Source organism: Alistipes sp. dk3624 (genome assembly GCF_009557455.1).
In the GTDB taxonomy this organism is placed as follows: Bacteria; Bacteroidota; Bacteroidia; order Bacteroidales; family Rikenellaceae; genus Alistipes_A; species Alistipes_A hominis.
On record NZ_CP045651.1, the window covers coordinates 2,133,848 to 2,249,190 of the forward strand.

106 protein-coding genes and 6 tRNA genes (2 of these 112 running past the window's edge) are annotated in these 115,343 nt (G+C 55.1%); 74 read left to right on the plus strand and 38 right to left on the minus strand.

The features are described 5' to 3' along the window. Both leuS and dxs read right to left on the minus strand, forming a co-directional pair. Window positions 1-2,214: the 5' portion of a leucine--tRNA ligase gene (leuS, locus tag GFH31_RS09050; protein WP_101571683.1), read on the minus strand. 549 nt of this gene lie to the left of the window's left edge; 2,214 of the gene's 2,763 nt are visible here — the first part of the coding sequence; the start codon lies at window positions 2,212-2,214; its stop codon lies off the left edge, out of view. Window positions 2,215-2,220: 6 nt separating this feature from the next. Beyond that, complete coding sequence (gene dxs, locus GFH31_RS09055) at window positions 2,221-4,104, minus strand: 1-deoxy-D-xylulose-5-phosphate synthase (RefSeq protein ID WP_101571681.1); 1,884 nt, start codon at window positions 4,102-4,104, stop codon at window positions 2,221-2,223. Between the two features lie 178 nt (window positions 4,105-4,282). On the opposite strand from dxs, the gene GFH31_RS09060 reads away from it, so the two are divergent. From GFH31_RS09060 to GFH31_RS09075, 4 genes are all read left to right on the plus strand, one after another. Further along, window positions 4,283-5,134, plus strand: coding sequence for a flagellar motor protein MotB (locus tag GFH31_RS09060; protein WP_228385751.1), 852 nt, complete (start codon window positions 4,283-4,285; stop codon window positions 5,132-5,134). Window positions 5,135-5,144: 10 nt separating this feature from the next. Then, window positions 5,145-5,858, plus strand: coding sequence for a UMP kinase (gene pyrH / locus GFH31_RS09065; protein WP_118458872.1), 714 nt, complete (start codon window positions 5,145-5,147; stop codon window positions 5,856-5,858). A gap of 80 nt (window positions 5,859-5,938) precedes the next feature. Next, window positions 5,939-6,499: a ribosome recycling factor gene (gene frr, locus GFH31_RS09070; protein WP_153497806.1), complete on the plus strand. Its 561-nt coding sequence runs from the start codon at window positions 5,939-5,941 to the stop codon at window positions 6,497-6,499. 108 nt (window positions 6,500-6,607) lie between these two features. Next, complete coding sequence (locus tag GFH31_RS09075; RefSeq protein ID WP_118458870.1) at window positions 6,608-7,936, plus strand: trehalase family glycosidase; 1,329 nt, start codon at window positions 6,608-6,610, stop codon at window positions 7,934-7,936. Between the two features lie 221 nt (window positions 7,937-8,157). Here GFH31_RS09075 and GFH31_RS09080 read toward each other — a convergent pair whose 3' ends face one another. Then, a complete protein-coding gene (locus tag GFH31_RS09080; RefSeq protein WP_055205205.1) occupies window positions 8,158-8,838 on the minus strand; it encodes a recombinase family protein in 681 nt (226 codons plus the stop codon). Window positions 8,839-9,411: 573 nt separating this feature from the next. Here GFH31_RS09080 and GFH31_RS09085 point away from each other — a divergent pair. Together GFH31_RS09085 and GFH31_RS09090 are read left to right on the plus strand one after the other, a co-directional pair. Then, window positions 9,412-10,980 carry a hypothetical protein gene (locus GFH31_RS09085; RefSeq protein ID WP_153497807.1) on the plus strand — a complete coding sequence of 523 codons (1,569 nt, stop codon included), beginning with the start codon at window positions 9,412-9,414 and terminating at the stop codon, window positions 10,978-10,980. 295 nt (window positions 10,981-11,275) lie between these two features. Beyond that, complete coding sequence (locus GFH31_RS09090; RefSeq protein ID WP_153497808.1) at window positions 11,276-11,740, plus strand: TspO/MBR family protein; 465 nt, start codon at window positions 11,276-11,278, stop codon at window positions 11,738-11,740. Between the two features lie 68 nt (window positions 11,741-11,808). Here GFH31_RS09090 and GFH31_RS09095 read toward each other — a convergent pair whose 3' ends face one another. Next, complete coding sequence (locus tag GFH31_RS09095) at window positions 11,809-12,792, minus strand: fimbrillin family protein (protein ID WP_101571673.1); 984 nt, start codon at window positions 12,790-12,792, stop codon at window positions 11,809-11,811. A 12-nt stretch (window positions 12,793-12,804) separates the two neighbouring features. Beyond that, a complete protein-coding gene (locus tag GFH31_RS09100) occupies window positions 12,805-13,800 on the minus strand; it encodes a fimbrillin family protein (RefSeq protein WP_172970733.1) in 996 nt (331 codons plus the stop codon). A gap of 157 nt (window positions 13,801-13,957) precedes the next feature. On the opposite strand from GFH31_RS09100, the gene GFH31_RS09105 reads away from it, so the two are divergent. After that, window positions 13,958-15,184, plus strand: coding sequence for an isocitrate dehydrogenase (NADP(+)) (locus GFH31_RS09105; RefSeq protein WP_055205202.1), 1,227 nt, complete (start codon window positions 13,958-13,960; stop codon window positions 15,182-15,184). Between the two features lie 106 nt (window positions 15,185-15,290). Here the strand turns inward: GFH31_RS09105 and GFH31_RS09110 are convergent, their stop codons facing one another. Further along, window positions 15,291-15,731 carry a hypothetical protein gene (locus GFH31_RS09110; protein WP_101571667.1) on the minus strand — a complete coding sequence of 147 codons (441 nt, stop codon included), beginning with the start codon at window positions 15,729-15,731 and terminating at the stop codon, window positions 15,291-15,293. A 256-nt stretch (window positions 15,732-15,987) separates the two neighbouring features. Between GFH31_RS09110 and GFH31_RS09115 the strand changes: the two genes are divergently transcribed. Further along, window positions 15,988-16,063: transfer RNA gene (locus tag GFH31_RS09115), tRNA-His, on the plus strand. Window positions 16,064-16,285: 222 nt separating this feature from the next. Here GFH31_RS09115 and GFH31_RS09120 read toward each other — a convergent pair. After that, a complete protein-coding gene (locus GFH31_RS09120; RefSeq protein WP_055205199.1) occupies window positions 16,286-16,882 on the minus strand; it encodes a hypothetical protein in 597 nt (198 codons plus the stop codon). A 491-nt stretch (window positions 16,883-17,373) separates the two neighbouring features. Between GFH31_RS09120 and GFH31_RS09125 the strand changes: the two genes are divergently transcribed. Next, window positions 17,374-18,264: a HEPN domain-containing protein gene (locus tag GFH31_RS09125; protein ID WP_118655368.1), complete on the plus strand. Its 891-nt coding sequence runs from the start codon at window positions 17,374-17,376 to the stop codon at window positions 18,262-18,264. A gap of 81 nt (window positions 18,265-18,345) precedes the next feature. Here GFH31_RS09125 and GFH31_RS09130 read toward each other — a convergent pair whose 3' ends face one another. Then, window positions 18,346-19,530, minus strand: coding sequence for a MalY/PatB family protein (locus GFH31_RS09130; RefSeq protein ID WP_153497810.1), 1,185 nt, complete (start codon window positions 19,528-19,530; stop codon window positions 18,346-18,348). A gap of 136 nt (window positions 19,531-19,666) precedes the next feature. On the opposite strand from GFH31_RS09130, the gene GFH31_RS09135 reads away from it, so the two are divergent. The 4 genes from GFH31_RS09135 (at window position 19,667) to GFH31_RS09150 (ending at window position 24,099) form a co-directional block, all read left to right on the plus strand. After that, window positions 19,667-21,145 (plus strand): pseudouridine synthase, encoded by a 1,479-nt coding sequence (locus tag GFH31_RS09135; RefSeq protein ID WP_153497811.1) that lies wholly within the window; start codon window positions 19,667-19,669, stop codon window positions 21,143-21,145. 262 nt (window positions 21,146-21,407) lie between these two features. Then, window positions 21,408-21,480 (plus strand) — tRNA-Lys (locus tag GFH31_RS09140). 355 nt (window positions 21,481-21,835) lie between these two features. Then, window positions 21,836-22,417 carry a helix-turn-helix domain-containing protein gene (locus GFH31_RS09145; RefSeq protein WP_055203493.1) on the plus strand — a complete coding sequence of 194 codons (582 nt, stop codon included), beginning with the start codon at window positions 21,836-21,838 and terminating at the stop codon, window positions 22,415-22,417. A 20-nt stretch (window positions 22,418-22,437) separates the two neighbouring features. Beyond that, window positions 22,438-24,099 carry an AMP-binding protein gene (locus tag GFH31_RS09150; RefSeq protein ID WP_216645965.1) on the plus strand — a complete coding sequence of 554 codons (1,662 nt, stop codon included), beginning with the start codon at window positions 22,438-22,440 and terminating at the stop codon, window positions 24,097-24,099. Window positions 24,100-24,225: 126 nt separating this feature from the next. On the opposite strand, the gene GFH31_RS09155 is transcribed toward GFH31_RS09150, so the two are convergent. The 11 genes from GFH31_RS09155 to GFH31_RS09205 all read right to left on the minus strand — a co-directional run bounded on the left by GFH31_RS09155 (window position 24,226) and on the right by GFH31_RS09205 (window position 36,438). Further along, window positions 24,226-24,957 carry a shikimate dehydrogenase family protein gene (locus GFH31_RS09155; RefSeq protein WP_055202423.1) on the minus strand — a complete coding sequence of 244 codons (732 nt, stop codon included), beginning with the start codon at window positions 24,955-24,957 and terminating at the stop codon, window positions 24,226-24,228. Window position 24,958: 1 nt separating this feature from the next. After that, complete coding sequence (locus tag GFH31_RS09160; protein WP_228385752.1) at window positions 24,959-25,591, minus strand: YqaA family protein; 633 nt, start codon at window positions 25,589-25,591, stop codon at window positions 24,959-24,961. Window positions 25,592-25,703: 112 nt separating this feature from the next. After that, a complete protein-coding gene (locus tag GFH31_RS09165; RefSeq protein WP_101571549.1) occupies window positions 25,704-26,732 on the minus strand; it encodes an MnmA/TRMU family protein in 1,029 nt (342 codons plus the stop codon). Between the two features lie 58 nt (window positions 26,733-26,790). Beyond that, the gene (locus GFH31_RS09170; protein WP_055202417.1) at window positions 26,791-27,141 is read right to left on the minus strand and encodes a DUF3276 family protein; all 351 of its coding nucleotides are present in this window, start codon (window positions 27,139-27,141) and stop codon (window positions 26,791-26,793) included. 152 nt (window positions 27,142-27,293) lie between these two features. Next, window positions 27,294-28,889, minus strand: a complete 1,596-nt coding sequence (locus GFH31_RS09175) for a S41 family peptidase (RefSeq protein WP_228385753.1) — start codon at window positions 28,887-28,889, stop codon at window positions 27,294-27,296. A 45-nt stretch (window positions 28,890-28,934) separates the two neighbouring features. Continuing rightward, window positions 28,935-30,302 carry a histidine--tRNA ligase gene (hisS, locus tag GFH31_RS09180; protein ID WP_118458230.1) on the minus strand — a complete coding sequence of 456 codons (1,368 nt, stop codon included), beginning with the start codon at window positions 30,300-30,302 and terminating at the stop codon, window positions 28,935-28,937. Between the two features lie 21 nt (window positions 30,303-30,323). Continuing rightward, window positions 30,324-31,220, minus strand: coding sequence for a HEPN domain-containing protein (locus GFH31_RS09185; protein WP_153497812.1), 897 nt, complete (start codon window positions 31,218-31,220; stop codon window positions 30,324-30,326). A 13-nt stretch (window positions 31,221-31,233) separates the two neighbouring features. After that, window positions 31,234-32,910 carry an energy-dependent translational throttle protein EttA gene (gene ettA, locus GFH31_RS09190; protein WP_055202410.1) on the minus strand — a complete coding sequence of 559 codons (1,677 nt, stop codon included), beginning with the start codon at window positions 32,908-32,910 and terminating at the stop codon, window positions 31,234-31,236. Between the two features lie 92 nt (window positions 32,911-33,002). After that, window positions 33,003-33,815 carry a glucosamine-6-phosphate deaminase gene (gene nagB, locus GFH31_RS09195; RefSeq protein WP_153497813.1) on the minus strand — a complete coding sequence of 271 codons (813 nt, stop codon included), beginning with the start codon at window positions 33,813-33,815 and terminating at the stop codon, window positions 33,003-33,005. A 106-nt stretch (window positions 33,816-33,921) separates the two neighbouring features. After that, a complete protein-coding gene (locus tag GFH31_RS09200; protein WP_055202406.1) occupies window positions 33,922-34,461 on the minus strand; it encodes a hypothetical protein in 540 nt (179 codons plus the stop codon). 30 nt (window positions 34,462-34,491) lie between these two features. After that, window positions 34,492-36,438 carry a PIG-L family deacetylase gene (locus GFH31_RS09205; RefSeq protein ID WP_101571542.1) on the minus strand — a complete coding sequence of 649 codons (1,947 nt, stop codon included), beginning with the start codon at window positions 36,436-36,438 and terminating at the stop codon, window positions 34,492-34,494. A gap of 239 nt (window positions 36,439-36,677) precedes the next feature. Between GFH31_RS09205 and GFH31_RS09210 the strand changes: the two genes are divergently transcribed. Continuing rightward, window positions 36,678-38,570, plus strand: a complete 1,893-nt coding sequence (locus GFH31_RS09210; RefSeq protein WP_055202402.1) for a biotin/lipoyl-containing protein — start codon at window positions 36,678-36,680, stop codon at window positions 38,568-38,570. A gap of 80 nt (window positions 38,571-38,650) precedes the next feature. Next, window positions 38,651-39,721: a hypothetical protein gene (locus GFH31_RS09215; RefSeq protein WP_118655352.1), complete on the plus strand. Its 1,071-nt coding sequence runs from the start codon at window positions 38,651-38,653 to the stop codon at window positions 39,719-39,721. A 60-nt stretch (window positions 39,722-39,781) separates the two neighbouring features. Here the strand turns inward: GFH31_RS09215 and GFH31_RS09220 are convergent, their stop codons facing one another. Beyond that, window positions 39,782-42,271 (minus strand): beta-L-arabinofuranosidase domain-containing protein, encoded by a 2,490-nt coding sequence (locus GFH31_RS09220; protein ID WP_153497814.1) that lies wholly within the window; start codon window positions 42,269-42,271, stop codon window positions 39,782-39,784. Between the two features lie 32 nt (window positions 42,272-42,303). On the opposite strand from GFH31_RS09220, the gene GFH31_RS09225 reads away from it, so the two are divergent. From GFH31_RS09225 to rpoC, 14 genes are all read left to right on the plus strand, one after another. Next, complete coding sequence (locus GFH31_RS09225; protein WP_145996512.1) at window positions 42,304-42,660, plus strand: hypothetical protein; 357 nt, start codon at window positions 42,304-42,306, stop codon at window positions 42,658-42,660. 13 nt (window positions 42,661-42,673) lie between these two features. Continuing rightward, window positions 42,674-42,747: transfer RNA gene (locus tag GFH31_RS09230), tRNA-Thr, on the plus strand. A 117-nt stretch (window positions 42,748-42,864) separates the two neighbouring features. After that, a tRNA-Tyr gene (locus GFH31_RS09235) sits at window positions 42,865-42,947 on the plus strand. Window positions 42,948-42,989: 42 nt separating this feature from the next. Further along, window positions 42,990-43,062, plus strand: a tRNA-Gly gene (locus GFH31_RS09240). Window positions 43,063-43,124: 62 nt separating this feature from the next. Next, window positions 43,125-44,312 carry an elongation factor Tu gene (gene tuf, locus GFH31_RS09245; RefSeq protein WP_101571534.1) on the plus strand — a complete coding sequence of 396 codons (1,188 nt, stop codon included), beginning with the start codon at window positions 43,125-43,127 and terminating at the stop codon, window positions 44,310-44,312. Window positions 44,313-44,358: 46 nt separating this feature from the next. Further along, window positions 44,359-44,429 (plus strand) — tRNA-Trp (locus GFH31_RS09250). Window positions 44,430-44,446: 17 nt separating this feature from the next. Next, entirely contained in the window at window positions 44,447-44,638 is a 192-nt protein-coding gene (gene secE, locus GFH31_RS09255; RefSeq protein ID WP_055202394.1) for a preprotein translocase subunit SecE, read from the plus strand. Window positions 44,639-44,659: 21 nt separating this feature from the next. Next, window positions 44,660-45,217: a transcription termination/antitermination protein NusG gene (gene nusG, locus GFH31_RS09260; protein ID WP_101571532.1), complete on the plus strand. Its 558-nt coding sequence runs from the start codon at window positions 44,660-44,662 to the stop codon at window positions 45,215-45,217. Between the two features lie 16 nt (window positions 45,218-45,233). Further along, the gene (gene rplK, locus GFH31_RS09265) at window positions 45,234-45,674 is read left to right on the plus strand and encodes a 50S ribosomal protein L11 (RefSeq protein WP_055202390.1); all 441 of its coding nucleotides are present in this window, start codon (window positions 45,234-45,236) and stop codon (window positions 45,672-45,674) included. Between the two features lie 18 nt (window positions 45,675-45,692). Beyond that, window positions 45,693-46,391 (plus strand): 50S ribosomal protein L1, encoded by a 699-nt coding sequence (rplA, locus tag GFH31_RS09270; protein ID WP_101571655.1) that lies wholly within the window; start codon window positions 45,693-45,695, stop codon window positions 46,389-46,391. 11 nt (window positions 46,392-46,402) lie between these two features. Further along, complete coding sequence (rplJ, locus tag GFH31_RS09275; RefSeq protein ID WP_055202386.1) at window positions 46,403-46,924, plus strand: 50S ribosomal protein L10; 522 nt, start codon at window positions 46,403-46,405, stop codon at window positions 46,922-46,924. Between the two features lie 124 nt (window positions 46,925-47,048). Then, window positions 47,049-47,426, plus strand: a complete 378-nt coding sequence (rplL, locus tag GFH31_RS09280) for a 50S ribosomal protein L7/L12 (protein WP_055202384.1) — start codon at window positions 47,049-47,051, stop codon at window positions 47,424-47,426. Between the two features lie 270 nt (window positions 47,427-47,696). Next, the gene (gene rpoB / locus GFH31_RS09285) at window positions 47,697-51,515 is read left to right on the plus strand and encodes a DNA-directed RNA polymerase subunit beta (RefSeq protein WP_101571530.1); all 3,819 of its coding nucleotides are present in this window, start codon (window positions 47,697-47,699) and stop codon (window positions 51,513-51,515) included. Between the two features lie 105 nt (window positions 51,516-51,620). Continuing rightward, window positions 51,621-55,874, plus strand: coding sequence for a DNA-directed RNA polymerase subunit beta' (gene rpoC / locus GFH31_RS09290; protein WP_101571528.1), 4,254 nt, complete (start codon window positions 51,621-51,623; stop codon window positions 55,872-55,874). A gap of 70 nt (window positions 55,875-55,944) precedes the next feature. On the opposite strand, the gene GFH31_RS09295 is transcribed toward rpoC, so the two are convergent. Next, window positions 55,945-57,384, minus strand: a complete 1,440-nt coding sequence (locus GFH31_RS09295) for a glycoside hydrolase family 32 protein (RefSeq protein ID WP_153497815.1) — start codon at window positions 57,382-57,384, stop codon at window positions 55,945-55,947. A 76-nt stretch (window positions 57,385-57,460) separates the two neighbouring features. On the opposite strand from GFH31_RS09295, the gene GFH31_RS09300 reads away from it, so the two are divergent. Next, complete coding sequence (locus GFH31_RS09300; protein WP_055202376.1) at window positions 57,461-57,952, plus strand: prolyl-tRNA synthetase associated domain-containing protein; 492 nt, start codon at window positions 57,461-57,463, stop codon at window positions 57,950-57,952. A 23-nt stretch (window positions 57,953-57,975) separates the two neighbouring features. Here GFH31_RS09300 and GFH31_RS09305 read toward each other — a convergent pair whose 3' ends face one another. From GFH31_RS09305 to GFH31_RS09330, 6 genes are all read right to left on the minus strand, one after another. Continuing rightward, a complete protein-coding gene (locus GFH31_RS09305) occupies window positions 57,976-58,431 on the minus strand; it encodes a PepSY-like domain-containing protein (RefSeq protein WP_118655348.1) in 456 nt (151 codons plus the stop codon). Window positions 58,432-58,588: 157 nt separating this feature from the next. Further along, window positions 58,589-59,938, minus strand: coding sequence for a TolC family protein (locus GFH31_RS09310; protein WP_055202372.1), 1,350 nt, complete (start codon window positions 59,936-59,938; stop codon window positions 58,589-58,591). 54 nt (window positions 59,939-59,992) lie between these two features. Continuing rightward, window positions 59,993-61,102: an efflux RND transporter periplasmic adaptor subunit gene (locus GFH31_RS09315; protein WP_118458214.1), complete on the minus strand. Its 1,110-nt coding sequence runs from the start codon at window positions 61,100-61,102 to the stop codon at window positions 59,993-59,995. Between the two features lie 30 nt (window positions 61,103-61,132). Beyond that, on the minus strand, window positions 61,133-62,371 hold the full coding sequence (locus GFH31_RS09320; protein WP_055202368.1) for an ABC transporter permease: 1,239 nt from the start codon (window positions 62,369-62,371) through the stop codon (window positions 61,133-61,135). A gap of 18 nt (window positions 62,372-62,389) precedes the next feature. Further along, window positions 62,390-63,649 carry an ABC transporter permease gene (locus tag GFH31_RS09325; protein WP_118458211.1) on the minus strand — a complete coding sequence of 420 codons (1,260 nt, stop codon included), beginning with the start codon at window positions 63,647-63,649 and terminating at the stop codon, window positions 62,390-62,392. Beyond that, window positions 63,646-64,323 (minus strand): ABC transporter ATP-binding protein, encoded by a 678-nt coding sequence (locus tag GFH31_RS09330; RefSeq protein ID WP_055203491.1) that lies wholly within the window; start codon window positions 64,321-64,323, stop codon window positions 63,646-63,648. Before GFH31_RS09330 ends, GFH31_RS09325 begins: the two co-directional genes overlap by 4 nt. 472 nt (window positions 64,324-64,795) lie before the next feature. On the opposite strand from GFH31_RS09330, the gene GFH31_RS09335 reads away from it, so the two are divergent. From GFH31_RS09335 to GFH31_RS09345, 3 genes are read left to right on the plus strand one after another with little or no spacing between them, the layout of a single operon-like run. Next, window positions 64,796-67,648, plus strand: coding sequence for a hypothetical protein (locus tag GFH31_RS09335; protein ID WP_182424188.1), 2,853 nt, complete (start codon window positions 64,796-64,798; stop codon window positions 67,646-67,648). 10 nt (window positions 67,649-67,658) lie between these two features. Continuing rightward, complete coding sequence (locus GFH31_RS09340) at window positions 67,659-68,561, plus strand: glycyl-radical enzyme activating protein (RefSeq protein WP_101571523.1); 903 nt, start codon at window positions 67,659-67,661, stop codon at window positions 68,559-68,561. Between the two features lie 26 nt (window positions 68,562-68,587). Further along, entirely contained in the window at window positions 68,588-70,267 is a 1,680-nt protein-coding gene (locus GFH31_RS09345; RefSeq protein WP_118655342.1) for a hypothetical protein, read from the plus strand. A gap of 11 nt (window positions 70,268-70,278) precedes the next feature. Here the strand turns inward: GFH31_RS09345 and GFH31_RS09350 are convergent, their stop codons facing one another. The 3 genes from GFH31_RS09350 to uvrC all read right to left on the minus strand — a co-directional run bounded on the left by GFH31_RS09350 (window position 70,279) and on the right by uvrC (window position 73,806). Then, window positions 70,279-70,728, minus strand: coding sequence for a YqaA family protein (locus GFH31_RS09350; RefSeq protein WP_055202359.1), 450 nt, complete (start codon window positions 70,726-70,728; stop codon window positions 70,279-70,281). Window positions 70,729-70,763: 35 nt separating this feature from the next. Then, window positions 70,764-71,765: an adenosine kinase gene (locus tag GFH31_RS09355; protein WP_118655340.1), complete on the minus strand. Its 1,002-nt coding sequence runs from the start codon at window positions 71,763-71,765 to the stop codon at window positions 70,764-70,766. Window positions 71,766-71,958: 193 nt separating this feature from the next. Continuing rightward, window positions 71,959-73,806: an excinuclease ABC subunit UvrC gene (gene uvrC, locus GFH31_RS09360; protein ID WP_153497816.1), complete on the minus strand. Its 1,848-nt coding sequence runs from the start codon at window positions 73,804-73,806 to the stop codon at window positions 71,959-71,961. Between the two features lie 118 nt (window positions 73,807-73,924). Between uvrC and GFH31_RS09365 the strand changes: the two genes are divergently transcribed. Continuing rightward, entirely contained in the window at window positions 73,925-75,691 is a 1,767-nt protein-coding gene (locus GFH31_RS09365) for a lysophospholipid acyltransferase family protein (RefSeq protein WP_118458201.1), read from the plus strand. Between the two features lie 25 nt (window positions 75,692-75,716). Here the strand turns inward: GFH31_RS09365 and GFH31_RS09370 are convergent, their stop codons facing one another. After that, on the minus strand, window positions 75,717-76,946 hold the full coding sequence (locus GFH31_RS09370) for an ATP-binding protein (protein WP_101571513.1): 1,230 nt from the start codon (window positions 76,944-76,946) through the stop codon (window positions 75,717-75,719). Window positions 76,947-77,136: 190 nt separating this feature from the next. Here GFH31_RS09370 and GFH31_RS09375 point away from each other — a divergent pair, with 190 nt between their 5' ends. Further along, window positions 77,137-78,285 carry a porin gene (locus GFH31_RS09375; protein ID WP_153497817.1) on the plus strand — a complete coding sequence of 383 codons (1,149 nt, stop codon included), beginning with the start codon at window positions 77,137-77,139 and terminating at the stop codon, window positions 78,283-78,285. 191 nt (window positions 78,286-78,476) lie between these two features. On the opposite strand, the gene GFH31_RS09380 is transcribed toward GFH31_RS09375, so the two are convergent. Beyond that, window positions 78,477-78,842 (minus strand): hypothetical protein, encoded by a 366-nt coding sequence (locus GFH31_RS09380; protein ID WP_145996510.1) that lies wholly within the window; start codon window positions 78,840-78,842, stop codon window positions 78,477-78,479. A gap of 409 nt (window positions 78,843-79,251) precedes the next feature. Here GFH31_RS09380 and rpsL point away from each other — a divergent pair, with 409 nt between their 5' ends. The 34 genes from rpsL (at window position 79,252) to eno (ending at window position 99,614) form a co-directional block, all read left to right on the plus strand. Further along, window positions 79,252-79,653: a 30S ribosomal protein S12 gene (rpsL, locus tag GFH31_RS09385; RefSeq protein WP_055202346.1), complete on the plus strand. Its 402-nt coding sequence runs from the start codon at window positions 79,252-79,254 to the stop codon at window positions 79,651-79,653. Window positions 79,654-79,685: 32 nt separating this feature from the next. Beyond that, a complete protein-coding gene (gene rpsG, locus GFH31_RS09390) occupies window positions 79,686-80,162 on the plus strand; it encodes a 30S ribosomal protein S7 (protein WP_055202344.1) in 477 nt (158 codons plus the stop codon). A 22-nt stretch (window positions 80,163-80,184) separates the two neighbouring features. After that, entirely contained in the window at window positions 80,185-82,290 is a 2,106-nt protein-coding gene (gene fusA / locus GFH31_RS09395; RefSeq protein ID WP_101571507.1) for an elongation factor G, read from the plus strand. Between the two features lie 20 nt (window positions 82,291-82,310). After that, on the plus strand, window positions 82,311-82,616 hold the full coding sequence (gene rpsJ, locus GFH31_RS09400) for a 30S ribosomal protein S10 (RefSeq protein WP_055202340.1): 306 nt from the start codon (window positions 82,311-82,313) through the stop codon (window positions 82,614-82,616). A gap of 133 nt (window positions 82,617-82,749) precedes the next feature. Continuing rightward, on the plus strand, window positions 82,750-83,367 hold the full coding sequence (gene rplC / locus GFH31_RS09405) for a 50S ribosomal protein L3 (RefSeq protein ID WP_101571505.1): 618 nt from the start codon (window positions 82,750-82,752) through the stop codon (window positions 83,365-83,367). A 1-nt stretch (window position 83,368) separates the two neighbouring features. Further along, entirely contained in the window at window positions 83,369-83,998 is a 630-nt protein-coding gene (gene rplD / locus GFH31_RS09410; protein ID WP_101571503.1) for a 50S ribosomal protein L4, read from the plus strand. Between the two features lie 33 nt (window positions 83,999-84,031). Then, window positions 84,032-84,322: a 50S ribosomal protein L23 gene (gene rplW / locus GFH31_RS09415; protein WP_055202334.1), complete on the plus strand. Its 291-nt coding sequence runs from the start codon at window positions 84,032-84,034 to the stop codon at window positions 84,320-84,322. Between the two features lie 5 nt (window positions 84,323-84,327). After that, window positions 84,328-85,152 (plus strand): 50S ribosomal protein L2, encoded by an 825-nt coding sequence (rplB, locus tag GFH31_RS09420; RefSeq protein ID WP_055202332.1) that lies wholly within the window; start codon window positions 84,328-84,330, stop codon window positions 85,150-85,152. 18 nt (window positions 85,153-85,170) lie between these two features. Continuing rightward, a complete protein-coding gene (rpsS, locus tag GFH31_RS09425; protein WP_026089662.1) occupies window positions 85,171-85,440 on the plus strand; it encodes a 30S ribosomal protein S19 in 270 nt (89 codons plus the stop codon). Between the two features lie 9 nt (window positions 85,441-85,449). Further along, window positions 85,450-85,887 carry a 50S ribosomal protein L22 gene (rplV, locus tag GFH31_RS09430; RefSeq protein WP_055202330.1) on the plus strand — a complete coding sequence of 146 codons (438 nt, stop codon included), beginning with the start codon at window positions 85,450-85,452 and terminating at the stop codon, window positions 85,885-85,887. Further along, a complete protein-coding gene (rpsC, locus tag GFH31_RS09435; RefSeq protein ID WP_055202328.1) occupies window positions 85,871-86,623 on the plus strand; it encodes a 30S ribosomal protein S3 in 753 nt (250 codons plus the stop codon). Before rplV ends, rpsC begins: the two co-directional genes overlap by 17 nt. Before the next feature lie 22 nt (window positions 86,624-86,645). Further along, window positions 86,646-87,074, plus strand: a complete 429-nt coding sequence (rplP, locus tag GFH31_RS09440; RefSeq protein WP_055202326.1) for a 50S ribosomal protein L16 — start codon at window positions 86,646-86,648, stop codon at window positions 87,072-87,074. 2 nt (window positions 87,075-87,076) lie between these two features. Next, window positions 87,077-87,274, plus strand: coding sequence for a 50S ribosomal protein L29 (gene rpmC, locus GFH31_RS09445; protein ID WP_055202324.1), 198 nt, complete (start codon window positions 87,077-87,079; stop codon window positions 87,272-87,274). Between the two features lie 6 nt (window positions 87,275-87,280). Continuing rightward, a complete protein-coding gene (rpsQ, locus tag GFH31_RS09450) occupies window positions 87,281-87,535 on the plus strand; it encodes a 30S ribosomal protein S17 (RefSeq protein ID WP_055202322.1) in 255 nt (84 codons plus the stop codon). A 2-nt stretch (window positions 87,536-87,537) separates the two neighbouring features. After that, complete coding sequence (gene rplN / locus GFH31_RS09455; protein ID WP_055202320.1) at window positions 87,538-87,903, plus strand: 50S ribosomal protein L14; 366 nt, start codon at window positions 87,538-87,540, stop codon at window positions 87,901-87,903. 18 nt (window positions 87,904-87,921) lie between these two features. Next, window positions 87,922-88,245 carry a 50S ribosomal protein L24 gene (rplX, locus tag GFH31_RS09460; RefSeq protein ID WP_153497818.1) on the plus strand — a complete coding sequence of 108 codons (324 nt, stop codon included), beginning with the start codon at window positions 87,922-87,924 and terminating at the stop codon, window positions 88,243-88,245. Further along, window positions 88,245-88,802: a 50S ribosomal protein L5 gene (gene rplE, locus GFH31_RS09465; RefSeq protein WP_055202316.1), complete on the plus strand. Its 558-nt coding sequence runs from the start codon at window positions 88,245-88,247 to the stop codon at window positions 88,800-88,802. Before rplX ends, rplE begins: the two co-directional genes overlap by 1 nt. A 5-nt stretch (window positions 88,803-88,807) precedes the next feature. Beyond that, window positions 88,808-89,077, plus strand: coding sequence for a 30S ribosomal protein S14 (gene rpsN / locus GFH31_RS09470; RefSeq protein ID WP_055202315.1), 270 nt, complete (start codon window positions 88,808-88,810; stop codon window positions 89,075-89,077). Between the two features lie 117 nt (window positions 89,078-89,194). Beyond that, entirely contained in the window at window positions 89,195-89,593 is a 399-nt protein-coding gene (rpsH, locus tag GFH31_RS09475) for a 30S ribosomal protein S8 (protein ID WP_055202313.1), read from the plus strand. Window positions 89,594-89,691: 98 nt separating this feature from the next. After that, complete coding sequence (gene rplF, locus GFH31_RS09480) at window positions 89,692-90,249, plus strand: 50S ribosomal protein L6 (RefSeq protein WP_153497819.1); 558 nt, start codon at window positions 89,692-89,694, stop codon at window positions 90,247-90,249. A 15-nt stretch (window positions 90,250-90,264) separates the two neighbouring features. After that, a complete protein-coding gene (gene rplR / locus GFH31_RS09485; RefSeq protein WP_055202309.1) occupies window positions 90,265-90,627 on the plus strand; it encodes a 50S ribosomal protein L18 in 363 nt (120 codons plus the stop codon). Between the two features lie 5 nt (window positions 90,628-90,632). Then, window positions 90,633-91,151 carry a 30S ribosomal protein S5 gene (gene rpsE, locus GFH31_RS09490; RefSeq protein ID WP_055202307.1) on the plus strand — a complete coding sequence of 173 codons (519 nt, stop codon included), beginning with the start codon at window positions 90,633-90,635 and terminating at the stop codon, window positions 91,149-91,151. Between the two features lie 11 nt (window positions 91,152-91,162). Further along, complete coding sequence (gene rpmD / locus GFH31_RS09495) at window positions 91,163-91,345, plus strand: 50S ribosomal protein L30 (protein ID WP_055202305.1); 183 nt, start codon at window positions 91,163-91,165, stop codon at window positions 91,343-91,345. Between the two features lie 67 nt (window positions 91,346-91,412). Next, a complete protein-coding gene (gene rplO / locus GFH31_RS09500) occupies window positions 91,413-91,859 on the plus strand; it encodes a 50S ribosomal protein L15 (protein WP_055202302.1) in 447 nt (148 codons plus the stop codon). A 10-nt stretch (window positions 91,860-91,869) separates the two neighbouring features. Then, window positions 91,870-93,192 (plus strand): preprotein translocase subunit SecY, encoded by a 1,323-nt coding sequence (secY, locus tag GFH31_RS09505; protein ID WP_055202300.1) that lies wholly within the window; start codon window positions 91,870-91,872, stop codon window positions 93,190-93,192. A gap of 14 nt (window positions 93,193-93,206) precedes the next feature. Further along, on the plus strand, window positions 93,207-93,983 hold the full coding sequence (gene map, locus GFH31_RS09510; RefSeq protein ID WP_055202298.1) for a type I methionyl aminopeptidase: 777 nt from the start codon (window positions 93,207-93,209) through the stop codon (window positions 93,981-93,983). A 5-nt stretch (window positions 93,984-93,988) separates the two neighbouring features. Beyond that, complete coding sequence (gene infA, locus GFH31_RS09515) at window positions 93,989-94,207, plus strand: translation initiation factor IF-1 (RefSeq protein ID WP_055202295.1); 219 nt, start codon at window positions 93,989-93,991, stop codon at window positions 94,205-94,207. 77 nt (window positions 94,208-94,284) lie between these two features. Continuing rightward, a complete protein-coding gene (gene rpmJ / locus GFH31_RS09520; protein ID WP_009132884.1) occupies window positions 94,285-94,401 on the plus strand; it encodes a 50S ribosomal protein L36 in 117 nt (38 codons plus the stop codon). Window positions 94,402-94,428: 27 nt separating this feature from the next. Continuing rightward, window positions 94,429-94,809 (plus strand): 30S ribosomal protein S13, encoded by a 381-nt coding sequence (gene rpsM, locus GFH31_RS09525; RefSeq protein ID WP_055202292.1) that lies wholly within the window; start codon window positions 94,429-94,431, stop codon window positions 94,807-94,809. Between the two features lie 12 nt (window positions 94,810-94,821). After that, window positions 94,822-95,211, plus strand: coding sequence for a 30S ribosomal protein S11 (gene rpsK / locus GFH31_RS09530; RefSeq protein WP_055202290.1), 390 nt, complete (start codon window positions 94,822-94,824; stop codon window positions 95,209-95,211). 117 nt (window positions 95,212-95,328) lie between these two features. Beyond that, complete coding sequence (rpsD, locus tag GFH31_RS09535; protein ID WP_055202288.1) at window positions 95,329-95,937, plus strand: 30S ribosomal protein S4; 609 nt, start codon at window positions 95,329-95,331, stop codon at window positions 95,935-95,937. A gap of 24 nt (window positions 95,938-95,961) precedes the next feature. Next, window positions 95,962-96,954 carry a DNA-directed RNA polymerase subunit alpha gene (locus GFH31_RS09540; protein WP_055202285.1) on the plus strand — a complete coding sequence of 331 codons (993 nt, stop codon included), beginning with the start codon at window positions 95,962-95,964 and terminating at the stop codon, window positions 96,952-96,954. 92 nt (window positions 96,955-97,046) lie between these two features. Next, window positions 97,047-97,631: a 50S ribosomal protein L17 gene (gene rplQ / locus GFH31_RS09545; RefSeq protein ID WP_153497820.1), complete on the plus strand. Its 585-nt coding sequence runs from the start codon at window positions 97,047-97,049 to the stop codon at window positions 97,629-97,631. Window positions 97,632-98,309: 678 nt separating this feature from the next. Next, window positions 98,310-99,614, plus strand: coding sequence for a phosphopyruvate hydratase (gene eno, locus GFH31_RS09550; protein ID WP_101571499.1), 1,305 nt, complete (start codon window positions 98,310-98,312; stop codon window positions 99,612-99,614). 194 nt (window positions 99,615-99,808) lie between these two features. On the opposite strand, the gene GFH31_RS09555 is transcribed toward eno, so the two are convergent. The 3 genes from GFH31_RS09555 to GFH31_RS09565 all read right to left on the minus strand — a co-directional run bounded on the left by GFH31_RS09555 (window position 99,809) and on the right by GFH31_RS09565 (window position 105,091). Beyond that, window positions 99,809-100,360, minus strand: coding sequence for a peptidylprolyl isomerase (locus GFH31_RS09555; protein ID WP_118655333.1), 552 nt, complete (start codon window positions 100,358-100,360; stop codon window positions 99,809-99,811). A gap of 23 nt (window positions 100,361-100,383) precedes the next feature. Continuing rightward, the gene (gene gcvP / locus GFH31_RS09560; RefSeq protein WP_153497821.1) at window positions 100,384-103,242 is read right to left on the minus strand and encodes an aminomethyl-transferring glycine dehydrogenase; all 2,859 of its coding nucleotides are present in this window, start codon (window positions 103,240-103,242) and stop codon (window positions 100,384-100,386) included. A 166-nt stretch (window positions 103,243-103,408) separates the two neighbouring features. Beyond that, window positions 103,409-105,091 carry a nucleoside kinase gene (locus GFH31_RS09565; RefSeq protein ID WP_055203489.1) on the minus strand — a complete coding sequence of 561 codons (1,683 nt, stop codon included), beginning with the start codon at window positions 105,089-105,091 and terminating at the stop codon, window positions 103,409-103,411. 214 nt (window positions 105,092-105,305) lie between these two features. On the opposite strand from GFH31_RS09565, the gene rpsA reads away from it, so the two are divergent. Both rpsA and GFH31_RS09575 read left to right on the plus strand, forming a co-directional pair. Then, window positions 105,306-107,177, plus strand: coding sequence for a 30S ribosomal protein S1 (rpsA, locus tag GFH31_RS09570; RefSeq protein WP_153497822.1), 1,872 nt, complete (start codon window positions 105,306-105,308; stop codon window positions 107,175-107,177). Window positions 107,178-107,188: 11 nt separating this feature from the next. Continuing rightward, window positions 107,189-108,118 carry a ribonuclease Z gene (locus GFH31_RS09575; RefSeq protein ID WP_101571493.1) on the plus strand — a complete coding sequence of 310 codons (930 nt, stop codon included), beginning with the start codon at window positions 107,189-107,191 and terminating at the stop codon, window positions 108,116-108,118. Here GFH31_RS09575 and GFH31_RS09580 read toward each other — a convergent pair. The 3 genes from GFH31_RS09580 to GFH31_RS09590 all read right to left on the minus strand — a co-directional run bounded on the left by GFH31_RS09580 (window position 108,102) and on the right by GFH31_RS09590 (window position 112,738). Then, a complete protein-coding gene (locus GFH31_RS09580; protein ID WP_118458242.1) occupies window positions 108,102-109,490 on the minus strand; it encodes an MATE family efflux transporter in 1,389 nt (462 codons plus the stop codon). The genes GFH31_RS09575 and GFH31_RS09580 overlap by 17 nt on opposite strands. A 140-nt stretch (window positions 109,491-109,630) precedes the next feature. Beyond that, complete coding sequence (locus GFH31_RS09585; RefSeq protein WP_118458197.1) at window positions 109,631-112,180, minus strand: ATP-dependent Clp protease ATP-binding subunit; 2,550 nt, start codon at window positions 112,178-112,180, stop codon at window positions 109,631-109,633. Between the two features lie 54 nt (window positions 112,181-112,234). Continuing rightward, a complete protein-coding gene (locus GFH31_RS09590; protein ID WP_055202267.1) occupies window positions 112,235-112,738 on the minus strand; it encodes a metallophosphoesterase family protein in 504 nt (167 codons plus the stop codon). Between the two features lie 66 nt (window positions 112,739-112,804). Here GFH31_RS09590 and GFH31_RS09595 point away from each other — a divergent pair, with 66 nt between their 5' ends. The 3 genes from GFH31_RS09595 to GFH31_RS09605 all read left to right on the plus strand — a co-directional run. Next, entirely contained in the window at window positions 112,805-114,079 is a 1,275-nt protein-coding gene (locus tag GFH31_RS09595; RefSeq protein WP_055202265.1) for a replication-associated recombination protein A, read from the plus strand. A gap of 253 nt (window positions 114,080-114,332) precedes the next feature. Beyond that, complete coding sequence (locus tag GFH31_RS09600) at window positions 114,333-114,605, plus strand: hypothetical protein (protein ID WP_147386992.1); 273 nt, start codon at window positions 114,333-114,335, stop codon at window positions 114,603-114,605. Window positions 114,606-114,637: 32 nt separating this feature from the next. Then, window positions 114,638-115,343: the 5' portion of a BF3164 family lipoprotein gene (locus tag GFH31_RS09605; RefSeq protein ID WP_172970734.1), read on the plus strand. 272 nt of this gene lie beyond the right edge of the window; only the first 706 of its 978 coding nucleotides appear in the window; it begins with the start codon at window positions 114,638-114,640; its stop codon lies beyond the right edge, outside the window.

Below are 115,343 nucleotides of genomic sequence, written 5' to 3' on the forward strand. Positions count from 1 at the left end.
GATGCCGTTCGTATCCCACGGCTTGCTTTGTTCGAGCGGGCCGAGGAACATCTCGTACATCCGCAGCGTATCGGCCCCGTAATCGCGGACGATGTGGTCGGGGTTGACGACGTTGTACATCGATTTCGACATCTTCTCGATGGCCCAACCGCAAACGTATTTCCCGTCTTCGAGCACGAATTCGGCGTCGGCGTACTCGGGCATCCATTTGCGGAACGCGTCCAGATCGAGCACGTCGTTGCGCACGATGTTGACGTCCACGTGGATCTCCTGCGTATCGTACCCGTCTTTCAGTCCTACGGAGACATATTTATTGGTTCCCTTGATCCGGTAGACGAAGTTCGAACGCCCCTGGATCATCCCCTGATTGATCAGCTTTTTGAAAGGTTCCGGCTCGCAGACGCAGCCTATGTCGTACAAAAACATATTCCAGAAACGCGAATACATCAAGTGTCCGGTCGCATGCTCGATGCCGCCGACGTACAGGTCCACGTTGCGCCAGTACTCGTCCGCCTCTTTCGAGACGAGTTCCTTGTCGTTATGCGGGTCCATGTAGCGCAGGTAGTAGGCCGACGATCCGGCGAAACCGGGCATCGTGCTCAGTTCGTACGGATACCCTTCGTCCGTATGCCAATCCTTCGCCCGCGCCAGCGGCGGTTCGCCGTCGGCCGTCGGGCCGAAATCCCGCATCGGAGGCAACTGCAACGGCAGCCGGTCTTCCGACAGCGGACAGGCGACGTCGTCCTTATAATAGATGGGAAACGGCTCTCCCCAGTAACGCTGTCGGCTGAAAATCGCGTCGCGCAGCCGATAGTTGACCCTACGACTGCCGAATCCGCGCTTCTCTATCTCGTCGATCATCGCAGGAATCGCTTCCCTGACATCCATACCGGTCAGGAATTCGGAGTTGATCATTGTTCCGGACTTGGCGTCGTACGACCCGACCGACAGGTCGCCGCCCTCGACCACCGGAACGATCGGCAGACCGAAGTGCTTTGCAAAGGCGTAATCGCGGCTATCGTGCGCAGGCACGGCCATGATCGCGCCCGTCCCGTAACCGGACAGCACGTAATCGCTGACATAAATAGGAATCTCCTTGCCGTTGAACGGATTGATCGCGTAGCCGCCGGTGAACTGGCCGCTCACGCGCTTGGTGTCGGCCATACGTTCCCTTTCGGAACGTTTTTTAGCTTCTTCCAGATAATTTTCGACGGCGTCCTTGTATTCCGGCGCGGTCAGTTTGCCGACCAGCTCGTGTTCCGGAGCCAGCACCATGAACGTAACCCCGAAAATGGTATCCGCCCGCGTCGTAAAGATTTCGAGTTGCTCGTCAAGCCCTTTCAATCCGAAAAACACCTGTGCCCCTTCGCTGCGGCCGATCCAGTTGCGCTGGATCTCTTTCAGCGAATCGCTCCACTCGAGCCGGTCGAGCCCGTCGAGCATCCGCTGCGCATAAGCCGTCACGCGCAGCAACCACTGTTTCATTCGCTTTTGCTCCACCGGGAAACCGCCGCGCACCGACAGCCCGTCCTTCACCTCGTCGTTAGCCAGCACCGTACCGAGCCCCGGACACCAGTTCACCATCGTATCGGCGCGGAACGCCAGCCGGTAATTCTGCAAGACATTCTCTTTTTCGGCCTCGCTCATGACTTTCCACTGGGCTGCCGTAAACGACATCTCCCGGGTGCAGGCTGCGTTCAGCCCCTCGGTTCCCGCCCGCTCGAACGCTTCGACCAGCTTCGAAATCGGCAGCGCCTTGTTCTCGTCATTGCAGTAAAAACTGTCGAACATTTTGAGGAAGGCCCATTGCGTCCAATGGTAATACCCCGGATCGCAGGTACGCACTTCTCGATCCCAGTCGAAACTGAACCCGATCTTATCCAACTGTTCGCGGTAGCGGTCGATGTTTTTCTCGGTCGTAACGGCCGGATGCTGCCCGGTCTGGATCGCATACTGTTCGGCCGGCAGTCCGAACGCGTCGTATCCCATCGGATGCAGCACGTTGAATCCTTTCAGCCGCTTGTAACGCGTATAAATGTCCGACGCGATATACCCCAGCGGGTGTCCGACATGCAGCCCCGCCCCCGACGGGTACGGAAACATATCCAGCACGTAGAACTTCGGCCGCGACGGATCGACTTCGACCTTGTAGGTTTTACGTTCGATCCAGCGTTTCTGCCACTTCTGTTCGATTTCCGCGAAATTGTACTCCATAAGCCCTTATTTTTTGCTTTTCATAATTGTCCGGTAGATGCCTTCGAGGTCGAAACCGCAGATACGGCGCAACTGTTCCTGCGTGCCCTGCCCGATGAAACGGTCGGGAATCCCGAGCAATTCCGCCTGCGGTCTGTAACCGTACGCATTCATAAATTCCAGCACGGCCGATCCGACTCCCCCCGTAACGGTTCCGTCTTCGACGACGACGATCCGCCCGAAACGCCTGCCTACCTCGTGCAAACAGGTCGCATCCAGCGGTTTGGCGAAACGCAGATCGATGTGGGCGGCCGAAACGCCATCGGCCGAGGCCCGTTCCACCGCTTCGGCTACCGTATTCCCCACATGCCCCAACGACAGCACCGCCACATCCGTCCCGTCGCGCAGCCAGCGACCGCGTCCCACCGGGATCTCGCGGAAAGGCTGCCGCCAGTCGGATCTCACGCCCGCCCCCCGCGGATAGCGGATCACGAACGGGCCGCGCCCGAGCGAAGCCGTATACATCAAGTTCCGCAGTTCGACCTCGTCCATCGGCGCCGCGACGGTAATGTCCGGAATCGAACGCATATAGGCGATATCGAACGCTCCCTGGTGCGTGGCGCCGTCCTCGCCGACCAGTCCGGCGCGGTCGAGACACATCACCACGTTTAACCCCTGCAGCGCCACGTCGTGAATCACGTTATCGTAAGCCCGCTGCATAAACGACGAATAGATGTTACAGAACGGCACCATGCCGGCCGCAGCCAGACCCGCCGAGAAAGTCACGGCATGTCCTTCGGCGATCCCGACGTCGAAACAGCGCTCCGGCATCTCGCGCATCAGGATATTCAACCCGCAGCCGGTCGGCATCGCGGGGGTGATCCCCACGATCCGGTCGTTCGTCCGGGCCAATTCGAGGATCGTCTCCCCAAACACCTTTTGATAAAGAGGCGGCTCGTCGCCGTTGCCGCCGTGGGTCGCACGTTCTCCGGTTTCCGGATTGAAAACTCCCGGCGCATGCCATATTTTCTGATCCCGTTCCGCCGGACTGTATCCTTTTCCTTTGACGGTCAGCACGTGCAGTAATTTGGGACCTTTTATCTCCTTCAGATCCTGCAGCACACGGGTCAGTTGCCCTACGTCGTGTCCGTCCACCGGCCCGAAATAGCGGAAGCGCAAACTCTCGAATAGGTTGCTCTGCTGCAGGAAGCCCTGTTTCAGCGCATTACCCACTTTTTGGATCAGCCGTCTCAGCCGCGGAGTCCGCTCCATATGCGCCCACGCGCGGTTTTTTACGGCATTGTACCGTTTCGAAGTCGAAATGCTCAGCAGGTATTCTTTCAACGCGCCTACGTTCGGGTCGATCGCCATCCGGTTGTCGTTCAAGATCACCAGCAGATCGGTATTGGCCGCCCCGGCGTTGTTCAATCCTTCGAAAGCCAGCCCCCCGGTCAACGCTCCGTCGCCGATCACAGCCACCGCATGCCGCCGCTCGCCGCGCAAGGCCGTCGCCGTCGCGATGCCCAACGCCGCCGAAATGGAGGTCGAGGCATGCCCTCCCCCGAACGCGTCGTAAGCGCTCTCCTCCATCTTCGGGAATCCGCTCAGCCCGTTCAGCTTGCGGTTCATCCGGAAACTGTCGCGGCGGCCGGTGATGATCTTGTGGGCATAGGCCTGATGGCCCACGTCCCAGATCAGCTTGTCGTACGGCGTATCGAATACGTAATGCAACGCGGCGGTCAGCTCGACGACGCCGAGACTCGATCCCAGATGGCCGGGATTCAGCGCGAGCTGCTCGATGATGAATCGACGCAGCTCGTCGCAGTAGCCGACCAGTTCCTGCTGCGAAAGTTTCCGCAGATCGGCCGGAGAATCGATCCGGTAGAGGTATTTGTAGGATGATTCGGTCATTGGGGACCCTAAAAAACAATTTAGACGCAAAGGTAATAAATTACCGGCAAATATCGGCCCGCGGATAGTTTTTGTACATTCTAAATTGTTTTGTATCTTCGTGGCAGATATGCCGGCGGCGGATCGTTCCCGGTTCCGCCACGGACGGCGAAGCCGGCCGCCCAAAAACTTTGGATCTATGAAAAAACTGATTGTCCTCGGTTTGGTTGCCCTGACTGCGTTTTCATGCGTCTCAACCAAAAAATTCAATTCGATGAAAGCCGAAGCGCTGCGCTTGGAAGGGGAACTGACCGCTTCGAAAAGCCGCCTCGAAGATATGGGGGCCTTGAACGACAAACTGACGGCCGAGAAAATGCAGTTGATTGCCGACACCACGCGCCTGTCGAACGACCTGAAGGAGTGTAAGAAACGTTATAAGCAACTGTTGGCCGACGGTTCCGCCGAATCGGCGCGGATGTTGCGCGAACTCGAGGACAAGGAGATGGCGCTGAACGACCGCGTCCGCCGCGTGGCCGAACTCGAAGGGATGCTTAAAAGCCGCGAGGAGGCGATCGACGCCATCCGCCGCAAAGTGACCGACGCGCTGACCGGCTTCGAAGGCAAGGGATTGTCGATCTCGATCCGCAACGGCAACGTATACGTCTCGATGGACGACAAACTGCTATTCCGTTCGGGCAGTTTCGAAATTGACCCGAACGGCGCGCGCGCCGTCCGCGACCTGGCCGAAGTGCTGGCGCAGAACGCCGATATCAACGTGATGGTCGAGGGACATACGGACGACGTGCCCTACCGTCCGAACGGCCAGTTGAAGGACAACCTCGACCTGAGCGCGAAACGCGCCACGACCGTCGTGCGGCTGCTGCTCGAAAACAAAGGGATCGACCCGAACCGCATCATCGCCGCCGGACGCGGCGAATCGCTGCCCGTCGATCCGGCCAAAACGTCCGAAGCGCGCGCCAAAAACCGTCGCACCGAAATCATCCTGACGCCGAAGCTCGACGAGCTGATGCAACTGATGGAAAAACAATAAAAACGAAAACATGTCGATTTATAAACGCGTCCTGTTAAAACTCAGCGGCGAATCGCTGATGGGAGCTCAGAAATACGGTCTTTCTACCGAGGTGTTGAACCAATATGCCGAACAGATCCGAACAGTAGCCGCCACGGGCGTGCAGGTCGGCATCGTAATCGGAGGAGGCAATATCTTCCGCGGGCTGAGCGGAGTAAGCCGCGGATTCGACCGCGTCAAGGGCGACCAGATGGGGATGCTGGCGACCGTTATCAACTCGCTGGCGTTACAGGGCGCGCTCGAAAGCGCCGGAGCGAGAGCCCGGGTACTGACGTCGATCCGGATGGAACCGGTCGGGGAACTCTATACGAAGGCCAAAGCGCTGGAACTGATGGAAGCCGGCTGGATCGTCATCATCGCCGGCGGCACGGGCAATCCGTACTTCACGACCGACACGGCTTCGGCGCTGCGCGGCGTAGAGATCGAAGCGGAGGTACTGCTGAAAGGCACGCGCGTGGACGGCGTCTATACGGCCGACCCGGAAAAAGATCCGACGGCGACCAAATTCGCGGAGATCACGTTCGACGAAGTGTACCGTCGGCGGCTGAAAGTGATGGATCTCACGGCATTCACGATGTGCAAGGAGAACGACCTGCCGATCGTGGTATTCGACATGGACACGCCGGGCAACCTGCAAAAAGTGATCGCCGGCGAACCGATCGGAACGGTCGTGAAAAACGACTGACGTCTCGACGGTCCCTGCCGGGAAATCCCAGCGGCGGCATGATAACGAAAACACGTTTTTGACTTAAAACATACACGGACATGATAGAATCGAAAGAACTTCTCGACGCGGCCCAGGTGAAAATGGACAAAGTCATCGCCCACCTGACCGAAGAACTCGCATCGGTCAGAGCCGGCAAGGCGAGCGTCAACGTACTCAACGGCATCCTGGTCGAATACTACGGCACGCCGACGGACATCTCGCAGGTAGCCAGCATTACGGTGCCCGACGCCCGCACCGTACTGGTGCAGCCGTGGGAAAAGAAAATGATCCCGGTGATCGAGAAAGCCATCCTGGTCGCCAACATCGGCCTGACGCCGTCGAACAACGGCGAGCACATCCGGCTGAACATTCCGCCGCTGACCGAGGAGCGCCGTAAAGAACTGGTAAAACAGATCAAGGCGGAAACCGAAACGGCCCGCGTAAGCCTGCGCGGCATCCGCCGCGACCTGGTCGACGCGTTCAAGAAAGCGCAAAAAGACGGTATGCCCGAGGACGCGGCGAAAGACGGCGAAGAGTCGGCCCAGAAACTGACCGACAAATACGCGAAGAAAGTGGACGACCTGTTCTCCGCTAAAGAGAAGGAGATCATGACGGTCTGACCGGCACTTCGTATCCGGAAAATCACAAAACCGCATTTTTGCATAAATGCGGTTTTTGCATTCGGCACAGAACCGACCGATTAAAAAAAAACAAACGTCTAAAGACACATGAAAAAAATAACGAAACTGTGGGGGCTGCTGTTGATCGCTCCGGCCCTGCTTTCATTCTCGCAGGGAGAAACGCCCTCCGCCGCCGACCGGGACGAAGTGCACCGCTTCATCCGGAACTCGTGGGACAAGACCGTCCGGTTCAACACCGAAGACGAAGGCACCCGCATCGGTCTCCCGTACCGCTACACCGTGCCGAGCATCAGCGGCGCATTCCAGGAGATGTACTACTGGGACACCTATTTCACCGGCGAGGGGCTGATCCTCGACGGGCATGTCGACCTGGCCCGGAGCAACGCCGAGAACATGCTCTACATGGTAGACCGTTTCGGTAAAATGTACAACGGCAACCTGACCGTATTCCAAAACCGTTCCCAGCCCCCGTTCCTGAGCATGATGATCGCCAGCGTCTACCGCAGCACCGGCGACAAGGAGTGGCTGCGCAAAGTGCTGCCGACGCTCGAAAAAGAGTACCGATTCTGGATGAGCGAACGGATCGCGCCGACCGGTCTGAACCGGTACGGGAACGAAAGCACCGACCGGGATAAGATGGATTTCGTCGACATGCTGAAAGTGCGCTTAGGCAGTCGTTTCAAGACGGACGGGCTCTCGCACCAAGAACTGCTGGACGTCGGCTCGCACTACATCGCCGAAGCCGAATCGGGTTGGGATTTCAATCCCCGGTTCCGGACGCGCTGCATGGACTTCTGCCCCGTCGATCTGAACGCGAACCTGTATCTGTACGAAAAGAATTTCGAATTTTTCGCGGATGAACTCGGCGACAAAGCCGCCGCAAAACGGTGGGCGCGCAAAGCGGAAGACCGTAAAAAACTGATCCGCAAGTACTGCCGAGACCCCCGAAACGGCATGTACTACGATTACGACTACGTGAACGGCAAGCGTTCCGACGTCGTTTCGGCGGCAGTGTTCAGCCTGCTGTATGCCGGAGCCGTCCCCACAAAGGACGCTCCGGGGATCGCCCGTGCGCTCGACGCGCTCGAATTTCCGCACGGCATCGCCGCCTGCGAGAACAAAGACTACCCGTATGTCTACCAATGGTCATACCCGAACGGCTGGGCTCCGCTGCATTTCCTGGCGATCAAAGGCCTGGACAATTACGGTTTCCGCGAGGATGCCCGCCGCATCGCATCGAAATACGTCGCTACGGTGATCGGCAATTTCAAAAAGACTCACAACCTGTGGGAGAAATACAACGTCGTGGAAGGCAACATCAACGTCAGCAACGAATACGAGATGCCGACCATGGTCGGCTGGACGGCAGGCACCTTCGTCTTTGCGACCGATTACCTCGACCGCACCGCCCGCTGAAGCCCTTATTCCGGCACGGAACTTGCTCTTTTCCGGGTTACGGCCCCGGGAGAGAATCGGATAGCTATCATTCTATCTTGGTATGTTTCGTGCATATGATTTTGTTATGTTTTTCTTATTCACTGGTGGTGCAGGTCGCAAAGCCTGTGATCCCCTTCCGGGGCTTTTTTTAACAAAAATAAAAACCTTTCGAACGTAAATTTCGAAAGGTTTTTATTTATTTACTCTTGTTTCGATTTTCTACGGGCCTCGTACCACTCCTGCCGGATTCCCCGTATTTTATTCCGATGCTCGATGATATCGTTTACTTGCGCATGGCGTTTCCGAAAAGCTTTGAACGTATCGACCGATACCTGGTATTTCCTGCAAACCGACACGATCGTCGCGCCGTTACGCAACATCTCGACGATTTCGGCGCAATTCTCGGACAGAATCCGGAACTTCGGGCAAAAACCTTTCCTTCGGCCGAGCTGCACGCCTTCGGCCTTGCGTAGGGCAAGCGCCTCCTTCGTACGCATCGAGATCAGGTTCCGTTCGATCTCCGCCACGAGACCGAAAGCAAAGCACAGGACTTTACTGTTGATCGTATCGTCAAAGGCATAACCGTCCTTGGTCGAATAAAGGGTAATCCCTTTATCCAAACAATGTCCCATGATCGTCATAATTTCCGTAAGCGTTCTGCTCAACCGCGAAATTTCGGTAACGATCAACGTATCGCCGTTTTTCAAACGCCGCAGAATACTTCCCAGCTTGCGGTCCTTTTGATCTTTCTTGCCGCTGACCACCTCCGTCACCCAACGATCGATTTCCATATTCCGGGTCTGGGCGAATCGAAGAATCTCATCTTGTTGATTTGACAGGTGTTGCTTCTCCGTACTGACTCTCAAATATCCAACCACCATAAGTTTTTATTCCAATAAATTTATTTCCACATACCAAACGGGGAAAGCCGGTTTAAATATAGCAAAAAACGGCGTATATACATTACAAAAAGATCGAAATACGGAGGAAAAGACGTTCATTTTTAACTGGTCGTTTTTAATTATCAGATAGATATTTATACTCGCATCGGTAGGTTTTCAACACGCTGATCTGTGTTTTTTTATAAGAAACCTATTTTTTAATTAAAAAATTTGTATCTTAGTGGTTAAAGATCAACGTTTGAATCTGTTTGATTACAATTAACAATCTAAAAACAAGTACATTAAAACCGAAACACAAAAGCTACTCACATGTCACACGACTAAAAACAGTATCGGAAACTAATGAAAAGGAAGCGGACGCATGGCGAATAATTAACTTTCAAGAAGTAAAATTTGCCGTATTTTAAACAAAGAAACGATAAACCGAAGCGATTAAGGGAAGAATGATGTATCAAGGGTGGAGAATATAGGTGTCTTTTATATTCTTTACGTACCGGAAACAAAGAAACTACACATACACTTGTCTAAATATTTCTTTTAACTTGTTTAATTATGAAAAAATTAGTCTTTTCGATTCAAGTATTCATCGTCACACTGCTGGCCGCACAGTTGACCAGTTGCGAGGGTTTCCCCGGACCGGAACCGATCTCGGAGCAATACGCCCGACCCGAAGAGGTCATCGTACCGGGAGTTCCGGTAGTCAAAGGCGATGGAAAATCGATCTACCAGCCCACCTCTTCGCGCGATTTCCGTTATGCCGCAGCGATGATCGCCAATTCGAACGGCACGATGAGCGCTTGGTTCTCCACTCCGGGAGGAACGACCGGCTCGCTTCCCGCCGCTACCAGTCTGAACGGTTCCGGCGCCGGAGGTGGTCCGTACCCCATGCACAGCAACGGCAACAGCGGGGCGATCAAGTACACATTCGACAAATCGTTCTACGGATGGATCGTGGACTGTCCGGGATGGAGCACGAATACGTCCTGCTTCCACTGGGAGCTTTACCAATGGAATAACGACTACATTTCAACGCTGAGCGGAACCCCGATCGCCCAATACGACCACATGAATTACAAAGACAACAGCTCGCTGGAGATCAATACGAACAACAGCGGTTACGCCGACGAGACCGGGAACGTCAAATTCCCCGCCGGCACCTACCTGCTGTATATGGAACGCATCTCCGGAACCCCGGGTTGCTGGGGCGCCGGCATCGGGGAAAACATGACCGTATGGCACAATGGCACGGAGTTGAGCGGAACGCAGGCATTCAGGACAAAAGTCCAGTACGTTTCCCCGGCCGACGTAGGTTATTCGGCCCAGATCAGGTATTACACCGCATCGTCGGTAACGAACGATCTCACCTGGTCGGAAGACGATATCGTAGCCGTAGCGCCCACCGACAAAAAAGCCGACAGCTATTATGCAAAAGATCCCGCAGTGGTTAAAATCGGGGACTACTATTATATGGTCTACACGGGCTCGACGACCGTCGTGGAAACCACCGACAACGAACTGTTCGTTGCCCGCAGCGCGACCCCGGACGGGGAAAACTGGGAGAAATGGAACGGAACAGGTTGGGGAGGCGATCCCGCGGCGATCGTAAGCGCTAACCTGACGGCCGAAGAGACCTTCTTCGGCGTGGGAGAAGCCAGCCTGATCGTCAAAGACGGACAGATATACCTGTATTACACTTACAACGATCAGGCTATCGACGTCTACGACATCCACCTCGCCACGGCCAATGCCAGCGATTCAAACTGGCCCGCGGCACTCTCCGACAAAGGGAAAGTCATCGACCGCAATAAATTCGCGGCAAATTCCGTGAGCGGTTGCGATGTCAAATACGTCGAAGAGTTGAACTGTTTCCAGGCCATTCATGGAGTAAATGTCAACGAAGTGAACACCTACCTAGCCATATGGCAATCGACGGACGGCATCACCGGATGGGAACAGATCGGCATCGTCACCGACAATACCCGCGTCCGCCTGAAATATCCGCGGGTCGTAGGCAACGACCAAGGACATGTCACTTCCGCAGTACACCTGCTTACCTATCAGTACGGGATAAGCAGATCGAGCTGGAGAACTTGGATGAGTTCCTATCAATATGCCGAGTAAATCGGACAACCAACAGGGTAAGTGAAGTAAATTAATGGACAGTAGTTTTCGTTTTCTCTTCGGGTAAAAAATCCGGGATTCTCCCCCCCAGTAATTCCGGGAATACCCTGTTTATCCGGAGAATTTAAAAGCCGCCCCGAGTGATTCCGGGCGGCTTTTTCATGAGTCGGGCGAACAGGCGTTTCGCAAAACCGGCCGTTGCCGGCAGCGGTTCGCCGTTCGCTCTTTTTTGTCCGGATGCCGCCACCGCCGTTGCACGATAATTGCAGCGCCTTCCGGTCTCAACCGGAGACTTATGAAAAAAATTCTCGCATTCGCCGTTCCGATACTGGTTTGCCTGCTGCTGGGCTACCTCGCCGGACTGATCCAGGCGGATTCCATCCGCGAATGGTATCCGACCCTGCGCAAACCGCCGCTGACGCCGCCGAATATCGTATTTCCCATCGCGTGGGGAATCCTTTACCTGTGCATGGGCATATCCGCCGGACTGATTTACCTTTCCAACGCTCCGCAGAGAGACTTTCTGATCCGTCTTTTCTGCGTTCAACTGTTCTCGAATTTCATCTGGAGCTACCTGTTCTTCTACCTGCGAAATCCGCTGCTCGGTATGATCGATATTCTGACGCTCGACATATTCGTCATTTACTACCTGATCAAAAGTTATCCGGTCAGCAAAACCGCATCCGTCCTGTTCGCTCCTTATGCGCTGTGGGTACTGTTCGCCACCTACCTGAACGGCTACATCATGCTTACCAATTAGCAGTCCGCGCGCAAATATCCCGCGTCGCCGATCCGACGACGCGGGATATTTGCTTTTTATCGAACGACTTACAGGCCGGGATTGATCGCGGAACCGTTGACGTTCGTCCAGTCGGTAATCGTCGGATTGGAGATCGTAATGGCGGTACGGGCAATGCTGACCGCATAAGTGTATTTGGAGCCGGCCGCAAATGTCGTCGTCGTCAGCGACGCCGGCGGAACCGCAATGGCCGAAGTTCCTCCTTCGTTGAGATTGATCGCCAGAGTCGGCGCCTGGCTGTAAGTGCCGGGGAGCACCAGCACGTAAACCGAAGCAGACGTCGCGCTGAGCGTCACGGTCGCGCCCGGCGTCATCGTAGTCGTATTGGTCACGCCGCTGCCCGGCGTGATCGCACCGGTGGAAAGCGCGATGGTCGAATTGCCGTCGGTCGTATAGACCTTATCCGAACTTCCCGCAGCGACCGTAAAAGAGGTCAGCGTCGTGTTCGCCGCGATACTGCTGTTGATGGTGATATCGAACTCGAGCAGCGAGAGCGCATGGGTAAAAACAAGACCGACCGCTCCGGCCGAGCGAAGCACCCCGGAAGAAGCCAGGTTGTTCGAGATCAACAGGTCGAGCGCCGGGTTGACGGTTCCCGTCTGCACATTCAGCGCAGGCACCTTCACCGCCGAAGCCGAACTGTTGCCCGAGGCATAAGGCGAATAAGCGAGAAAAGTATGAGGAGTGGTGGCCGGAGCCCCCCAGTAAATCGGACTGTCGGCGCTCCAAGTCGCGCTCGCGCCGTTCCCGGTCGCGGAAAAGGAAACGTTCACGGCAGCGGGAACCGACTGCGTGCAAAACAGCCCGAGCTGGTCGCCGCTTTTCCACGCCGCCGTGCTGCCGGTAATCGTCGTTTTGGATTCGGGGATAACGTCGGAGACCGGCTTCGAGTCGGCGATTCCGGCCAGGATCGTAATTTGTTGCCCGTCGTCGGCCGTGGGCCGGCATTCGTCGTCGCGGTCGCAGGCGATCCACGCCGCGGCAACCGCCGTCAGGAATAACATCTTTTTCATAACCGATTAATTTTAATGGATAAAACTTTTATTCGATAAATTTATCACCGTGTCCCGCTCGATCGTTACGGGCAATTTCCCCGCAGCGCCGCACGGCTGCGGAACTTTCGTGATGATCCCGCCGATTTTGACATTGTAAACATATTTGGTTCCGGCCGAGAAGGTGTTGTTCGACAGGTTCGCGTAATCCGTATCCTGATTGCTGCCTATCAGCGGGGCAACGGTGAACTTGACAGCCGGCACGGGATTGAGGTATTGTCCCGGAAGCGCCAGCACATAGACCGTCACGGGAATGCTGCCGATCAGCCCGGTCGAAGGGATGCTTTTGGTCAGGGTCTGCGCGTAGACGGAGCTGTTGTTCGCCGCCGCCTGCACGGCGCCGGTTACGAGGTTGTAACCGATCTGGGCGACCGTATTCACGGTATTGACGATGCCGTAACCGGACGATCCGCCCGCCGTATTTCCGCCCCGCAGCGTCAGGCTCTTCAGCGTATAGGTATTGATGACCCCCATCGTAATGTTGAACTGCAACACCGAAAACGCATGTGAAAAAACGAACGCTACCGAGGAACCCGCCGGATAGGCCTGTTGCTTCGGCCCCGTCACGAGCATGTCGCAGGTAACGTCGACCGCCGTCGATACCTGCTGGTTCGCCAGCACCGGCATCGGCACTACGTTGGACTGATTCGACGCATTGTACGGATAGTAAGCATAGAAGGTGTGCGTGGCGGTACGGTTGTACCAGTACATCGGGGTCGTCGTACTCCACGCGCTGCCGTTATAAGAAAAAAGCACGTTACTGCGGCCTGTCAGGGTCTCGCTGATGCCGATCCGGTCGCCGGAAACGAACGAAACGGCGCTGCCGCTCGCGCTGGTTTTAGATGCCGGGGCCGCCGGGCGAACTCCCCCCGACACTTCGACAGCCAGCTCCGGCACCGGCGGATCTTCCTCCGTCCAACCGGTACATCCCGCCAGGAAAACAACCGAAAAAAGCAGTGCGCGCATCATCCGAGTGAATAACCATGTATTATGATTATAACATAAACGCTGCCAAACCTTACCGGACGACCGCCCCGCCCTCCGGCGGGCTTCGTTGCAAAAAACAATATTTTGAGCTAAATTTGCGGAAGCATACAGAGTACAATTCAATTCAACCGAATCCGGCATGAAATCAAAAATCAAAGTCAATCATCCCGTTGTGGAGCTCGATGGCGACGAAATGACCCGCGTCATCTGGAAATTCATCAAAGACAAGCTGATCCTTCCCTACCTCGATCTGGATATCAAATATTACGATCTAAGCATCCAAAACCGCGATGCCACCGACGACCGGGTTACCGTAGAAGCCGCCGAGGCGATCAAAAAATACAACGTCGGCATCAAGTGCGCCACCATTACGCCGGACGAAGCGCGCGTCCGGGAGTTCGGTTTGAAAAAGATGTGGAAGTCGCCGAACGGCACGATCCGCAACATCCTCGACGGAACGGTCTTCCGCGAACCGATCATCTGCCGCAACGTGCCGCGCCTGGTGCCCGGATGGACCCGTCCGATCTGCATCGGGCGTCACGCTTTCGGCGACCAATACCGCGCGACGGACGTCGTTACGAAAGGTCCCGGCAAACTGACCATGACCTTCACCGGCGAGAACGGAGAGAGCCGGTCGTGGGAAGTGTACGATTTCAAGGGCGACGGCGTGGCGCTGTGCATGTACAACACCGACGCGTCGATCCGCGGTTTCGCTCACGCCTGTTTCAACATGGCCCTCAGCAAGAAATGGCCGCTGTACCTGAGCACGAAAAATACGATTCTGAAAAAATACGACGGCCGTTTCAAAGACATTTTCGAAGAGATCTACCGCAACGACTACAAGCAGCGGATGGACGAGCTGGGACTGGTCTACGAACACCGGCTGATCGACGACATGGTCGCTTCGGCGCTGAAATGGAACGGCGGCTTCGTATGGGCCTGCAAGAACTACGACGGCGACGTGCAGTCGGACACTGTCGCGCAGGGCTTCGGCTCGCTGGGGCTGATGACCTCGGTGCTGGTCACTCCGGACGGCAAGACGATGGAAGCCGAAGCGGCGCACGGCACCGTGACCCGCCACTACCGGATGCACCAGCGGGGCGAGGAGACCTCGACCAACCCGATCGCGTCGATATTCGCCTGGACGCGCGGTCTGGCGCACCGTGCCGCACTCGACGGCAACGAAGCCCTGGCGCATTTTTCCCGCGCGCTCGAAGAAGTTTGCGTCGAGACGGTCGAATCGGGCAAGATGACCAAAGACCTGGCGCTGCTGGTCAAGGGGTCGAAAGTTTCCCGCGAAGATTACCTCAACACCGAAGAGTTCCTCGCGGCGCTCGACGACAACCTGCGCAAGAAACTGGCGTAAAATGCGTTCCCCTTCCGTATTGCGGCGGCCCGGCTTCGGAAAAAGCCGGGCCGCCCGTTATATGATACTGCCAAAGTCCTTCGCCGGATTCTCCCCCGGAACGGATTCACAGCCGGTCTTTGTTCCGATAGCGGTAGCGCAGAAACAGAACGCCCGTTACGATCAGCGCGGCGGAGAGTCCCGTATAAAATACGGCGATAAACGTCTCCGGCAGCCAGCGGCACGTCCGAGCCAGGATACCGAACAGAATCATGAAGCACATCACGATCCACCCCTTCGCATCGAAAAACGAAAACGGGCAGTTCCGGTCGCCTTTCCGCTCGATCCGCTGCGTATGTTTGTAAAACAGACGTTTGAAAACCAGGTTGAAGAACAACAGGAACACGACGATCGCCTCCCCCGCCCGGAACAATCCGTAATGGGACTGACTCGCCCACGTGACCACTCCGATCCGCAGAATATTCGCCCCGGCCACGATCCAGACGATCCCGGCCGTCACGAGCAGCGCCCGCCTGTTGACCCCGAACTTACGGGCACGTTTTTCCATAAGCGTTCTTTGTCCGGCAAATTTATCAAATAATCCGCCAAAAACAGCGGGCCGCCGCTCGCAGGCCGCCGCCGGCCGGAGAACGGCAGCCCGGCAAACCGCCCCGTCCCGAAAAGATCGCCCTGCGGACAGCGGGAAAATACAAGCAGGAGGCGGGCGGCTCCCCGTTTTCGGGAAGAATCCGCCGCAAAAATTTTGCAATAATCGAAAAGTGTATTAAATTTGCACGCTGTCCGAAAGAAACGGGCAGTAAAACGGTGGACGTAGCTCAGTTGGTTAGAGCGTCGGATTGTGGTTCCGAAGGTCGTGGGTTCGAGACCCATCTTCCACCCTGTCGGATTTATCCGCAAAAGCGCCTTTAAAAAGGGCGCTTTTTTATTGTCCGGCCTGCCTTACCGCTTCCAACGCGGACGCTGCCCCCGTCCCGCAAAACGCGCCCCATCCAACCCGAACGATTTGTCCGGCAATCCTTTGCCGCCGCCCGATCCGCACGCCGGCCGCCGCGTCCAGCGGCAAACCGGAATTGAAACGTACGGATAATTGCGCCGCCCATATTAAACGAACTCTTCCTTTTTGAATACGAAACGCACAACGGGGCCCGTCCCCATGTCCGACCAGTCGAGAAACTCCAGTTCGACCGGGGTCAGCTTATCGACCAGCACCGGGCGGCCTTCGTGCAGCAGCCACCCGCGCGGTCGGTCGAACGCGTAGGGAACCGTAGCGACTTTCAGATACGATTCGTAACGGTCCAGCAGACCGTCCGGGCCGAAATCCCACACGACGACGCCCGGTTCGAAAATCTCGCCCGGAAGCCACGCGCCCGGACGGCGGCCGTCGCTCCAGTAGTGCTCGGTACGAAGCAATGCCCAGCGCCCCGACAGCGATACCTCCGCCCGCGGGTGCGCTTCCTCGCGCGTGGCCGGGTGAGGGCCCAGCCCCGTGCGAAGCCATTCGATGCTGTACGCCGGGAAAGCGTAGTGAATTCGCGCGGCCAGTTCGGGACAGATTCCCGTCGCGGGGTCTTTCGCGGCTTCGATCATGTGCGGCCGTTCCAGACCGATGCGGCGGGCCAGCTCGTTCACGCACAACGTTTCGTTTTTAAGTATCGTGACGATGCGATCCCACGTAGGGGATTGAATGATTTTTTTCATAAGGCGAATAGTTAAAAAAACGGATCGTTGCTGCGCCCGATGAAATCCGAAGCTATTCGGAAAAAGGCATAAAAAGAGGGCGCAGGACTACTCCTAACGGCGGTACAGGGAAGCACCTTAGTACAGAAGTGTTGGCCTACGCCCAAGTTAGCCCTATCCGTTTCCGGATAGGACATAACAAGGACTGGCAACTATTATACCTGTACTAAAAACCTCTAATTAAAGAGTTCCCTGTTTCCCGTTAGGCATAAAGAGTTGTTTACCCTTTATAATATCTCCTTCGGCTATGCCGAATCGTAATAGTTCCTTAAAGTCTGCATAATTCTTGCGTTTTAATTTTTAGCTGACGGCAGCGCCGCTGCCCCTCTTAAAAATTTCCGCGCACAGACCTTACGGATTCATACACAAAGATAACGACTCGCATGAAATTTCCAATACGATTTAGACCCCGTCCCCGACGGATCGCCGATTATTTTGCTAATTTTGCGATTATGAAAAAATCGCTCGCATACCTGCCGGAGAACAAACAACGCGACCTGCGCCAGTTGACGGAGATTATCCGTCGGGAAATAGTCGGGTGCGAAATGATTATTCTGTTCGGCAGTTACGCGCGAAATAAGTACGTCGATTACGACCAACGGACGGAATTCGGCGTGCGGACTTACTTTATGAGCGATTACGATATTCTGATCCTGACCGAAAAACGGATCGGCAATACGGAACACGCGCTGTATTCCCGGATCAGATACGAGTTTTTCCAGAACAAAGCCAAATTTTTCCATACCCGTCCGGAGTTCATCAATGAAAGTGTCGGCGAGTTTAACCGCCAGATAGAAAAAAGCCGCTATTTCTTTACCGAAATCAAAGAACAGGGTGTAATGCTTTACGATTCGGGGCGATATAAATTGGCCCGGCGGCACAAACTGGATTACAGCGAAATTCGGGATATGGCGCAGGAATATTTCGATGATAAGTTCAAGAAAGCAAATAGCTTCTTATATTTAGCTTCTTGCGCTCATAAAGTTGACGATTTTTGTATGGCTTCTTTCCAACTTCATCAGGCCGCAGAAAATTTTTTACGGACGATTCCGATGGTTTTTACTTTGTACGGTTACAAAGAGCACGATCTGGAATTTCTGACCGACAAGGCCAGAACGCATAGCTTGGACGTTTGCGGCGCTTTTCCGCGCAACACGTCCGAAGAGGAACGCTTGTTCAAACTGTTACAGGACGCCTATGTGCAGGCCCGTTACAATAAAAATTTCGCTGTCACGAAAGACGACATAGACGCGCTGACCGTGCGCGTGGAACGTCTGCGCGATATTACCGAAAAAGTCTGCCGCGACCGTATCGCATTTTACGACAGCGCGAGCCGGAAATAAAAACGTCCCGATAAACGACAAAAGCGAGCCGGCCGAAAAATCGGCCGGCTCGCTTTCGATCAAACTTTCCGGAAGCCTCCGCTACTCGCAAAGCCCCGCCGCGCGCGCGGCTTCGTACAGTTGGTTCATCGCCCGTTCGACCACCGAACGCTGCGTGGCGATATTCATCCGCATCCACCCGCGTCCCTCTTCGCCGAACATCGCGCCTTCGTTGACGCCGATCCCGGCCCGCTCGACCATAAACCGGTAAATCTCCTCATGCGTCATCGGCCATGCGCGGAAATCGAGCCACATCAGGTACGTCCCTTCGGGCGGCACGCACTTTACGGACGGCATTTTCCGATGCAAAAAGTCCGTGACATACCGGATATTGCCTTCGAGATACTCCAGCAGGCGTTCGAGCCACTCGTCGCCGTGTGTATAAGCTGCCTCGAGCGCGACCGTGCCGAAGATATTTCCCTGATCGGCATGTAGTTTGTTAAACTCCTGTTGCAGGCGGCGGCGCAACGCGGCGTCCGGCGTGATCGCCACCGAGGTCGAAAGCCCGGCCAGGTTGAACGTCTTGCTCGGCGCGGTGAACGTTACCGTCCGGCGCGCGAACGCTTCGTCCAGCGCTGCGATATGAATATGCTTATGCGGTTTGTAAACAAGGTCGCCATGAATCTCGTCCGACAGGATCACCACGTCGTGCTTCACGCACAGTTCGCCGATGCGCGTAAGCTCCTCGGCCGTATAGACGCGTCCCGACGGATTGTGCGGGTTCGACATCAGGAAAACCTTCGCCCCGGCGAGCTTGCGGTCGAGGTCGTCGAAGTCGATCCCGAAACTGCCGTCGGCACGCTGCAACAGCGGGTTGTTGACGACCACCCGGTTGTTGAACCGCGTCTGCCGCGCGAACGGATGGTAGACCGGCGGCTGGATCACCACCCTGTCGCCCTCCTGCGTGAAAGCACGCAGCGCGAAAACGATTCCGGCGACCACGCCCGGAGCGAAGTCGATCCACTCCTTTTCCACTTTCCAACCGCTGTGACGCCCCACCCAGTCGATCACCGACCGGAAATAACCGTCCGAACGAAAGGTATATCCGTAAATCGGATGCCCGGCCCGGCGGACGATCGCTTCGGTAACGGCCTCGGGCACTGCAAAATCCATATCGGCGACCCACATCGGAATCACGTCCGCGCGCCCGAACACCTCGTCCCGCGCGTCGAACTTTTCGCAGTCGGTCGCCTCGCGGGAAACGATTTTATCGAAATTGTAATTCATACGCAACTAAATAGATCGCAAAGTTATCATATTTATAAAAAAATAGCTATACCTTTGAACCGTTTAATTGCCGGATGATTTCGATTTGCCCGAAATATCGGGGCGTTATACGTATTACTTTTTATTATTTCATTGCATGAAACCATTCGATCCGAAAAACAGGAAAGGCGCTTACGGGGATTCGCCCCGCCGCGACCGTTCCGGGGACTCCTTCAATCGGGAAGATTCGAGAAGTTCTTCGCACCGGGAAGACGCGCTGTCGTCGTTCTCGAAAGACAAACGCCCGCGCATCAGCCGTCCGGCCAAACCGCACGGGACGTCGTCGGACAATCCGTACGACCGCCGCGGCGACGAACAGCGCCGCTCGTTCAACCCCAATTTCACGAAAGACAACCGGCTGAAAAGCGGCTCCCGCGATCGGGACGACCGTCCCTACGGGAAACCGAAATACGGAGCCAACCGGGACGACCGCTACAACCGCGAAAATCGCGGCGACCGATTCGACAAAGACGACCGTTACCGCAAAAACGACCGGTTCGAACGCGAAGACCGACCGCAGCGCGACGGCAACCGCTACAACAAGGATGACCGGTTCAACCGCAACGACCGACCCGACCGGTTCGACAAAGACGAACGCTACCGTAAAAACGACCGGCCCGAACGCGAAGACCGGCCGTGGCGCAAGGACGACCGGCCTTCGGGTCCGTACAAACCGCAACGGCGCGACGAATCGCAGCCGTACGGCGAGCGTCCGCGTTTCCAGAAAGACGGCGACCGCAAAGGCGGTTTCGGTAAAAAATGGGATAGAAGCGACAGCTCCCGTGGGGCGCGAACCCACGACTCCCGATTCAAAAAAGACCGGAAAGAAGATTATCCGCGCTACGACGCTCCCAAACCGCAGGGCGCTATCCGCCTGAACCGTTTCATCGCCAATTCGGGCATCTGCTCGCGCCGCGAAGCGGACGACCTGATCACGGCCGGCGTTGTGGCGGTCAACGGCAAGATCGTCACCGAACTCGGAACGAAAGTGAACCCGGAGGACGAAGTGCGCTTCAACGGCGAAATCGTCAAGGGGGAAAAGAAAGTATACATCCTGATGAACAAGCCGAAAGGCTTCGTAACGTCGGTCGAAGACCCGCATTCGGACAAAACGGTGATGGATCTGATCAAAGGAGCCTGCACCGAACGGGTGTATCCGGTCGGACGTCTCGACAAAAACAGCGTCGGGGTACTGCTGTTCACCAACGACGGCGACCTGACCCGCAAACTGACGCATCCGAGCTACAACAAGCAGAAAATCTACCAGGTGACGCTCGACAAACCTCTATCGGAAGAAGACATGACCAAAATCGCCGAGGGAATTACCCTCGAAGACGGGCCCATCTTCGCCGACGAGGTCAGCTATGTCAGCGAAAACCGGAAAGAGGTCGGAATCGAAATCCATTCGGGCAAAAACAGGATCGTTCGGCGTATTTTCGAATCGCTCGGCTATTCGGTGCAAAAGCTCGACCGAGTCTATTTCGCAGGCCTGACCAAAAAACGGCTCAAACGCGGCGGCTGGCGGTTCCTGAGCCCGCGGGAAGTCAGTATGCTAAAGAGCGGCGAATACGAATAAACGGAGCCGAAGATAAAGACCGGGGCCGGGATCGCAATCCCGGCCCCGTCTTATTTACCTTGTCCGGCGACGAAGAATCCGCAACCGCAATCATCGAAGCATACGGACAGCAACGCCCCGTCCCGCCGTTTGGGAGTCCGCTGCGCCTTCCTGTCGAAACCGCTTCACGATTCCTCTCCCGGAGAAATAGGATAAGGTTTTATCGCCAGAGTGTTGCATAAAAAGATTTTTCTGCTTATCTTTGCAAACGATTTTACAAGATGGTTCTCTAGCTCAGTTGGTAGAGCACGACACTCTTAATGTTGGGGTCGTGGGTTCGAGCCCCACGGGGACCACAGGAATAATTTTCAAACGCTTGACTTATAATAAGTCGAGTGTTTGTTTTTTTTGATAGGTACAACATAGGTAAAACATTGCATTTTGTGTTCTGTTAATCTGTAAATAAGTATTCTAAAGATTAATCTTCAATGAATGGAAGATTTCGAGCATTATTTACGAATCGAAAAAACTTGGGACAAATATGACTTACAGATGCATGGTTTATCTTAAAAAATATCCCATCGAAGACGTTTTGTCGCTCCTGAATCGGGCGCGTTTGTTTTGGGTTTCGTAATTTCCGGAAATAATTATTTGCGGATTTCGGGAATTCGGGGTTACTTCGAATCACAACAAAACGAAATTTTTCAAATTATGACAGAGAATATTGGTTATAAGCTGAAACGACTTCGCGAAGACAATCAGTTTTCCGTGGAAGATTTAGCGGTTCAATCTGGGGTTCAACAATCTCAAATTGAACAGATTGAGACCGGTAAGATGCTGCCGTCGCTGGCGACGCTGATCAAACTGTCGCGGACGTTGGGCATTCGTCTGGGCACTTTTCTCGACGGAATGGAATGCCCTGAGCCTACGTTGACTCACCGGGAACAGCAGACGCCTCAGTTGTCGGTACACCTGTCCAAGGGAAACGGCTCTGATATCGAGCACCTCAAATACCGTTCGCTGGCCGAAAACAAGACCGACCGCAACATGGAACCCTTTATCATTAACGTGGAATATACCGATCCCGACGAGATGTCAGCTTTGTCGCACCACGAAGGCGAGGAGTTCATTTACGTGTTGGACGGGAGCGTCGAAGTGCGTTACGGTAGTGATAAATACGTTGTGAACCAAGGGGAAAGCATCTATTTCGATTCGATCGTTCCTCACAATATTTCAGTGCAGGCGCCCGGTGAAAAAGCCAAAATCCTGGCGGTGGTTTACACGCCTTTTTAAAAGGTTGGATTTCGTAGAAAATGGAAAAACAAGAATTGATCGACTATACCGTCGGGGGCATTCTTGAGAAATACGTAGCGGAAGATCCGGATCATGAGTTCATGATTTATCCGGACCGCGGGTTGCGGTTTACTTACAAGGAGTTCGACGAACGGGTCAATATTTTTGCAAAAGGGTTGCTGTCGATCGGGGTGACCAAGGGCAGCAAAGTCGGCGTATGGGCGAAAAACGTGCCCGACTGGATGACGTTCATGTTTGCGACCGCCAAGATCGGGGCCGTACTGGTGACCGTCAATACGAACTACAAGAACGCCGAACTCGAATACATCATGAAAAACGCCGATATCCATACGATGTGTATGGTGAACGGCTACCGCGACAGCGACTATGTGCAGATCCTGTACGACCTGGTTCCGGAACTGAAGACCACGCAGCGCGGAAAGCTGCGCAGCGAGAAGTTTCCGGAGTTGAGGAACGTGGTTTACATCGGACAGGAGAAATTGCGCGGCATGTACAATACTTCCGAACTGATGAAGCTCGGGACGCTGGTCGGCGACGACGAGCTCGAACGGGCCAAGTCGCGGGTGGACTGTCACGACGAGATCAATATGCAGTATACGTCCGGGACGACCGGATTCCCGAAAGGGGTGATGCTGACCAGTCACAATATCTTGAACAACGGGCTGACGATCGGCGACCGGATGCATTTTACTGCGGCCGACCGACTGCTGATTTGCGTGCCGCTGTTCCATTGTTTCGGCTGCGTGCTGGGGGTCTGTTCGGTGATTACGCACGGTTCGACGATGGTGATGGTCGAGGATTTCGATCCGCTGAAAGTGCTGGCGTCGGTGCACCGCGAACGCTGTACGGCGCTGCACGGCGTGCCGACGATGTTCATCGCCGAGCTGCACCATCCGATGTTCGATATGTTCGACCTGAGTTCGCTGCGTACCGGGATCATGGCCGGCGCGCCCTGCCCGATCGAGACGATGAAGCAGGTGATGGACAAAATGTACTGCAAGGAGATCATCAGCGTATACGGCCTGACCGAAACCTCGCCCGGTATGACGGCTTCGGCGACGACCGATTCGATGGAGATTCGCGCGACGACCGTCGGGCGGGCTTTTCCGAACGTCGAGGTGAAGGTGCTCGATCCGCAAACCAACGAGGAATGTCCTCCGGGGACTCCCGGCGAGATGTGCTGCAAGGGGTACAACATCATGAAAGGGTATTACAAGAATCCGGAAGCTACCGCTGCGATCATCGACGAGAACGGTTTCCTGCATTCGGGCGACCTCGGCGTAATGGATGAAAACGGCTATTTCCGGATCACCGGGCGGATCAAGGAGATGATTATCCGCGGCGGCGAGAACATCTATCCGCGCGAGATCGAGAATTTCCTGTACAAGATGCCGCAGATCGAGGCGATCGAAGTGGCCGGTATCCCGAGTCCGAAATACGGGGAACAGGTGGGCGCTTTTATAAAGATCAAGGAAGGCTGTACGCTTACCGAAGAGGAGGTTAAACTCTACTGCCGCGGGCAGATCGCCCGGTATAAGATTCCGAAATACATCTTTTTCGTCGAAGGTTATCCGATGACGGCGAGCGGCAAGATCCAGAAATACCGCCTGAAGGATATCGGACTCGATTTGTTGAAAGAGAAGGGGATCGATGTGGTTTAGTCCGGAGACGGAAATTCCGCGTCAAAGGATTGATTTTATAAAAGGAAGGAATTTATCGGTAGTAAAAAACGAAAGAGGCTGTCGCACTGAGCGACAGCCTCTTTCGTTTTTGTATCGTGCGGACAATTATTCGTTCCAGATCTCCCATGCTTTTTCGGCCTGCCCGACCAGCATGTCGTAACCGTTGCGGGTTGCAGCCCCCTGCGCCGCGCCGCGCTTCAGAAATTCGGTGACTGCCGGGTTGTATACCAGGTCGAACAGGAAATGCCCGGCGCCGAGGGCTTCGTACGGCAGGACGGGACAGCCTTCCGCGTTCGGGAAAGTGCCCAGCGGCGTGGCATTGACGATCAGCCGGTGAGCGCGTACGATCTCTTCGGAGAGGTCGCCGTAGGTGTACGCTCCGTTTTTTCCGTCGCGCGATACCGCGTCGAAAGCGATGCCGAGTTGTTCGAGCACGTATTTCACGGCTTTCGAAGCGCCGCCCGTGCCGAGTACGAGCGCCTTTTCGGGGCGGACGTCGCCCAGCAGATTCAGCAGCGAACGGCGGAATCCGTAAGCGTCGGTATTGTAACCGGTCAGGCCTTCGGGCGTAATCTTTACGCAGTTCACCGCGCCGATCGCCCGTGCTTCGTCGCTCAGGCCGGACAGATACGGGACGATCGCTTGTTTATACGGGATCGTGACATTGAATCCGCGCAGGCCGGGCGTTTGCAATACGGTTTCGACGCCTTCGATCGTTTCGATCGGAAAATTCCGGTAGGCGCAGTCGGCGATTCCTGCGGCGGCGAATTTATCGGTAAAATAGCGTTGTGAAAACGAGTGTCCGAGCGGATACCCGATCAGTCCGTACAGTTTCATGTCAGAAAGCGTGTTTGATGGCGAAGAATCCGCCGATCAGCAGAACGGTGAATACCAGCGCCAGCCAGTTGAAATATTTGTCGATAAAACGTTTGATCGGCTCCCCGTATTTCCATATCAACCAGCTAATTAAGAAAAAACGCAGGCCCCGGCTGACGACCGATGCGACGAGGAAGACCGGAAAGTCGATCTTGAACACTCCGGCGGTGATCGTGATCAGTTTGTAGGGGATCGGCGAGAATCCGGCGGTGAATACGACCCAGAAGTTGTACTGGTTGTACATCGCGCAGATTTTGTCGTATTCCGTATGGGTGAATCCGGGAATGATCCGGAAAAAGAAATCGGCGATGGCGGTGAATTCCCCGCCCGGGGTCTGCCACAGGTAGTGTCCGATGGCGTATCCGGCCATGGCGCCGAGTACCGAACCGATTGTGCAGATCAGCGCGTAGCGGAACGCTTTGGCGGCGCATCCGAGTCCCAGGGCGATCAGCAGGACGTCGGGAGGAATCGGAAAAAAGCTGGATTCGGCGAATGCGAGGACGAACAGTGCGGCCGCTCCCCAGCGGCTGTCGGCCCAGCCGAGCACCCAGTTGTAGGTTTTTTTCAGAATATTCATGCCGTGAACGTGGCGCACCGCGCGCGGTGCGGGTTTAACGGTGCAAGTTTACCAAAAATTTTTCAGACCGGGGCTTCGCAGCGCGTAAAAAGTGACCGGAACGATCGGGTTTACGCTTTTACGGAGCGTTTTACCGCCGGCAGTCGGCGAGGATGCCTCCTCCGACGACCAGGTCGCCGTCGTAGAAAACGACGGGCTGTCCCTTGGCCGGGGCCCAGGCCGGTTCGCGGAGTTCGACGAGCAACGACTGCCCGTCGATTCGGACGCGCGCGTAACCCTCCGGGTTCCGGCCCACGCCCCGTATTTTGACCCGTACGGTTTGCGAGTCGGTCAGCCGCTGCGGATCGGCGGCGCAGAACTCCCGGACGGTCAACCGGCGGTAAAAAAGGTCGGCGTCGCATCCTGCGGTCACCCGGTTCCGCGCGGCGTCGATCCCGGTGACGACGACCGGTTCGCCGGAGTCGGTGCGCAGTCCGCGTTTTTGTCCGATCGTGTAGAACGCGCAGCCGTCGTGGCGTCCGATCGTCTTTCCCCGTGCATCGACGATTTCGCCGGGAACGATTCCGGGAACCTGCGTTTTCAGGAACTCGGAGTAGGAGAGTCCTTGCAGGAAACAGACGCCCATGCTCTCCCGCGACCGGAGGGCGGACGGGAGCGATGCGGTCACCGCTTTTTTGATTCGTTCGCCCATCGGCGTCAGGGCTATCCGCAGGTATTCCTGCGACAAGCCCCACAGGTAATAGGACTGATCTTTGGCCGGGTCAGCGGCCGTGCGCACGAAGTATTTTCCGTTTTCGCAGCGAACACGGAAGTAGTGTCCGGTGGCGATATGGTCGTAATGTTCGCGCCGGGCGATGTCGTACAGCGTTTTCCATTTGACCCGGGGATTGCAGCGAGTGCAGGGCGCGGGCGTTTCGCCGCGCAGGTAGCTGCCGGTAAAATAGCGGACGATCTCTTCGCGGAAAACTTCGCGGACATTTTCGATCCGGAACGGAAGGTTCAGCCGTCCGGCCGCCTGCCGGATGCGCGTTTCGAGACCCTCTTCCCCGACGGTATCCAGCGTAAGCAGCGTGACGGCATGGCCCTGTTCGGCGAGGTACCGCGCCGCCGCCGTGCTGTCGATGCCGCCGCTGAAGCCCAACAATACGTTTTTTCTCATACGGAATGAAAAAAGCGTCCGGATCTTTTTCGGACGCCTTTGTTTTCGTTGTCGTGCGTTACAGTTTGTCGAATTCGTCGTCCAGCGACGCGGGGATGCTGCTGATCGCCGAGCCGTCCGGATTGAAACACTCCGGCTTGTGCTCCCGGATGTACCCGACCACTTCGTCGAGTCCTTCCGCGAATTTGCAGAAGTCCTCCTTGTAAAGGTGGATCTTGTGTTTTTCGAACGAGAATTTTCCGTCCTTTTCGGTTTTTTTCCGGCTTTCGGTGACTGTCACGTAATAATCGTCGTTCCGCGTCGCCTTCACGTCGAAGAAATAGGTGCGCCGTCCGGCCCTGACTATTTTTGAGTAGATCTCTTCCGCTCCGTCGCTTTCGCTTTCCTTTTTGTAGTCAAAATGATTCATGCCTTTCGTTTTTGTTAGCAGTTATAGGTTGTTAAAATTAAAAAGAAAAAGAGATATAAGCAAATATTCGGGGCAAAATAAGCGTATACGACTCCGCCGGCTGCAAAAACCGATTTGCGGCCGGCGGAGCGGATGGATCGTTTCTGATCGAATCAGTAGGTGATGCCGGAACCGTAACGCTCCCAGTCGCGCAGCACTTCGAGCGCTTTGGCGAAGACCGGGTCGTCCTCGCCGTTGACGACGAGGTAGTATTCGTTGACTCCCCACATTTTTTGCGCGATCAACGCTTTCAATTGGGTTTTCAGCGCTTTTTTCGAACGTTCGAACTCTGCGACGTCGAAGGCGATCCCCTTTTTCGTGGCCTTGGCCGTCAGGGCGTCGAGCACGTCGTCGGAGACGGTGAAGTCGCTGACGAACTTTTCGGGAGCCGCGTAACGCGACGACAGCGCCGGACGGTTCTCGTCCAGGTATTCGATGACGAATTCGTTGATGACGCCCTGACGCACCAGGCTGCCCCAGTATTTCGTATAGTCCGACGTATCGAGCGGTACGACGATGTCGGGCGTGATTCCGCCGCCGCCGTAGACGGTGCGGCCGCTACGCAGGGTTTTGAACCGCTGCGTGGTGTCGCCGCCGACCGAATCGGAAGCTCCCGGTTCGAACCGTTTGTTGAAATCTTCATAATAGGCGTCCAAATTGCCGTTTTCATACGGGCGCTGGATCATGCGTCCGGTCGGCGTGTGGTAGCGCGCTACGGTCAGCCGCACCGCCGAGCCGTCCTGTAACGGGAACTGCCGTTGGACGAGTCCCTTGCCGAACGTGCGCCGGCCGATCAGCAGGCCGCGGTCCCAGTCCTGAATCGCTCCGGATACGATCTCGCTGGCCGAAGCCGAAGTCTCGTTGATCAGCACGATCACCTTCCCTTTCGTGAACGGGCCGTCTTCTTTCGCGACGATTCGGTCGGGCGGCACGCGCATCCCTTCGGTCGATACGATCACCGAACCTTCGGGTAGGAAAAAGTTGCTCAGTTGTACGGCTCCGCCCATCAGCCCGCCGCCGTTGCTGCGCAGGTCGAGGATCAGGGCGTCCATCGGCCCCAGTTTCTGCACGGCGTCCGTGAACTCCTTGTAAGTATTGTTCGCGAAACGGTTGATCCGAATGTAACCGGTCTTCGGATCGACCTTGTAGGCGGCGTCCACCGTATTGATCGGAATGTTGTCGCGCACGATCGTGAAGTCGAGCGGTTCGCCGCCGCCGTGGCGGACGATCCGCGTCTCTACCCGGCTGCCTTTCGGCCCGCGCAGCAGTTTCGGCACGTCGATCTGTTTGACGCCGACCGAGCTTTTGCCGTCCACCGCGACGATCCGGTCGTTGGGGAGCAGGCCCACCTGTTCGGCGGGACCGCCCGAAATGACGTTGACCACGATGATCGTATCGCGCAGTACGTTGAATTCGATGCCGATGCCGCTGAAACTGCCGTCGAAGCTCTCCTTGACTTCGACCATCTCCTCGGGAGATACGTAAGTCGAATGCGGGTCGAGTTGCAGCAGCACTTCGCGGATCGCGCTTTCGACCAGCTCATTGTTGTGTACCGTATCGACGTAGGCGCCGTTCAGGTAACGGTAGAACTGCTGGAATTTCTGCAGGTTGCCGGCCGGATCGTCTTTCGCGTCGTTCTGTGCAGAAACAAGCGCCGGCGCCGCGAACAGCAGCGTCGCCAGCAGGATATGGATTTTCATTCTTATCATTGCAGTATCTTTAATGTCCTTGTGATAACGCGCCTCGCCGGCGCATTATTGCAGGCGCGCGGCCAGTTCCGCCAGCGGAACGGCCTGCTGTTCGCCGGTCGCCATGTTTTTGACGGTGGCGTTTCCGGCGGCCAGTTCGTCGCTGCCGATGATCACCACCAGCGGGATCGCGCGCCGGTTGGCGTATTCCATCTGCTTTTTCATCTTCGCGGCGTCGGGGTACATTTCGCACGGGATGCCTGCGGCCCGCAGTTGTTTCATCGCGCGCAAGGCGGCCGGTTGTTCGGTTTCCCCGAAATTCAGAAACAAAACCCGCGTGGTGACGCCCGCTTCTTCGGGGTAGAGACAGAGTCCGCACATCACGTCGTAGATCCGGTCGGCTCCGAACGAGATGCCTACTCCCGACATGCCCGGCATACCGAAAATTCCGGTCAGGTCGTCGTAGCGTCCGCCGCCGCAGATACTGCCGATCGCGAAATCCTTCGCCTTTACTTCGAAGATCGCGCCGGTGTAGTAGTTCAGCCCGCGCGCCAGCGACAAATCCAGTTCGATATCCAATTCCGTGCCAAGCGCTTCGACGTATCCGAAGATCGTTTCCATCTCGTCGATGCCGGCGATTCCGGTTTCGCTGCCGCCGATCACCGCGCGCAACTGTCGCAGCTTCTCGCGGTTCGTACCGCTGAGCGACAGGATCGGTTGCAGCGCGGCCACGGCCTGCTCGGAGATACCTTTCGAAAGCAGCTCTTCGTTGACCGCTTCGATTCCTATCTTTTCGAGTTTGTCGATCGCCACGGTGATGTCGGTCATCTTGTCGGCGTGACCGATGGTCTCGGCGATGCCGTACAGGATCTTGCGGTTGTTCATCTTCAGCGCGATCCGGATGCCGAGTTTTTTGAACACGGCCGCCACGATTTCGATCAGCTCGACTTCGTTGAGCAGGCTGCGGCTGCCGATGATATCGACGTCGCACTGGAAAAACTCGCGGTAGCGTCCCTTCTGCGGCCGGTCGGCGCGCCATACCGGCTGGATCTGGTAGCGCCGGAACGGGAACGAGATTTCGTTCTGGTGTTGTACGACGTAGCGGGCGAACGGTACGGTGAGGTCGTAACGCAATCCTTTTTCGCACATTTTCACCGACAGCGCGTTGCGGTTGGCGTCGGCATCCTGCAACGTTTCGGGTGCGACTCCGCTCAGGAAGTCCCCCGAATTCAGGATTTTAAAGAGCAGCTTGTCGCCCTCGTCGCCGTATTTTCCGAGCAGCGTCGAGAGGTTTTCCATCGCCGGCGTTTCGAGCGGCAGGAATCCGTAGGTGCGGAAGACGCTTTTTATCGTGTCGAAAATGTAGGTGCGTTTAATCATCTCGTCCGGGCCGAAATCGCGTGTGCCCTTCGGAATGGATGGTTTTTGTGCCATGACGGTGTGTTTTCTAAAATTTTATTTCGTTGGCGAACTGTCGATCAAAGCGTCCAGTTCGGCGATCTTTTTATCGTAAGCGTTGCGGGTGATCTGGCGCAGCAGTTCGACGTGCGGCCGGATGCGGTCGATGTCCGCCGGGGCGATCGTGTATTTCGGATCGTAGCGTGCGGCGATATAGGCGTCGTTCAATATTTTGAACAAGCGTTTGCTCTCTTCTGTGTCGGTCGGAAAAAATGCAAGGATTTCCGGCGTATGCACTTTACAGGATTTTACCAGTTTTTCGAGGTCGTGTATCCTCGGTTTTTTAAGGGTGTGGATCAGTCTGATCGTGTGGAGGAAAGATTCACATGCTTGATGGAAATTGAAAATGGAAAATTTATGATCTTTGTTGGAGTGCGCTAGGGCAGCGTATTTATAGAATGTTTCTCCGCGACCGTTCCATTCCTCAAAATATTCCTGTACCTGTCCTTTAAACTCCTGTGCATTCAGTTCGCACGGTGTTTCGAGCGTAAACTTTCCGCTGTCGTACAGCATGATTCCTTCCTCGGCGATGTCCGTCCAGAAATACCGACCTTCTGCGAGATATTTATTAAAAGTTTGGATATGTTCCAGTATAAAACTGACCGGGGTATCCGAACGGGTGTTTCTTGCGAAAACATCTTCTACACGATCCAACTTCCGTGCGGCCCCGTAAGGTTCCACTCCGTGCTCGACTAGCACCAGGATATCGTAGTCGCTTTGGAAAGTCGTATGAACCCCGTAGTCGAACCGTTCGTCGAGTTCGACCCAGTTGCCGCGCGCATAGCTGCCGAACAAGATAACCATTTGGGCCGGTACGGCCCTGCGGATGTACTTTGTGAGGATTTCGAGTTCCTCCGCTTTGCGCTGCGGTAGGTGTCCGAGTGAGGTTTTCATACGCTGTCGGTGTTTAGTCGGCGACCAGTTTGCGGTATTTCACCCGGTGCGGGGTGTCGTCGCCGAGGCGTTTGCGCTTGTTCTCTTCGTATTCGCTGTAACCGCCTTCGAAAAACACGACCTGCGAGTCGCCTTCGAACGCGAGGATGTGCGTGGCGATGCGGTCGAGGAACCAGCGGTCGTGCGAGATCACTACGGCGCATCCTGCAAAGTTATTCAACCCTTCTTCGAGGGCGCGCAGCGTGTTGACGTCGATGTCGTTGGTCGGCTCGTCGAGCAGCAGCACGTTGCCTTCCTCCTTCAGCGCGAGGGCCAGGTGCAGCCGGTTGCGTTCGCCGCCCGACAGCACGCCGCACTTTTTCTCCTGGTCGGCGCCGCTGAAGTTGAAGCGCGACACGTAGGCCCGGGCGTTGACGCTGCGGCCGCCGAGCTGGATCAGCTCGCTGTCCTGCGAGATGACCTGGTAAACCGTCTTTTCCGGGTCGATCGACGCGTGTTGCTGGTCGACGTAGGCCAGCTTGACCGTCTCGCCGACGCGGAACGAGCCGTGCAGCGGCTTTTCGATCCCCATAATCAGCCGGAACAGCGTGGTCTTGCCGACCCCGTTCGGGCCGATCACGCCGACGATTCCGGCGGGCGGCAACGAGAAGCTCAGGTGTTCGTACAGCAGCCGGTCGCCGTAGCCCATCGACACGTCCTGCGCTTCGATCACCACATCGCCGAGGCGCGGGCCGTTCGGGATGTAGATTTCGAGTTTTTCCTCCTTTTGTTTCGTATCTTCGTTCAGCATCTTGTCGTAGGCCGACAGACGGGCTTTGCTCTTCGCGTGGCGGGCGGACGGGGCCATGCGAACCCATTCCAGCTCGCGCTCCAGCGTTTTGCGCCGTTTGCTCTCCTGCTTCTCTTCCTGCGCGAGACGGTTCGATTTCTGTTCGAGCCAACTGCTGTAATTGCCTTTCCAGGGAATGCCTTCGCCGCGGTCGAGTTCGAGGATCCAGCCGGCCACGTTGTCGAGGAAATAGCGGTCGTGCGTAACGGCGATGACCGTTCCCTTGTACTGTTGCAGGTGCTGTTCGAGCCAGTCGATGCTCTCGGCGTCGAGGTGGTTCGTCGGCTCGTCGAGCAGCAGTACGTCCGGTTGCTGCAACAGCAGCCGGCACAGCGCCACGCGGCGGCGTTCGCCGCCCGACAGGTGTTTGACGGATTGGTCGGCGTCCGGACACCGCAGCGCGTCCATCGCGCGTTCGAGCGTGGCGTCCAGTTCCCAGCCGTTCTTGTGGTCGATCAGTTCGGTCAGCTCGCCCTGCCGTTCGATCAGCTTCGCCATCTGGTCGTCGTCCATCGGCTCCATGAACTTCGCATTGACCTCTTCGTACTCTTTCAGCAGCGCGACCACGTCGGCGCACCCTTCCTCGACCACTTCGCGGACGGTTTTCGTATCGTCCAACTGCGGTTCCTGTTCGAGGTAGCCGACCGTATAGCCCGGAGAGAAGACCACTTCGCCCTGGAAATTCTTGTCCAGCCCGGCGATGATCTTCATCAGCGTCGATTTCCCGGAGCCGTTCAGCCCGATGATCCCGATTTTAGCCCCGTAGAAAAACGACAGGTAGATGCCGTTCAGCACTTTTTTCTGGTTCGTGAAAGTCTTGCTGACTCCGACCATCGAGAATATGATTTTTTCGTCTGCCATGTCTGTGTGTTAGTGCGGTTAATTTGCGCAAATATAATAAAAAAGCCCCCGTTTCCGAGGGCTTTTCGAGAATATGCCGTAAAACGGGGAACCTATGCGAACAGTTTCGCCGGATCGAGGTTCGCCGACTCGATGTCTTTGAAGTATTTGTAAGTACCTACTTTCAGTTCGTCGGTTGCGTCCTCGTCGCAGACGATGATTCCTTTGGGATGTACTTGCAACGCGCTGATCGTCCACTGGTGGCTGTAACCGCCTTCGATGCCGGCGGCCAGCGCGCGCGCTTTGTTGTGTCCCATCGTCAGGATCATCACCTCGCGGGCGTCCATCACGGTGCCCACGCCCACGGTCAACGCCGTTTTGGGAACCAAGTCGACGTTGCCGCCGAAAAAGCGCGAGTTCGCGATGATCGTATCCTTGGTCAGCGATTTGACGCGCGTCCGCGAGTTCAGCGACGAAAAAGGTTCGTTGAACGCGAGGTGTCCGTCGGGGCCGATGCCGCCCATGAACAAATCGATGCCGCCTGCGGCCCGGATACGGGCTTCGTAGTCGGCGCACTCCTTGCATAGGTCGGGCGCATTGCCGTTCAGGATGTTGACGTTTTCGGGTTTGATGTCGATGTGGCTGAAGAAGTTGTTCCACATGAACGAATGGTAGCTTTCCGGATGGTCTTTCGGAATGCCTACGTACTCGTCCATGTTGAACGTTACGACGTTGGCGAACGAAACTTTGCCCGCTTTGCAGTATTCGATCAACTTTTTATAGGTGCCCAACGGGGTGGAACCCGTCGGAAGACCCAGTACGAAAGGCCGTTTCTCCTTTTTGTTGTGTTCGTTGATGCGTTTGGCAATGTAGGCGGCTCCCCAGGCCGATACCTGTCCGCCGTTGGGTTCGATGATGACTCTCATAATTAAAAATATTTTATTTGTTCTCGGTTGTGAACGTTCTGGACCACTATGGGCAGCCGTAACCGGCCATAAACGGGGTCTCAACCCGGACATTCTGTAAATAACGTTATTGGACGTCGCCCTTTCCCGCCTTGAAAGTCACTTGGTTGGCAGTGTCTTCCACGATGTAGATGTCTTCGTATCCGGGAGCGATCGCGATGCTTTTTTGATAAGACACCATCCCGTACGCGACGTCGTTGATGTAATACTTATTTTTCTCGTCTTCGGTAAACGAAGGTAATAATTCTGCTTTTTTCGTGTTGAATGAAGTTTGTAGAGCGACCAGAGCGGCCTTAATCGACGCGCTTTGCTCCTCGTATTTCTGCTTGGCCTGTGCATCGCACTGTGCGTAAGCTTCTTCCTCGGTGTCGCCCGTTGCGTTGATCGTGAATTTGGCTCCGAATTGTTTATTGATATTTGCGATACCTTCTTCGAGCAGCGTATTTAGCTGATTCAGATTGTTCGTTTCACTTCCGAGATAACCATCCTGTCCGAGACCGATACGGGTCTGGTATTCGCGGCTTACTTTAGCCTGGTTGTCTTCGTCGTCTTTGCAACCGCAGAACAGCAAGGCCGCGCAACTCATCAGGATTAGGATTTTTTTCATGGTTTCAATAAATTAAAGGATTTGTGTTTTTTATAGTTTGAAAAGGTCCAGTCTGACAAATACTTCGATCGCTTGATATTCGGCCATTCCCAGCTTGTCGTACATCCGGGCGGTATTCTGCGTACGTTCTTCGGCGCGCTGCCAAAATTCGCGCTTGTCTTCGCCGGGGAACGGCATCACGTCCTTCTGCGACAGGTGGCGGTAGATGGCGTGGCGTTTCTGCACCACCTCGTCCGGGCTGAGCGGCACGGCCATGTCGACCATGTCCAGATCCCACTCCTGCCATGCGCCCCGGTAGAGCCAGAACCGGCAATCTTTCACCCAGGGTTCGTTCTGTATCTGGTACATCGCCTCGATGACCGCTTCGATGCAGGTGCGGTGCGTTCCGTGCGGGTCGGACAGGTCGCCGGCGGCATAGATTTGGTCGGGCTTGAGTTCCTGCAATAATTTTACGACGCGCGAAATGTCGTTCTCGGTCAGCAGTCCCTTTTTGACGCCTCCCGTTTCGTAGAACGGCAGGTTCAGGAAGTGGACATTTGTCCGGTCGTTCAGCCCCATGTGCCGGCAGGCCGCCTTCGCTTCGGCGCGGCGGATCGAGCCTTTCAGCTTGCGGAGTTCCAACGGTTCGGGTTCGCCTTTGCGCTTACCGGCGATGATCGCTTTCACTTCGTCGTATTTGTCTTCGAAACCGCATTCGCGGGCGGTGTCGATCGTTTGCAGCACCACGTCGTCGTGCACGGCGATGTTGCCGGACGTTTCGTAAGCTACGTGGACGTCGTGTCCCTGAGTGATCAGCCGGCGGAACGTGCCGCCCATCGAGATCACGTCGTCGTCCGGATGCGGGCTGAAGATCAGCACGCGTTTGGGGAACGGCTGCGCGCGTTCGGGACGCGTCGAATCGTCGGCGTTCGGCTTGCCGCCGGGCCATCCGGTGATCGTGTGTTGCAGGTCGTTGAATACCTGGATATTGATCTCGTCGTAGGCCATGCCGGAGATTTCGAGCAACTGGCCGAGACGGTTATCCACATAGTCCTGATAGGTCAGTTTCAGGATCGGTTTGTCGACCTGCTCGCACAGCCACAGCACGGCCGTGCGGATAAAACGTTTCGGCCACAGGCAGCGTCCGACCAGCCACGGCGTGCGGATACGGGTCAGTTGCGAGGCGGCGCCTTCGTCGACCACGACTTCCATGTTCTGGTGCTCCTGCAGGCAGGTGGCCGGAACCAACAGTTGGCGTTCGCCTTCGACCAGCTCCTTGACGACGTACGCTTTTTCTTCGCCCCACGCGATCAGGATGATGCGTTTGGCGTCGAGGATCGTTCGCAGTCCCATCGTGATCGCCTTGTGCGGTACGTAGTTGATGCCGTAGAAGATCGATGCGGCGGCCTTGCGGCTTTCGTTGCCGAGGGCGACCAGCCGCGTCCGCGTATTGGTGTAGGTGCCCGGTTCGTTGAACCCGATCTGCCCCTGTACGCCGGTACCGAGCACCATCAGGTCGATGCCGTCGTACTGCTCGATCAGCGCTTCGTAGTCGCGGCAGAACGTTTCGACTTTGTCCTGCGGCAGCGTCCCGTCCGGGATATGGATGTTCTCGGGTTTGATGTCGATGTGATCAAGCAGACTCTCGTGCATCGAGTAATTGCGGCTCTGCAACTCCTTCGGCGAGATCGGGAAGAATTCGTCGAGGCTGAATATGACTACGTTGTGAAAACTGAGCCCCTCTTTTTTATGCAGTTCGACCAGCGCGCGGAACAGGCCCACCGGCGATTTCCCGGTCGTCATGCCCAGTACGCACATCTCTCCGGCCGACTGTTTCTCGCGGATGCAGCCGGCGATCTCCCGAGCCACGTACATGGCTCCGCTCGCTTCGTTCTCGTAAATGTTCGTGTAGATTTTTTCGAATTTTCGGATGATGTCGGCAGGATCTGCCCCCGGCTCCAGCCCTCCCTCTTTCGGCAATTTGTAATTTCTTTCCATAGCCTCCTGATTTTATGATTCTGAACGTATTTTGTCAGCGCGTAATCGAACGCTAAAAGTAATCATTAACCGGGGATTTGCCAAATTAATCTCCGGGTAAGATAAAAAAACGATTTTTTTATGTTTTATCGCAAAAACTTCGTATCTTTGTTAATATTATAACAGAGGGGCGGTAAACGGTTGCCGTCCAGCTCAGTGGGAAACTAACTTTATAAATCATCGCACTAATCAAAACAACTATGGCTCAAAAACTTTTGATAAGGGATTTGACCCTCCGGGACGGACAGCAATCCGCTTTTGCCACCCGGATGAAGCAGGAGCAGATCGACCGCGTCCTGCCTTTCTATAAAGACGCTAATTTTTACGCCATGGAGGTGTGGGGCGGCGCCGTGCCCGACTCCGTAATGCGCTACCTGAACGAAAACCCGTGGGACCGCCTCGAAAAGATCAAGGCCGTCGTGGGCGACGTTTCGAAACTGACCGCGCTGTCCCGCGGACGCAACTTGTTCGGATACGCTCCGTATACCGATGAGATCATCGAGGGATTCAGCCGCAATGCGATCGAGTCGGGACTGGGCATCATGCGTATTTTCGACGCGTTGAACGACGTGAACAACGTGAAGTCTACGATCAAGTATATCAAGAAGTACGGCGGTATCGCCGACTGCGCCGTGTGCTACACGATCGACCCGCATTTCTCGACGATGGAACGTATCAAGGCCGCGCTGAAAGGGAAGAAACTTCCGAAAGCGGTTTTCACCGACGAGTATTTCTTGAACAAGGCGCAGCAGATGGCCGCTCTGGGCGCCGATATGATCACGATCAAGGACATGAGCGGACTGATCCCGCCCAAACGCGTTTCGGATCTGATCAAGCTGTTCAAAAAAAACCTGTCGATTCCGATCGACTTCCATACGCACTGTACGCCCGGTTACGGGCTGGCTTCCGTCGTGGCTGCGATCGAGGCCGGCGTCGACGTCGTCGATACGAATATCTGGAACTTCGCCGGCGGACCGGCGGCTCCGGCGATCGAACTGATCTACATCTTCTGCAAGAAAATGGGCGTGGAGCTCGATATCAACATGGAGGCCGTCGCCAAGATCAACAAGGAACTCTATACGATCCGCAAGGAACTCGATGCGGTGGATGCGGTGAAGATTTTCCCGAATGCGTTCAACCCGCTGACCGACAAGCTGCCTGAGAACATCGACAAGGAGTTCGACCGGGCGATTGCCGCAGCCAAAAATGGAAACGAGGCCGAACTGCTCGACGCCTGTCATGCGATCGAAAAGTATTTCAACTTCCCGAAACCGAACGAACTGGTGCAGAAGGCCGAGATTCCGGGCGGTATGTATACGAACATGGTGGCCCAGCTCAAGCAGCTCAAGTCCGAATCGATCCTCGAGAGCGCGATGCAGTTGATCCCGCGCGTGCGTCTGGACGCCGGTCTGCCGCCTTTGGTGACGCCGACCAGCCAGATCGTGGGCGCCCAGGCCGTCAATTGCGCGCTGGACGTTAAAAACGGTAAGCCGATGTATTCGAACGTGTCGAACCAGTTCGTGAACCTGGTCAAGGGCGAGTACGGCGAAACGCCGGTTCCGGTCGATCCCGAATTCCGCCTGAAGATCGCCGGGGTGCGCGAGGAAACCCCGTACGACACGTCGAAATATCAGATGCAACCGAATCCGGTGCTCGAAGACGCCGGCGGAGTCAAGTTGGCCGAGAATGAAAAAGAGGTGCTGTTGCTTGAGCTCTTCCCGCTGGTCGCCAAGAATTACCTGACGGGCGTGAAGAAAGCGCGTTATGCCGCCGCTCACGCCGCCGAAGCCGCGAAAGCCGCCCAGACGGCCGCTGCTGCGCCCGCCGCCGCGCCGGCTCCAGAAGCGAAGGCCGAAGCCAAGCCGGCCGTTGCGATTACCGGAAACGTGGTTACGTCGCCGATGCCGGGACGTATCCTCAGCGTGCTGGTGAAACCGGGCGATAAAGTGACAAAAGGGCAGGATGTGGTGATCCTCGAAGCGATGAAGATGGAGAACAGCATCACGTCGGATTACGCCGGAACCGTGAAGCAGGTGCTCGTGGCCGAAGGCGATACCGTCGCCGTCGACAGCCAACTGGTCGAGATCGAATAGCGATCGCTCGGAATAATTTAGGAATGTGCGGGTCGTATTCCCAATGAAGGGCGTACGGCCCGCTTTTTAAAATTCGGAAAATGAAAAGATTTTTGACAGGCTGTATGTTGGTCTGGGTTGTGGGCGTTTCCGCCCAGAAGGAATATCGGGCGCCCGAGAGCTACGTGGACGGGCGTTCGCAGGCCGTTCTGCGGATGACGATCGATGACGAAGGGATGGTGATGCCTTGCGGGACGGGGCCCGACAGTTGCGATACCTACGGCGCACGCGAAGCCGTAGTGGTCGAGCACGAGGGAGTCTACTACCTTCATTACGACGGCGCCGGCAAAGATGGGTGGCTGTCGTGCCTGGCTACCAGCCGCGACCTGCGCCATTGGGAGAAGCACGGATTGCAATTGACCCTCGGCGAAGCGGGACGCCCCGATTCCAAATCGGCTTCGTCGCCCTGGTTGGTGAACGACGGCGCGAAATGGCATATGTTCTACGTGGGCACCCAATTTTGTACCCCCGCTCCCGACTGCATCCCGGCCACTCCTTATGTGACCCTGACGGCCGAGGCCGATCATCCGGCCGGCCCTTGGCGCAAACGTTACGACATCATTCCTTTCACCAACGAGGCCGGCACTTATTACAGCGATACGGCCAGTCCGGGCGATGTGGTGGAGCAGGACGGCGAGTACAAGATGTTTTTCGGAGCCGCGGCTTTTGACAAGGAGGGTAAACTGGGCCGTACGGTCGGCATCGCCCGTACCCGCGACCTGGGGAGCGCGTGGACGGTCGATCCGCAGCCGATTTTCCCGCCCGCCGAGCAGTGCGAGAACACCTCGCTCTATTACGAACCCGATAACGGTACCTGGTTCCTGTTTACGAACCACATCGGGATACACCCCGACCGGGGCGAATACACGGATGCCGTTTGGGTGTATTGGACCAAAGACCTGAATCGGTGGGATCCGCAGGACAAGGCGATCGTGATCGATTGTCAGAATTCCAAAGAGGTGAAAGGCGCTATCGGGATGCCGTCGGTGATCCGGGTGGGCGACCGGCTGGCGATGCTCTACGACGGCGCGACCGGAGAAAATTACGGACACATGGGCCGCGGCATCAACCTGGCCTGGCTCGCGCTGCCGCTGGTTCCTCCTGCGAAATGATTAAGATATAATAAAGTGCTAAAACGGCGGCAGGAGATCCGGCCGCCGTTTTGTTGTTGCTCAATCCTTGAGCAGTCTCGGCAGGATTTGTCCGATAGATTCGATTCTCGGGCCCTGTCCTTCTATCTGGCAATCTTCCAAAAAAGGATAACAGGTGAACGATTCGTCCGAAATTTCAAAATAGGGAATCAGCCGCAAGCCGCTGTCTTCGATGGTAAAATGAAGCGGAGCGTCTTGCGACGGTTTGAATTTTTCAAATAGTTTTTCAGGCGGGAATGGTAGCGTAACACGCCCGTTTTGCACCGAATCTCCGACAACGGCCATCAGCAGCGGGCCGTATTCGATAGCGTAAGCATTTTTGCCTTTGAAATCGGGTTCGCTTCCTTTGTACAGGGTGAGGCGGAAAGCCATCGGTAACGAAAATTGTATCTTGTCCTTGTCCGACCATTTCCGGTCGAGCGTTACGTATGATCCCGGTTTTCCCCAGGCTACCCGTTCGCCGTTTACCAAGATGACTGCGTTGCAGTTACACCACCATGGAATGCGAAGCCGGATTTTGCACGGCGTTTTTTTGCGTGCCGAAACTTCGATCTGGATGTCGGTGGGATACGGATATTCGAGTCGTTCGTTTAATCTCGGATTTATCAGGGTGCTCCCGGCTCCGGGCCGGCTGTACGGGAATTCGGTTTGCATGGTTAGTTTCATCGGTGTCCCGTCCTGTTCCCAGGCGAACGAAGAGGCGGCGAATAGGTCGACGTATACGCCGTCGTCCGCCTGCGTGTAGATGAACTCGGGCAACGCTCCGAAAAGCCGCGTCCCCTGCCCTTCGCAGCAGGTGTTGACGTCCGTGCCGTCTTCTTTACGATCTATCAGGCGGGCGTGGTAGCGGATTTTGCCGTCGGCAGTCTGGTTGGCAATGGCTACGTTGTAGATCGATTTTTCGATTTCGGCCACGTATTTTTCCTCTTCGGGGTAGAGCAGGTGGAACCGCTGGTTCAGGAACGCCCAGAACGAATTGCCGCACAGCTCGCCCGTTCCGCTGCGCAGCAGATAGGATTTGGGCGGGTAGGGCGACAGTTCGCTGATACTGATACTGCCTCCGATATGTTCGTAATATTCGTTGAACAGTTCCCAGCCTCCGACGGCCGCATCGAGGTACTGCCGGTCGCCGGTCGCCATGTAGAGGTCGAGGAACGATTCCAGCGACAGGATCAGGTAACAGTGCGGACGGTCGTACGGATATTTCCAGATCGCGTCGACATCCTTGTCGATCAATTGTTGCATCCAGAAATTTTCCTGGTAGTAACGCTGCACGACTTGCAGGTCTTCGGGTTTTCCTACCGGCGTAAAATAAAGGCGGGTGCTGGCGATGATTCCCTGGCGTCCCTGTCCGCCGCGGCGGACCAGTTCCGGCAGATAGGGGCAGGCGTTGAACCAGTCGTAAAAACCGCGCAGCAACGGATAGGCTTTCGGATTTCCTGCGATTCCCGCTTCGATCAGTCCCTGAGTCACCCACGAACGGCAGTAAGCTCCGTTTTCGAAATGCAGGATATCGCGTTCGGGATAAGCCATGAGGTATCCGTTCGACTGTTTGCAGGCTTCGATGCCGTCGACGATCCGGTTCATCCGGTCGCGCAGTTCGCGGTTTTCGACCCAGCGCAGTTGGTTGCCCGCGCCCATCAGAAAGCGACCCGCTTTCGAACCGGGCAGAATGTCGACCCATTCGGTATGCAGGTCGCGCAATGCCCCGTCCGCCGGTACTCCGGCCCGCTCGCGGAACTCTTTCAACATATCGTCTACGGAAAACGACTGAAGCAGGTAATGGGCGTTGGCATAGAGCGTTCGGCGGAACAGTCCGTCGTTTACGGTGACGCCGCTGCGCGGAACCCGCGCCGTCGGTTCGACCGGCCGCCAGCTTGCCGCCGGAGTGACGTTTTCGGGACAATTCAGTACGGCGACTTCTCCCATCGGGCGTTGCGGTCTCAATAAGGGGTGTTTACCCAGAAAACCCCGGTCGGAGTCGGTGAGCAGCCGGTTTTCCGAAACGTCGACGCCGCCCGACCATACCTCCATTTTCCAGAGTTCGAAATAGTATCCGTTGTCGCGTTCGGGTAGCCGGGTGACTCTCAGCTCGACGTACCGGCCGGAAACAGGGTGCGCCGGGCGGAAGACGTCGATTTGGTCGACTGCGGCGGCTTCGTAGTCGCTGCCGGTGTGGTCGGCGATCGTTACGGGCCTGTCGGAGCCGGACGTTTCGATCCGGAATCGTACCGGAAATCCCGGGCGCGCATAGTAGTCCCAACTGTCGAATACGACGGGGTACAGTTTGACCGAATCGATCGGATACGGCCGTCCCAGGTCGATCCGTATCCAGCAACTTTCGTCGGCGGAGGATTTGCGTGCGGATTCGTAAATCGCGTAATTGGCTTTCGCTGCGACCCGTTCGACCCCCAGCGGGCCTCCCCGCAGGTCGGCGACCTGCGCACGGGCGGAAAAAATAGGTAAGCTGCAGGAAAGCGATGCGGCGAAAAGCAGGAAAGTTTTTTTCATGTCGGGCGGGTTAGAACGGTGAAAATGGGATTGTGAACATAGCAAAGATAAAAAATATACCGGTATTTATTATCCGTCCGTGTTTACCGATCCGGAACGGATCTGCCGACCGACTGCCGTTTTGCGGCCGGGCGGACACCGAAATGAAAATTCGCGGCCGGCGCCGTCGCGGCGGGATTCGGAACCGACACGATTTTGAGCTTAAAAATAGCGTATTTGGTATAAAAAATTTCGTTATTCCAAAAATCCGTTGTACCTTTGACACCGATTTTGCGTTTTTGGGATTTGACGCAGGCCTTGAGTTGACCGTCGATTTGCCGGGGCGGATTAATTTTTTGGTGCGTAATATTTGTGCATTAAGAAATTATTCGTACTTTTGCCAACCCTAAAATGTGACAAACTGCCGATGTAGCTCAGTTGGCCAGAGCAGCTGATTTGTAATCAGCTGGTCGGGGGTTCGAATCCCTCCATCGGCTCCGGAAGGTGCGACGGACAGAGCGTGCGGATGCGGCGGACAATAGTGGGTGCGGCGCTATATTATTAGGGTGTAACGAGCGAGACTCGGGTTTCGAAAAGTTCTTCGAGAAAATTCTGGGCGGATACCAGAGTGGCCAAATGGGGCAGACTGTAAATCTGCTGTCTTTCGACTTCGGTGGTTCGAATCCATCTCCGCCCACAGTGAATCCGGTTCGCGCCGGAGAATCGACGAAATGATTTTGCGGAAGTAGCTCAGTCGGTAGAGCATTAGCCTTCCAAGCTAAGGGTCGCGGGTTCGAATCTCGTCTTCCGCTCGCAAAAAGTGTTGGAAACTTTAATTGAAGTAAAACAATTATTCCTAAAATAGATTACAGATATGGCAAAAGAAAAATTTGACAGATCCAAACCGCATGTGAACATCGGTACGATCGGACACGTTGACCATGGTAAAACTACCTTGACCGCTGCAATTACCACCGTACTTGCAAAAAAAGGCCTTTCCGAACTGCGCTCGTTCGACTCGATCGACAACGCTCCCGAGGAAAAGGAACGCGGTATCACCATCAACACGTCGCACGTCGAGTATCAGACGGCCAACCGTCACTACGCTCACGTAGACTGCCCGGGCCACGCCGACTATGTGAAGAACATGGTTACCGGTGCCGCTCAGATGGACGGCGCGATCCTCGTGGTTGCCGCTACCGACGGTCCGATGCCCCAGACCAACGAACACGTGCTGTTGGCCCGCCAGGTGAACGTGCCGAAAATCGTCGTATTCCTGAACAAGTGCGACATGGTGGACGATCCCGAAATGCTCGACCTCGTTGAGCTGGAAGTTCGCGACTTGCTGAGCAAATACGAATTCGACGGCGACAATACCCCGATTATCCGCGGTTCTGCGCTGGGCGGTCTGAACGGCGAAGCCAAATGGGAAGACAAGATCATGGAATTGATGGATGCCGTTGACTCGTACATTCCGATTCCTCCGCGTGAAAACGAAAAACCGTTCCTGATGCCTGTCGAGGACGTATTCTCGATCACCGGTCGCGGTACCGTGCTGACCGGTCGCGTTGAAACCGGCGTGATCCACGTGGGCGATCCGGTGGAAATCATCGGTCTGGCCGAAAAGTCGATGACTTCGACCTGTACGGGCGTGGAAATGTTCCGCAAGCTGCTGGATCAGGGCGAAGCCGGCGACAACGTCGGTCTGCTGATGCGCGGTATCGACAAGAAAGACGTAAAACGCGGTATGGTCGTTGCCAAACCGGGTTCGATCACCCCGCACACGGTGTTCAAAGCCGAGGTTTATATCCTGAAAAAGGAAGAAGGCGGTCGTCACACGCCGTTCCACCACAAATACCGTCCGCAGTTCTACCTGCGTACGCTGGACGTAACCGGTGAAGTGGAACTTCCGGAAGGCGTAGAAATGGTTATGCCGGGCGATAACGTAACGATCACCGTTACCCTGATCTACCCCGTAGCCCTGAACGTAGGTCTGCGTTTCGCAATCCGCGAAGGCGGCCGTACCGTAGGTGCCGGTCAGATCATCGAAATCATTAAGTAATTTCGAAATACTTTCAAGGCGGCGCGTTCGGCGCGCCGCCTTACAAACGAGTGTAGTTCAAGGGTAGAATAGCGGTCTCCAAAACCGTTGATGGGAGTTCGAATCTCTCCACTCGTGCTAAAAACGTTACGACAATGAGATTTATTAATTACGTTAAAAACGCCTACGCCGAGCTTGTTCAAAAGGTGACGTGGCCGTCCTGGAATCAGCTTTCCAATTCAGCGGTAATTGTTATGACAGCTTCCCTGTTATTCGCTGTAGTGATTCTTGCGATGGACCTGGCATTCGAGAACATCATGAAGGCCATATATAGTATTCTTTATTAATTCTGTAAAGAAAAGATAAAGATGAGCGAAAAAGAGCAAAAACAGTGGTACGTGATCCGTGCCATCGGAGGTAAGGAAAAAAAGGTGAAGGAATACATCGAGACGGAAGTCCAGAATTCTCACCTCGAAGACTATATCTCCCAGGTTCTGATTCCGACTGAGAAAGTTTACCAGATCAAAAACGGTAAAAAGATCAGCCGGGAAAAGGTCTCTTATCCGGGCTATGTATTGGTCGAGGCCGCTCTCGTGGGCGAAATCCCGTTTATGCTTCGCAACACTCCCAACGTCTTAGGCTTCCTCGGAGACACGAAGGCTTCTTCCATGGTGGCAACCCCTCTCCGCCCTCAGGAAGTGAGCCGGATTTTAGGACGTGTCGACGAACTGAGCGTCAGCGAGGAGGAAAACGAAGTTCCTTTCTTCGAAGGAGAAACCGTCAAGGTTACCGATGGCCCATTCTCAAGCTTTTCGGGTACGATCGAGGCGGTGGACAACGAGCGGAAGAAACTCACGGTTTCCGTGAAGATATTCGGGCGCAAGACTCCTATGGAGTTGAGCTTTATGCAAGTAGAAAAAGAATAATTAACCAAGGAAAATTATGGCAAAAGAGGTTGCTGCGTTAATTAAACTGCAGATCAAAGGTGGTGCCGCCAATCCTTCGCCTCCGGTAGGGCCCGCTCTGGGTTCGAAAGGAGTGAACATCATGGACTTCTGTAAACAGTTCAATGCGAGGACCCAGGACAAGGCAGGCAAGGTACTTCCTGTCATTATCACCGTTTATGGCGATAAGTCGTTCGACTTTATCATTAAGCAGCCGCCGGTAGCCGTACAGCTCAAGGAAGCCGCAAAGCTTCAGTCGGGTTCCGCCGAGCCGAACCGTAAAAAGGTAGGCAAGGTGACCTGGGATCAGATCAAGGAGATCGCCCAGGATAAAATGCCGGATATGAATTGCTTTACGCTTGAGTCCGCGATGCGGATGGTGGCCGGTACAGCACGTAGCATGGGTATCGATGTCGTTGGTGAATTTCCTAATTTGTAATTGATAAAAATTACTGAAATGAGTAAGCTGACCAAAAATAGAAAATTAGTTCTTGCTAAGATTGAACCGAATAAGGCGTACAAGCTCAGCGAGGCGGCAGCTCTTCTAAAGGAGATTACCTTTACGAAATTCGATGCTTCCGTGGATTTGGACGTGCGACTTGGTGTTGATCCCCGTAAGTCCAACCAGATGGTAAGAGGTGTCGTTACGTTGCCTCACGGAACCGGGAAATCGGTTCGCGTGCTGGTGCTTTGTACTCCCGACAAGGAGACCGAAGCGACCGAGGCAGGCGCCGATTACGTAGGTTTGGACGAATACATCGAGAAGATCAAAGGCGGTTGGACCGATGTGGACGTGATCATCACAACTCCTAATGTAATGGCGAAGGTGGGTGCGCTCGGACGTATTCTGGGTCCCCGTGGCCTGATGCCGAACCCTAAGACGGGTACCGTTACGATGGAAGTCGGAAAGGCGGTAAAAGAGGTGAAAGCCGGTAAGATCGACTTCAAAGTCGACAAATTCGGTATCGTTCACTCTTCGATCGGCAAGATCGCGTTCTCTGCGGAACAGATCGTCGACAATGCCAACGAGTTCATGAATGTAATCATGAAATTGAAACCGGCTACGGCTAAAGGTACTTACGTGAAGAGTATATTTCTCTCTACTACGATGAGCCCGGGCTTGCAGATTGATCCCAAATCCCTTGAAAACAAATAAACCGAAAGACGATGAACAGGGAAGAGAAAAAAGTTGTAATTGATAGTCTGGCCGAGAAGCTCACCGCATACGCTCACTACTACATTACCGATACTTCGGAACTGAACGCAGAGCAGACCGCTGCTTTGAGAAAGCTTTGTTTCGAAAAGGAAGTGAAGCTGGTGGTTGCGAAGAATACGTTGTTTATCAAGGCTCTCGAACAGACCGGGAAGATTAACGAGGAGGTGCTCCCTTCGCTGAAAGGCGAAACGGCGATCATGTTCGCCAACGTGGGTAAGAGTCCTGCCAAGTTGATCAAGGAGTTCCGCAAGGCGAATCCGAAACCGGTTCTGAAAGCTGCATGCGTGGAAGATTGCATCTATCTGGGCGATGCCGCCGTAGAGGAACTGGTTAACATCAAGTCGCGCGAAGAGCTTATTGGTGACATCATCGGACTGTTGCAGTCTCCCGCGAAGAACGTTATCTCCGCACTGCAGGGTTCTGCCGGACAAAAAATCGCAGGGTTGGTTAAAACCCTCGAAGCAAGGGGATAATATTTCCGGACGGTTTGCCGGAGGGCGTTATCGAAAATCCGCCTGAGTCCGCTGCCGAAGGAATGGTTCCCGAAAATTAACCAAAACGTTTAAAAGTCAAACATTTTAAAAATTTTATATTACGATGGCCGATATCAAAAAATTAGCTGAGGAGTTGGTTAACTTGACAGTTAAAGAAGTAAACGAACTTGCCAATGTTCTGAAAGAAGAATACGGAATTGAGCCCGCTGCTGCTGCTGTTGCCGTTGCCGCTGCTCCTGCTGCCGACGGTGGCGCCGCTGCTGCTGAGAAAACGTCTTTCGACGTGATCCTGAAGAGCGCAGGTCAGGCGAAACTGCAGGTAGTGAAAGTAGTGAAAGACATTACCGGTCTGGGTCTGAAAGAGGCTAAGGATCTGGTTGATGGCGCACCGAAAGCTATCAAAGAAGGCGTTTCCAAAGAAGAAGCAGAACAGGTTAAATCTCAGCTCGAAGAAGCTGGCGCTGAAGTTGAAGTTAAGTAGTAACTGCTTATAGTTCAGAACATATCGGGTGTAGAGTCTATTCTGATAGACTCTATACCTTTTCTCATTTAACAGAAGCAACAGCCAGTAACCGGGCCCTACGGGCGGTTATGTTTTGCAAAAAGAGATGGCAGGGGTGGAAAACCAGTGATCCCGAACGGATTTTTCCGATCGGTCGTTTGAACTGCCGGGTCAGTTGCCGCGTTTGAAACTGAAAGCAGAAGCGCATTTCAAATCAGTTCTTATCTTCAACTTTAATTATTGGATACAATGTCTTCAAAAACAGATAATCAGCGTATTAGCTTTTCTTCCGTAAAAAACAGATTGCATTATCCCGATTTTTTGGAGGTGCAACTCAAATCATTTCAAGACTTTTTCCAATTAGATACCACGGCCGAGAACCGCAAAAACGAAGGGCTGTACAAGGTGTTCATGGAGAACTTCCCGATAACCGATACGCGTAACAACTTCGTGCTGGAATTCATCGATTATTACGTGGATCCGCCCCGTTACGGCCAGGACGAGTGTCTCGAACGCGGACTGACGTACAGCGTACCGCTGAAAGCGAAGCTGAAGCTGTACTGTACCGATCCCGAACACGAGGACTTCGATACGGTGATTCAGGACGTTTACTTCGGCACCATTCCCTATATGACTCCGCGCGGCACGTTCATTATCAACGGCGCCGAACGCGTAATCGTATCGCAGTTGCACCGTTCCCCGGGGGTGTTCTTCGGTCAGAGCACCCATACCAATGGAACCAAACTCTATTCGGCCCGTATCATCCCGTTTAAAGGGTCGTGGATCGAGTTTGCGACGGACATCAACAACGTGATGTACGCCTATATCGACCGAAAGAAGAAATTGCCGGTAACCACGCTGCTCCGTGCGATCGGATTCGAGAGCGACCGGCAGATCTTAGAGATATTTAACCTTGCGGAGGATGTAAAGGTTACTAAAGCCAACCTGAAGAAGATGGTCGGACAGCGGCTGGCTGCCCGGGTGCTGAAGACATGGGTTGAAGACTTTGTGGACGAAGATACCGGAGAGGTGGTTTCGATCGAACGAAACGAGATCATCATCGACCGGGAGACCGTCCTCGAAGAGAGCCATATTGAAGACATTATCGAGTCGGGCGCCAAAAGCATCCTAATCCATAAGGAGGCCCAGAACGGCACCGATTTCTCCATCGTATACAATACCCTGCAGAAAGACCCGTGCAACTCCGAAAAAGAGGCCGTCGTCTATATCTACCGCCAGTTGCGTAACTCGGAGCCGCCCGACGAGGCGACTGCGCGCGACGTGATCGAAAAGCTGTTCTTTTCGGACAAGCGTTACGATCTGGGAGATGTGGGGCGTTTCCGTATCAACAAGAAACTGGATCTGGACATCTCTCCGGACGTAAGGATCCTGACGCGGGAGGATATCATCGCCATCATCCGTTACCTGATTCTGCTGATCAACTCGCAGACCGACGTGGACGATATCGACCACTTGTCGAACCGCCGCGTACGCACGGTGGGCGAGCAGTTGGCCAACCAGTTCAGCGTAGGTTTCGTCCGCATGGCGCGTACGATCCGCGAACGGATGAACGTGCGCGACAACGAAGTGTTTACACCGGTAGACCTGATCAATGCCAAAACGCTGTCGTCGGTCATCAATTCGTTCTTCGGAACGAACCAACTGTCGCAGTTCATGGATCAGACCAATCCGCTGGCCGAAATGACCCATAAGCGCCGCCTGTCGGCTCTGGGGCCCGGCGGTCTGTCGCGTGAACGCGCCGGATTCGAAGTGCGCGACGTGCACTATACCCATTACGGCCGTCTGTGTCCGATCGAAACGCCGGAAGGCCCGAACATCGGATTGATTTCGTCGCTGTGCGTTTACGCGAAAATCAGCGACATGGGCTTTATCGAAACGCCGTACCGCAAAGTGGCGGACGGACGGGTCGATCTGACGGATAAAGGGATTCATTATTTCAGCGCCGAAGAGGAGGAAGGACTGACCATTGCGCAGGCCAACGCTCCGCTGAACGATGCGGGCGAGTTCCTCGTGCCGGACAAGATCAAAGCGCGCGACAACGGCGATTTTCCGGTGGTGACGGCTACGGAAGTGGATCTGATGGACGTTGCGCCGAACCAGATTTCGTCGATCGCCGCCAGCCTGATCCCGTTCCTCGAACACGACGATGCCAACCGTGCGCTGATGGGATCGAACATGATGCGTCAGGCCGTGCCGTTGGTGATGCCGGAGGCTCCGATCGTCGGAACGGGTCTGGAAAAAGACATGATCGCCGACAGCCGGATCCAGATCGTCGCCGAAGGCGAAGGAGAAGTCGTCTTCTCGGACGCGACGCAGATTCAGGTCAAATACGAACGTACCGAAGACCAGAAGATCGTTACGTTCGATCCGGAAGTGACGACCTATCGTCTGCCGCGCTATCGTAAGACCAATCAGAGCACGTCGATGACCCTGAAACCCCTGGTTCGCAAGGGCGATAAAGTGACCAAAGGGCAGATCATGACCGAAGGTTATTCTACGCAGGGCGGCGAGCTGGCGCTGGGGCGCAACCTGAAAGTGGCGTTCATGCCGTGGAAGGGTTACAACTTCGAGGATGCCATCGTGATCTCGGAACGCGTGATCCGCGAGGATATCTTCACTTCGGTGCATGTCGACGAATATATTATGGAAGTGCGCGATACCAAACGCGGTGTCGAGGAGCTTACTTCCGACATTCCGAACGTCAGCGAAGACGCTACGAAAGATCTCGACGAGAACGGTATCATCCGCATCGGCGCCAATGTGCAGCCGGGCGATATCCTGATCGGTAAGATCACGCCGAAAGGGGAGAGCGATCCTTCGCCGGAAGAGAAACTGCTGCGTGCGATCTTCGGCGACAAGGCCGGCGATGTGAAAGACGCTTCGCTGAAGGCGCAGCCTTCGCTGTTCGGCGTCGTGGTCGATAAGAAACTGTTCAGCCGCGCCAATAAGGACGGCAAGAAGAGCAAGGCTTCCGAAAAGGCGCAGTTGGAAAAGATGGAGACCGAGTTCTTGCAGCAGGCCGATGCGCTGAAAGAGCGTCTGATCGAAAAACTGTGGACGTTGCTCAAAGACAAATCGACGATCGGTATCCGCGATTATTTCGGGGTGGAACTGGTCCCGCAGGGGACGCGTTTCTCGCAGAAAATGCTGGCCGAACTCGACTACCTGAATATCGGCACCGATAAATGGACGGGCGACGCGCGTCTGGATACGCTGATCGAACAGACGATCAACAACTATACGATCAAGTACAAGGAACTGGATGCGGTTCTCAAGCGCGAGAAATACAACCTGACCAACGGGGACGAACTCCCGACCGGAATTATCCAGCTGGCCAAAGTGTACATTGCCAAGAAGCGCAAGTTGCGCGTGGGAGACAAGATGGCCGGCCGTCACGGAAACAAGGGGATCGTGGCGCGGATCGTTCGCGACGAGGACATGCCGTTCCTCGAAGACGGTTCGATCGTCGACATCGTGCTGAACCCGCTGGGCGTGCCTTCGCGTATGAACCTCGGACAGATTTACGAGACCGTGCTCGGATGGGCCGGCCGCGAACTCGGTCTGAAGTTCGCCACGCCGATTTTCGACGGGGCTTCGCTGGAGCAGATCAACGAATATACGGCTCAGGCCGGCGTACCGCGCAGTGGTCGCACCTATCTGCGAGACGGCGGTACCGGTGAGCAGTTCGACCAGCCGGCGACCGTCGGGGTGATCTACATGCTGAAACTCGGCCATATGGTCGACGACAAGATGCATGCCCGTTCGATCGGCCCGTACTCGCTGATTACGCAGCAGCCGCTGGGCGGTAAAGCGCAGTTCGGCGGTCAGCGTTTCGGAGAGATGGAGGTTTGGGCGCTCGAGGCGTTCGGCGCATCGAACATTTTGCAGGAGATCCTGACGATCAAGTCGGACGACGTGATGGGACGTGCCAAGGCCTATGAAGCGATTGTCAAGGGCGACAACATGCCGCAGCCCGGCATTCCGGAATCGCTGAACGTGTTGCTGCACGAACTCAGGGGATTGGCCATCAGCGTCAAGCTGGACTAAAAGTGCGTCGGCCGGAGAGCGGTGTTGCTGACGAACGGCGGAAGATCCCGAGTTCGCCGCGGCTCGAAGGTTTACTTGTTGAAGAATAAATAAAAGTTTAAAAATATGTCATTCAAGAAAGACAATAAGGCACAGAGCGGTTTTTCGAAAATTTCCATTGGTCTCGCATCTCCGGAGGAGATTCTCGAAAATTCGAGCGGCGAGGTGCTGAAACCCGAAACCATCAACTATCGCACCTACAAGCCCGAACGGGACGGCCTTTTTTGCGAGCGGATTTTCGGCCCGGTGAAAGACTACGAATGCCACTGCGGAAAATACAAGCGGATCCGTTACAAAGGGATCGTCTGCGACCGTTGCGGCGTGGAAGTGACCGAGAAAAAGGTACGTCGGGAACGGATGGGACATATCTCGCTCGTGGTTCCGGTGGCTCATATCTGGTATTTCCGTTCGCTGCCGTCGAAGATCGGATACCTGCTGGGTATTCCGTCGAAGAAGCTCGAAGCGATCGTCTATTACGAACGTTATGTCGTCGTACAGGCCGGCGCTGCAGCCGTGAACGGAGTGTCCGATCTCGATCTGCTTGCCGAAAAGGAATACCTCGATATCCTGAACGCGCTGCCGAAAGGAAATCAGCAACTCGACGACAGCGATCCCGATAAATTCATCGCGCAGATGGGGGCCGAAGCGATCTACACGCTGTTGCAGCGGGTCGATCTGGACGAGCTTTCCTATTCGCTGCGCCACAAGGCGAGCACCGAGACTTCGCAGCAGCGTAAGGCCGAGGCGCTCAAACGCCTGCATGTGGTGGAAGCGTTCCGCGAGTCGCGCGAGATCAACAAGCCCGAGTGGATGATCCTGAAAGTGATTCCGGTGATTCCGCCCGAACTGCGTCCGCTCGTTCCGTTGGACGGAGGCCGTTTCGCTACGTCCGACCTGAACGACCTGTACCGCCGGGTGATCATCCGGAACAACCGTCTGAAACGGCTGATCGAGATCAAGGCGCCGGAAGTGATCCTGCGCAACGAAAAGCGCATGTTGCAGGAGGCCGTCGACTCGCTGTTCGACAACTCGCGCAAGAGCAACGCCGTGAAGACCGAGTCGAACCGTCCGCTCAAATCGCTGTCCGACAGTCTGAAAGGAAAGCAAGGACGTTTCCGTCAGAATCTGCTCGGTAAGCGCGTCGACTATTCGGCCCGTTCGGTCATCGTCGTAGGTCCCGAGTTGAAGATGCACGAGATGGGGATTCCGAAAGACATGGCGGCCGAGCTTTACAAGCCGTTCGTGATCCGGAAACTGATCGAAAGAGGAATCGTCAAGACCGTTAAATCGGCCAAAAAAATCATAGACCGTAAGGATCCGGTGATCTGGGATATCCTGGAAAACGTGATTAAAGGACATCCGGTGCTGATGAACCGCGCCCCGACCTTGCACCGTCTGGGTATCCAGGCGTTCCAGCCGAAACTGATCGAGGGCAAGGCGTTGCAATTGCACCCGCTGGCTTGTACGGCGTTCAACGCCGACTTCGACGGCGACCAGATGGCCGTGCATTTGCCGCTGGGCAATGCGGCGATCCTCGAAGCCCAGATCCTGATGCTCGGTTCGCACAACATCCTGAACCCGGCCAACGGAGCGCCGATCACGGTGCCTTCGCAGGACATGGTGCTCGGGTTGTACTATATTACCAAAGAGCGCGCCGGATCGCAGGGCGAAGGGCTTCAGTTCTACGGCCCCGAGGAGGCGCTGATCGCCTACAATGAAAAACGCGCCGACCTGCACGCCAAAGTGAAAGTAATGGTCGATACGCTCGACGAGAACGGGCAGCCGGTTCGTAAATTGGTCGATACGACCGTCGGCCGGATCATCTTCAACCAGGTGGTTCCCAAAGAGGTGGGCTTCCTGAACGAAGTGCTGACCAAACGTTCGCTGCGCGACATCATCGGCCTGGTGATGAAGAAGGCCGGAGCCGACAAAACGGCGGCTTTCCTCGACGATATCAAGCACATGGGATACCAGATGGCCTTCCGCGGCGGACTGTCGTTCAACCTCGATGCGGTGATCATTCCCGATGAAAAGGAAGCGCTGGTCAACGAAGGTTACGAGCGCGTCGAAGAGGTGATGGAGAGCTACAACATGGGGCTTATCACCAACAACGAACGTTACAACCAGATTATCGACATCTGGACGAATATCAATATGAAGCTGACCAAGACGGTGTTGGATCACCTGACCAAGGACATGCAGGGTTTCAATCCGGTGTACATGATGCTGGATTCCGGGGCCCGCGGTTCGAAGGAGCAGATCCGCCAGCTCTCCGGGATGCGCGGTTTGATGGCCAAGCCGCAGAAATCCGGGGCCGAAGGAGGTCAGGTCATCGAAAACCCGATCCTGTCGAACTTCAAGGAGGGGCTTTCGGTGTTGGAATATTTCATCTCTACGCACGGCGCCCGTAAGGGTCTGGCCGATACCGCGTTGAAAACGGCCGACGCCGGTTATCTGACGCGCCGTCTGGTCGATGTGGCGCAAGACGTGATTATCTGCGAAGAGGACTGCGGTACGCTGCGCGGCCTGACCGCTACGGCGATCAAGCGCAACGAGGATGTCGTACAGACGCTGTACGAACGTATCCTGGGCCGTACGACCGTGCACGACGTCTACAATCCGCATACCGGCGAGTTGATCGTGGCTGCCGGAGAAGAGATTACCGAAACGATCGCCGAGGCGATCGACGCAGCGCATGTGGAATCGGTGGATATCCGTTCGGTGCTGACGTGCGAGTCGCGCAAGGGCGTATGCGCCAAGTGTTACGGACGCAACCTGGCGACCGGACGCATGGTTCAGAAAGGCGAAGTGGTCGGCGTGATCGCCGCTCAGTCGATCGGCGAGCCGGGTACCCAGCTGACGCTGCGTACGTTCCACGTCGGCGGTGTGGCCGGTGGCGTGGCGACCGACAACAGCGTCGTTTCGCGCTACGAAGGACGTCTTGAGATCGACGAATTGCGCGTGGTGAAGAGCAAGAACGACGCAGGCAAAGAGATCAATACGGTGATCAGCCGCCTGTCCGAGTTGCGGATCGTTGACGTCAATACCGATATCGTGCTTTATACGCACAACCTGCCTTACGGCGCTACGTTGTACTTGAACGACGGCGATTTGGTCAAGAAGGGCGATCTGGTTTGCGAGTGGGATCCGTACAACGCCGTGATTATTTCGGAATACGACGGTAAGGTGGCTTTCGAAAATGTGATTGAAGGTGTCACGTACCGCGACGAGTTCGATGAGCAGACCGGCTTCCGCGAGAAGGTGATTACCGAGTCGAGAGACAAGACCAAGAACCCGATCATCAAGATTCTGGACAAAAAAGGCGAGGAACAGAAACAATACAACCTACCGGTAGGCGCGCATATCGTCGTGAAGGAGAACGCCGCCGTCAAAGCCGGAGAGATTCTGATTAAGATTCCGAGAGCCGTCGGCAAGGCGGGCGATATCACCGGCGGTCTGCCGCGTGTGACCGAATTGTTCGAGGCGCGGAACCCGTCGAATCCGGCCGTGGTTTCGGAAATCGACGGCGAGGTTTCGTTCGGCAAGATCAAGCGCGGTAACCGCGAGATCATCATTACTTCGAAAGTGGGCGATGTGAAACGTTATCTCGTTCCGCTGTCGCGCCAGATCCTGGTGCAGGAGAACGATTACGTCCGCGCCGGGATGCCGCTGTCGGACGGCGCGATTACGCCGGGGGATATTCTGGCGATCCAGGGCCCGACCAAGGTGCAGGAGTACATCGTCAACGAGGTGCAGGAAGTGTACCGGATGCAGGGCGTGAAGATCAACGACAAGCATTTCGAGGTGATCGTTCGCCAGATGATGAACAAGGTGCAGATCGAAGATCCGGGAGATACCCGTTTCCTCGAAGAACAGATCGTCGACAAGTGGGAATTCATGGCTGTCAACGACGACTTGTACGACAAGGTCGTCGTAACCGACGCCGGCGATTCGGCGACGATGAAACCGGGTATGATCATCACGTTGCGCAAGTTGCGCGACGAGAATTCGCAACTGAAACGGAAAGACCTGAAGCTCGTGCAGGTGCGCGATGTGATTCCGGCGACGTCGAATCAGGTGCTGCAGGGGATTACCCGTGCGGCGTTGCAGACCAGCAGCTTCATGTCGGCGGCTTCGTTCCAGGAAACGACCAAGGTGCTGAACGAAGCGGCTATTCTGGGTAAGGTCGATCCGTTGGTGAACCTCAAGGAGAACGTGATCTGCGGTCACTTGATTCCGGCCGGTACCGGGCAGCGCGATTTCGATACGATTATCGTGGGCGCCAAGGACGAATACAACAGCATGGTTTCCGGAAAGTAACCGAGTACGGAAAACGATAAAGCGAAGGCCCGGGATCATTCCCGGGCCTTCGCTTTTTGGATGCGGACGGTTATTCGCATACCCGGACGACCAGATCCTTTACGGTCAGGCCGGGGGCCGTCGACCGGAAAGAGACTCCCGTCCCGAGGCTGTCGTAGATGCGCATCGTGAAGCAGTAGGCGTCGTTGACGAAGCATTCGGCGATCGTGCCGTCGACGAAGAGCCGGATCTTCAACGGGGCGTACGGATCGATGCCGCACTTTCTTTGGAAGGTGCGGTACCGGCTGCCGATTCCGATCTCGCCGGTCTGAAAATCGACGGTCAGACTGTACCCTTCCGTCCGGTCGGCGGACTCCCTGAAACGGAGCGTCGCCTGTCCGAAGCCGCTCTGCGGAAACAGCGTCGCCGTCAGCATGTAATTCTCGGGCAGGTCGTACCGGGTATTCAATTCGACCCGTTTTTCCCGCAACGCCGTCCGGTCGAACAGCCGGACGACTTCCCGCACGGGGCGCTGATACAGTTGGCCTGCTGCATCGGCGTATAGTTCCCGGGGCATGCTCAGCGTGCCGCCCCATTCGTATTCTCCCGCATCCGAGTCGTTTTTATAATCGCCGATCCATCCGATCAGTATCCTGCGTTTCCCGTCGGACATGGTTTTGGCCACCCGGAGGTCTCCGCAGTCGTAGGGCTGTACGGGCGGGTCGATCGCCCCCGTATCGCGTACCTGCATATAGTGATAATCGGCGCAGTTGACGTTCCACAAGCCGTTCAGCTCGAACAGGTCGGGACAGTCGCCCGAAACGGAAGCCGGGTAGACGACGAGCGGCGCGTGCGGCGTCCAGTGCGTCAGATCGCGGGACGTGTACAGGCCGACGTTCGGCGCCGAGCCGTCGGCGAGCATGGCGTGCAAGGCGAGCCACCATCGGTTCTCCCGGCCGTTCCACACGACGTGCGGATCGCGGAAAGCCTGGTGATGGTAGATCTGTTTGTCGTCGATCGCTCCGTTGATCGTTTTGTTCCAATAAATCTTTCCGTCGGCATAGAACGTATATTCCGGATGTTTCGTCCAGTGGATCAGGTCGACGCTTCGCGCCTGCATCACTTTCTGATCGCCGAGTGGATCGTTGCTGTTTTTGCCGGTGTAGAACAAGTAGAAGGTTCCGCCGTGTTCGACGACGCTTCCCGTCCAGATACTCTCCCAGTCCGGTCCCAGCGGGTCGGAACCTTTAATCAGCGCGTTCGGAAGTTCCTGCCAACGCAGCAGGTCGCGGCTGACGACGTGCGCCCAATCCGGGCCTTTCAGGTAAAAGAGATGGTAGTCTCCTTTCCAGTAGAACGGGATGACGTCTCCCGCCTTCGCGTCCTGAGGACGGAAATGTAAGGTCGGTTTCGTGTTCGCCGTTTGTTGCGGCGAACGCGGAGCGGATGCCGGTAGCGTGACGGCTGAAAAAACGGATAACAAGACGGTCAGCGCCGCTCGGCGGCAACGGTTCGGATGGATTCGTTTCATAGTCGGGAAGATCGGTTTTATTCAAAGTTATGATTTTTTACGTATTATTATAACTTTGTATCGAAATTCCCGAATGATGGATCGTAAGCAAATCGTTTTTGATTATTTGGGCCGGTATGCCTTGAGGTACGACTATTACGAGCATCCGGCGGCCCCGACGATCGAACTGGCCCGGCTGTATTGGCGCGACGACGGCTCGAAACACTGCAAAAATCTTTTTTTCCGCAATCATAAAGGCGACCGGCATTACCTCGTCGTTTTCGACTGCGACCGAAATCTGGCGATCCGCGATCTCGAACGCCGGCTGCGACAGGGAAAGCTCTCGTTCGCTTCCGAACAGCGGATGGAACGGTATCTGGGACTCCGTCCGGGTTCCGTATCGCCGTTCGGACTGATCAACGACACGGAAAATCACGTGCACCTGTTTCTCGACCGGAATCTGCGGCAGCAGCACTCCCTGAGCTTTCATCCGAACGACAACACGGGGACGATCGTGATCCCGCAAGCCGAATTCATCAGATATCTCGACGGATGCGGGAACAGCTATGAGTTTATCGATTTGTATTGATTCGGGGCGCTGCGGGTCTTCCGTCAATCGTCGCGCGGTTCTTTTTCCCGGTCGATCGGCTCTCCCTTCGCATTGAACATGAGCTCGGTACGGTTCGAAAGTTTGATTTCGGTGTTTTTACCGTCTCGTTTGGCAGCCTGTACTTCGCATCCCGGGAAGCGGTCTCTCGCGTATTGCAGGATATCGGCCGGGATGGCGCTCTGCGGAACGGAACCGACCTTGGCGTCCATTTCGGTCCACATTCCTTTGTGGTTGAACGCTACGGCCACCCCGTTTTCCATCAGGACGTCGTAGGTGGTCGCCGACCCTTTCGGTTCAATCTTTATGATCGATATTCGGGTGTCCGAGAAGTGCTCGGAGAGGAATTTTCGTGCCTGGACGGGCAGCCTCTCCGGATTGGTCGTGGTTATTTTGTCTCCGCCTCGCGCCGCTGTCAGCGAGATCAGCAGGCATAGCAGGACGAACAGCGTTTTTTTCATAACGGACGTTTTAACGGATTCTTACCCTGTGACGAAGGCAAAGCCGGTGCCAGATCCGGAGGGCTCCGTCGGACGCGGCGTAAAAAAGAACGGGCCGTCCTTGTGCGAAGGGAGGCCCGTTAGGAGATGTAAGGGAACGGATCGATTTGTCGCGGGATCAATAGATGCTGAAATCGAGCGGTTGACCGGCGTAAAAATCGAGGATTTTTCGGCTGAATATGAAATTGAATTTGGCTTGTACCATGTCCGATTCGGATTTTTCCATCCGGGTTTTGGCGTCGTTGTAGTCGAAGATGGTCGAACGTCCGGCGTCCGCTTTTTCTTTCTGGTAACGGAAAGCTTCGCGAGCCGCCGCGAGCGATTTTTCGGCCGACAGGTACTTCTGGTAAGCCGCATCGGCGCTGTAATAGCTCTGTTCGATCTCCTTGCGTAGCGCCAATTGGGCTTCGGTAATGGCCAACTCCTGGATGCGGATGTTGTTTTGAGCCATCCGAACGTTGTTGCGCGTCGCGTTGCGGTTGAATATCGGAATGTTGATACTCAGACCGATGTATTCGCTGCCGTTGTTCTTGAGCTGGTTGAAAAAGGCGGCGTTCCGGGCTCCTTCGTAGATCGAGAAGTAGTAACCGTTGCTATATCCGGCTCCGAGCGAAATCGACGGATAAAAAGCCGATTTGGCCGATAGCAACGCCTTTTCGCTGCTTTTCAGTCGGAGTTGTTCGGCCAGTATCCGGGGCCGGTTGCCGACCGCGTAATCGTAAACTGTTCCGGGAGTCTCCATGCGGCTCATCGAGGCGATCGTGATATTTCCCAGGTCGGGCATCCGGATGTCGAAGCCGTCCTTGTTTTCGAGGTTCAGCGCCTGGCTCAGGTCGAGCAGCGACAGCAGCAGCGTGTTCCGACTCTGCGTCAGGTTCATTTCGTCGTTGGCCAGCAGCGCTTTGCTTTCGTAAAGATCCGATTCTGGATTGCGTCCGTTTTTGACCAGCAGTTCGCTGCGTTCGACTTGCTGGCGGCTCAGTTCGACTTGATTTTCGGCTACCTTGACCATTTCCTTGTTCAGCAGCACCTGAAGGTACAGCGAGGTCACGTTGAGCGAGACGTCTTCGCGCGCCCGTTCCAAATCTTTCAGCGAAGCTTGTAGGGAAAATTTTTGTCCTGCGATGTCGTGTTTGATACGCATTCCTTCGAACACGGTAACACTTGCGGAGGCTCCCAGCGAGGTGGACAACTGCGTGTGATCGACCGTCGTTCCGTCGCGTCCGGGACCGCGGCCGAAGGAGGCGTTCTCGCTGAGGTTGATACCCACGTTCGGCAGTCGGCTGTTGCGCGTCGTATTCAGCCGGAGTTCCTGGTTGTTGCTGCTTATCTGGAACTGTTTGACCGAAATATTGTTTTCAATAGCATAGTCGATACATTGCTGAAGCGTCCAGTCCTCTTTCGGCTGAGCGGAAGCGGAAACCGAAAGAGCGGCCGACAATAGGAAAGCTGCAAGGGTTCGGATCATGGTTCTATGTTTTATTCGATATGAGATTTCTGTTCTGGATGTGCGGTTTATCCGTTATTTGGTCGGCGTTGTCTTCGTCCCGCGGATCTGTTCGTTTCCGGTCAGCCCTTCGGTAACTTCGACGTTGACCCCGTTCGACAGTCCGATCTGGATCTCCTTGCGTTCGAAAGTCTGGTCGGTCGCCGTGGAGTCGCTGGTCAGCAGGTTGACGAACGTTTTGGTTCCTTCGAACTCGATGGAGCTTTCCGGGATTGAAATCACCCCTTCGCGCCGGTCGATCAGGATGTCGGCGTTGGCGCTGTATCCGGCGCGGATGAACACGTCTTCCGGAATTTTCGCCGCCGCCTTGATCTCGAACATGATGACTCCGTTCTCCTCGGTGCCTTTCGGCGCGATGTATTCGAGCGTCGCATCCAGCGAGATGTCCTGCAGGGCGCCGATCGTCAGCTTGACGGGCATACCTTCGCGGATGCGTCCCACTTCGGTTTCGTCCACCTTTCCGCGGAAGATCATGTTGTTCATGTCGGCGACCGACGCGATGGTCGTACCGTCGTTGAAGTTGTTGGACAGAATGACCGAGTTGCCGACCTTGATCGGGACGTCCAGAACCATTCCCGTGATGGTCGAGCGGATCTGCGTATTGCTCAGTTCCGCATTCCGCTTGGCAATGCCGTTCTGTACGATTTCGAGGTTGTCCTGCGCGTTCTGCAGCTCCTCTTTGGCTTTGGAGTATTCCGTTTCGTTCTTCTCGAACTCCTCCTTGGCGACCACGCCGGAGTCGAACAATCCCTTGACGCGTTCGAATTCCTGTTTGGTCTGAGCCAGGTTGATCCGGGCCACGTTGACGCGCGATTCGGCTGCGTTCAGCGTAGCCATATCGGGGATGACTTTCACTTTGGCGATCACTTCGCCCTGACGCACCGGTTCGCCGGCCTGTTTGTACACTTCCGAGACGATCCCCGATATCTGCGGCTTGATCAGCACCTCGTCCCGGGGTTCGACTTTGCCGGTGGCGACTGCCCGTTTTTCGAGCGTGTCGATGTGCGGTTTGACGATGGCGTAGACCTCTTTGACCGGCCGGGTCTTGTTCCACAGGAAGACGAATGTCCCGATCAGCAGGATCAGGAACAATATGCCCAGCGAAATTTTCAGAACTTTTTTCATATCGTTTGTGAATTGAGTTTCGTTTTAATTTTATTCTTCGCGGATCGCATCCACCGGTTTGATCCTGAGCGCCCTGCTCGCCGGAAGGATGCCGGCCAGCAGGCTTCCGAGAATCAGTACCGTCATCGAGAGCATACCGGTGCCGAACGAGATCTGCGGGCGGATCGGCCGTCCGGCGCTGGCCGTGAGTACCGATTCGGCGCCCGACAGCAGTGCGACCGCAAGCGCCAATCCGAAAATTCCGGCGACGAACGTCAGCACGAAACTTTCGCTCATGATCTGCGAGATGATGATCCGGGGCCGCGCTCCCAGGGCCCGGCGGACGCCGATCTCCTGCGTTCGTTCGCGGACGATGACCAGCATGATGTTGCTGACCCCTACCAGTCCGGCCAGCAGCGTGCCGATCCCGACGATCCAGGTCAGCGTGCCGATTCCGCCGAACAGCGAGTTGAACTTGTTGACCTGTTCGCCGAGGTTCTGCGAGTAGACCGCTTTCGTATCGTCCGGCGATATGGTGTGTCGTGCGAAGACCAGTTGTTTGATATTCGTTTCCACCTCTTTGATGTCGGCATCGTCGTTTGCGGCGACCGCCACCGAGTGTAGCTTGTGCCCCATGTTGTACATTTGTTGCATCGTCGAAACGGGCATCAATACCGATTTGTCGCCGTGGAACCGGAACCCGCGGTCGGGGACTTTGATCATGCCGATCACGGTCAGGTACATGTTGTTCATGCGGATCGTGCTGCCGACCGGGTCCTCGCCGCCGGGAAACAGATCCAGCCAGACCTGCTCGGTGAGGATGCATACCTTGCGCTGCTGCTCCATGTCGATTTCGTTGAAAAACCGGCCGAACCGGATCGGCTGCGGGCTGATCTGCTGAAAATCGGGATTGTATCCTACCAGGCTGTAATCGCCTTTTTTGTCGTTCCGGCTGAATTTGTATTCGCTGCCCCAGATGACCGAGCCGACGCTGCGGACGTTGGGCACCTGTTTTTTGATCGCAGCGAGGTCCTCGTTCTCGAACTGCCAGTAACGTCCGGAAGGGAGCCCTTTGTAGGGGATCGAGGTACGGCCGCCCCAGAAGAAACAGGAGTTGACGGACATATCGCCCAACTGTGAGAAAAGGGCGTTTTTCAATCCCAGTCCCGCGCCCAGCATGATCGTCAGCATGAATATGCCCCAGAAGACGCCGAACGCCGTCATGATGCTGCGTTTGCGGTTCCTGCTGATCGTCTGCCAGATCTCTTCCCAACGGTCTAAATCAAACATCGTTTCGTCTCGGTTTCGTTATTTATTGTGTCGCATCGCGTCGATCGTCTTGATCCGGGCCGCCCGGCGGGCCGGCACGTAGCCGGCGATCATTCCGGCGACGATCAGTACCAGCGTGGCGCTTAGAGTCACCGACAGGTCGAGGGTCGGATTCTTGAACATTTCGAAGCTGTCCTGCGGGGCGTTCGCCGCCGCCCGTTCCATGAAAAAGTTGACCAGTTCCATGATGCCGACCCCGCCGATCATGCCGATATAGCCGAATGCGGCGGTAATCAGCACCGATTCGATCAGCACCAGCTTGACCAGCGACGAGGGCTTGGCGCCCATCGCCTTGCGGATGCCGAATTCGAATGTCCTCTCGCGGACGGTCACCAGCATGATGTTGCTGACGCCTACGATGCCGGCGATCAGCGTGCCGATCCCGATGATCCAGATGAACAGCGCGATACCGTTGAAGATCATCTGCCCCTGTTTGTAGTTCTCCATGACGTCCCAGATGTACATGGCGCTTTTGTCGTCCGGCGAAAAGGTATGCGCCGCCCCCAGGCGGGCGTAAAGCCGGTCTTTGAAGTCCTTGCTCTGTTCGTCCGTCCGGATGTCCTTGACGGTGAACGACAGATCCCCCACGTCCCGTTTGTTGGCCATGTAGATTTGGAATACCGTGCTGATCGGGCTGTAAATCCTCGGCGTGTATGAGTAGTTGTTCCCTTTGTACAGACCCACGACCGTGTATCCCATTTTGTCGATCTGAATGACTTTACCGATCGGGTCGGCCCCTTTGAACAGGGTTTTCGAGGTCATGTCGTCCAGAACGACCACCTTCCGCCGCTCCTTGATGTCCGTTTCGTTGATGAATCGGCCCGCCGTGACGCGGACGCCTTTGATTTCGGGAAATTTGGGCGTGACGCCGTACAGGTTTGCCGTGTTGTACTCCCGGCCGTAAGCCAGGTTGGCTCCCCAGTGGTAAACGCTGGCGGCGATCTGGGCGATTTGATCCGGAAATTCGTTGGTCAGAACCTGGATGTCGTCCAGGTTCGGGGTAATGTTTCGCCCGCTCTGGAAACCTTTGTAGGGCATCGAGGTGCGTCCGCCGTAGACCTGCATCGAATTGACGGCCAGGTCGCCGAACGAATCCTGCATGGCGTTGCGCAGCCCGTTGCCCGATCCGAGCAGCACGATCAGCATGAAAATGCCCCATGCCACCGAAAATCCCGTTAGGAATGTCCGTAGCTTGTTGCGGCTGATTGTCGAGGCGATTTCCTGCAGTTGCTCCCTCATCGTTTCAGGTCGGTTACCGAGCCGATCAGCCCGTCTTTGATGTGGATGATTTTATCGGTTTGGTCGGCGACGCCCTGTTCGTGGGTGACCAGGATGATCGTCATTCCGGTGTCGTTTACCTTGCGCAGCAGATCCATCACTTCCTGAGAGGTTTTGCTGTCCAGGGCGCCGGTCGGTTCGTCGGCGAGGATGATCTCGGGCCCGGTAATCAGCGCGCGGGCGATCGCGACGCGTTGTTTCTGTCCGCCGGACATTTCGTTCGGCATGTGGTCGGCCCAGTCGCGCAGCCCCAGCGATTCGAGGTAGTCGAGCGCTATGGCATTCCGTTTTTTACGCGACACCCCTTGGTAATAGAGCGGCAGCGCGACGTTTTCCATTGCATTTTTGTAATTGATCAGGTTGAAGGACTGGAAGATGAATCCGATCATCCGGTTCCGGTATTCGGCCGCTTTCGTTTCGCTCGGATTTTTGATCAGCGTGCCGTTCAGGTAGTAACTGCCCGTGTCGTAATCGTCGAGGATGCCCAGAATGTTCAGCAGGGTCGACTTGCCTGAGCCGGAGGCTCCCATGATCGAAACCAGCTCGCCACGCTTGATCTCCAGGTCGATTCCTTTCAATACGTGCAACGGGGAGCCGTTGTTATACGTTTTGTTGATGTTCTCCAGTCTAATCAGGCTTGCCATGTCGTCGGAAAAAGTTTGTCGGTTCGAGGTTGCTCCGCAGACGGATGAACGGGGTCGGTTCCGGTATTCCGGTTTGTACTGACGGCGATTCTGTCGGCTGCAAAGGAAGTTTGCACTGCAAATATATATAATAAAATTAATATTATGCAATACATAATAATTATTTTATCAAATAATTGTGCGCTCAGTTGTCTGCGGCCGGGAGCCCGATAATTTTTTTGTCTGGGTCCGGAATGAAAAACGGGGATATACCGTGCTGTGTCGCGTTTTGTCGGTTTCGGTTTTGCTTCGAGCGGAGATTTATTTTGAAAAATAAGAAAAATTCCGACAATATAAAAATATTTCTTTTCGAACGATTTTTATACCTTATTATTGTATGAATGGTGTCGGATTTGTCCCGTATTGCGAATAAATTCTTATCTTTGATAAAACCTTTATTCCTGTCCGACCTAAATTTCGAATTATGATAAACGTTTTACGCTTTTTGGGCATACTGGGTATCTGCTCACTCGCTTTGCTGTTCCGTCCGCTTCCGGCAGGGGCGCAATCTACCGAGGTCATTCTGACCAGCGACCGGCAACTGACCGATCTGACGGATCCCGATAAAAAAATCGATATTTCGCTCGGGTTCAATCCGCGCGTGCAGAGTCTGCGCGAAATCTGCGAAGAGGGGAAAAAACGCGGCTGCAAGGAGCTGATCGTGGCATTCGACGAATTTTTCAGACAATATCGCAAGGATACCGGTTCCGAAAGGAAACTGACTCCCGATATGGACGAGTATGTCGATAAGATCAAAGTGATCAGCGATTTTGCCGCCAAATACGACATGGGGATCTGCCTGAGTCTGCTCAGCCCGCTCGAACTGGGGTCGGCTTATAAGAAACAGACCGGGCACGGCGGCCGCTGGGTGGCTTACAAAGTCGGGTTCCGCGATCCGCAGACCGGAAAGTTCAGTCTTCCGGTCTGGCAGCAGCTCGCCTGGACGAACAATAAGGGAAAGTCTCCGGTGAAGCTGACCGGCGTCAAGGCTTACGCGTTCCGCGAAACGCCGCTGGGGGGCAGTCCGTTCCGGGCGGTCGTTCCGGCGGATATCGTCCCGGTGGAGCAGGTGAAGTACGAGGCGACCGACACGCTGGGCGACGAGGTTACGGGAGCGGCGATGGATACGCGTTTGCTGCGGGTTTACTGCGACCGGCCGCAGTTGCCGGGTTATAACCGGGTGATGGTGGTGTTGGAATACGAAACCCAGGAGATGGATTATTTCAACGCGGACGCTTCCGCTTTCCTGAAAAGGCTGATGAAAAAGTATAAGGATAAGGGCGTCAACCTGACGGCGCTCTATTCCGATGAAATGCATATCCAGCAGGACTGGGGGTATTTCGGTCACCACGAGGGCGGTCAGTTTGCCGAACGCTACCTTACGCAAAGCATGGCCGATGCCTATGCCGAAAAATTCGGGCAGCCGTTCGACGACCGGTATATGCTCTATTTCGCTTACGGGGCGCCCTATTTCGAACCTACCGCGAATGCGGTGGTGAACGTACAGTATGTGATGGGGCCGTCGCCCGAGGATATCCACCGGACTTTCCTGCTGCGCGATCGTTATTACAGAATGTTGAATAACGGCGTGGTCGATCTGTTCTGCGATGCGAAGAGCTATGCCGAGGGACTGTTCGGACGGGAACTCCGCACAGCGGCGCACGCTTCGTGGGCGCAGAGCCCGACCATCGACCTGTGGAATACCGAAAAGCAGCCTTCGAATCCGAATCAGTACGAATATACATCCAATTTCGTGTGGGGAAACACGGTGCACCAGGCTTCGGCGGCCTGTTACGACTATTTCAAGTGGAGCGAGTACCTGCAACCGACCGGAAACGACTTTGCCGAGGGCGGCTGGGGCGACCGGAATTATTACGGGGCGGCGATGGCCGCGTCGATCGGCGTGATCAACAAGTACCCGAACGCTTATGCCGCCGCCTGGGGAATGCCCGACAGGGTGTGGGAATGGAAGATGGCTATCAACAGCGCGTTCGGCGCGCAGGCAACGGCGCCGATCGACCTGATCTCCGGGCATGTGCACCGCGACGTGGACGTACTGATCCTCTATCCGATGAATCTGGTGGCCGTCGAGCCGCGTTTCGGCAGCTGGATGGCCCAGTACGGGTATGCCAATTACCTGACGGCCGACAAGCTGTTGGAGATGGGGAAAATACTGCCCGACGGGCGGATTCAGGTGGGCGACAAGAAATACGGTACGCTGGTGGCCGTCTTCGAGCCCCTTCCGGAGAAGGGACTGCTGGAGATGATGGAACGATTCGTCGAAAGCGGCGGCCGGGTGGTGTGGTTCAGCGCTCCGCCCCTGATCAACACGGCCGGGGAGAACTGCGCTGCGCAGTGGCAAAAATTGTTCGGCGCTACCTACCGGCATGACCAATATATGGGCGAGATCGCTGCCGGCAAAGAGGTCGCTTTCTGCGGCAGTTTCGCCGCGGTGCCGCGACAAACCGTTTTGACTGATTTTCTGGTCGACCGGATCTATCCGGTCGAAGCGGGAGCGGGGTGCGAAGTAGTCGCTCGGGCCGACGGGCGGATCGTGGGCACGATCCGGAAGACGCAGAAAGGATCGGCGAGCTATTTCGGTTTTCGTCCGCGCGACGACCAGTCGGCCAGTCTCGGTTACGAGACCCGGACGCTGTTCGAGATCCTGCATGCGGTCGGGGCTTATCCGTCCAGCGGGAAATTCGGCGGGGTGAATGACAATCCGTCGGTCGTGTCGCGGACGAGCGACTATTTCGTCACGGCGTTCCCGAATACGACGACCGTAATCGTGAAGCATTATCGGACTCACCGCGAAAGCTGGCCCGGCGGATTCTCGCGCAACCAGCAGGAGGATGCCGAAGCGCTGGCCGCGAATCCGCTGCCGTCCGACCGGATCGAACTGAACGATGCGGCGGTGAACGGGCATCGGGTTTCTTACGAAGGAAAGATGTCGGTCGCGTTCCGTACCGGCGCCGATGGCCGTCTGATCGCTTTCGTCGGCCGCGACTGCCGGGGGATCACGCTCGACGGCGTGCAGTATGTTTTTGGAGAAAAACCTTTCGATCAGGTGGTTTTTGCTCCCGAGGCCGAGGATTCTCCGGTTTACCGGATCTGTGTTTCGGGACAGGGGCGGATTGCGCTGCCGGTTCCGGTGACGGCGAAAAAAGCGACCGTACGGCTCGGGAAAAAAACGGTGCCGTCCGAAACGGCCGACGGGAAATTGATGCTGGACGTTACGCCCGAACTGTCGGGACGATGGTTGACGGTCGGGAAATAGCGGCGGTCGGATGACGGGGCGTGTTTTCGACATACAACGTTTTTGTACCCACGACGGACCGGGGGTACGTACCACGGTGTTTCTGAAAGGGTGTCCGTTGCGTTGCGCCTGGTGCCACAATCCCGAATCGCAGCGTGCGGCGGACGAATTGCTGTTCTACCGTACGCGCTGTATCGGGTGCGGAGTATGCGACGAAGCGTGTCCTTACCGCGATGCGCGCCGAACGCTGCGGGATGCGGCGCTTCGACGCGAGCGGTGCGGGGGATGTTCGCGTTGTGCCGACGCCTGTCCGACCGGGGCCATCGAACGGGTCGGCCGGGATATGACGGTCGGGCAGGTGATGGAAGAGGTGCGCGGCGACGTTTCTTACTTCCGGCATTCGGGCGGGGGAGTCACCCTCTCCGGCGGCGAACCGATGGCGCAGTTCCGGTTTACCGCCGCTTTGCTGGAAGCATTGCGCCGGGAGGGTATCCATACGGCAATCGAGACTTCCGGACAAGGCCGGCTCTCCGATTTTCTCAGGGCGCAGCCGATGACCGATTTGTGGTTGTGGGACGTCAAGTCGCTCGACGGGGAACTGTATGAAAAATATACCGGTTTGCCGCTCGCGGCGATGCTGGATAACCTGCGGGCGGTGCACCGGGCGGGCGGGAACGTGCTGCTGCGTTCGATTTTTATTCCCGAATTGCACGATAACGCCGCTCATGCCGGAGCTCTGGCCGATTTGCTGGACGGGCTGGATGGTGTGAAGGTGGAGTACGTGGCTTATCACCGGCTCGGGATTTCGAAGCTTGAAAAACTGGGCCTGCCTGCTTGCGGGCCTGCTTTTCGCCCGCCTTCGGCCGAGGAGATCCGCAGGTTCGGGGCCCGGGTCGACGGGTTGCTGAAAAAACGTCGGACTGGATCGTTCTGACTCATAATTTGTTACTGTTTAAGAATATGAATGTAAAACGGATTTTGGTTTGGGGAGTCGTGGAAGGGCTGGCCGTTCTCGGTCTGACCCAGTGTTTGGTCGCCTGTCGGGAGCGGGCGGAAGAACCGGCGCCCCGCATCGTGAATATTATTAATTTCGTTCGCCAGACCGAGCCGCGTCCGGTGAATATTTCGGACGAGGATCTTTTCCTGACAACGCTCCGGCAGGTCGAACTGCTGGAAAAACACCGCTTGCGCGGGACTTTCTTGTTGCAGTACGACGCGCTGCTCAATCCGCGTTATCAGGAACTGATGCGCAGGGCGTTGAAAGAGGGTTCCGAAGTAGGCGGCTGGTGGGAGATCACCCAACCTCACGTCGAAGCGGCCGGCATGACGTGGCGCGGGGCCTATCCGTGGGACTGGCACGCGAACGTAGGTTTTTCGACGGGATATACTCCCGAAGAGCGCGAAAAATTGGTCGACGTCTACATGGCCGAATTCAAAAAGATTTTCGGGGCCTATCCGACGGCGGTCGGATCGTGGTTCATCGACGCGCATACGTTGCAGTACATGGCCGATCGTTACCGGATCGTCGCTTCGTGCAATTGCCGCGATCAGGTGGGAACGGACGGTTACACGCTGTGGGGCGGTTACTGGAACCAGGCTTATTACCCGAGCCGTAAAAATGCCTACATGCCGGCGCAGACTCCGCAAGAGCAGATCGGCGTCCCGGTGTTCCGGATGCTCGGCAGCGATCCGATCAACCAGTACGATAGCGGGCTCGGGCTTCCGGCCCAGGGAGTCGAGACGCTGGAGCCCGCCTATACCGAAGGGGGCGGCAACCCGGTTTGGATCGATTGGTTTTTCGACATGCTGACCGACGGGCCGTGCCTGGCTTTCCAGTATGCGCAGGTCGGACAGGAGAATTCGTTTACCTGGCCTCGGATGCGGCGCGGACTGGAATACCAGGTCGCAGTGGCGGATTCGCTGTCTCGGGCGGGAGCCCTGACCGTACAGACGTTGTCCGAATCGGGGCGATGGTTCAAGGAGCGTTTCGCGGAGACTCCGGCGACCTGCATCGTGGCGATGAAGGACAGCAAGCCGGCCGGCCGCAAAACGGTGTGGTACGACAGCCGTTTTTACCGGGCCAATGTCGTGTGGGAGGATAGTACGCTGCGTTTCCGCGACATCCATCTTTTCGATGAACGGCTGCCGTCGGCTTACCTGACGCAGCCGGGCACTTCGACGCAGTGCCTGTATACGACCCTGCCTCTGGTAGACGGTTTCAATTGGAGTTCGACGACGGAGACGGCCGGCCTGCGGTTGGTGGAAAAGATGGCCGACGGTAGTTGGCGGCCGGTTCCGGTGGGGATGCCGGCGGCCGGGGAGACCGCGCCCGGCGAACTGACCGTGACGACTCCGATCCTCGCAGGAGGTTCGTGCCGGATGGTTTTCGATGAGCGGGCGATCCGTATCCGGTTGACCGAAAACGCCGGAAAAGAGTATCGTTTCGTGCTGACGACGGCCCCGGAGAAGGCGTTGCCTTTTACCGCGATCGAACCGCAGTGCGTTCGGGCCCGTATCGGCGATCTCGATTACCGGGCGCAATGTACGGCCGGAACCGTCGGGGAGGAAGAGGCTGCGGATACGTTTCTGCTTATGCCGGATGCGGACGGCAGCCTGACGCTGGATCTGTCGCAGCGATAGCCGGCGGCCGGTCAGAAATATTGTTTGCCCCAGATGAACAGCAGGGCCCAGCAAACGAAGCGGGCTCCTTTGCCGATCAGCATCAGGACGGCCGCTTTCTTGAAATCCACCTTGTAAAATCCGAGAGCGATCGCGAATACGTCGCCTACGACCGGCAACCAGGTCAACAGGGCCAGCAGCGAGCCGAAGCGGTCTATTTTGCTTTTGTGTTTGACGAGGGTTTCGTGCTTGACGCCCATGTAGCGCTCGATCCATTCCCATTTGCCGAGCCATCCGAGCCAGTACGAAGTCAGTCCGCCGAGCCAGTTGCCGAGCGTGGCGACCAGCACGCACAACCATACGTTTCCGCCTGCGGCCAGCATACCCAGCAGCAGCACGTCGGAACTGAACGGAACGACCGTCGCGGCGATGAACGAGCCGGCGAACAGGCCGACGTATCCCAGATTAAGCAGCCATTCCACGCGGTATGTTTAACGGATTGGACGATTCGGGTGCATTACAGGATGTAGTTTCCGGTTTCCACGTCGCCGACCATCCGGCGGATTTCTTCCCATACTTTTTCATCGAACGTGGTTCCGACGACTTCGATCACCTTTCCGGCGGCGATGGAGCCGATCGTGCCGCACTGTTCCATCGACAATCCCCGGCACAATCCGAACAGGAATCCGGCGGCGTAAAAATCGCCTGCCCCGGTGCTGTCGACCCGGCGGGCATTCCCCATGATCCCTATGTGATCCACCCGGCCGCGGTATTTGACGTAAGCGCCGCGCGTACCGACCTTCACGACTGCGATCGAGCATTTACGGGCGATCTTGTCGAGCGCTTCCAGCGGGTTTTTTTCTCCTGTGAAAGCGGCCGCTTCCTGCTCGTTCGCAAACAGGATATCGACGTGTCGGTCGACCAGGTCGTGCAGGAAGCCGAGGTTTTCTTCGACGATGTTGAAACTCGCCAGATCGAGGGCGACTTGCAGTCCGCGCTCTTTGGCGATGCGTACGGCGTTCGAGATCAATTCGTGATCCTGCACCAGGTAGCCTTCGATGTAGAAGTATTCGTAACCGTCGAAAATTTCGGGCGTAAGTTCGGTATGGCGCATTTCGAGCGCTGCGCCGAGGTAGGTGCACATCGTGCGTTCGCCGTCGGGGGAGACCAACGATACGCAGCGTCCCGACGGTTCGTCGCCGCGGAAAACGGTCGGGGCGATTTGTAGTTCGTTCAGCGTCCGTTCGAAAAAGTCGCCCGTTTCGTCGCGTCCGACTTTGCCGATGTAGCCTGTCGAAGCGCCCATCCGGGCCAGTGCGCGGATCGTATTCGAAGCCGATCCGCCGAGCGAAAGCGTGTGGGGCGCGTCGGCGACCGATGCGTCGATCTGTCGTTGCAGTTCGCTGTCGACCAGGTTCATGCTGCCCCGCGGTAACTTGAAGGTATCGAGTATTTCGTCGTTTTTCAGGTTGATCAGGATGTCTGTCAGGGCATTGCCCATTCCGATGACGCTTTTCATGGATGATTCGGTTTTAGGTACAGTTGAGGTTTCGTGAAAAAATCGTGCCTTTCCGTTCACAGTGGGTCGGGAACCGCGTATGGAACGCTGATATGCATGGTGCGCCCGTTTCCGGCCGTTTTCTCGGACCGACTTTGCAAAGGTGTCTTTTTTTTCCCGGATTCACAAATTTTCAGGCCCGTTCGTACGCCGGTTATTTCCCCTCTTTCGTGCCGTCCGCCGGCGCTTCCCGGAAATAGCGGATCACTTCGGCGGCGCGTTGCCGACCGATCAGTTCCGATAGTTCGGTTTCGGAAGCCGTCCGGATTCGGGACAGCGTGCGGAAGCGTTGCAGCAGTTTCTCTACCGAACGGTTGCCGAGGGTCGGGATGCTTTCCAGTTCGCTTTTGATAAAGGCGAGCGAACGCTTCTTGCGGTGGAAGGTGATGCCGAAACGGTGCGCTTCGTCGCGTATGTGCATCAGCACTTTCAACGCTTCGCTGTTGCGGTCGAGATAGTAAGGGGTGGAGTCGTGCGGGAAATAGACCTCTTCGATCCGTTTGGCCAGTCCGACGATGGCGACCCGGTCGGCGATCCCGAGCCGCAGCAGGGTTTCGTAGGCGAAGCGGAGCTGCCCCTTGCCTCCGTCCACGACGATCAGTTGCGGCAGTTCGGCGTCTTCGTCGAGCAACCTGCGGTAACGGCGTCCGATCACCTCTTCCATCGAGGCGAAGTCGTTGGCTCCAACGACGGTCTTGATGTTGAAATGGCGGTACTCCTTGCGCGCCGGTTTTGCGTCGCGGAATACGACGCACGAAGCCACCGGATTGGTTCCCTGTAGGTTCGAGTTGTCGAAGCATTCGATGTGCCGCGGCGGGACGCTCAGGTGGAGCTCTTTTTGCAGGGCGGCCAGGATGCGGTTCGTGTGCCGTTCGGGATCTTTGATTTCGATCTGCTTGAGTTTTTCGAGCCGGTACAGGCGGCTGTTGCGCTCCGAGAGTTCCAGTAGATGCAGCTTGTCGCCGCGCTGCGGCACGGTGAACGTTACTCCTTCGAATAGTTCCTGCGCCGGCAGCAGCGGGACGATCGCTTCGCGCGACAACCGTCCGCCCGGCAGTTGTTCGGCGATCCGGCTGATCGCGTAGGTCAGGATGTCCTGCGGCCGGTCTTCCAGCCCCGGTTTCAGTTCGACCGTGAACGAATTGACGACGGCTCCGTCGGCGATCCGCATGAAATTGCAGTAGGCCGCATCGTCGTCGACGACCAGCGAGAAGACGTCCAGGTTGGTCAGCGTGTTGCTGACGACTACCGATTTGCTCTGATAGGCGGCGAGGGCTTCGATCCGTTTTTTATAGACGGCGGCCTCTTCGAACCGCATTTCGGCTGCCGCGCCGACCATTTTTGCGCGCAGGTATTCGGTCGTCTCCCGGGTGTCGCCGCGCAGCAGCGACGTTACCAGTTCGATCCCTTCGCGGTATTCGGTTTCGCTTTGCAGACCGACGCAAGGTCCCTTACAGTTGCCGATGTGGTATTCCAGGCAGACGCTGTATTTGCCTTTGGCGATCGCTTCCGGGGAGAGATTCAGCGAACACGTGCGCAGGCTGTGGATGCTGCGCACCAGGTCGAGCACCGTTTTCTGGATATAGACCGAAGCGTACGGCCCGAAATAGCGAGAACCGTCGCGCTCGCGCCGCCGGGTGGACTGTACGCGCGGAAACGGTTCGTTGCGGATCACGATCCACGGATAGGTCTTGTCGTCCTTCAGCAGGATATTGTACCGCGGCTGAAGACTTTTGATCATGCTGTTTTCGAGCAGGAAAGCCTCGTTCTCGGTTGCCACGACCGTGTGCCTCAGGTCGGCGATCCGCGAGACCATCACGCGCACTTTGGCGCTCTCGTTGGCTTTCGACGTAAAATAGGAATAGACGCGGCGTTTGAGGTTTTTCGCCTTGCCTACGTAAATCACGCGGCCGTCGGCCCCGAGGAATTGATAAATGCCCGGGGATTCCGGCAGCAGGGCTACTTTTTCTTTCAGTTCGGCAATGCGTTTCGAGTCGGCCATGCGGTTAATTTGTGGTTTCGAAAATTAAAAGTATCAAAATTTATTCTACATTTGTAAAACGGCCGGAACTTTTTGTGAAAAAATTCCGGAACCGGCAGAGCTATTTTATCGCCCGATTATGGAACTTATACAGCCCAGTGACCTCTATTTTGGACGGAGGGGATGGATCGCCCGCCTGCAAGCCCGTCTGATTATGAAGGTGGCCGCCCTGAAGAAAATCAATCGACTGTACGAAAGCGCATTTTCCTACGAGGGGCCTTATCCGGAAGGGTTGTTGTATAATCTGGGCGTCTCGTACGACGTCGCTCCGTCCGATCTCAAGAATATTCCGGCGTCGGGTCCGGCGATCGTGATCGCGAACCATCCGACCGGTGCGCTGGACGGGATGATCCTGATCGACCTGCTTTCGAAAGCGCGTCCCGACGTGAAGTTCATGGGGAATTTCCTGCTGAGCCGGATCGGCCCCCTGAAACGGTTCTTTATCGACGTCGATCCGTTCGACGCGAAGTCCGGCGGTAACGTGTCCGGAATCCGCGAGTCGTTGCAGCATCTCTCCGGCGGCGGACTGCTGGTGATCTTCCCGGCCGGCGAAGTGGCGACTTGGCAGCGCGGGTTCCGGGACGTTAAGGACCGGCCGTGGCCCGAGTCGGTGCTAAAGTTTATCCGGAAGGCGCAGGTGCCGGTCGTTCCCGTTTATATCGAAGCTTCCAACAGCCGGACGTTCCGGCTGGCCGGGAAGGTGCATCCGATGCTGCGGACGTTGTTGCTACCGCGCGAGTTGGTCAACAAAGCGGGCTGTTCGGTGCCGTTGCGCATCGCTTCGCCGATCCTGCCCAAAAAGACCGAGGATCTTTCCAAAACGGCTTATAACAGTTACCTGCGCGCTTCGGTCGAGTACCTGAAGCCGTCCGGTAGACGGCGTCCCCGCCGGGCCGAGCGCCGTGCGGCGCGGAAGGTGCCCGATGAGGTTCGCGGTGACGTCGACGTGAAATTGCTTTGCAGCGAGTTGGAAAGCCTGCGGGGACATTATCGGCTGTTCGTTTCGGGCGGTTATGAGGTTTATTGCGCTCCGCCGCAGCAAATCCCGAACATGATGCTGATGATCGCCACGTTGCGCGAACGGACGTTCCGCGAGATCGGCGAAGGCACCAAGAACGAGATCGATACCGACCGTTTCGACCGCTATTACCGGCAGTTGTTCATCTGGGACAACGAGGCGCTGCGGCTGGTCGGAGCCTACCGTTTGGGATTGGGCGACGAGATCATGCGGAACTACGGATTGAAAGGTTTCTATACCCATACGCTTTTCCGGATGTCGCCCCCGATGGGAGAGGTGATGAGCCGCACCATCGAGCTCGGTCGTTCGTTCATCGCGCGCGAATACCAGCGGAAACCGGCGTCGCTGATGCTGTTATGGAAGGGGATTCTCCACGTTCTGCTACAGAATGAACAGTATCGCTATCTGATGGGGCCGGTGACCGTTTCGGGAGGTTTCCAGCATACGTCCAAGCTGATTATCGCCGCGTATGTCAGTCGTTTCTACTTGGATCGGAAGAAGGCCTCTTACATCAGGCCCCGGACGGGAATCGTCGTTCCGGCTCGGATCGACGAGTCGCTGATCGCGGAGGTGCGTCCGATCGAACTGATCAATAAGATAATCTGCGATATCGAGCGGAATGCGTTTTCGATCCCTGTGTTGATTCGCAAATACTTGCAACTGAACAGCAGTGTGCTCGGATTCAATACGGATCACGAGTTCTGCGACTCGCTCGACGCCCTGATGCTGCTCGACCTGCGGCGGGTGCCCGAAGAGACGATCTTGATGTTGTCCAAAGAACTGACCGACATCGACGTGATCGGCCGTTTCAAAAAAATCAAAGACTAGAAGGCTGCGTTTGCATCTGCCGGCGTCAGTATCCGCCGAGGAAAGTGTCGGCGTCGATTACCTCGATTTCGAAATTTTCGGCATCGATGCGGTCGTTCCGGTCGGCCGTAACGATCGTGCCTCGGCTCGCCCCGGTTTGCCGTAGCGCCCATAGCAATCCGTCGGTTTTGGTCTGCATCAGGTCGGGGTCGTCGTCGTAGCAGGCCTGGATGCAGCGGACGCCCCCTTCCGCATCGGACGCGATAAAATCGCATCCGCCCTGTTCGTTCGTATAGCATACCGACCGGCTCTCCCGGCACAGGTGGTTGAATAGCATCGTTTCGAACAGTTTGTTCCGGTCGACGGTCTCGGCGGTCGATACGGCTGCGGCCAGCGCCGTGTCGACCGCATAGACCTTGCGCGGATTGACCGCCTGGCGCGCCGGGTTGTCGCTGAGGATCGAAACGAAGCGTACGAGTCCGGCCGTTTCGATGCATTGCATGTGCTCTGCGGCCGTGCTCACGGCCTTTATTTTCAGTTTTTCGCGCAGTTTGTTGGCGGTGACGGGTTCTCCGGTGTTGGTGATTAGGTGCAATGCCATCCGTTGCAGGGTGTTCCGGTCGCGGATGCCTCCCGCGATGACGGCGTCCTTGCAGAGGATTTCCGTGTAGAGTTGATGGAGCGCTTCGGTGTGTCCCGTTTTGATGAGTCCGGGAAAAGCTCCCCGCGACAGAAATTCGTTGACGGCCTGTTCGCCGGCCGGTTTATGCGTGAAGCTGAGAAATTCGTTGTACGAAAAGAGGTCGAGTCGGCGGAGCGAGAAAATATCCGGGACGGCGCCTGTCCCGTCCGGACGCTCGGCTTTTGCGAGCCGCAGGAGGGTTTCCAGCGAAACGGTGGAGACAATCTTGATCCCCTGGCGGATTTTTCGGTCGCAGAATTCGATCCATCCGGCCGCCAGGTCGATCCGGTTGAACAGGGCGATGCCTTTGCCCGACTCTTCCAGCAGCCGATCGAGCTTCGTGAAATCGCCCGCGTCGAAACCTCCGAGCCGCGGGTCGTCGAAGTCGGTGTACCACGCTTCGGGATAGTCGTTGTTCAGCATCCGGTGCAGCAACGCGCTGCATCCGCATCCGCGCACGCCCCCGATCAGCAGCATACGGTCGGTTAGGTAGGGAATGGACTCCTCGATTTCGCGCGGATGTCCGGGCGAAACGTTCGCGAGCATTTTACGTTGTTTGGAGACGATGTTTTCGAGCGCTGTTTTCGTGATCATGACGGTCTGAATGAATTGAATATCTGCAAATATAATTATTATATTTTAAAAACAGACGAATTAATTTTTTGTTAAGATCAGAATTGCGCGCGGGCGAAAGTTTCCGTTTTCCGATTTAATGGTATTTTTGTGCCGGATTGTGGCCGTTGCGGGATTCGACCGTCTGCCGGGCCGTTAAAAAGAATGATAAATGAAAATGAAGTTTGTGTTGATTTCGCTTTTTGTGCTGTCTTCAGGCGTCGCCTTTGCTCAGTCGGACACGGTTGCGGCCGGGAAAAAGGCGGAGCCGGTTTCGTACGTGCCGAAACTGGACGGAACGATCAAAGCGAAGATGGAGGTCGATCTGAACGGCGGGGAGTACCGGTTCAGCGTACGCAACGCCCGGCTGGGCGTTCGGGGGAACGTTTCGCCGAAAATGAATTACCGCCTTCAGATGGATTTCGGTAACGAAGGGAAAATATCGTTGCTGGATGCTTATGCCGGTTACCAGTCCGGAGGTTTTACGGCCGAACTCGGGCAGCAGCAGTACCATTTCAGCACCGATATGGATCGGGGGCCGTCCACGAATCTGTTCGCGAACCGTTCTTTCCTGTCGAAATACTTGACGAGTTATTACGGCAGCGAACTATCCGGCGGGAAAACCGTCGACTACGTCCGGACGCTCGGTTCGCGCGATCTGGGCGCGTTTTTCTCATACCGTTTCGCATCGAAACTGCCGCTGAAATTGCTCGCCGGCGTTTTCAACGGTTCGGGAATCAACAATCCCGTGTGGGGGAAACACGTGAATGTGATCGGTCGCGCGGAGCTCGGCGGCAGCGAGGGACTGCAGGGGGCGGTTGCTTATTACGACGGTTACGCTCCGCAGCATACGCGGGTTGTAGAACGCGAGGGCGAAAACGTAACGGAAAATTTCGAGCAAAAGATGCGGATGGCCGGTTTCGAATTGCGTTATGTCCGCGGAAAGTTCCGGATCGAGGGGGAGTACGCGCGTCGCTATCTCGGAACCGGTAGTTCGTCGGAGGTGATGGCCGTGGCTCTCGTGCAGGGGTTCTATCGGTTCGATCTGCCCGAAAGGTCGTTTGCCCGCTACCTGTTGCCGGTCGTGCGCTGGGATCTCGGCAACGGGGTCGATTACCTGAATAGCGATACCCGACGGCGCGAGCTTTTCGATGCGAACCGGATTACGGCCGGGATCAACCTTGGATTCTCGACAAAACTGGTGCGTTCCGAGGTGCGGCTGAATTACGAAAAATACCTTCTGAAAGAGCGGCCGTCCGATTTCGCCGTCAACAAATTGTTGCACGACAAGTTTACGCTGGAAATCGTCGCGTCGTTTTAGCGGCCGGGCCGTTTGCGCAGAACCGGCCCGTCGCGCGATCCTTGTTCTCAGTCGAAGTCGCCCGGCATCGGCTGAATCCGTATGCGGCAGAATCATCGAAAAAACATACCGGGCCGCCCGTTTGGTAGGGCGGCGATCCATATTCCGAAAATATTCCGACGGGTTTTCTCCGGCGTTTCGGCGGACGACGGTTATTTGTAAATCATTCCGATTCGCTGCGTGCCTCCCCAGCGGTTGACCTGTATTTGCTGCGCGTCGATTACCTCCTGTCCGCGCAGGATGCGGAACGATAGTTTGAACGGAGGAGTGTCGGCGACGATGTCGGACGGCGGGTCGGCCGTCGGCACGGCATAGACGGATGCTGCGACGGACGCCGCCGGATCGGAAGTTTGGACGCTGTAGGTCGTTTCTTTGCGGATCGGGCTCGCGTCCGTATGCTCGACGGCGATTTGACGCTCTTCGGAGTCGTAAGAAGCGAGGCTCAGGTGCAGATTCATTCGTTCGCCGGCCGGATCGTCGCATCGCGCTTCCAGGCGGAAAATAGCGGTTGTTCCCACGGATTTCAAATTTAAACGTTTCTCCGCCGGGGTATCCGGCCGGTTCGATTCGAGCCGGCCGGACACCATGATTTCCCGGTTGATACCGAGCAAAATTACGACAAAACGGCAGATTACAAAAAATAAGTTTCAGAAATATTTAGAGGTGATTTGTAATGTATTAATGTTTTGTTGAACAGTTGTTTGCGTGTTTGTGTATTTATTTTGTTTATTATGTTGTTGAAATCATAAAAATAAATGATAGTCACTAATGTGTTGAACGGCATGAAAAAGCCTGAAAAACACGGATTATCAGTGAAAAAAGATCGATAAATATTGCGGTTTCGAAAATTATTGGTATCTTTGCACTCCGTTTTGTGTGAATGGAACAGATTTTTAACCAAACAAAGTAAAGGAAAAAGTAAGTAAAATGCCAACTATTCAACAGTTAGTACGTAAGGGAAGGTTGACGCCGAGCTTTAAAAGTAAAGCTCCCGCGTTGGATGCATGTCCGCAACGTCGTGGCGTATGTGTTCGTGTTTACACGACCACTCCCAAGAAGCCGAACTCGGCTATGCGAAAAGTAGCCCGTGTGAGATTGACCAACGGGAAAGAGGTGAATGCCTACATCCCGGGCGAAGGTCACAATCTGCAGGAGCACTCGATCGTGCTCGTTCGCGGTGGCCGTGTGAAAGACCTGCCGGGTGTTCGTTATCACTTGGTGCGCGGAGCGATGGACGCCGCAGGCGTGGACGGTCGCAAGCAACGCCGTTCGAAGTACGGGGCCAAAAGGCCGAAAGCAGGAGCAGCAGCGCCCGCAAAGAAAAAGTAACCATTAAATCAAACACAAAGACTTTTTAAACAATGAGAAAAGCGAAGCCTAAAAAGCGAATTCTACTTCCAGATCCCAAATTCGGAGACGGACTTGTGACAAGGTTTGTAAACAACCTTATGCTGGATGGTAAGAAGAGTATTGCCTATACGATTTTCTATGATGCCATAGAGATCGTGGGTGAGAAGATGAAGGATGCGGACAAGGCTCCCCTTGATATCTGGAAAAAAGCCCTCGAGAACATCACTCCCCAGGTGGAGGTGAAGTCGCGTCGCGTGGGCGGAGCAACCTTCCAGGTACCGACGGAAGTGAGACCCGAGCGTAAAGTTTCAATAGCAATGCGGAACCTTATCCTTTACTCTAAAAAACGCGCAGGTCGATCGATGGCGGAAAAAATGGCTGCTGAAATTCAAGCTGCGTACAACGAAGAAGGCGCTGCCTTCAAGCGGAAAGAAGAGATGCACAGAATGGCCGAAGCCAACAAGGCTTTTGCCCATTTCAGATTTTAATTTGTGAAGCGAGGGTAATTATATGGCAAGGGATTTAACATATACGAGAAATATCGGGATCATGGCTCACATCGATGCCGGTAAAACGACTACTTCGGAACGTATCCTTTTCTACACGGGAAAAACCCATAAAATCGGCGAGGTGCACGAAGGTGCCGCTACGATGGACTGGATGGTTCAGGAGCAGGAACGTGGTATTACCATCACTTCTGCTGCGACGACCGCTTTTTGGCAGTACAAAGATAAGACCTATCAGATCAATATCATCGACACCCCGGGTCACGTGGACTTCACCGCCGAGGTGGAACGTTCGCTGCGCGTGCTGGACGGTGCGGTGGCCACGTTCTGCGCCGTGGGCGGCGTGGAACCCCAGTCCGAAACCGTATGGCGTCAGGCCGACAAGTACCGCGTGCCGCGTATCGGTTACGTAAATAAAATGGACCGTACCGGCGCCGATTTCCTGAACGTTTGCGCTCAGGTCAAGGAGCGTCTCGGAGCCAATGCGTTGCCGGTCGTTCTGCCGATCGGGGCCGAAGACAAATTCGCCGGTTTGATAGACCTTATATATAATAGGGCTATTATTTACGACGATTCGAAAAAGGCCGATCTGGTAAACTATACTTACGAGGAGATTCCCGAAAACATGAAGGCCGAAGCCGCCGAATGGCGCGCTAAGCTGATCGAAGAGGTCGCGTCGGTAGACGACGCCTTGATGGAGAAGTTCTTCGAGGATCCCGATTCGATCACGTCTGACGAGTTGATCGCCGCGATCCGCAAGGCTACGATCTCGATGACGGTCGTGCCGATGCTCTGCGGTTCGTCCTTTAAAAATAAAGGGGTGCAATTGCTGCTCGACTACGTGATGGCATTCCTGCCGTCGCCGGTGGATATCGAAGCCGTTATCGGCACCGATCCGCGCACCGGAGAGGAAACCAGTCGCAAACCGGTTGAATCCGATCCGTTCTGCGGTCTGGCGTTCAAAATCGCTACCGACCCGTTCGTGGGCCGTCTGGCATTCGTCCGCGTTTATTCCGGAAAGATGGAAGCCGGTTCTTACGTGCACAACAGCCGTTCTTCGAAAAAGGAACGTATCAGCCGTATCTACCAGATGCATGCCAATAAGCAGAATCCGATGGAAGTGATCGGAGCCGGCGATATCTGCGCCGCGGTCGGTTTCAAGGATATCCGCACCGGCGATACGTTGTGCGACGAACAGCATCCGATCGTGCTCGAATCGATGACTTTCCCCGAACCGGTGATCGGTCTGGCTATCGAACCGAAAACGCAGAAAGACCTCGATAAGCTCGGTATCGCGCTCGGCAAACTGTCCGAGGAAGACCCGACCTTTACGGTGAAGACCGACGAAGATAGCGGACAGACCGTCATCAGCGGGATGGGCGAACTCCACTTGGAGATCATCGTGGACCGTTTGAAGCGTGAGTTTGGCGTCGAAATCAGCCAGGGCGCTCCGCAGGTGAACTACAAGGAGTCGCTGAAATCGAAAGTTCAGCACCGCGAAGTGTTCAAGAAGCAGACCGGCGGTCGCGGTAAGTTCGCCGACATCATCTTCGAAATCGGCCCTGCCGAAGAAGGCAAGATGGGACTCGAATTCGTCGATGTCGTGAAGGGCGGTAATATTCCGAAGGAATACATCCCGTCGATCCAGAAAGGGTTCGAATCGGCCATGTCCAACGGCCCGTTGGCAGGCTTCGCGCTCGACAGCATGAAGATCACGCTGATCGACGGTTCGTTCCACCCGGTCGATTCCGATGCGCTCTCTTTTGAAATTTGTGCCCGCAACGGTTTCCGCGAGGCTGCCCGTAAAGCTTCTCCGGTAATCCTCGAACCGATCATGAAGGTCGAAGTGGTGACTCCCGAAGAAAACATGGGCGACATTATCGGCGACCTGAACAAACGCCGCGGACAGATCGCCGGCATGGAATCGCGCGGCAACGCCCGCGTGGTGGATGCCAAGGTGCCGTTGTCGGAGATGTTCGGCTACGTTACGGTGCTGCGTACGATCTCGTCGGGACGCGCTACTTCTTCGATGGAGTTCTCTCATTTCGAAGAGGTTCCTGCGAACCTTGCCAAGGAGATTATCGAAAAAACAAATGGTAAAAAGGAATAATCCGTAGATTTATCAGAATTATGAGCCAGAAAATAAGAATTAAATTGAAATCATACGATCATAACCTCGTCGATAAATCGTCGGAAAAGATCGTAAAGACTGTGAAAGGTACGGGGGCGGTCGTAAGCGGCCCGATTCCGCTGCCTACGCAGAAGAAGATTTTCACCGTAAACCGTTCGACTTTCGTCAATAAGAAAGCGCGCGAGCAGTTCCAGTTGTGCACTTTCAAACGGATCCTCGATATCTACAGTTCGACTCCGAAGACGATCGATGCGCTGATGAAACTCGAGCTGCCCAGCGGCGTAGAGGTGGAAATCAAAGTCTGATCGCAGTACCCAAGTTGAATAACAAACGTTTTTAACAAAAGGCGGAAGGCTTGTAAGGACGGCGGCCTGTTTCGTACGGGCTGCCGGGGCCTTGCAAGTGGACTTCGCCTCCAATACTAATTAACAGACAAAAATGTCAGGACTAATTGGAAAAAAGATCGGAATGACTTCCGTGTTCGGTGCCGACGGTAAAAACATACCGTGCACCGTAATCGAAGCTGGTCCCTGTGTAGTTACGCAATTGAAGACCCCCGAGAAAGATGGTTACTCGGCAGTCCAGATTGCCTATGACGAAACGACCGAAAAACACACCAGCAACAGTTTACTGGGCCATTTCAAAAAGGCCAACACCACTCCGAAACGGAAACTGGTCGAATTCACCAGCTTCGAAAACGAATTGAACCTCGGCGACGTGATCACCGTGGATATTTTCGAAGAGAACGACTGGGTGGACGTTACGGGCATCTCCAAAGGCAAGGGCTTCCAGGGCGTTGTGAAACGTCACGGGTTCGCCGGTGTCGGCGGACAAACGCACGGCCAGCACAACCGTCAGCGCAAGCCGGGGTCGCTGGGTGCCTCTTCGTATCCGTCGCGCGTGTTCAAAGGCAAACGCCTTCCGGGCCGTACCGGCGGAGAGCGCGTTACGGTGCTCAACCTGCGTATCGTTAAGAAACTTCCCGAAAACAACCTGCTTCTGGTGAAGGGTTCGATTCCGGGTGCAAAAGGTTCGTACTTATTAATCGAAGACTAACATGGAAATAGCTATCTATAACGTTTCAGGGAAAGATACCGGCAAAAAGGCCGTCCTGAAAGATGAGATTTTCGGTATTGAGCCCAACAACCACGCGATCTACCTCGATGTCAAGCAGTATCTGGCCAATCAGCGTCAGGGAACCCACAAGTCGAAACAGCGTAACGAAGTGGCCGGCTCGACCCGTAAACTGAAGAAACAGAAAGGTACCGGCGGCGCACGCGCCGGCAGCATCCTGTCTCCGCTGTTCGTAGGCGGCGGCCGCGTATTCGGCCCGGTTCCGCGCGATTACAGCTTCAAGCTGAACAAGAAACTCAAACAGCTCGCCCGTAAAAGTGCCCTTGCCTATAAGGTCAAAGGCGAAGCCCTGACGGTCGTGGAGGATTTCGCGATGGAAGTTCCGAAGACCAAAGAGTTTATCGGCATTACCAAGAACCTGAACCTCGAAGGCAAGAAAATTCTGCTGGTTCTTCCCGAATCCAATGCGAACGTAGCGCTGTCGGCCCGTAACCTGCAGAACGTAAAGGTGGTTTTGGCGTCGAACATCAATACGTACGACGTGATGAACGCCGGCAACATCGTATTGGCCGAAGGTTCCGTGAATGTAATTAATCAAATGTTCGGATTATAGGCTACCGTCCGTCCTAAAAATTAGCATGACACAATGGATATATTAATTAAGCCAATTTTAACCGAGAGAATGGCGGCTCAGGGCGAAAAGCTGAACCGTTACGGTTTTATCGTAGATCCGAGGGCTAACAAACTGCAGATCAAGGATGCCGTCGAGGCGATGTACAATGTGGTTGTTATGGATGTAAATACTCTGAATTACATGGGCAAGCTCAAAAGCCGCTACACCAAGCACGGACTTTTGGTCGGACGCGCCAACAATTTCAAGAAGGCGATCGTCACCCTGAAAGACGGAGACAAGATTGATTTTTACAGTAATATCTAAGAGAGATGGCAGTAAGAAAGTTTAAACCCATGACCCCGGGTACCCGCCACAAAGTGATCGGTACCTTTGACGATATTACTTCGTCTACACCGGAAAAATCATTACTCAGCCCTCTGAAAAGTTCCGGCGGCCGCAACAACAGCGGTAAAATGACCGTCCGTTATATCGGAGGCGGTCACAAACGGATGTATCGTATTGTCGATTTCAAACGTGACAAAGATAACATGAGCGCCCAGGTGAAGACCATCGAATATGATCCGAACCGTTCCGCTCGCATCGCTCTGCTCTGCTATCCCGACGGCGAAAAACGTTATATGCTCGCCCCGAACGGACTGCAGGTGGGACAGACCGTATCGACCGGAGCCGGCGTGGCCCCCGAAGTGGGCAACACGCTGTTCCTCGCGGATATTCCACTGGGTACGGTGATCCACAACATTGAACTCTACCCCGGACAGGGAGCCGTGATGGCTCGTAGTGCCGGTACCTACGCACAGCTTCTGGCTCGTGAAGGTAAATTCGCTATTATTAAGCTTCCTTCGGGTGAAACCCGTATGGTGCTCGTAACCTGCCGCGCAACGATCGGCGTCGTGTCGAATCCCGACCACAGCCTCGAATCGCACGGTAAAGCCGGCCGCAAACGTTGGCTCGGACGCCGTCCGCGCAACCGCGGTGTATCCATGAACCCGGTCGATCACCCGATGGGTGGTGGCGAAGGCCGTTCTTCGGGAGGACACCCGCGTTCACGCAAAGGTCTTCTCGCCAAGGGTTACAAGACGCGCGATCCTAAGAAGACTACGTCTAAGTTCATCGTATCCAGAAGGAAAAAATAATTTAAAAATAGTAGCATAATGAGCCGATCATTAAAAAAAGGACCATACATCGAGCCCAAACTGGAAGCGAGAGTCATCGCTCAGAACGAGGGAGGCAAGAAGTCTGTCATCAAGACGTGGTCGCGTGCAAGCATGATTTCGCCCGATTTCGTCGGACAGACCATCGCCGTGCACAACGGGAATAAGTTTATTCCTGTATATGTAACAGAGAACATGGTAGGACACAAGCTGGGCGAATTCGCTCCGACTCGCAACTTCCGTGGTCATTCAGGTAATAAGAAAAAATAGTAGGTAAAAATGGGTGCAAGAAAAAGCATAAGAGCCGAAAAATTGAAGGCCGAAAAGAAGCAGACGGCGATTGCCGTACTCCGCGACTGCCCGACCTCGCCGCTGAAGATGCGCATCGTCGCCGACATGATCCGCGGCATGGAGATCAATAAAGCGTTGGGTACCCTTCGTTACAGCAAGAAGGCAGCTTCGATCAGATTGGAAAAACTGTTGCGTTCGGCGATCGCCAACTGGGAACAGAAAAACGAAGGACAGCGTTTGGAAGACAATACGTTGTGCGTGAAAGAGATTTTCGTGGACGGCGGCAAGATGCTCAAACGGATCCAGCCGGCTCCTCAGGGCCGCGCACACCGTATCCGGAAGCGTTCGAACCACGTTACGGTCGTAGTCGATAAAATGGTAGTTAAAGCAGATAAAAAAGTTAAAGCAGATGGGACAGAAAGTTAATCCGATAGCAAACCGACTTGGTATCATCCGCGGTTGGGATTCCAACTGGTACGGCGGGAAGGATTTTTCCAGCAAGCTCGTCGAGGATGCTAAGATCCGCAAGTATCTGAATGCCCGTCTGGCTAAGGCAAGCATCTCGAAAATCATCATCGAACGTACGCTGAAGCTCGTAACCGTTACGATTTCTACGGCACGCCCCGGCATTATTATCGGCAAGGGCGGCCAGGAGGTCGACAAGCTGAAAGAAGAACTTCGTAAGTTGACCGGCAAGGAGATCCAGATCAATATCTTCGAGGTCAAACGTCCGGAAATCGACGCCGTGATCGTCGGTAACAACATCGCACGTCAACTGGAAGGCCGTATTTCGTACCGCCGGGCGATCAAAACCGCCATCGCATCGACGATGCGTATGGGCGCCGAAGGGATCAAGATTCAGATCTCGGGTCGCGTGGGCGGAGCCGAAATGGCCCGTAACGAAACCTATAAGGAAGGCCGTATTCCGCTGCACACGTTCCGTGCCGACGTAGATTACGCGCTCTCCGAAGCCCTGACCAAAGTGGGTCTTCTGGGGATCAAGGTGTGGATCTGCAACGGTGAAGTATATGACAAGCGCGACCTGTTCCAGATCTCGGGAGTCAATGCGCAGGCATCGGCCGGCAACCAGCAGGGCGGCGGTTACCGCGGCGACAAGCCGCGCGGCGGACGCGATAACAAAAAAAGAAAAAATAATAAGTAGGACTTCTTAAAGCGATAATAGCATGTTACAGCCAAAAAGAACCAAATTCAGAAGAATGCAGAAGGGCCGCATGAAGGGCAACGCACAGCGCGGAGCTCAGCTTGCGTTCGGCTCGTTCGGCATCAAGGCTATGGAATCTACTTGGATAACCGGTCGCCAGATAGAAGCCGCACGTCAGGCCATCGTGCGCTGCATGAAACGTGAAGGTCAGATCTGGATCCGTATATTCCCCGATAAACCCATCACGAAGAAGCCTGCCGAGGTACGTATGGGTAAAGGTAAAGGTTCTCCCGAAGGATTCGTCGCTCCGGTTACTCCGGGCCGTATCCTGTTCGAAGCGGAAGGTGTTCCGATGGAAGTTGCGCAGGAGGCGCTCCGTCTGGGCGCCCAGAAACTTCCGATCACCACTAAATTTGTAGTAAGAAGAGATTACACTGAAAATTCGATTTAGAGATGAAAACTTCTGAAATAAGAGAACTTACCGTGGCTGAAATCGAGGAGAGAATCGATGCGGAAAAAGCGAACCTGCTCCGCCAGAAGCTCAACCACTCGGTTTCTCCGGTAGAGAACCCGACCACATTGAAAAAGGCACGCAGGGATATTGCCCGCATGATGACGATCCTTGCCGAAAAGCAAAACGTAAAAAGTTAATTACCCATGGAAAGAAATCTCAGAAAGGAAAGAATCGGGGTGGTTGTCAGCAATAAGATGGATAAATCCGTTACGGTTGCCATAAAGAGAAAGGAGAAACATCCGATCTACGGTAAGTTCGTGAACAAGACGTCGAAATTCGTCGCTCACGATGAAACCAACACCTGCAACCCCGGCGACACCGTGCGGATTGCCGAAACAAGACCTCTCAGCAAGACGAAGCGTTGGAGATTAGTAGAAATCATAGAAAGAGCTAAATAGTCATGATACAACAGGAAAGCAGACTAACGGTAGCTGATAACAGCGGAGCGAAGGAAGTCCTTTGTATCCGTGTGCTGGGCGGAACGGGAAAACGTTACGCGTCCATCGGCGATAAAATTGTGGTGACCGTCAAGAGCGCTACCCCTTCCGGAGACGTGAAGAAAGGTACGGTATCGAAAGCGGTCGTAGTCAGAACCAAGAAGGAGATCAGACGCGCCAACGGATCCTACATCCGTTTCGACGACAATGCCGTGGTGCTTCTGAATAACCAGGGAGAAATGCGCGGAACCCGTATCTTCGGGCCGGTTGCCCGCGAATTGCGTGATTCTTACATGAAGATCATTTCACTTGCTCCCGAAGTATTGTAATTTTTAAAAGATTTCAAGATGTCAGTAAAATTGCATATTAAGAAAGGGGACACGGTGATCGTCAACGCAGGCGAGAGCAAGGGTCAGCAGGGAAAAGTGCTTCAGATCCTTGTCGACGACGAGCGCGCGATCGTTGAAGGTGTGAACATGATCAGCAAGCACACCAAACCCAACGCCAAGAATCCCCAGGGCGGTATCGTAAAGCAGGAGGCTCCGATCCATATTTCGAACCTGCAGCCGATCGACCCGAAAAGCGGCAAAGCGACCCGTGTCGGGCGCAAAGCCGACGTAGAAGGTAAATTAGTACGTTACGCTAAAAAGTCAGGGGAGGAGATTAAATAATGACTTACGTTCCTACACTAAAAAAAATGTACAAGGAGCAGGTGGTGCCTGCGCTTGTAAAGGAATTTGGTTACAGCAGCGTAATGCAGGTTCCCGTGCTCGAGAAGATCGTGATCAACCAGGGCCTCGGCCAGGCTGTCGCCGATAAGAAGATTATCGAAACGGCGCTCGACGAACTGAGCAAAATCACCGGTCAGAAGGCGGTTACGACTAAGTCCAAAAAGGATATTTCGAACTTCAAACTCCGTAAGGGAATGACCATTGGCGCCCGCGTGACGCTGCGTCACAACAAGATGTACGAATTTCTCGAAAGGCTGGTTGCCGTGGCGCTGCCGCGTATTCGCGACTTCAAGGGGATTAACGACAAATTCGATGGTCAGGGCAACTATACGCTCGGAATCACCGAACAGATTATCTTCCCGGAAATCGACATCGACAAGATCACGAAGATTCTGGGCATGGAGATCACGTTCGTGACGTCCGCCGCTACCGACGAAGAGGCTTATGCGCTGCTTAAACAGTTCGGTCTTCCGTTTAAGAACATTAAAAAGAACTAAGCAATATGGCAAAAGAATCAATGAAAGCCCGCGAGGTGAAACGCCTCAAACTGGTAGAGCGTTACGCTGCCAAACGGGCTGCGCTGAAAGAAGCCGGGGATTACGAAGGTCTGGCCAAGCTGCCGCGCAATTCGAACCCGATCCGCCTGCACAACCGTTGCAAACTGACCGGCCGCCCGAAAGGATACATGCGAATGTTCGGCATCAGCCGTATCCAGTTCCGCGAAATGGCTTCCCAGGGGCTGATTCCCGGCGTGAAGAAAGCGAGCTGGTAGATATTTACGATTACGGGTTAAAAATTAGGTGATGAATTACGAATTTTTTTCGTACCTTTAGCGCCTGATTTTTAATCTGTAAATTGTAATTTTTACACAATAACTAATTTTAATAACATGACAGATCCAATTTCGGATTTTCTGACGCGAGTCAGAAACGCGGTGAAAGCCAACCACAAGGTGGTTGAAGCTCCCGGTTCAAAAATGAAACAGGCGATCACGAAGATCCTGTTCGAACAAGGCTATATCCTGGCCTATAAGTTCGAGGAGGATGCGAAGGGTCACGCTGTTATCAAAATTGCCTTGAAGTACCATCCGGAAACCAAGGTGAATGCGATCAAAGGCCTTAAGCGGGTAAGCCGTCCGGGTTTGCGCCGTTACGCCAGCGCAGCAGAGATGCCCCGTGTGCTGAACGGCCTGGGAATAGCTATCGTATCGACTTCCAAAGGCATTATGACCGACAAGAAAGCCCGTCAGGAAAATGTGGGCGGTGAAGTACTGTGCTACGTTTATTAATCTGTAAAAGAGGTAAACGCGATAGTTTGTCGTCCGTATGCCGCGAGGCCCGAACCCGCGGAGGAAGGACTTTTGAAAACCAAATGAATTAAGAAGAAATGTCAAGAATTGGAAAATTACCTGTAGACCTGCCCGCCGGTGTGACGGTTACCGTTGGCGCCGATAACGTGGTGAGTGTGAAAGGACCTCTGGGGCAACTCAGCCAGCAGGTTGATCTGGATATTACCGTGAAGGTGGAAGGAAACGTGTTGCACGTGACCCGTCCGACCGATCAGCCCCGTCACCGCTCGATGCACGGTCTGTACCGTGCGTTGATCCACAACATGGTTGTGGGGGTTTCGAAAGGATACGAAATCAAGCAGGAACTCGTCGGCGTCGGTTTCAAAGCCGAAGCCAAAGGACAGATTCTCGAACTGAGTCTCGGATACTCGCACGATATTTATGTGATGCTCCCGCCCGAAGTCAAGGTGGAAGCCGTTACCGAGAAGAAAGGCAACCCGATCGTGACGCTGAAAAGCGCCGACAAACAGCTCATCGGACAGGTGGCTGCGAAGATCCGCTCGTTGCGTAAACCGGAACCGTACAAAGGGAAAGGTATTAAGTTCGTGGGTGAGCAGCTCCGTCGCAAGGCTGGTAAATCTGCTAATGCTAAATAGTAAAATCGTACAATTATGTCATTGAATAAGGTAGAAAGAAGAGCGCGCATCAAACTGCGCATTCGCAAGATTGTCAGCGGAACGGCACAGAAGCCTCGGATGTCTGTGTTCAGAAGCAACAGGCATATCTCGGTACAGCTTATCGACGATCTGAACGGTGTTACTTTGGCAGCGGCCTCGTCGCGGGACAAGGAAGTGGCAGAAAAAGTGGCCGGTCTGAACAAGGTGCAGGTTGCTGCCCTGGTCGGCAAATTGGCCGCCGAACGCAGCGTACAGAAGGGTATCACCGAAGTATCGTTCGACCGAAACGGATACCTGTATCACGGTAGAGTAAAAATGTTAGCGGACGCCGCCAGAGAGGGTGGTCTTAAATTCTAAGCGATATGTCAAATACGAACATAAAAAAGGTGAGAACAAGCGACCTCGAGCTGAAAGACCGGCTCGTAAGCATCCAGCGCGTTACCAAGGTAACCAAGGGTGGTCGCACATTCAGCTTTTCGGCAATCGTTGTGGTAGGTAACGAAAACGGCGTCGTAGGCTACGGCCTCGGCAAAGCCGGCGAAGTGACCTCCGCCATTGCCAAAGGGGTTGAAGATGCGAAGAAAAACCTTGTTAAAATTCCCGTGCTGCACGGAACGATCCCGCACAAACAGGAAGCCCGTTACAGCGGTTCGCTGGTGATGATCCGTCCGGCCGCTCCCGGTACCGGCGTAATCGCCGGAGGCGCCATGCGTGCCGTGCTTGAGAGCGTCGGTATCCGCAACGTGCTTGCGAAGAGCAAAGGTTCGTCGAACCCGCACAACCTGGTGAAAGCCACCGTTGCCGCACTGTTGGAACTGCGCGATGCATACAGCGTGGCTCAAGTGCGCGGCGTATCACTCGACACAGTATTTAACGGATAATTCGTCAGGAAATGGCTAAATTGAAAATCACACAGATCAAAAGCCGCATCGGTTCGTCTGCACTCCAGAAAAGGAACCTCGATGCGCTGGGACTTCGCAAGATCAATCAGACCGTTGAGCACGATGATTCGGCTATCATACTGGGCATGATCGCAAAAGTGAAGCACCTCGTAAAAATTGAAGAAGTAAAATAGTTATTCTAATCCACCGCGAAGGGGCGGCCACGAGGCGGCTCCGGGTCGGTAAATAACAGAAAAACGGATGAATCTTAGTAATTTAAAGCCCGCAGAAGGGTCGACCGGCAAAGAAAAACGGATCGGCCGCGGTCAGGGATCCGGACATGGCGGAACGGCGACGCGTGGACGCAACGGCGCTCAGTCGCGTTCGGGATACTCTTCGAAATTAGGTTTCGAAGGAGGCCAGATGCCTTTGCAGAGACGCTTGCCCAAATACGGTTTTACGAACCTGAAAAGAGTGGAATACAAAGGGATTAACCTCGGTGTTCTGGAAGAGCTGGCAACCAAGAATTCCCTGAAGAGCATCGATGTGGAAACGTTGATCGAAGCCGGTTTCATTTCGAAAAACGACCGGGTCAAAATCCTTGGCAACGGAACGCTTTCCGTAGCGCTCGAAGTTACCGCGCATGCATTTTCAAAATCGGCTGCGGCTGCTATCGAAGCACAGCAGGGTAAGGTTGTAAAACTCTAACTTTTCAGTAATGAAAAAACTAATCGAGACCATCAAGAATATATTCAAGATTGAAGAGCTGCGCAAGAGAATCCTCTTTACGCTCTCTTTGCTTCTTGTATATCGCTTCGGTAGTTTTGTGGTGATTCCGGGTATCAATCCGGCTGCTCTGAACGACCTTCAGAGTCAGGTGGATGGCAACGGATTGCTGGGGCTGCTGAATATCTTCTCCGGAGGAGCATTCAGCAACGCCTCGATTTTCGCGCTCGGAATTATGCCCTATATCTCTGCTTCGATCGTAATCCAGTTGCTCGGAATCGTAGTTCCCTACTTCCAGAAACTGCAGAAAGAAGGGGAGAGCGGCCGCCGCAAAATCAACCAGTGGACCCGCTACCTGACCATTATCGTGCTGTTGCTGCAGGCTCCGGCCTATCTGGCCAATTTGCACGGTACGCTGCAACCTTATGCTTTCGTATTGGGTTCCGGCGCATTGTTCACCGTCAGTGCGACGATCGTGCTGATTGCCGGTACGATGTTCGTGATGTGGCTCGGCGAGAAGATTACCGATAAGGGGATCGGAAACGGCGTGTCGCTGATCATCATGGTGGGAATCATCGCCCGGCTGCCGCACGCGCTGATGGCCGAGTTGAATACCCGTTTTACGGAATCTACCGGTGGTTTCGTGATGCTGATCGTCGAACTGGCGCTGTTGTTCCTGGTTTTCGCGGCTACGATCGCTCTGGTACAGGCTGTCCGCAAGATTCCGGTGCAGTATGCCAAACGGATCGTAGGCAACAAACAGTATGGTGGCGTCCGTCAGTACATTCCGCTGAAAATCAATGCGGCAGGCGTGATGCCGATCATCTTCGCTCAGGCGTTGATGTTCATTCCCGCCCTGTTCAGCAAGTTCGAATCGACCAGTGCGATCGGTACGGCATTCAGCAACTATTCGGGTTTTTGGTACAATCTGGTGTTCGGATTACTGGTTGTGGCATTTACCTATTTCTATACAGCAATTACCGTGAATCCCAACATGATGGCGGAGGATATGAAACGTAACGGCGGTTTTATCCCGGGCGTGAAACCCGGCAAGAAAACGGTCGATTACCTCGATACCATCATGACGAGGATCACGCTGCCGGGTTCCGTTTTCCTTGCGATCGTGGCGATTCTGCCCGCTTTTGCGATGAAACTCGGAATCAACAATCAGTTTGCGCTGTTCTATGGCGGAACCTCGCTGCTGATCCTGGTGGGCGTTATTCTCGACACCCTGCAGCAGATTGAAAGCTACCTGCTCCTTCGTCACTACGACGGTTTGATGAAGACCGGACGGATCAAGGGCAGAAGCGCTTAAGTGGATTTGGTTTTATGATATATCTGAAGACACACGAAGAGATCGAATTACTCCGGGAGAACAACTTACTCGTGAGCGCTACGTTGGCTGAACTGGCTAAGCACATCAAGCCGGGCGTGACGACCCTCGAGTTGGATAAAATAGCCGAAGATTTTATCCGCAGCCACGGGGCTGTTCCCAGTTTTCTCGGATACAACGGTTTTCCGAACACGCTTTGCATGTCGGTCAACGAACAGGTTGTACACGGGATTCCCTCTTCGAAAACCGTTTTGAAAGAAGGCGATATTCTTTCGGTGGATTGTGGCACATTTATGAAGGGGTTTTGTGGTGATTCTGCCTACACGTTTGCTGTAGGGGAGATTGCTCCGGAAGCGGAGAGTCTGCTCAGAGTCACCAAAGAGGCTCTTTATAAAGGGGTCGCACAGGCGAAACCCGGCAATCGCGTAGGCGATGTCGGCAATGCTGTGCAGGAACATGCCGAAAAGCACGGATACTCCGTGGTACGGGAGATGGTGGGACACGGCCTCGGCCGCAAAATGCACGAAGATCCTCAGGTACCCAATTACGGAGCCAGAGGCCGGGGGCCGCTGCTGAAAGCGGGCATGGTCATCTGTATCGAACCCATGATCAACATGGGGAAACGTGATATCGTTTTCGAACGCGACGGCTGGACGGTGCGTACGCGGGATCGCAAACCGGCGGCTCATTTCGAGTTTGCCGTGGCGATTACCGAGAACGGGCCCGATGTCCTGACGGATTTCGGAATTATCGAAAAAGCAATTAACAACTAAGCTCTATGGCGAAACAAGCTGCTATTGAAAAGGACGGAACCATTATCGAAGCGTTGTCCAATGCGATGTTCCGGGTGGAACTCGACAACGGCCATGTGATTACCGCCCATATTTCCGGGAAGATGCGGATGCACTACATCAAGATCTTACCGGGGGATAAAGTGAAAGTGGAGATGTCTCCTTACGATTTGACGAAGGGGCGCATCTCGTTCCGCTACAAATAGGTAGCCCGGCTACATGAGAGGACAGACCCGGGAGGGAATGTCGCGATTTACAACACACACATTAAGATGTCTGAAAAATGAAAGTTAGAACATCCATCAAAAAGAGAAGCGAGGATTGCAAGATCGTGAAGCGTAAAGGCCGCCTTTATGTGATCTGCAAAAAGAATCCCAAGTTGAAAATGCGCCAAGGTTAGTTAAAAAATTAAAAGTGATTATCATTTATGGCACGTATTGTCGGTGTAGATTTACCCAAAAATAAAAGAGGCGAGATAGGCTTGACCTATATCTACGGTATTGGAAGAAGTACCGCTCGCGCGATCCTTGAGAAAGCACAGATCAGTTACGACCTCAAGGTGAAGGATTGGAGCGATGAGAATATTGCCGCCATCCGTAACGTCATTGCCAGCGAAGGTTACAAAGTCGAAGGAGAGTTGCGTTCGTCGGTTCAGTTGAACATCAAGCGTCTGATGGACATCGGTTGCTACCGTGGGATCCGTCACCGTTTGGGGCTTCCCGTTCGCGGACAGAGCACGAAGAACAATGCCCGCACCCGCAAGGGACGCAAGAAAACCGTAGCTAACAAGAAAAAAGCAACTAAGTAATATCAGAGAGTTATGGCTAAAAAAACAGGAGCAGTTAAAAAGAAGGTTGTCAAAGTTGACGCTCAAGGTATGGCCCATGTGCACTCGACTTTCAATAACGTAATCATTACGCTGACCAATGCAGCCGGCGAAGTGATCAGTTGGAGTTCCGCCGGGAAAATGGGTTTCAGAGGTTCCAAAAAGAATACCCCCTATGCAGCACAGACAGCGGCAACGGATTGTGCCAAAGTTGCATACGATATGGGACTCCGTAAAGTGAAGGTGTATGTGAAAGGTCCCGGCGCAGGTCGTGAATCAGCCATTCGCACCATCCATGGAGCTGGTATCGAAGTGCTCGAGATCATCGATGTTACTCCGCTGCCTCATAACGGATGCCGTCCCCCCAACCGTCGCCGCGTGTAATTGACGGTTTCAGGGATATCCGGGGCTTTGCTGTTGCGACAGCGGTGTTCCGGCGATCTCTGGACGGATCGAAACGTTTTGGATGGAAACTCTGAAAAACAAGAAAAATTTCTAACAATGGGAAGATATATAGGACCAAAAACAAAAATCGCCAGAAAGTTCGGCGAGGCAATTTTCGGGACGGATAAGGCGCTTGAGAAGAAGAACTATCCCCCGGGACAACACGGACTTGCCCGTAAACGCAAGAAAGTATCCGAATACGGTACGCAGTTGCTCGAAAAACAGAAGGCTAAGGCGATTTACGGTGTGCAGGAAAAACAGTTCTACAGGACTTACGAAGCTGCGGCTCGTCTGGGCGGTATCACCGGTGAGAACCTGCTGAAGTTGCTCGAGTGCCGTCTGGATAATGTGGTTTACCGTCTGGGGATCGCCCCGACGCGCGCCGCAGCCCGGCAGTTGGTGTCGCACCGCCACATTACGGTGAACGGCAACGTTGTCAATATTCCGTCCTACTCGCTCAAAGAAGGGGATACGGTTGGTGTACGTGAGAAATCGAAATCGTTGGAAGTGATTCAGGACGCTCTGGGTAGCGGCCGTCGCAGCCGTTTCGCATGGCTGGAGTGGGAAGGCGCTCAGATGACGGGCAAGTTTCTGTCGAAGCCCGAACGCGCCGACATTCCGGAGAATGTCAACGAGCAACTGATCGTGGAACTGTACTCTAAGTAGTAATTTAATCGAGGAGCAATAATTATGGCAATATTAGCATTTCAAAAACCTGAAAAGGTAATCATGCTCGAATCCACCTCTTCTTTCGGACGGTTTGAATTTCGTCCGCTGGAACCGGGATTCGGGATGACGGTCGGCAACGCACTGCGCCGCATTCTTCTTTCTTCGCTGGAAGGGTATGCGATCACGACGGTGAAAGTGGCCGGCGTAGACCATGAATTTGCTGCTATCCCCGGTGTTATGGAAGGAATGCTTGAGATCATTTTGAATCTCAAACAGGTACGTTTCATTAAAACCGTCGAAAGTGCCGACAGTGAAAAGGTGCGGGTCAGCGTAGCCGGCCAGACCGAACTCACGGCCGGGTACATTTCGAATTTTCTTACGAACTTTAAGGTGTTGAATCCCGATCTGGTGATCTGCCGGCTCGATGCGGACGTAAAGCTGCAAATCGAGTTGACGATCGGTAAAGGGCGCGGATACGTGCCCGCCGAAGAGAACCGTCCCGCCGACGCGGAGTTCGGTCTGCTTCCGATCGATTCGATCCACACACCGATCAAGAATGTAAAATATTCGGTCGAAAACTACCGTGTAGAGCAGAAAACCGACTACGAGAAACTCAACTTGGAGATTACGACGGACGGTTCCATTCACCCGAAAGATGCACTGAAAGAGGCTGCTAAAATATTGATTCATCACTTCATGCTCTTCTCAGATGAAAAAATTACACTGAACCTCGAGGAAAACAGTGCTACGGAGGAATTTGACGAAGATGTGCTTCACATGCGTCAGCTGTTGAAAACCAAACTTTCCGATCAGGATCTTTCGGTGCGTGCGCTCAACTGCCTGAAGGCCGCCGAAGTGGAAACCGTGGGAGATCTGGTGCGTTTCAACCGGAACGATTTGCTTAAATTCAGAAACTTCGGTAAAAAGTCGCTCTCCGAGCTCGACGATTTGCTGACGAATCTGAATCTCCATTTCGGTATGGACGTATCGATCTACAAGCTGGACAAGGATTAACCGGAACTGCGACAGTAACGGGTCTGATCCGGACTCCCGGCGAAGGAGGATCGGTTTTTAACCTGGAAGCAAAAATTTAAGATCACGTAATTATGAGACATAACAAAAAAATTAACCACCTTGGCCGGCAGGCAGCGCACCGCAAGGCGCTGTTGGCCAACTTGGCAAACTCCCTGATCCGTCACAAACGGATCAATACGACGGTTGCCAAAGCAAAGGCTCTGAGAATGTACGTCGAGCCGTTGATTACCAAATCCAAACTGGATACGACTCATTCGCGTCGTGTTGTTTTCAGCTACCTGAAGGACAAGCAAGCCGTTGCCGAGCTGTTTCGCGAGATCGCTCCGAAGATCGCCGACCGTCCGGGCGGTTACTGCCGGATTCTGAAGACCGGTTTTCGCTTGGGGGATGCTGCCGAGATGTGCTTCATCGAACTGGTAGACTTCAACGAAACCTACACGAAGGAGGCGAAAGTGGCTGAAAAACCGAAAACGCGTCGTAGCCGTTCGGGTGCTAAGAAAGCTGCCGAACCGGTCGAAGCCGTTGCGGAACCGGTCGCTGCCGATACCGAGGCTCCTGCGGAAGAGGTCAAGAAAGCGCCTGCAAAGAAGGCCGCCGCAAAAAAGCCCGCTGCTAAAAAAGCGGCGGAAGAGGCTCCTGCCGAAGAAAAGGCTTAATAAAACGTTGCTTCATACGAAGAGCGGGGATTCCAAGAATCCCCGCTCTTGTTTTATGCCGGTACGGCTGCCGAAATGCGGAGGGATACGTGCCGTTCGGCCGGACGACGTTCGGGGATGTCGGTTGCTTCGGGCCGAATACCTGACCGCGCGGTTTCCGGAAGATGCGGGCCCTTTATGTTTTTACGCCGCCGGGAATGTGGATCACGACATGGCCGAGATTCCGATGTGCGATTTCCGGAAGGCGATCCTGGATTTTATGGCGCGGTTTGTGAAGGGAAAAAGCCGCTGGCGCTCGATACCGGCGAAACGTGCGCCGACCGGGCGGAGGCGAAAAAAGACTTTACGATGCGGGATTAAGTCACGGTCTGTTTCGTATCTGTGCTGGACCGGAAGCGGAATATTGAGGTCGGCCGGAGCCGATGTCGTACGGATTTCCGGTCGAAATTCTCCGGAAAACAGACAATATTCCGACGCATTTTTTACCGGATTCAGGGAAACGACACGTTGTAAAACTTGTTTAATCCGGCGCGATGCACTATCTTTGAAGCGTTTTCGATTTCTGCTGATGCCGGGTATTCGCCGGTAAAAGCGTTGGAAATACGAGGGGCCCCTTAGGTGGCGGCATTGCGATCGAAACAGATAAACCGATTATAAACTAATTTAAGGAAAATTGTCATGGGACAGATTATCAGTGTTCATGCAAGGGAAATCCTCGACTCGAGAGGAAATCCGACGATTGAAGTGGAAGTAACTACCGCAAGCGGGGCTGTCGGCCGTGCAGCCGTTCCGTCCGGAGCCTCTACCGGAGAAAACGAAGCGCTCGAACTGCGCGACGGCGACAAGGGGCGTTATGGCGGAAAAGGCGTGCTGAAGGCCGTTCAGAATGTGAATGAAATCATCGCCAAGGAGATTCTCGGCATGCAGGTGACCGATCAGGTCGGCATCGACAAAACGATGATCGCGCTCGACGGAACCGCTACCAAGAGCAACCTCGGCGCCAATGCGATTCTCGGCGTGTCGCTGGCTTGCGCTCATGCCGCGGCCAATTTGCTCGGTATGCCGCTGTACCGCTATATCGGTGGAACGAACGCCAAGACGCTACCTGTTCCGATGATGAATATCATCAACGGCGGTTCGCATTCGGACGCTCCGATCGCGTTCCAGGAATTTATGATCCGTCCGGTCGGAGCCGCTTCGTTCCGGGAAGGGCTGCGCATGGGCGCCGAGGTGTTCCACGCGCTGAAGAAAGTGTTGCACGACCGCGGACTGAGTACGGCCGTAGGCGACGAGGGCGGTTTCGCTCCGGCCCTGAACGGTACCGAAGACGCGCTGGAATCGATCATCGAGGCGATTAAGAAAGCCGGTTACAAGCCGGGCCGCAAGTGCGAAGGCGGCGATGTGGCTATCGGTATGGACTGCGCCTCTTCCGAATTTTACAAAGACGGTATCTACGACTATACCAAGTTCGAAGGCGCCAAAGGTGCAAAACGCACCTCTGCCGAACAGGTCGCTTACCTCGAACAGCTGATCTCGAAGTACCCGATCGACTCGATCGAGGACGGTATGAGCGAAAACGACTGGGACGGCTGGAAAGCGCTGACCGACAAGATCGGCGACAAGTGCCAGTTGGTCGGCGACGATTTGTTCGTAACGAATGTGGAATTCCTGAAAAAAGGGATCGAGATGGGCTGCGGCAATTCGATTTTGATCAAAGTGAACCAGATCGGGTCGCTGACAGAAACGCTCGATGCGATCGAAATGGCTCACCGCGCCGGTTACACTTCGGTTACGTCTCACCGTTCGGGCGAAACCGAGGACGCAACGATCGCGGATATCGCGGTAGCTACCAATTCGGGCCAGATCAAGACCGGTTCGCTGAGCCGTTCCGACCGGATGGCCAAGTACAATCAGTTGCTCCGCATCGAAGAAGAACTGGGCGACGAGGCGATCTACGGGTATACGAAGATTTACAAGAAATAAGACTGTTTTCCGGCTGTCGCCGGGGCAAAGAAGAGGAAGCGCCCGCAAGGCCGCTTCCTCTTCTGCTTGAAGAGCGGTTATCTCGTAATGGACAGCTGTTTAGCCGGAGTCGGAATATGTAAAAGGCAGGCCCCTCACGGGGCCTGCCTTTTGTATGCGGTTACGGATTGTATCCGTAAATTCGAAAGATTTTTTTAGTGACAACCGCAGCCGCAGCCGCCGTTCCCCTGTTCGTGATCGCAACCGTCTCCGCATCCGCAGTCGCATCCCCCGGCGGGATGCCCCGTCATCATGTCTTCCGGCGTGGCTTCGCGCACTTCGACGATCGTCCCCGAAAATTCCAGCGCTTTGCCGGCCATCGGGTGGTTGAAGTCCATCGTTACGCTGTCGTTGCCGACCGCTTTCACGACGCCGACCAGCCGGTTGCCCTGGTTGTCGCTCATCGGAAGCTGGTTGCCGATTTCGAGCATACCGTCCTCGATTTTACCGTCGACCATGAAGACCTCTTTGGGCAGTTCGACCACGGCGTCCGGAATCACTTCGCCGTAAGCGTTGGCGGCGTCCAGGCGGAATGCGAAAGGATCGCCTTTGCCCAGTCCGGCGAGGTTCGCCTCGAATGCCGGCAGCAGGAAGCCGGTTCCGTATACGAATTGCAAAGGGCTCTCGGCTTTGACCGTTTCAACGACCTGACCGTCGACTTTCAGCTGGTAGCTCAGAGCCACGAATGTTTTTTCTCCAATTTTCATTTTATCTTTTTTTAAGTAAATATTTATTCGGTTTCATACAAGATGCCGCAGGTGCAGCAAAGATTACGATCCCCGTAGCCGCCGTCGATCCGGCTGACATACGGGAAAAATTTGTTTTCGCGGAGCCGGCGCAGCGGATAAAAGGCCTTTTCGCGGCCGTAAGGATGACTCCAATCGTCCGCACAGCCTTCCGCTGCCGTGTGCGGCGCCATTTTCACGACGTTGTCGTCCGCATCGGCCTTCCCGTCGCGGATCTCTTCGCACTCCCGTTTGATCCGTACGAGCGCTTCCATGAAACGATCCAACTCGGCCTTCGGTTCGCTTTCGGTGGGTTCCACCATCAGCGTTTCGGGGACGGGGAACGAAAGGGTAGGCGCATGGAATCCGTAGTCCATCAGCCTGCGTGCGATATCGGCGCATTCCGTGCCGTAATCTTTGCGGAAATGGCGCAGGTCGAGGATCGCTTCGTGACCGACCCGTCCGGTTTCTCCGGTGTAGAGCACTTCGTATTCTCCTTTCAAAGCGGATGCCACGTAATTCGCCTGCACGATCGCCGTTTCGGTGGCGCGTCGCAGGCCGCTTTCGCCAAGCATTTTGATGTAGCCGTAGGTGATCGGCAGAATCGAGGCGCTGCCGAACGGCGCCGCCGCAACGGAAGTGATTCCGTTTTCGCCGCCCGTTTCGACCAGCGGATGGCTCGGCAGGAATTCGGCCAGATGCTGGGTGACGCAGATCGGTCCGACGCCCGGGCCGCCGCCGCCGTGCGGGATGGCGAACGTCTTGTGCAGGTTCAGGTGGCAAACGTCGGCCCCGATGTATCCGGGGTTGGTCAGCCCGACCTGCGCGTTCATATTCGCTCCGTCCATATAGACCTGTCCGCCGTTGTCGTGCACGATGTCCACGATCTCGCGGATACGGCTTTCGAAGACTCCGTGCGTCGACGGGTAGGTCACCATGATGCAGCAGAGTTCGCTGGCGTATCGGCCTGCTTTGGCTCGCAGGTCGTCGATGTCTATGTTCCCGTTCGTGTCGCAGGCCACGGTCACGATTCGCATACCGGCCATGGCGGCCGAAGCGGGGTTGGTGCCGTGCGCCGAAGCGGGGATCAGCGCGACGTTGCGGTAGCCCTGTCCGCGGCTCTGGTAGTAGGCGCGGATTACCATCAGGCCGGAATATTCGCCGTTGGCGCCCGAATTCGGCTGAAGCGATACGGCGTCCATTCCGGTGATCGTCGCGAGGTCTTTCGACAGTTCGTCGATCAACTCCCGGTAACCTTCCGCCTGGTCGGCCGGGACGAACGGGTGCAGGTCGGCCAGTCCGGCCAGGCTCAGCGGGAGCATCGTTACGGCCGGATTCAGCTTCATCGTGCACGAGCCGAGCGGGATCATGCCGTCGGCCAGCGAAATGTCGCGGCGTTCCAGTTTCTTGATGTAGCGCATCATGTCGGTTTCGCTGCGGTAGCGCTGGAAGACCGGTTCGGTCAGGTAGGGCGACGATCGCAGTACGTTTTTCGGAAAATCGGCCGTTTCGGCGATTTTCTTTACGACCGGCGCTCTTTTTCCCGCCGCTTTGGCGAACAGGGCGACGATCGCGTTCACTTCGTCTGCCGTCGACAGTTCGTCGAACGAGATCCGGACGCGTTCCTTGTCCGGGTAGAAAAAGTTCATCTGCCTTTCGAGGGCCGCCGTGCGTATTTTATCGGCGTCGGCCGCCACTTCGATCGTGTCGAAGAAGTTCCGAGCCGCCGTTTCGTATCCCAGTTTTTCGAGTGCCGCCGCCGCCGCCGCCGCATGGCCGTGCGTATGCAGCGCGATCCGGCGGATCCCTTCCGCCCCGTGGTAGACGGCGAAGAAACCGGCCATACTGGCCAGCAACGCCTGTGCCGTGCAGATATTGGAGGTCGCCCGTTCGCGCTTGATATGCTGTTCGCGGGTTTGCAGCGCCATGCGCAGCGCCTTGTTGCCGAGCCGATCGACCGATACGCCGATGATGCGGCCCGGCATATTCCGTTTATAGGCGTCCTTCGTAGTCAGGAAAGCGGCGTGCGGGCCTCCGAATCCCATCGGAAGGCCGAACCGTTGGGTCGATCCCACGGCGATGTCCGCACCCCATTCGCCGGGGGCTTTCAGTAGGGCCAGGGCCAGGATGTCCGCCACGGCGGTGACCAGGACGCCCCGGCTGTGTGCTGCGGCGGCGAAATCGTCGTAATCGCAGATCGCTCCGTTCGCTGCCGGGTACTGGACGATCGCCCCGAACTCGCGGCCGGAAAACTCGTACCCGTCGTAGCTGTCGCAGACGATTTCGATGCCGAACGGTTCGCTGCGCGTCAGCAGCAAGTCGAACGTTTGCGGAAAGATGTTTTCGTCGACGAACAGAATGTTGCGCCCCTGTTGGACCGCTTCGCGCGAACGCAGGGCGTACATCATCAGCATCGCTTCGGCGGCGGCCGTCGCTTCGTCCAGCAGCGAACAGTTGCCGACTTCCATGCCGGTCAGCGAAATGACCGCTGTTTGGAAATTCAGCAGCGCTTCCAGTCGTCCCTGCGAAATTTCGGCCTGATAAGGCGTGTACGAGGTATACCAGGCCGGATTCTCGAAAACGTTCCGTTGGATCACGGCCGGCGTAGCCGTTCCGTAATAGCCCATGCCGATCAGACTGCGGTAGAGCTTATTTTTGCCGGCAATCGCGCGGATATGGGCGGCGAATTGGTATTCGCTCATTCCTTGCGGAGGCAGGTTTAGCGGTTTTTTCAGTCGGATCGCGTCCGGAATCACCTGTTCGATCAGCTCTTCGGTGCTACGGACTCCGATCGTGCGGAGCATCTCGGACACTCCGCGTTCGTCGGTTCCGATATGGCGTTTGATGAATGGGTCTTGTGACATGCGTTCAGCGTTGCAGTGGTAAAACGAGAGACAAAGGTAGTAATCCGCAGCGAATTACGGCGCGGAACCCCTCCGTCGTCCCCGGAAATTTTGAACAATTTTTGATAAGTTCGCGCAGAAAGCTGTCCGGCAGGATGTTACGCTTGCGCCGGGAATATGTCTTTCTTTAGTATTCGAAACAGCTTCCGCCGATAAATTCGCGCAGGATGGAGGTCGGCGGGATCTCCGCTTCGAATCGGTCCATCGAGGTGAAGTGATCGAGGAATTTCAGCAACCGATGCGCTTCGCCGAATTCGGGCACCGTGTCCGGAACTTCGCGCAGCAGCGGCCGCACGTAGTCTTTCAGTACGGAGAGTTCATAAAAAAGCGACGAGTTGAACATCAGGTCGGCCTGTTCCTGGTTCGGGAAAATATGCTTGTCTTCCCCGCGGCGGACGCTTTCCCAGCGACGCAACGTGTCGGTAGCGCTGTTGCCGCGGGTACGGTGATCCCGCACGATGCGGCGGATCAGCCGGCTGTCGGTCGTGGCGATGCGGTTCAGGTTGTCCATGGCGATCGACGTGAGCGCCGAGACGTAAATTTTGAACTTCATGTCGGCGGCGACGTGCGGCGTGAGTTTCGGGTTCAGGCCGTGGATTCCTTCGATGACGAGCACCGAGCGCTCTTCCATTTGCAGCGGCTGTTCGTGGAACTCCCGTTTCCCGGTGATGAAGTTGTAACGCGGGATTCGTACCGTTTCGCCTTTCAGCAGCCGGTTCAGATGGTCGTTGAACAGTTCCACGTCGACCGCTTCGAGGGCCTCGAAATCGTAATCGCCCTTTTCGTCGCGCGGGGTTTTTTCGCGTTCGACGAAGTAGTCGTCGAGCGAGATCAGCACCGGGTGCATACCGAGGATGCTGAGCTGGATGCCGAGCCGTTTCGAGAAAGTCGTCTTGCCGCTCGACGAAGGACCCGAGATCAGCACGATCTTCGCCCCGCCTTTCTGGTGCTGTATGGCTACCCGGTCGGCGATGTAACCCACGCTTTTTTCGTGCAGGGCCTCGCCCATGCGGATCAGCTCGCCGCCTTTGCCTTCGAGAATCTTCGAGTTGAGCGCCCCGATGTTCGAGACGCCGATGATATCGACCCAGCGCGCGTATTCCTTGAAAATCTTGAACATTTTGCTCTGCGGCACCTCTTTTTCGAGCTGCGTCGGCGCGGTGCGGTCCGGTACGGCCACCCGGAACCCTTTATAGTATTTGTGCAGGTCGAACAGGTGGATGTATCCGGTCGAAATGGCGAGTCCCCCGTAGAAATAACCGACGATGTCGGCCATCTTGTAGAGGGTGACGTACAGGTGCGGACGCGTGACGAGTAGGGCGATCTTGTCCTCGAGTCCCATTTGGCGGTACGTCTCCACGGCCTCTTCGCAGGTCACGCGCTGACGCACGATCGGAATGTTCTGTCCGATGATGTCCTGCATACGCTCTTTGATCCGGCCTATTTCGGTTTCCGGAATATCTTCCATGCCCTCTATCTCGCAGTAAAAGCCCTTCGCCACGGCATGTTTGATGTGGAGCTTCCGATCCGGGAACAGGTCGCATACCGCTTTGTCCAGAATGAAGAAGAGCGTCCGCTGGTAAACGCGCATACCTTCGAAATGCGTGATGTCGATAAAGCGGACGGTCAGCGGCGAATAGATCCGGTAAGAGAGTTCTTTGAGGCGGTTGTCGACGTAAGCCGCCAGCAGCGGGGTGTCGTTCCCTTTTTCCAGCGACAGCATCTGCGCGACCTGCAGCAGGCTGGTGCCCTGGTTGACGAATAGGTTGGCGCCCGTGTTTTCGCAAAATATTTTTACGGTGTCGTTCATAATCATGTTTGATTGAGTAAAGATAAAACGTTGTAAAGCGTGAAACAAGTATATAAAGATACGGACTTCGGGAATAATATTCAAATAAAGAAGGTTTTTTAGGGCCGCAAAGGCGTTCTTTATTGTGAATCCTTCATAATTTATTATCTTTGCACCGCTTTGTTGTCAAAGCTCTATAAATAATGTCTAACGTATTAATTTGCAAAACACACAAATGACAGCTAACAACGAAAATCAGGAAAAGAAAAAAGCCGCTCAACCGGTGGCAGCCGCTCCCGTAAATCTCGACTCGTTCGATTGGGATGCTTACGAACACGATCTGGGGGTTTACAACGACTCTAAGGAAAACATCGAGGCCAAATACGACCAAACGCTCTCGAAAGTGCAGGTCGGCGAAGTGGTCGAAGGTACCGTGATCGGTCTGAACAAGCGCGAAGTGGTCGTGAACATCGGTTATAAATCGGAAGGCATCATTCCGATCGGCGAATTCAGATACAATCCCGAACTGGCCGTAGGCGAGAAAGTGGAAGTTTACGTAGAGAGCGCCGAGGATAAGAAAGGCCAATTGCTCCTTTCGCACAAAAAGGCGCGTCAGTTGCGTTCGTGGGATCGCGTGAACGAGGCCCTCGAAAAAGACGAAGTGATCAAGGGTTACATCAAGTGCCGCACCAAGGGCGGTATGATCGTCGACGTATTCGGCATCGAAGCGTTCCTGCCGGGTTCGCAGATCGACGTGAAACCGATCCGCGATTACGATATCTATGTGGATAAAACGATGGAATTCAAGGTCGTGAAGATCAACCAGGAGTTCCGCAACGTGGTTGTTTCGCATAAAGCACTGATCGAGGCCGAGCTCGAAGCGCAGAAGAAGGAGATCATGTCCAAGCTCGAAAAAGGACAGATTCTCGAAGGTACCGTCAAGAACATCACTTCCTACGGCGTATTCATCGACCTGGGCGGCGTAGACGGTCTGATCCACATTACCGATCTGAGTTGGGGCCGCGTGAACCATCCCGAAGAGATCGTTCACCTGGACGAAAAGCTCAATGTCGTGATCCTCGACTTCGACGATGCCAAAAAACGTATCGCTCTGGGTCTGAAGCAGCTTTCTCCGCATCCGTGGGATGCCCTGGATACCGAACTGAAAGTCGGCGACAAGGTAAAAGGCAAAGTGGTGGTTATGGCCGATTACGGCGCGTTCATCGAAATTGCTCCGGGCGTAGAAGGTCTGATCCACGTTTCGGAAATGTCGTGGAGCCAACACCTGCGTTCCGCTCAGGAATTTATGAAGGTGGGCGACGAAGTGGAAGCCGTTATCCTGACGCTCGACCGCGAAGAACGCAAGATGTCGCTCGGCATCAAGCAGCTTACTCCCGATCCGTGGGCCGATATCGAGAAGAAATACGCCGTCGGTTCGAGACATACCGCCAAAGTGCGTAACTTTACTAACTTCGGCGTGTTCGTGGAGATCGAAGAAGGTATCGACGGCCTGATCCACATTTCGGATCTGAGTTGGACGAAGAAGATCAAGCATCCGGCCGAATTTACGCAGATCGGCGCTGAGATCGAAGTGGTCGTTCTCGAAATCGACAAGGACAACCGTCGTCTGAGCCTCGGTCACAAACAGCTCGAGGACAATCCGTGGAACGCGTTCGAAGCGCAGTTTGCCGTCGATTCGATCCACCAGGGAACTGTTTCCGAATTGACCGAAAAGGGCGCCATTATTTCGCTGGGCGACAACGTGGAAGGTTTTGCCGGTTCCAGGCAGTTGGTGAAGGAAGACGGGACGACCGCCAAAGAGGGCGAAACGCTCGATTTCAAGGTGCTCGAATTCTCGAAAGCTACCAAGCGGATTCTGTTGTCGCACACCCGTATTTTCGAAGAGGTGAAAAAACAGGAGGCGCAGGCAGAAAAGAACGAACGCCGCAAGGCCGACGACGCAGCGAAGGAATCCGTGAAGAAGATCAACGCGTCGGTCGAAAAGACGACTCTCGGCGACATCTCTTCGCTGGCCGAACTGAAAGCTCGTATGGAAGAGAGCGCAGCCGAAGCCAAACCGAAAAAAGAAGCTGAAAAGGCCGAATAATATGAATTACTATGACGTTTCGGGTTACCATATTGGGTAGCGGTTCGGCTCTGCCGACTCCGAGACGGAATCCCTCTGCTCATGTACTGAACGTACATGAGCAGTTTTTTTTGGTCGATTGCGGGGAGGGAACCCAGGCCCGGTTGATGAGCTGCGGGATCAACCCGCTGAAAATAAATGCGGTATTTATTTCGCATCTGCATGGCGATCATGTTTACGGGCTTTTCGGGCTGATTTCGACGCTCGGGTTGACGGGGCGCCGCACGCCGTTGCAGATTTTCGCGCCGCGGCCGTTCGACGAGATCCTGGCGGCCCACCGGCGTTATTTCGATACGGAGTTGCCGTATGAAATCCGATGGAACGAAGTGCGGACGCGCCGCAGCGAGTTGATTTACGAGAACAAAGTGCTCGAAGTCCGTTCGGTGCCGCTGCGTCACCGGGTGCCCGCCGCCGGATTCCTGTTTCGGGAGAAGACGCCGCCGCTGAATGTCCGCAAAGAGGCGGTCGCGCGGTATGGGCTCGGGATCGCGCAGTGTGTCGCCGCCAAACGCGGCGAGGATGTCGCGCTGGACAGCGGCGAGACGATTCCGAACGGTGAACTTACCTATTTGCCTTACCGGGGGCGCAGTTACGCCTACCTGAGCGATACGCTGCCTTCGGCGCGTGCGGCCGGGCTGGTCGGGGGGGTCGATCTGCTGTATCACGAAGCGACTTTCGCCGCCGGGGATAAAGCGTTGGCCCGACAGACCGGGCATTCGACGACGGTGCAAGCTGCGCAGGTCGCGGAGAAAGCCGGCGCGCGCCGGTTGCTCATCGGACACTTTTCGTCCCGGTATAAGGATGAGAGCCTGCTCGTAGAAGAGGCCCGCGGCATATTCGCAGCGGCGGAAGCCGCCGTCGAAGGGGCGAGTTACGAGATTCCGCTTAAACGGGAGCCGTAAGCGGACGGTCGCCGCCGTGTCCGGGCGATTGCCGGCGGGACAGTTTGCGGTAGCGGCGGTAATAGAGCCATGCGGCGATACTGAGTCCGAAGATGAACCCGATCCACAGGCCCGAAGGCCCTATGCCGAGCGTGAAGGCACACAGGTAGCCGACCGGCAGGTTGATCAGCAGGTAGGAGACGAACGAGTAACTCATCAGTACCGCTACGTCCTGCATACCGCGCAATACGCCTACCAGGATGATCTGCAAACTGTCGGACAGTTGGTACAGCCCGGCGAAGATAAAAAGCTGGCCCGCGATGGCCACGACGGCCGCATCGTCGGTGAACAGCATCGGGATCCGGTATCGGAACAGGATCAGGCAACTCATCGTGACGACCGCGAAAGCGAGCCCCAGATGACACGAACCGGCGGCGGCGAGCCGTATGCCTTGCCTGTCTTTGCGACCGTAGGCATGACTGACCAGGATGGTAGTCGCCGTCGAAATGCCGACCTGCATCATGTAGGCCATCGTGCCGACCGACAGTACGATCTGGTGTGCGGCCAGTTCCGAAGGGCCGATCCAGCCCATCATGATCGACGACAGGGCGAAAGCCATCACTTCCAGCACGACCTGCACCGAAATGGGCAGTCCGACCGACAGCAGTCGGCGGATGTTTCTCCACGTTTGGACGGTACGGGAAAAGAAGGCGAAATAGCGGCGCACCGACTGGTTCCACAGGAAGTAGGCCAGCATGAACAGCGGCATACAGATCCGTGAAATCAGCGTGGAGAGTCCCGCCCCGGCGGCTCCGAGTTCCGGAAATCCGCCTTTGCCGAATATCAGCAAATAGTTGAATACGATGTTGATTGCGTTGGCGATCAGCACGACGGCCATGCCGGTGCGCGTATTTCCGACTCCTTCCAGGAATTGCTTGAAAGAGAGGTAGACCATATAGGGAATGATGCTCCATGCCAGGTAACGGTAATAAGGAACGGCCAGCCGCACCACCTCCGGCGATTGTCCCATGTATTCCAGCAGGTCGCCCAGCATCCACAGGACGCCGAATAGCAGCAGACCGACCAGCGAGTAGAGTACCAGCGCGTTTTGCAGCAGTCCTGCGGTGGTGCGGATTTTCCGCTGCGCATAGGCTTCGCCGGTCAGCGGCGTCAGGCCGAGCGACAGACCGGTGCCCCAGAACAAGAAGATCGTGAAGACGGCTCCGCCGAACGATACCGCCGCCAGCGGCAGCGCGCCCAGCCGAGCGACCATCAGGTTGTCCGACAGTTGTACGATGACCTGACCTATCTGAGACAGCACGACCGGACCGGCCAGCGCGAGGTTGGCTTTGTATTGCGGGATCCACTTGCGGAGGCTGGCGGTACGGTTCATGCGGTTGCGGTTTGCGGAGTGCAAAGGTAGGTCGAATCTTTCGGATTGGCAACCGAAGCGCCGGGGACGACATAAAAAAGAGAGACGGAAACCATTGGTTTCCGCCTCTTCGTGAGTTCGATAGAAGGTGTTTATCCGGTTCAGGAGGCTATGGTGCGCGTTTCGTTTCCGGGAACCACCGTGAATTTGATCTGGCCGTTTTTGCAGTCGACCATGATCCGGTCGCCCTCGTGCACCTCGCCCGATATGATCAGTTCGGCCAGCGGGTCTTCCACTTTGTCGAGCAATACCCGTTTCAGCGAGCGGACTCCGTAGTGCGGGTCGTACCCTTCGCGTACCAGACACCGTTTGGTCGCGTTGTTCACTTCGACCGTGTAACCCTGGTCGGCGATCCGCCTGTTCAGGCTGCCGAGTTCGATGTCGATGATCCGCAGGACGTCTTTTTCGGTCAGGGTTCCGAACGTTACGATGTCGTCGATCCGGTTGATGAATTCCGGGGCGAAGTTCCGTTCGAGGTTCTTGCGGTAGAGCGACTCCCTGTTCCGGTCGTCGGATGTCGGCTTGCGGGTCGTATTGTAGCCTACGCTTTTGCCGCGTTGCATAACCTCCCGCGATCCCACGTTCGAGGTCATGATGATGATCGTATTGCGGAAATCGATCAGGCGTCCCAGTCCGTCGGTCAGTCGGCCTTCGTCGAAAATCTGCAGCATCAGGTTGAATATGTCGCTGTGCGCTTTTTCGATCTCGTCGAACAACAGTACGCAGTAAGGGCGGCGCCGTACTTTTTCGGTTAGTTGTCCTCCTTCGCCGTAGCCGACGTAGCCCGGAGGCGAACCGATCAGGCGGCTTACGTTGTGCTTCTCGGAATATTCGCTCATGTCGATGCGGATCATCGCTTCCTCGCTATCGAACAGGTATTTGGCCAGTTGTTTGGCAACATGGGTCTTGCCGACGCCGGTCGGCCCGACGAACATGAATACGCCGATCGGACGGTTGGCGTCCTTCAGCCCGGCCCGGCTGCGGCGGATGGCCCGCGTTACGCGGGAAACGGCCTCGTCCTGTCCGATGACGACCGATGCGAGGTGAGCGTCCATCTCTTTGAGCCGGCGCTGTTCGCTGTCCGAAATGCGCGTTACCGGAATACCCGTCATCGAAGCGACCACTTCGCAGATCGCCTGCTCGTCGATCTCTACCGGACATCGGGTCATCTGCTCTTTCCACTGCGTTTCCATCTCTTGCAGGCGGCTGCGCAGCGCGCTTTCACGGTTTTTCAGCGTGGCGGCCGCGTCGTAATTCTGCATTCGGATCGCTCGGTTCTTTTCGGCGCATACCGTCTCGACGTCGCGTTCCATCGAGGCCAGCGGTTCGGGCGTCTTGACTTTGAACACGTGGGCGCGGCTGCCCGCTTCGTCCATCACGTCGATCGCTTTGTCCGGGAAGAAGCGGTCGGGCACGTAGCGTTGCGTCAGGTGGACGCAGGCTTCCAGCGCCGCTTCGGTATAATGAACGCAGTGGTGCGATTCGTAGTGTTTCTTGATGTTGTTCAGCATACACAGCGTCTCTTCGGCCGACGGCTGTTCCACGATGATCTTCTGAAAACGCCGCTCCAGCGCGCTGTCGCTCTCGATATTTTCGCGGTATTCGCTCAGGGTGGTGGCTCCGATGCACTGCAGTTCGCCCCGGGCCAGCGCCGGTTTCAGGATGTTGGCCGTGTCGAGCGACCCTTGCGTGCTGCCGGCGCCGACGATCGTGTGGATTTCGTCGATAAAGAGGATCACGTCGCTGCCGGAGAGTTCCTTCAGCAACAGGTTGATCCGTTCTTCGAACTGTCCGCGGTATTTCGTCCCTGCGACCAGCGAGGCGACGTCCAGCGAGAAGATCCGTTTGTGCAGCAGTGCGTGCGGGACTTTCTTCTGCGTGATCCGCAGCGCCAGCCCTTCGATGATGGCCGACTTCCCGACGCCCGCTTCGCCGATCAGCACCGGGTTGTTCTTTTTGCGCCGGCCGAGGATCTGGATCACCCGTTCGATTTCGGCGTCCCGGCCGATCACCGGGTCGAGTTTGCCTTCGGCCGCGCAGTTGGTCAGGTCGACGCCGAACTGGCCGAGCATACTGTCTTTGGCCGCCGGTTGCCCGTCGGTCACGGCGATACGCATTACTCCCGATACGAGTCGTTCGGGGTGTTCTCCGTTCTCTTCGCCGAGCAGCGAGAGATATTGCATATCCTCGTAGTAGTCCTCGTTGGGAGGCATGTCGCCGAGGTAGGAGACGATTTTTTCCGAAGTCACATTGTACAGCACCAGTATCCGCGAGCTGCGCGAGCTGCGGTCGTCGACGATGACCTGCAACAGGTGTCCCGTGTTACAGGTGTCCTGCACCATGCAGGGGCCGGACATACGCATCTGCTCGAGCAGCGCGTTTTCGTCGAAACGGACGTCCGGACAGGAGATGTTGAGCGGGGTGTCCGGCAAAACGACCGGGCCCAGTTCCCGTTCGAGACGTATTTTGATCTGATAAAGTTCCCATTCTTTCAGCAACCTTTTCAGCAGGTGAGATGCGTGCCCTCCTTCCTGTTTCAAGATAGCCAGAAACAGGTGGTCGAGGGTTACCTCATCGGCGTGACGTCGGCGTGCTTCGCGGCATCCTGCCGCAAAAACAGCCTCCAGCGTCTTTGTTTGCTTTACTTGCATAGCGTTTTCTCTAATTTTAATTTCGTGAAGATAACGCCGGAATATTCGGGTTTATTATGATGTCGGACGCCGGGGCCATTCTCCGACTTCCAGCTCCCGGATGTCCTCTCCGTCGATTACGAGCCGTATGGCCGTCCTTACCTGGTGAAAGCCAGCAATCCCTGCGGCCCCGGGATTGATATGAAGAAGACTGTTTTTTTTATCGTACATTACCTTCAGAATGTGGGAATGTCCGCATACGAAGATTTTCGGCCGGTGCATCCGCAGTTGCATTTCCACCCCGGAAGCATAGTGCCCGGGATAGCCGCCGATGTGGGTTATCATCACTGGAACCTGTTCGCATTCGAACAGCTCCCACCGCCGGAATGCCACGCGCGTCTGCCCTCCGTCGATGTTGCCGTACACGCCGTGCAGCGGCCTGAAGGCGGCAATGGCGTCGGCCGTTTCGATGGAGCCGAAGTCTCCGGCATGCCATAGTTCGTCGACGTCTTCGAAAAATTTCCGAAGAGGCTGATCGAAAATACCATGCGTGTCCGAGAGAATTCCTATGCGTTTCAAAGCCGGTGCGATCTTAAAAATTGTGCGGGAAAACGATTACCTTTGTAAAGATAACATTTTTTCTTTATGCAGACAAATATACCATTGGCGGAACGGTTGCGTCCGCAGTCGCTCGACGACTACGTCGGACAGGCCCATCTGGTCGGCGGTGGCGGGGTGTTCCGCCGCTTTCTGGAGACGGGCAACGTGCCGTCGTTTATCCTGTGGGGACCGCCGGGAGTCGGCAAGACGACGCTGGCGCGGCTGGTGGCGACGGCTCTCGACCGGAAGTTTTTCACGCTGTCGGCGGTCAATTCCGGCGTAAAAGAGGTGCGCGAAGTGATCGAGCAGGCCCGCAAGAGTCATTTCTTCAATACGCCGGCGCCGTTCCTGTTTATCGACGAAATCCACCGTTTCAACAAGTCTCAGCAGGATTCGCTGCTCGGCGCCGTCGAGCAGGGCGTGATTACGCTGATCGGCGCGACGACCGAAAATCCGTCGTTCGAAGTGATCTCGCCGCTGTTGTCGCGTTGTCAGGTCTATGTGCTGAAAGCGATGGAGGACAGCGATCTGCAACGATTGCTGGATCGCGCCGTCGCTGCCGACACGGTGCTCCGGGAGCGGGGCGTGCGGGTCGAACAGACCGGGGCGCTGTTCCGTTTCAGCGGAGGAGACGCCCGCAAGCTGCTGAACATTATCGATATTCTCTGCAATGCTACCGAGGGAGAGATCGTCATTAACGACGAAAACGTGACCGAATGTTTGCAACAAAATATCGCTTTGTACGATAAAAACGGCGAACAGCACTACGACGTAATCTCGGCTTTTATCAAATCGGTGCGCGGCAGCGATCCGAACGCGGCGATCTATTATCTCGCGCGGATGCTCGCCGGCGGCGAAGACCCGAAGTTCATCGCCCGGCGGCTGGTGATCCTGGCGTCGGAAGATATCGGTCTGGCCAATCCGAACGGGCTGTTGCTGGCCAACGCCTGTTTCGAAACGGTGCACAAGGTCGGTATGCCGGAAGCCCGCATCCCGCTGGCCGAGGCGACGATCTACCTGGCTACCAGTCCCAAGAGCAATTCGGCTTACCTGGCGATCGACCGGGCGCTGAAATTCGTGAACCAGGATACGACGAACCATCCCGTCCCGCTGCACATCCGCAATGCGCCGACCAGGCTGATGAAAAATCTCGGCTACGGCGACAATTACAAGTACGCCCACGACTTTGAAGATCACTTCGCCGACCAGGAGTTCATGCCGCAGGGCATGGAAGGCCGCCGGTTCTACGATCCGGCCGACAACCCGAAAGAGCGCGAAATTGAACAGCGGATCAAAAAACTCTGGAAAGGAAAGTATTGATAGCTAGAAGTAAATCTTCATAATATGGTATTTTAAAAAACACCTTAGAAATATTCTTTTCCGATTGTTTAATGCCGCAAAAGTTTTTTTTCAGTTCTTTTTGCGGTATTTTATTTTGCTTTTTGCGAAAGGATAATATAACTTTAAAGACAAACCAATATAAGAATGCCTAGGATCGATTGTTCTGAAAAATTTAGAATGTAATTAAATGTAAATGAATTGATGTGGATTATTGAATTTAAAGAAAAAAATTATGAAAAAAAGTATTTTGGCAGCTATCCTTTTAAGCGGAGGATTTATTGCGGTAACGATGCATATGAAGCGTAATGATCCTAATGTTGGTGATTTATTGTTAAAGAATGTGGAGGCCTTGTCTGGGGATGAAAGTTCGGAAAAATTTAAATATCCTTGTAGTAATGGGATTTATTTTGATACTTCAAAAACGATTTCCAGTGTTAGATATTGTGGATCATGTGGTTATGTTGATGCGTCGAATACATTTGATCCGAGTGAATGTTCTCTGTAATTGAAACTTGTTATTCTTCTCGAATTTATTGTATGAGAAAAGTTCTATGGGCTGTGCTGTTTGCTTCTCAGTTGTTTTCCAGTTGTCGTCAAAAGGTGACTATAACCGAGAAAATGGCTTTCCCTCAAGAAAAAAGAGTTCAAGCCGTTAAATTTCCGGTGGGTGACGTAATGAATCCTAGTTACATGATCCAAAAAGGAGATTATTTGCTTGTTCGGAGCGGACAGCCAAAAAAACAATTGTTTGTCTTTACAGTGCCGGATTTAAATTTTGTTTGTGCAACTGGAAATAAAGGGAAAGGGCCCAACGAAATTCCTTTCCCTCCGATGTTGGTCGAGTCGCGTACGGATACCCTTTATGTTTTTGGATATGCATACAGACATTTGAAGAGTTTGAAGGTGGACTCGGTAGCTTGTGTCCATTTGACCGAACGTTATGAAATTCCGTTGTACGAAGCTTTTAATCATATGCATTTGATTGATGATTCGGTGCTTTTGTATGAAACGGTTATGCTTCCTCAATATGCGGTTCACAAATATGATCTGAAAAATCGTAAAAGCATAGACGAACTGAAGATCGAACGGGAAACCCCCGAAAGTGAACTTACGTTCGATACCAGCAGGGGGTATATGGCGGCTAACGATTCGGTAATGATATACGTTTATTTGTATAAAAACCAGATCGATATTTATGATGTAAAGGATTTCAGGCTGAAGCGGCGGATCGTCGGAGTTTACA

Excerpts from the sequence above, each read along its gene's own strand:
- dxs (WP_101571681.1), bottom strand. The coding sequence starts at position 4,104 with ATGACCGAATCATCCTACAAATACCTCTACCGGATCGATTCTCCGGCC.
- GFH31_RS09060 (WP_228385751.1), top strand. The coding sequence starts at position 4,283 with ATGAAAAAACTGATTGTCCTCGGTTTGGTTGCCCTGACTGCGTTTTCA.
- pyrH (WP_118458872.1), top strand. The coding sequence starts at position 5,145 with ATGTCGATTTATAAACGCGTCCTGTTAAAACTCAGCGGCGAATCGCTG.
- frr (WP_153497806.1), top strand. The coding sequence starts at position 5,939 with ATGATAGAATCGAAAGAACTTCTCGACGCGGCCCAGGTGAAAATGGAC.
- GFH31_RS09075 (WP_118458870.1), top strand. The coding sequence starts at position 6,608 with ATGAAAAAAATAACGAAACTGTGGGGGCTGCTGTTGATCGCTCCGGCC.
- GFH31_RS09080 (WP_055205205.1), bottom strand. The coding sequence starts at position 8,838 with ATGGTGGTTGGATATTTGAGAGTCAGTACGGAGAAGCAACACCTGTCA.
- GFH31_RS09085 (WP_153497807.1), top strand. The coding sequence starts at position 9,412 with ATGAAAAAATTAGTCTTTTCGATTCAAGTATTCATCGTCACACTGCTG.
- GFH31_RS09090 (WP_153497808.1), top strand. The coding sequence starts at position 11,276 with ATGAAAAAAATTCTCGCATTCGCCGTTCCGATACTGGTTTGCCTGCTG.
- GFH31_RS09095 (WP_101571673.1), bottom strand. The coding sequence starts at position 12,792 with ATGAAAAAGATGTTATTCCTGACGGCGGTTGCCGCGGCGTGGATCGCC.
- GFH31_RS09100 (WP_172970733.1), bottom strand. The coding sequence starts at position 13,800 with ATGATGCGCGCACTGCTTTTTTCGGTTGTTTTCCTGGCGGGATGTACC.
- GFH31_RS09105 (WP_055205202.1), top strand. The coding sequence starts at position 13,958 with ATGAAATCAAAAATCAAAGTCAATCATCCCGTTGTGGAGCTCGATGGC.
- GFH31_RS09110 (WP_101571667.1), bottom strand. The coding sequence starts at position 15,731 with ATGGAAAAACGTGCCCGTAAGTTCGGGGTCAACAGGCGGGCGCTGCTC.
- GFH31_RS09120 (WP_055205199.1), bottom strand. The coding sequence starts at position 16,882 with ATGAAAAAAATCATTCAATCCCCTACGTGGGATCGCATCGTCACGATA.
- GFH31_RS09125 (WP_118655368.1), top strand. The coding sequence starts at position 17,374 with ATGAAAAAATCGCTCGCATACCTGCCGGAGAACAAACAACGCGACCTG.
- GFH31_RS09130 (WP_153497810.1), bottom strand. The coding sequence starts at position 19,530 with ATGAATTACAATTTCGATAAAATCGTTTCCCGCGAGGCGACCGACTGC.
- GFH31_RS09135 (WP_153497811.1), top strand. The coding sequence starts at position 19,667 with ATGAAACCATTCGATCCGAAAAACAGGAAAGGCGCTTACGGGGATTCG.
- GFH31_RS09145 (WP_055203493.1), top strand. The coding sequence starts at position 21,836 with ATGACAGAGAATATTGGTTATAAGCTGAAACGACTTCGCGAAGACAAT.
- GFH31_RS09150 (WP_216645965.1), top strand. The coding sequence starts at position 22,438 with ATGGAAAAACAAGAATTGATCGACTATACCGTCGGGGGCATTCTTGAG.
- GFH31_RS09155 (WP_055202423.1), bottom strand. The coding sequence starts at position 24,957 with ATGAAACTGTACGGACTGATCGGGTATCCGCTCGGACACTCGTTTTCA.
- GFH31_RS09165 (WP_101571549.1), bottom strand. The coding sequence starts at position 26,732 with ATGAGAAAAAACGTATTGTTGGGCTTCAGCGGCGGCATCGACAGCACG.
- GFH31_RS09170 (WP_055202417.1), bottom strand. The coding sequence starts at position 27,141 with ATGAATCATTTTGACTACAAAAAGGAAAGCGAAAGCGACGGAGCGGAA.
- GFH31_RS09175 (WP_228385753.1), bottom strand. The coding sequence starts at position 28,889 with ATGATAAGAATGAAAATCCATATCCTGCTGGCGACGCTGCTGTTCGCG.
- hisS (WP_118458230.1), bottom strand. The coding sequence starts at position 30,302 with ATGGCACAAAAACCATCCATTCCGAAGGGCACACGCGATTTCGGCCCG.
- GFH31_RS09185 (WP_153497812.1), bottom strand. The coding sequence starts at position 31,220 with ATGAAAACCTCACTCGGACACCTACCGCAGCGCAAAGCGGAGGAACTC.
- ettA (WP_055202410.1), bottom strand. The coding sequence starts at position 32,910 with ATGGCAGACGAAAAAATCATATTCTCGATGGTCGGAGTCAGCAAGACT.
- nagB (WP_153497813.1), bottom strand. The coding sequence starts at position 33,815 with ATGAGAGTCATCATCGAACCCAACGGCGGACAGGTATCGGCCTGGGGA.
- GFH31_RS09200 (WP_055202406.1), bottom strand. The coding sequence starts at position 34,461 with ATGAAAAAAATCCTAATCCTGATGAGTTGCGCGGCCTTGCTGTTCTGC.
- GFH31_RS09205 (WP_101571542.1), bottom strand. The coding sequence starts at position 36,438 with ATGGAAAGAAATTACAAATTGCCGAAAGAGGGAGGGCTGGAGCCGGGG.
- GFH31_RS09210 (WP_055202402.1), top strand. The coding sequence starts at position 36,678 with ATGGCTCAAAAACTTTTGATAAGGGATTTGACCCTCCGGGACGGACAG.
- GFH31_RS09215 (WP_118655352.1), top strand. The coding sequence starts at position 38,651 with ATGAAAAGATTTTTGACAGGCTGTATGTTGGTCTGGGTTGTGGGCGTT.
- GFH31_RS09220 (WP_153497814.1), bottom strand. The coding sequence starts at position 42,271 with ATGAAAAAAACTTTCCTGCTTTTCGCCGCATCGCTTTCCTGCAGCTTA.
- tuf (WP_101571534.1), top strand. The coding sequence starts at position 43,125 with ATGGCAAAAGAAAAATTTGACAGATCCAAACCGCATGTGAACATCGGT.
- secE (WP_055202394.1), top strand. The coding sequence starts at position 44,447 with ATGAGATTTATTAATTACGTTAAAAACGCCTACGCCGAGCTTGTTCAA.
- nusG (WP_101571532.1), top strand. The coding sequence starts at position 44,660 with ATGAGCGAAAAAGAGCAAAAACAGTGGTACGTGATCCGTGCCATCGGA.
- rplK (WP_055202390.1), top strand. The coding sequence starts at position 45,234 with ATGGCAAAAGAGGTTGCTGCGTTAATTAAACTGCAGATCAAAGGTGGT.
- rplA (WP_101571655.1), top strand. The coding sequence starts at position 45,693 with ATGAGTAAGCTGACCAAAAATAGAAAATTAGTTCTTGCTAAGATTGAA.
- rplJ (WP_055202386.1), top strand. The coding sequence starts at position 46,403 with ATGAACAGGGAAGAGAAAAAAGTTGTAATTGATAGTCTGGCCGAGAAG.
- rplL (WP_055202384.1), top strand. The coding sequence starts at position 47,049 with ATGGCCGATATCAAAAAATTAGCTGAGGAGTTGGTTAACTTGACAGTT.
- rpoB (WP_101571530.1), top strand. The coding sequence starts at position 47,697 with ATGTCTTCAAAAACAGATAATCAGCGTATTAGCTTTTCTTCCGTAAAA.
- rpoC (WP_101571528.1), top strand. The coding sequence starts at position 51,621 with ATGTCATTCAAGAAAGACAATAAGGCACAGAGCGGTTTTTCGAAAATT.
- GFH31_RS09295 (WP_153497815.1), bottom strand. The coding sequence starts at position 57,384 with ATGAAACGAATCCATCCGAACCGTTGCCGCCGAGCGGCGCTGACCGTC.
- GFH31_RS09300 (WP_055202376.1), top strand. The coding sequence starts at position 57,461 with ATGGATCGTAAGCAAATCGTTTTTGATTATTTGGGCCGGTATGCCTTG.
- GFH31_RS09305 (WP_118655348.1), bottom strand. The coding sequence starts at position 58,431 with ATGAAAAAAACGCTGTTCGTCCTGCTATGCCTGCTGATCTCGCTGACA.
- GFH31_RS09310 (WP_055202372.1), bottom strand. The coding sequence starts at position 59,938 with ATGATCCGAACCCTTGCAGCTTTCCTATTGTCGGCCGCTCTTTCGGTT.
- GFH31_RS09315 (WP_118458214.1), bottom strand. The coding sequence starts at position 61,102 with ATGAAAAAAGTTCTGAAAATTTCGCTGGGCATATTGTTCCTGATCCTG.
- GFH31_RS09320 (WP_055202368.1), bottom strand. The coding sequence starts at position 62,371 with ATGTTTGATTTAGACCGTTGGGAAGAGATCTGGCAGACGATCAGCAGG.
- GFH31_RS09325 (WP_118458211.1), bottom strand. The coding sequence starts at position 63,649 with ATGAGGGAGCAACTGCAGGAAATCGCCTCGACAATCAGCCGCAACAAG.
- GFH31_RS09335 (WP_182424188.1), top strand. The coding sequence starts at position 64,796 with ATGATAAACGTTTTACGCTTTTTGGGCATACTGGGTATCTGCTCACTC.
- GFH31_RS09340 (WP_101571523.1), top strand. The coding sequence starts at position 67,659 with ATGACGGGGCGTGTTTTCGACATACAACGTTTTTGTACCCACGACGGA.
- GFH31_RS09345 (WP_118655342.1), top strand. The coding sequence starts at position 68,588 with ATGAATGTAAAACGGATTTTGGTTTGGGGAGTCGTGGAAGGGCTGGCC.
- GFH31_RS09355 (WP_118655340.1), bottom strand. The coding sequence starts at position 71,765 with ATGAAAAGCGTCATCGGAATGGGCAATGCCCTGACAGACATCCTGATC.
- uvrC (WP_153497816.1), bottom strand. The coding sequence starts at position 73,806 with ATGGCCGACTCGAAACGCATTGCCGAACTGAAAGAAAAAGTAGCCCTG.
- GFH31_RS09365 (WP_118458201.1), top strand. The coding sequence starts at position 73,925 with ATGGAACTTATACAGCCCAGTGACCTCTATTTTGGACGGAGGGGATGG.
- GFH31_RS09370 (WP_101571513.1), bottom strand. The coding sequence starts at position 76,946 with ATGATCACGAAAACAGCGCTCGAAAACATCGTCTCCAAACAACGTAAA.
- GFH31_RS09375 (WP_153497817.1), top strand. The coding sequence starts at position 77,137 with ATGAAAATGAAGTTTGTGTTGATTTCGCTTTTTGTGCTGTCTTCAGGC.
- rpsL (WP_055202346.1), top strand. The coding sequence starts at position 79,252 with ATGCCAACTATTCAACAGTTAGTACGTAAGGGAAGGTTGACGCCGAGC.
- rpsG (WP_055202344.1), top strand. The coding sequence starts at position 79,686 with ATGAGAAAAGCGAAGCCTAAAAAGCGAATTCTACTTCCAGATCCCAAA.
- fusA (WP_101571507.1), top strand. The coding sequence starts at position 80,185 with ATGGCAAGGGATTTAACATATACGAGAAATATCGGGATCATGGCTCAC.
- rpsJ (WP_055202340.1), top strand. The coding sequence starts at position 82,311 with ATGAGCCAGAAAATAAGAATTAAATTGAAATCATACGATCATAACCTC.
- rplC (WP_101571505.1), top strand. The coding sequence starts at position 82,750 with ATGTCAGGACTAATTGGAAAAAAGATCGGAATGACTTCCGTGTTCGGT.
- rplD (WP_101571503.1), top strand. The coding sequence starts at position 83,369 with ATGGAAATAGCTATCTATAACGTTTCAGGGAAAGATACCGGCAAAAAG.
- rplW (WP_055202334.1), top strand. The coding sequence starts at position 84,032 with ATGGATATATTAATTAAGCCAATTTTAACCGAGAGAATGGCGGCTCAG.
- rplB (WP_055202332.1), top strand. The coding sequence starts at position 84,328 with ATGGCAGTAAGAAAGTTTAAACCCATGACCCCGGGTACCCGCCACAAA.
- rpsS (WP_026089662.1), top strand. The coding sequence starts at position 85,171 with ATGAGCCGATCATTAAAAAAAGGACCATACATCGAGCCCAAACTGGAA.
- rplV (WP_055202330.1), top strand. The coding sequence starts at position 85,450 with ATGGGTGCAAGAAAAAGCATAAGAGCCGAAAAATTGAAGGCCGAAAAG.
- rpsC (WP_055202328.1), top strand. The coding sequence starts at position 85,871 with ATGGGACAGAAAGTTAATCCGATAGCAAACCGACTTGGTATCATCCGC.
- rplP (WP_055202326.1), top strand. The coding sequence starts at position 86,646 with ATGTTACAGCCAAAAAGAACCAAATTCAGAAGAATGCAGAAGGGCCGC.
- rpmC (WP_055202324.1), top strand. The coding sequence starts at position 87,077 with ATGAAAACTTCTGAAATAAGAGAACTTACCGTGGCTGAAATCGAGGAG.
- rpsQ (WP_055202322.1), top strand. The coding sequence starts at position 87,281 with ATGGAAAGAAATCTCAGAAAGGAAAGAATCGGGGTGGTTGTCAGCAAT.
- rplN (WP_055202320.1), top strand. The coding sequence starts at position 87,538 with ATGATACAACAGGAAAGCAGACTAACGGTAGCTGATAACAGCGGAGCG.
- rplX (WP_153497818.1), top strand. The coding sequence starts at position 87,922 with ATGTCAGTAAAATTGCATATTAAGAAAGGGGACACGGTGATCGTCAAC.
- rplE (WP_055202316.1), top strand. The coding sequence starts at position 88,245 with ATGACTTACGTTCCTACACTAAAAAAAATGTACAAGGAGCAGGTGGTG.
- rpsN (WP_055202315.1), top strand. The coding sequence starts at position 88,808 with ATGGCAAAAGAATCAATGAAAGCCCGCGAGGTGAAACGCCTCAAACTG.
- rpsH (WP_055202313.1), top strand. The coding sequence starts at position 89,195 with ATGACAGATCCAATTTCGGATTTTCTGACGCGAGTCAGAAACGCGGTG.
- rplF (WP_153497819.1), top strand. The coding sequence starts at position 89,692 with ATGTCAAGAATTGGAAAATTACCTGTAGACCTGCCCGCCGGTGTGACG.
- rplR (WP_055202309.1), top strand. The coding sequence starts at position 90,265 with ATGTCATTGAATAAGGTAGAAAGAAGAGCGCGCATCAAACTGCGCATT.
- rpsE (WP_055202307.1), top strand. The coding sequence starts at position 90,633 with ATGTCAAATACGAACATAAAAAAGGTGAGAACAAGCGACCTCGAGCTG.
- rpmD (WP_055202305.1), top strand. The coding sequence starts at position 91,163 with ATGGCTAAATTGAAAATCACACAGATCAAAAGCCGCATCGGTTCGTCT.
- rplO (WP_055202302.1), top strand. The coding sequence starts at position 91,413 with ATGAATCTTAGTAATTTAAAGCCCGCAGAAGGGTCGACCGGCAAAGAA.
- secY (WP_055202300.1), top strand. The coding sequence starts at position 91,870 with ATGAAAAAACTAATCGAGACCATCAAGAATATATTCAAGATTGAAGAG.
- map (WP_055202298.1), top strand. The coding sequence starts at position 93,207 with ATGATATATCTGAAGACACACGAAGAGATCGAATTACTCCGGGAGAAC.
- infA (WP_055202295.1), top strand. The coding sequence starts at position 93,989 with ATGGCGAAACAAGCTGCTATTGAAAAGGACGGAACCATTATCGAAGCG.
- rpmJ (WP_009132884.1), top strand. The coding sequence starts at position 94,285 with ATGAAAGTTAGAACATCCATCAAAAAGAGAAGCGAGGATTGCAAGATC.
- rpsM (WP_055202292.1), top strand. The coding sequence starts at position 94,429 with ATGGCACGTATTGTCGGTGTAGATTTACCCAAAAATAAAAGAGGCGAG.
- rpsK (WP_055202290.1), top strand. The coding sequence starts at position 94,822 with ATGGCTAAAAAAACAGGAGCAGTTAAAAAGAAGGTTGTCAAAGTTGAC.
- rpsD (WP_055202288.1), top strand. The coding sequence starts at position 95,329 with ATGGGAAGATATATAGGACCAAAAACAAAAATCGCCAGAAAGTTCGGC.
- GFH31_RS09540 (WP_055202285.1), top strand. The coding sequence starts at position 95,962 with ATGGCAATATTAGCATTTCAAAAACCTGAAAAGGTAATCATGCTCGAA.
- rplQ (WP_153497820.1), top strand. The coding sequence starts at position 97,047 with ATGAGACATAACAAAAAAATTAACCACCTTGGCCGGCAGGCAGCGCAC.
- eno (WP_101571499.1), top strand. The coding sequence starts at position 98,310 with ATGGGACAGATTATCAGTGTTCATGCAAGGGAAATCCTCGACTCGAGA.
- GFH31_RS09555 (WP_118655333.1), bottom strand. The coding sequence starts at position 100,360 with ATGAAAATTGGAGAAAAAACATTCGTGGCTCTGAGCTACCAGCTGAAA.
- gcvP (WP_153497821.1), bottom strand. The coding sequence starts at position 103,242 with ATGTCACAAGACCCATTCATCAAACGCCATATCGGAACCGACGAACGC.
- GFH31_RS09565 (WP_055203489.1), bottom strand. The coding sequence starts at position 105,091 with ATGAACGACACCGTAAAAATATTTTGCGAAAACACGGGCGCCAACCTA.
- rpsA (WP_153497822.1), top strand. The coding sequence starts at position 105,306 with ATGACAGCTAACAACGAAAATCAGGAAAAGAAAAAAGCCGCTCAACCG.
- GFH31_RS09575 (WP_101571493.1), top strand. The coding sequence starts at position 107,189 with ATGACGTTTCGGGTTACCATATTGGGTAGCGGTTCGGCTCTGCCGACT.
- GFH31_RS09580 (WP_118458242.1), bottom strand. The coding sequence starts at position 109,490 with ATGAACCGTACCGCCAGCCTCCGCAAGTGGATCCCGCAATACAAAGCC.
- GFH31_RS09585 (WP_118458197.1), bottom strand. The coding sequence starts at position 112,180 with ATGCAAGTAAAGCAAACAAAGACGCTGGAGGCTGTTTTTGCGGCAGGA.
- GFH31_RS09595 (WP_055202265.1), top strand. The coding sequence starts at position 112,805 with ATGCAGACAAATATACCATTGGCGGAACGGTTGCGTCCGCAGTCGCTC.
- GFH31_RS09600 (WP_147386992.1), top strand. The coding sequence starts at position 114,333 with ATGAAAAAAAGTATTTTGGCAGCTATCCTTTTAAGCGGAGGATTTATT.